Below are 87,131 nucleotides of genomic sequence, written 5' to 3'. Positions count from 1 at the left end.
GATTTCCCAATTAGTAAGACCCCTTGAAGACGACGAGGTTGATAGGTTCGGGGTGGAAGCGCAGCAATGCGTGCAGCTGACGAATACTAATCGGTCGAGGGCTTATCCTAACTAGCTAAAGTAATTCATTCTAATATTTCGCATCCAGTTTTCAGGGTTGCAATTAATGTCGCAAGACGTTGTCTAGTATGACGGTTTGCACATAACTGCACACGGCATTTGGTTATGTCGTTTCCTGATATTACTTGCGCTCCCGCGCGCAGTAATGGACACTATGCGGGACAAGCGTGGCGGTGTAGCTCAGCTGGCTAGAGCGTACGGTTCATACCCGTGAGGTCGGGGGTTCGATCCCCTTCGCCGCTACCACATATATATGGAGGCTTAGCTCAGCTGGGAGAGCATCTGCCTTACAAGCAGAGGGTCGGGGGTTCGATCCCCTCAGCCTCCACCATATATACAATTGAATGATAATATCGCGAGGTGGAGCAGTCCGGTAGCTCGTCGGGCTCATAACCCGAAGGTCACAGGTTCAAATCCTGTCTTCGCAACCAATTAACATGGAGCTGTGGTGTAGAGGCCTAACATGCCTGCCTGTCACGCAGGAGACCGCGGGTTCGAATCCCGTCAGCTCCGCCATTTTTTTACAACGAAATAATAAGGCTCGGTAGCTCAGTCGGTAGAGCAGAGGACTGAAAATCCTCGTGTCGGCGGTTCGATTCCGTCCCGAGCCACCATTTTTTATTTGTGGAGGGCTAGTGAAGTGGCTAAACACGGCAGACTGTAAATCTGCTCCTTCGGGTTCGGTGGTTCGAATCCATCGCCCTCCACCATTTCCTATGAGTCATTAGCTCAGTTGGTAGAGCACCTGACTTTTAATCAGGGTGTCGTAGGTTCGAATCCTACATGACTCACCATTTATGTAAATGATAACCCATAGACTTCGGTTTATGGGTTTTTTTGTGTTTTAGTTGCACATGAAAAAGCTTGGAAGTTGTTCATGCAGAATGACTTCCAAGCTTTTGCCTAGTTATTTATTTAATAAGCTGTCTCTCCGAACGGCGGTTAATCTCTTCAACCAGCTCGGCGATTGTTGCGTCCAGACGCTCTCTGATCTCCTCATTAAGCTCAAAGGCAGATTGGCCAACTCCAGCATCAACACGTGCAATTTGTGAATCTACCGCGTATACATTGCTTCCAAAATGCTTGGCATTCAGAGCTGATAGAACTGGCTTAAGGGCATAATCAATGGACAGCAGATGAGCGATTGAGCCTCCTATGAATAGCGGTGTAACGAATTTGCCTGCTAGTCCTTTTTGCGGAAGCAGATCCAGGAAGGTTTTGAGAACCCCGGTGAAGGATGCTTTATAGACAGGACTCGCAATAATAACAGCTTCAGCAGCTTCAACAACAGCAGCAGCTTCAATGATTGCAGGGCTGTCGAACCGGGCATGAATCAAATCTTCAGCTGGTAGAGATGCGACAGTAATATGCTGGAATGAAATTCCTTGCTCGGTTAAATGCTGTTCGACATATTGCGTGATTCCGGTTAGACGCGAACCTGGATTAGGACTTCCTGAGAGAATAACTACTTTTGACATACACTCACTCCTCTTTTTTTATAATTCCGATGTGTTAACTATGGATTAATTAGGTTAATCGTAACATGATTGAACAGACCCGTCAAACAGATAAAATGCAGCTCTTTTTTATATTTTAACGCTTCAAGGGAACAATGTGAACAAACGATCTGAATCGACCTGAAAAGGGGAACATAACGAAATGATTTATTGGCTAGCAGCAGGCATGAGTTTAATTATCGTGTGCTTATGTGTCCCTTTTTTGCAAAAAATAGCACGAAAATATGGCTTTGTCGATCGGCCTAATTCACGCAAGATCCATAGCAAGCCCATTCCTTTATTAGGGGGGGCAGCGATTTACGCGGCCTGTACAATAACGATTATGGTATTCCAGGGTATTACACCACTTAGTCTTACGATTGCCATTGGAGGTGCTCTACTTGTAATTATAGGGCTAATGGATGATTCATCCAAGTCCAAGGGTATTGATTTTCCCATATGGCCAAGAGTTATTGTCTATCTGGGAGTATCCACGCTGCCGTTGTTGTTCGATATTGGGATTGAAGGGGTTACTAACCCGGCATCCGGCATGTTCCACGCCTTTCCATTCTGGTTCTCATGGATCAGCACTATACTATGGGTGTTCGCTCTTATCAATATGATTAATTTCATTGATGGAGTAGATGGATTAGCTTCAGGCGTATGCACACTATCTGTGCTGACCCTGCTTGTTGCGGCATTGGTCAAAGGACAGATGGAGACCGCTGTACTCGCTGCTATAGTAGGAGGTGCCTGCTTAGGCTTCTTAGGCTTCAATTTCCACCCAGCGCGTATTTTCATGGGGGATGCAGGAGCTACCTTCCTAGGGTTTACTCTGGCGGTTATAGCGGTAGATGGCGCCTTCAAGAAAGCGACCTTCATTACTGTGCTCGTACCTGTGCTGGCACTCGGACTCCCAATCATCGATACGGCGGTAGTGATGCTTAGGAGGCTCATTACAGGGCGCGGACTCCATCACGCAGATAAGCTTCATACACATCATGCTCTAATGAATTGGGGACTCACTCAGACCCAGACGGTTTCCTTCATGTATCTGATCGCTGCGCTCTTCTCTCTTCTGTCGATTCTCCTATTGCTGATAATGGGCTGAATTGATTGTAGGTTTGTGATACAATGACGAGAAAAAGCGTCATTCATGGAGCTGGAGAAGGAGATAGAGAAAATGAGCACGACAGAATGGTTAAACCCACTGCAGCACATTTTGAACTGTCCGGTTAGCTTAGTAACGATGCAGTTGTCTGAATGGGAAGATCTATTAAAGCAAGCGGATCTTGTATGGAGTGGCGATGGTGAAAGAAGTATGATGCTGGAAGGAAGCCGGGCTGAGAAGAACGGCACGACTTGGATCGCTGCGCGGAGCTTGGGGAACGAAATAGAGGTGCTCGAGATTCAAGGCGCTGGCTTGATGCCGAAGGAAACCGAGCTCATTAGCTGGACTTTGCAATGGAATAAAGCACAGGAGCACGCCACCAGCAATTCCTCTTTATCTGAAAGTGAAGCGGTTGCACTTAAGCTGAGTGAATGGATCGGACGTCAGTTATTATCTGAGCAGCCCTCCTATTCAATCCCTGATCACTTGACGGCAGGCGGTAAGCTGTTCGCTGAGATGATTCCATTCCTCTTAGTGACGGAATTTCCTAATGCTAAGCAGGCAACCTACTCAGAGCTTGAGAAGCTGCTTCGATCATTTTTGGCCGACGATATTCTGCTCATTCCGCTTAAAAATCAAGAGTGGCTCATATGGGGTCCTGTTTCGTTACTGAAGGATGCGGACTCGGATCTTTTCGATGATGAAGATGATGAGGCGGAAGAGGATAGCTTAGCCTCCATTTGCTATGGCTTGCATGAAATGCTCACAAGTGAATGGATTGGGGAATGCCATCTTGCGGTTGCCCATCCTGTAAGCCCTGCCAAAGGAATCGTGGAGACAACGCTGTTGCTCCGGGAAACAATTAATCTAGGCCGCAAATTCCATGTAGGTACGAATATTCATCTGCCATGGATGCTTCAGCTGGAACGGCTGCTCAATGCTATTCCTGAGGGACAGCGCTCACGCTATTTGGAGCATGCCTTGAAGCGTACGGAGCTGTTCGTTGAGGCTGAGATGCAAGCGACACTCGAAACCTTCTTCTCATTGGACTGTAATGTCAGTGAAACTGCCAAAAAATTATATATACACCGCAACACTTTGTTGTATCGCTTGGACAAGCTTAAACAGGAAACAGGTCTCGACGTAAGGCAGTTCAGAGACGCTGTACTAGTCAAGATTATATTACTATTGTACAAAGTTACGAAAAGAAATTAGTTTTTTTGTAAAGTATGTGCATAGTCAGCAGCCCGTTCGTGGGATAAGATAGATGCATAACGAAATTTCTTTTAGGGGGAAAATCACATGGCAGGCGTACGTTTAGAAGGCATTTACAAAAAATACCCGGGTTCCGATAAAGCATCGGTAACTGACGTTAACCTTGATATTAAAGACAAAGAGTTCCTGGTACTGGTTGGACCATCCGGTTGTGGTAAATCCACTACGCTTCGTATGATCGCAGGTCTTGAAGAAATTTCTGAAGGTAAACTGTTCATCGGCGACCGTCTTGTGAATGACGTAGCTCCGAAAGATCGTGACATCGCGATGGTATTCCAATCCTACGCTTTGTACCCGCATATGAACGTTTATCAAAACATGGCATTCGGTCTTAAACTTCGTAAATTCAAAAAAGCAGACATCGACAAACGTGTTCGTGAAGCTGCTAAAATTCTAGATATTGAACATTTGCTCGATCGTAAGCCAAAAGCACTCTCCGGTGGTCAACGCCAACGTGTCGCTCTTGGACGTGCAATCGTTCGTGAACCACAAGTATTCTTGATGGATGAGCCGCTTTCCAACTTGGACGCGAAGCTTCGTGGACAAATGCGTGCGGAAATCTCCAAATTGACGAAACGTCTTGAAACAACAACAATCTACGTAACGCATGACCAAATCGAGGCAATGACGATGGGTGATCGTATCGTTGTTATGAAAGACGGTTTCATTCAACAAACAGCTTCTCCAGAAGTACTGTACAATCACCCAGTTAACATTTTCGTAGCTGGCTTCATCGGAGCTCCTTCGATGAACTTCATCAGCGGTATGGTTAGTGAACAAGGTGGAGCACTTAAATTCAAAGCTACTGGCGTTGACGTTGTTATCACAGAAGGCAAAGCAGCTGTACTTCGCTCCAAAGGTTATGTAGGCAAAGAAGTTATTCTTGGCATTCGTCCAGAAGATCTTCATGAAGAGCCAGTATTCCTGGAAGCTTCACCTAACACAATCGTTAATGCTAACATTGAAGTAGCAGAGAACCTGGGTCACGAAATGTACCTGTACCTGAACGGTATTGGTAACGACACAGTAATCGCTCGTGTAGATGGCCGTTCCGCACTTCGTGATGGCACTAGCGTTAAGCTTGCTCTGGACATGAACAAAGTACACTTGTTCGACAAAGAGTCCGAGCTGAACATTTTCGAGAACTAATAACTTCTTATTATAACGAAAGCCGTTGGACATTGTCCGACGGCTTTTTTTGTTTGCGTGTTGTTGGATTTATCATAATAAGTAAAACCGAAATGACTGCTCGCACGTCTAATAGGTAGAGCAATAGAATGGTGGTTCACCTAGGAGGAAGAGTATGGCAGGCTGGTTACAACACATTATCAAGAAATCAGGTTGGATCATTCTGATCCTTGTATTGCTATTGTTTGGTCTACTATGTGTGGGAGGCATTTTCTTTTTTGGAGTTCTGGCTTGGAATGAATGGGGCTAGAGCAGTGGTAAGGGGTGATGAGATGGATAGAGATAAATTAGCATTAGCGGCGATCGAGGGAGATGAGGATGCGCTGCTGCAGCGCATCCATATGGATAAGAGCCGCTTGTATGGCATCGCCTATTCCTATATGCGTAATGAAGCAGATGCGCTTGAAGCTGTGCAGGAGACGGTATGCCGAGTATGGACTAAGCGACGTACGCTGAGGGACCCTAAGCTGTTCACGACTTGGATGGTTCGTATTCTGATTCGGGTATGCATGGATGAACGCAAGAAGCGTAGAAGAGAGCTTCCCTCGGATGGCTATAGTTATAGGGACAGGCTAGAAAGGTCAGCGAGTAGTGAGGATGCTGCTGAGCGCCTGGATATGGAGCTGCAGCTGCTGTCACTGCCTGCGAACTATAGAATGGTCATTGTATTGAAATATTATCGGGATATGACGATTATGGAAATCGCGGAGCTGCTGGAGCGGCCGGATGGTACGATTCGGACCTGGCTAAATAAAGCGTTAAGATCACTCAGAAGCAATATGTCAGTGACGATAGAGGAGGTGGGAGAGAATGAGTGAGGACAAGAAGAAGGATGGAGAGCGAATCGAAGTTAATCAAGCCATGCAGGCAGATATAGAACAGGTAAGCTTAGCGCTCAGGCTCACCCCTGAGGCAGCTCTAGATCAAGCGATTCTCAGAGGGATGGAGCAAGGACGCAGACGGGTGGTTAGATCGAGAAAATCCAGACTGGGCATGAAGCTGATGACCTCGGCTGTGTGCGTCCTAATGCTGTTGACCCTCTTTGTCCGTATCTCTCCGGTGTTCGCCTCCCTGCTGCGGGATATTCCTGGAATGAGTGGGTTTGTAGAGCTGATTGAAGGCGATCGCACCTTAATGAGTGCGGTAGATAATAAGTTCATTCAGCATGTTGATGTTACGGACAGTAAGAATGGTTACCGGTTCACTGTAGATGGCATAATTGCAGATGAACAGCGTGTTGTCATTCTCTACTCCGGCGAAGGGCCGGGAATTAATAAGAATACGGAAATTGAAGATTATGAATTCAGAGATGAGTCTGGCAAGGATATAGAGGCGGGAATCTTCAGCGGAAGTGTTCCAGAGAATGCGCATGATCCAGATTCCGTCATGCACGACAAGATAGATATAGTAATGGGTGAGGGAAAGACCGTTCCACATACCATCAGCTTCAGTGTGAAGCTGAAAGGGCAATGGCTGGAGGTCGAGATTCCTGTTGATCATAGCCGATTCGAAGGGATGAAAGAGACGATAGCTGTTAACCAAGTTATTGAAATAGGTGGACAGCGGTTTACGATTGGTGATGCGGTTATTACACCGCTGCAGGCTAAGCTCACGATACAAGCCGATCAATCGAATACGAAGATGACGAATTCATTCATCAATCCTGCTCTTGTGGATGAGAAAGGACATCGCTGGGAGTATACAGGTGGATTTGGGGGGTTGAATAATGAGGAATCCGTCATTCATTTCCAGAGCACCTATTTTGAAAAGCCGAAAAAGCTGACGTTTGTCGCAGACGGACTGTTGCTGTCGGATAAGGGGAAAACATTCGTTGTTAATACGGAGAAGGGTGAGACAATTACGACGCCAGATCGTCGAATTCAGCTGTCGGATGTGACGAAGGATGCCGTTGATCGGATTGAGCTTACCGTTTTAATGACTGAGCTTGATCAGGAGGAGGCAACATACGGCTACTGGTTCTTCGATCATCTGGCTACCTTCAAGGATGCTTCGGGCAAGATTTATCAGTTAATGGACCGGAATGGTACTACGTCATCCTATCGTAATACCAAGCTAGGTGGGGAGCACGAAATCTACTACTCTATTCCAAAAGCCGACTACAAGCAGCCATTGACTTTCGATGTGTATCAATATCCTGGTTATGTACTGGAGACGGTAAATGTAGATATTAAGTGACTTTTGAGCGCCAAGCGATGGTGAAACGTTGCTTTCGGCGCTTTTTTCCTTTACGATGAAGTCATTGGAAATTGAATTACATACTAACATATAGCTTTGGTCATATGAGGAGGCCGTACGATGGCTAAAAGGGTAAAGGTATCAGAGCTCGTGCAACATTTCTCGCTCGAAATCGTATCAGGTGAAGACGGTTTGAAGCGTGCGATTACAGTAGATGATTTGTATCGTCCAGGACTTGAGATGGCAGGGTATTTCGATTACCATCCGAGTGAACGGGTACAGCTGCTGGGCAAGACGGAAATTACGTTCCTCAGCACACTTACATCTGAAGAACGCAAATGCCGGTTAGAGCAGCTGTGTCATGAAGAGACACCATGTATTATTCTTACACGTGGTCTTGAGCCTCCAATGGAGCTCATTGAATATTCGAATAAGACGCAAATTGCAGTTCTTCGAAGCAATGTTGCGACGACGATTCTATCCAGCCGAATTACAGATTTTCTGGAGAAGAAGCTTGCCCCTACAGTTACGATCCACGGTGTTCTCGTTGATGTATACGGAGTAGGGATGCTTATTACTGGAGGAAGCGGCATTGGTAAGAGTGAGACGGCGCTAGAGCTGGTCAAAAGAGGACATCGGCTCGTAGCTGATGATGCGGTGGAGATCCGTCAGACCTCCGACAGCCAGCTGCATGGCAGCGCGCCAGAGCTTATCCGTCATTTGCTCGAAATTCGCGGTCTTGGCATTATTAATGTAATGACTCTATTCGGCGCCGGAGCTGTCCGTACACAAAAGCGGATTACGCTAGTTATCAAGCTGGAGAACTGGCAGCAGGATAAGCAATATGATCGCCTTGGTCTGGATGAAGAGAAGACACGTATTATCGATACTGACGTTCCACTCGTTACCGTACCGGTACGCCCAGGACGTAACTTGGCCGTTATTATAGAGGTAGCAGCGATGAACTTCCGTCTGAAACGGATGGGCTACAATGCTGCATTGCAATTCACTAATAAGCTGACAGAAACCATTAATGAGGATTCAGACGATTACGATTGATTGATCATTAGCGAGACAGAACAATTCTGCAGGACAAAAAGGACAAATAAGCTGATTAGAAAAGGAGCTTAAGTCGATGAATTTAGCAATCAATCCGATAGCATTCTCCATCGGATCGTTAAGTGTACATTGGTATGGCATCATTCTCGGAATGGCTGCTCTAGTGGGGCTGCTCATTGCCGTTCAAGAAGGAAAGCGGTTCGGCATTCATCCCGATTTCTTCATGGACATGCTGCTGCTAGGTGTTCCTTCTGCTATCATAGGGGCCAGAATCTATTATGTTGCTTTTATGTGGGATGATTATAAAGACAATCTTGTCGATGTGTTCAAAATATGGGAAGGCGGCATCGCCATCTATGGCGCTCTCATAGGTGCTTTTGTATGCGGCTACTTCTACTTCAAGCACAAAGGCTACAGCTTCTGGCGAATTGCCGATATTTGTGCACCCGGGCTGCTTGCTGGTCAAATGATCGGACGCTGGGGCAACTTCATGAATCAGGAGGCCTATGGCGGTCCTGTTGATGAAAGTTTCCTCCGCAATACGCTGCATTTGCCTAATTTCATTGTGGAACAAATGAATATCAGGGGTGAAGGTGTGTTTCACCACCCAGCCTTTCTATACGAATCGGTATGGAGCTTGGTCGGCATTATTATTCTCTTCGTGCTGCGCCGTCAGAAGTTCTTGCGCGCAGGAGAGCTGGTTGCAGGCTATTTCATCTGGTATTCCATCGGCCGGTTCTTCATTGAAGCACTGCGTACCGATAGCTTAGGATTCGCGGCGCCAGCATGGCTGGCTTCTATCGTCAACGGTTTATGGTCGCCAATGACACTCGTATTCGAGCAAGGATATCTGGACCCCGCATACGGGAATGTTAGAATCTCACAGCTGCTAGCACTCATATTGATTATTGCTGCAGTTGTATTCATTATTGTACGTCGCAAGACGGGGGCTGCTTCGGCGCGCTATTCCGATCCGATTGTGTCAACAAAGGCTCCGCGCACTGCCTCCGCAGATGGATCAAAAGAGTCTGTGAACAATGGGGTAAAACCGGACAAGCTGTAGAGATGATATAGGAGTGATTGATTAATGAAGGGCAAAATACGTACAATGCTGTTCGATCTGGACGGCACAATTATGGACACCAATGAGCTCATCATTCGCTCTTTCCTGGAGGCGCTTGAGGGGGTAGCCCCAGAGGGTTTCTCCCGTGAGCATATCATTCCTAGAATGGGATTGACTCTACAGGATCAGATGCAGCATTTCTCCGGGCTGGAGGAAATATCTCATCTTGTATCTGCCTACAGGGAAGTGAACCTAAGACTTCACGATGAATTCGTCAAGCCATTCCCATATGTGAATGAAGTGATTAAGAACCTTCGTGAGCAAGGGATTCAGATTGGTGTAGTAACGACCAAGATGCGTCTCACTACAGAGAAGGGCTTGAAGTTTGTCGGCTTGTATGATTACATTGATGCGATTGTGACAGTAGACGATGTCCAGAATGCTAAGCCTCACCCTGAGCCGGTTCTTATGGCTATGGAGCAATTGGGAGCTGATCCGGCAAGCACGATTATGGTCGGTGACAGTACGGTCGACATCTTGTCGGCTGAAGCTGCGGGCGCAGTGTCCGTAGGTGTCGCTTGGTCGCTGAAAGGCGGACAGATTCTGAGGGAGGCTGGAGCGCAGCATATCATAGAGGATATGCGGGAGCTGTATGCATTCGCAGGATTGGAGCGGGAGAAGTTTGCGCAACGTTGAACGATATCCGGTGGAGGGTCCTAATGCCTTATGGCAGGTGTATCGGACAGTAAGCCGGGTCAAATCGGTTCGTAATTTCATATTCATTCAGATTGCCCGCTATTGTCCGATTCTTTCACTCAAGAATACGATCTATCGTCGTGTCCTTGGAATGAAAGTGGGTCAGCATACGGCGTTTGCCTTAATGGTTATGGTGGATGTCTTCTTCCCAGAGAAAATTGAAGTCGGTGATAATACCATTATCGGGTACAATACAACGATACTAACCCATGAGTATTTGATTCGCGAATACCGGCTCGGCAAGGTTCGAATTGGTTCTAACGTTATGATTGGAGCGAATACGACGATACTGCCGGGCGTGACGATTGGCGATCATGCCGTTATAGCCGCCGGCTCGATTGTTCACAGGGACGTTCCGGCTCATGCATTCGTTGGAGGTAATCCAGCTCGTGAGATTAAGCGCTCATCGAAGGGCGATGAGACATAAAAGCTGATCCTAGCGCATGCATCACATAACACATGCATAGGCAACCTCACCATTAGCGGAGCTTAATCTGCTAATGGTGAGGTTTTCCTATGAGTGATTCTCCGGAAGCCTAGATGATGCATACGCATGTCATGAGACGGAATGGCAGGAAGATGCTGCAAACAGCCTAAATATAGGGGGATTGAAGGACAAGCGCAGTAAGGCAAGCGCGACCTGGATATCTTGACGAATAAGAGGCTTCATGTTAATATTACGACTAAACTCTTTATTTTATTAGCAAGGTAACTCGTTACCACTTTAATATACTAAAGTAATTGTGGGTGAAAATTAGATATGTCTAAACCAAAAGTATTTGAGAAACCGGTAGGTCTAAAAGATTATCTTCCTAATGCAGTGACCAAGCTGCGGCATATTGAACGTAAAGTGCTTCACTGTATGCAGGGCTGGGGCTATGAGCAGATTATTACCCCAACGATGGAATACTACGATACGGTAGGTGTAGCAAGCTCTACATCGGACCAGAAGCTGTTCAAGCTGCTCAATAACCGCGGTACAACACTAGTCTTGCGCTCTGACATGACAGGACCAATCGCACGTGTAGTGTCTTCTCTTCTCAAAGAAGAGAAATTCCCTCTGCGCTTGTCTTATCATGCGAATGTGTTCCGTTCCATTGAAGAGGAAGCAGGCCGAGAAGCAGAATTCTTCCAGACAGGTGTGGAGCTGGTAGGAGATGCATCGGCGGAAGCGGATGCGGAGGTAGTGGCGCTGGCGATTGCTTCACTAAAGGCTGCTGGCGTGAGCCGCTTCAAAATCGCAATTGGGCATGTTGGGTTCCTAAATGGCTTGTTCGAGGACATGCTGGCAGGCAGACCAGATGCGCAAGAGCAGCTGAAGGCTTGCTTGCTGGGCCGTGATTATGTAGGTTACCGCGATACGCTGCGGAAGCTGTCTCTAGAGGAGCCTGTCCAGCGTGAGCTGGAAGGCATTCTAAGACTGCGCGGCGGCCAAGAGATCTGCGAGCAGGCGCTAAGCCTCAGCGTAGATGTTACGGCCAAGGCTTCTATTCATCATCTCTGTGAAATATGGGATGTGCTCGAAGCGTACGGCGTAAGTGAGCATGTACTAATCGATCTAACGATGATTGGAGATTTCTCCTATTATACTGGCATGACCTTCGAGGGCTATGCGGCTGATCTAGGGTTCCCAGTCGTAAGCGGAGGCCGATATGATAATCTGCTCAGCCAATTCGGACGTCCTGCACCCGCAACAGGCTTCGCGCTCAAGACGACGCGTGTGATGGAGCTGTTAGGCGCTGAAGATGAGACAGAAGTGCAGGAGCGGGTGTTGATCGGCTATGACGCCTCCGGCCGCGCTGAGGCGCTTGCTGAGGCTCAGCAGCTGCGCGGACAGGGTACGGCCGTCATTACGGAACGGATGGAAGCTTCGGAGGCTGCTGGAGCTGCGACTTCAGGTACAGAAGCTTTTACGTATAAAGGTAATGTGTATACAACATTTATGCCGTATATCAGCGGTGTGGAGCGATCGATTGGAGGCAGCAAGCGATGAGTGGAGCAGGTAAGGATATTCTAAAGGTTGCGATGCCTAAGGGCCGTATCTATAAGCAAGCATCGAAGCTGTTCCGTGAAGCGGGATTGCCGATTCCGGTAGACTTCGACGACACTCGCAAGCTGATTATTGAGCTTCCAGAGGTTGGCATGGAGTTCATTATGGCGAAGCCCGTTGATGTTCCCACTTATGTGGAATACGGCGTTGCTGATATCGGTATCGTTGGCAAAGACGTACTAATGGAAGAGAATAAGGACGTATACGAGCTGCTTGATCTAGGTATTGCCAAGTGCCGGATGTCGGTTATCGGACTTGCAGATTGGAAGCCGGTTATCAATCCACGGGTAGCGACGAAGTATCCGAACGTGGCTTCGCAGTATTTTCGCGAGCTGGGGCAGCAGGTTGAGGTTATCAAGCTGAACGGCTCCATTGAGCTGGCGCCCTTGATCGGACTGGCAGACCGGATCGTCGATATGGTGGAGACCGGACAGACGCTTCGGGAGAACGGACTTGTCGAGATGGAGTCAATCTTCGGCATTACGAGCCGTCTGATCGCTAACCGCGTGAGCTACCGGATGAAGAATGATGCCATTCAGAGCTTATGCGATCGGCTGCAGGAGAAGATTGTTACGAGGGTGTAGGGATTAGGAGTTAGTAGATAAGGATTACACATTACAGCGCTGTGGTGCAGGATAGCTATTTATCCTGTACGGCAGCTGTATATAGGAAGGGGACGGATATAGATGCGAATCATGCGTGCGGAGCAATTCGGGTTGCAGCGTGAGGTGGAATACGGGACACCGGAGCAGAATCAGGCGGTCGAGACGATCGTTCAGGACGTCAAGGCTGAAGGAGACGCGGCTCTGCTGAGATATACGAAGCAGCATGACCGCGTTGAGCTGGATGCGTCAATGCTGCGCGTGACGCAAGAGGAGATTGACGAGGCGTATAACCACGTCGAGGCTGATTTTCTCACGGCGATCCGCGAGGCAGCGGTGAACGTTCGGGCTTTCCACGAGAAGCAGATGCGTACCTCGTGGATGGATCTGCAGCAGGACGGAACGATCCTCGGGCAGATCATGCGCCCGCTGAAGCGGGTAGGCGTATATGTGCCCGGAGGGAAGGCGGCGTATCCGTCGTCCGTGCTGATGAACGTGATTCCGGCACAGGTAGCCGGCGTGCCGGAGATCGTGATGGTAACGCCGCCTGCTACCGGCGGTACAGCGGGCATCGACCCGTACATTCTCGTTGCCGCAGCGGAAGCTGGCGTCAAGGAGCTGTACCGGGTCGGAGGGGCGCAGGCGATTGCTGCGCTTGCCTATGGCACTGCAACGATTGCGCCGGTCGACAAAATATGCGGACCGGGTAATATCTATGTAGCGCTTGCGAAGCGCGCTGTATTCGGTGCCGTCGATATCGACAGCATCGCCGGCCCAAGCGAGATTGTCGTGCTTGCCGATGAAGCGGCGAACGCTTCGTATATTGCTGCGGATCTTCTGTCGCAGGCAGAGCATGATGAGATGGCGTCAGCGATATTGGTGACGCCGTCAGAGCAGCTGGCAGAAGTCGTAGCCGCCGAGGTGGAGAAGCAGCTCGCGACGCTGCCGCGTGAAGCGATTGCTCGTGCATCCATCGACAGCTATGGTGCCATATTGCTCGTCGATTCGCTCAAAGAAGGCATAGACGTAGTGAACCGTCTTGCGCCCGAGCATTTAGAGGTGCTGACTGCTGACCCGATGAGCCTGCTTGGCTTCATTGAGAATGCAGGCGCAATCTTCCTCGGCCCTTACAGCTCAGAGCCGGTTGGCGATTATTTTGCCGGACCTAACCACATTATTCCGACTAACGGGACCGCGCGGTTCTCTTCGCCGGTTAACGTTGATGATTTCTTGAAAAAATCCAGCTTGATTTACTATAGCAAAGAAGCTCTGCTCGCCAATGGCGACAAAATTATGACGCTTGCTCGGCATGAAGGGCTGGAGGCGCATGCTCGCGCTATTCAGGTTCGTCTAGAGCAAGAAGGCGAGTAAAACAGTAAAGCCAGAGCTAGACATAGCTTAAGCTGCTAAGTGATATCGCATTTTATATAGGGAAAGAAGGATGAAGGATGGCTGACAATAGCGTACAACGTAAGGCTGAGGTAGCTCGCAAAACGAACGAAACGGATATTAAGCTGGCTTTTGCAGTAGATGGAACAGGAGATGTCAAGATTGAGACGGATGTGCCTTTCTTGAATCATATGCTTGATCTGTTCACGAAGCATGGTCAATTCGATCTTCAGCTGGAGGCACGCGGCGATATCGATATCGATGATCACCATACGGTAGAGGATATCGGTATCTGCCTCGGTCAGACGCTTCGCGAAGCGCTTGGGGACAAACGCGGCATCAAACGCTATGCGAGTGTATTCGTACCAATGGATGAGGCGCTTGCGCAAGTCATTATTGATGTGAGCAACCGTCCGCATTTCGAATACCGTGCAGAGTACCCTTCAGCTCAGGTAGGCAGCTTCTCGACGGAGCTTGTACATGAGTTTCTATGGAAGCTGGCACTTGAAGCTCGTATCACCCTGCATGTCATCGTTCACTATGGCAAGAACACTCATCACATGATTGAAGCGGTGTTCAAAGCGCTAGGCAGAGCGATTGATGAAGCGACTAGCATTGATCCACGCGTACAAGGAGTGCCTTCGACGAAAGGAGTGCTGTAGCATGATTGCGATCATCGATTACGGCATGGGCAATCTTCATAGTGTGAGCAAAGCGGTTGAGCGCCTTGGCTATGAAGCGCTCGTAACGGCAGACCCTGAGGAGATCGCAGCAGCAGATGGGGCAATCTTACCCGGGGTCGGCGCCTTCGGCGATGCGATGCAGAATTTACGCGACACTCGATTGGATGAAGTGACGAAGGCTTACGCTGCTTCGGGCAAGCCGCTGCTTGGCATCTGTCTCGGCATGCAGCTGCTCTTCAGCGAGAGCGAGGAGCATGGCCGCAATGAGGGATTATCCTTGCTGCCTGGCAAGGTCATCCGCTTCCAGGGCGATTACAAGATTCCGCATATGGGCTGGAATAAGCTTGTCTTTGCCGAGCAGGACAGTCCGTTGTTCACAGGTCTTACGGAAGGACATGTTTACTTCGTCCATTCCTTCCACGCGAAGCCGGAGCAGGCAGCAGATCTGCTGGCTACAACAGATTATTATCAGCAGGTAACGGCTATTGTCGGGCGGGATAACGTCTACGGCATGCAGTTCCACCCCGAGAAGAGCGGTGAGCTGGGGATGCAGCTGCTAGGCAATTTCCTAGCTCTTGCTGACAGCAGACAGGCACAATCATAGCTAGTAAGTTATACAAGGATGGCCCATCAAGGGCATTATGCTTAGGAGGATTCCGCTAACATGTCTACTTTTACTATATATCCCGCTATCGATATTCGTGGGGGCAAGTGCGTGCGTCTTATTCAAGGTGATTACAATCAAGAGACCGTATACAATGACAGTCCTGTTGAGGTCGCGAAGCAGTGGCAGGAGCAGGGCGCATCATGGATTCATCTCGTTGATCTGGATGGAGCCAAGGCTGGTCATCCGGTTAATGCCGAGCTGATCGGTCAGATCGCTAGCGCCGTACAGGTGCCTGTACAGCTGGGCGGCGGACTGCGCACGATTGAAGATGTAGAGCGTCTGATTGGACTAGGTGTGTCTCGCGTTATTCTGGGGACGGCTGCGATTGAGGACAGTGAATTCGTGAAGCGTGTATTAGGCCAGTACGGCGATAAAGTAGCCATTGGTATCGATGCTCGCAATGGGTTCGTGGCAACACGCGGTTGGTTGGAGACGTCCGAGGTGAAGGCTGAGGATTTGGCAGTAGAGCTGGCAGCCCAAGGCGCTTCCACGTTTATATTCACAGACATCTCCCGCGATGGCATGATGAAGGGCCCGAACGTGGAGGCTATTGTGTCTCTAGCGCGGATCTCCGGTCGTAATGTGATTGCGTCTGGCGGCGTTAGCGTGATGGATGACCTGACGAACCTAGCTGAGCACCGTGAAGCTGGCGTAGCTGGAGCTATCGTCGGCAAAGCGCTGTATATCAAAAACATTGATCTGACAGAGGCGCTTGCTAAACTCGGATAAGCAGCTTCATTATGACCATAAGCGTTAGCTTCCGATCTAGTGATAGGTGAAGCGCGTAATGTAAAGGAGAGTGCCCTATGCTGGCGAAACGTATCATTCCGTGTCTGGACGTGAAAGACGGGCGCGTCGTGAAAGGCGTTAACTTCGTTAACCTGCGTGATGCAGGCGATCCCGTGGAGCTTGCGTCCACCTACGATCAAGAGGGCGCAGACGAGCTCGTATTTCTGGATATATCGGCTTCGGTTGAAGGCCGTGCAACGATGATTGAAGTCGTAAAACGGACGGCAGGCGAGATTACGATTCCCTTCACAGTTGGCGGTGGTATTTCCCATGTGGACGATATGAAGCGACTGCTTCGTGCTGGCGCGGATAAGATCGGTATTAATACAGCAGCGGTGAAAAATCCGTCGTTAGTCCGTGATGGCTCACGCAAATTTGGTTCGCAGTGCATCGTTGTGGCTATTGATGCTAAGTTCAACGAGGCTTGGGGCGAATGGGAGGTATATACTCATGGCGGACGCCAGGCCACAGGTATTAAGACCTTGGAATGGGCGCGTGAGGTAGAGCGGCTTGGAGCGGGTGAAATTCTGCTGACAAGCATGGATGCTGACGGCACGAAGGACGGCTTTGATCTGTTGCTGACACAAGCGGTGTCTGATTCCCTCGGCATCCCGGTTATCGCATCAGGCGGAGCAGGCCGGGTCGAGCATTTCAGTGATGTGTTCCAGCAGGCGCATGCAGATGCGGCGCTGGCGGCGACTATTTTCCACTATAAAGAAATGACGATCCGTGAAGTGAAGGATGATTTGCGGCAGAAAGGCGTGGAGGTTCGATGACAGAGCAAAGCTTGCTAAGCCAGATTAAATGGAGCGAGGATGGGCTTGTTCCTGCTATCGTGCAAGACGCGCAGAGCAAAGAAGTGCTCATGCTGGCGTACATGAACAAGGAGTCCTTGCAGCTGTCTGTAGAGACGGGCGTTACTTGGTACTGGAGCAGATCGCGGAGCGAGCTGTGGAATAAGGGTGCCACGAGCGGCCACACTCAGAAAATTCGTTCCATGTCGTATGACTGCGATGGTGATACGCTGCTGCTGCTTGTCGATCAGGTAGGTCCTGCATGCCACACTGGGCAATACAGCTGCTTCTTCAATGCCGTTGAGGTACAAGGCGGAGATGAGGCATCAGCTGCAGCGGTGTCAGCAGACCGGTTCGCTATTCTAGGCGAGCTGGAGAGTGTCATTGCCAAGCGTTACGCCGAGCGCCCAGAAGGAGCATATACGACGTATTTGTTCGAGAAGGGTATCGATAAAATTCTCAAAAAAGTTGGCGAAGAGGCAACTGAAGCAATCATCGCTGCTAAAAATCAAGACAATGACGAGCTTCGTTCCGAAGCAAGTGATCTCTTATTCCATCTTCTCGTCTTGCTGCGTGAACGCGGTTTACCGCTCGATGATGTAATGAACGAGCTGCAAGGACGCCATGGCAAGCCGGCTTCCAACAATGCGATGCGAAGAGAGCAAGCAGGCGGCTAATGCTCAGTTGATATAAAGGTCAAAAAAAGAAACGTGGAGAACAAAAGGCGGGCCTGTTCCGGCATGCTTTTTGTTCTCCACGGCTTTTTGCGTTATCTGATAGTCTGACTTAAGAGAGTTCTGATAATGACCTCGGGAAGGAGCAGCAGCAGTGCAAGGGTGCTGTACACGCTGATGGTATAGCTGACTGTGTAACCGAAACCGGGTACCTGCTCCAGAAGGAAAGTGATCAGATGAATGAACATGTTCGTGAAGCAAAAAGCGTAGCTTCGGATCATCCAATTCCGGTGCTGAACCATTCGTTTCTTTTTGATTAGAATAAGCGCTGTAATCGTGATAATCGGCCATATGATATTTATTAGGTTGAACCCTATACTGCTGATTTTTCCTCCGGTGGCATAAGGCGCCATATATCCAGAAGTCAACACGACTAGAAGTACGGAGACGATATACGCGTAGCCGTTCATGCGATGGAGCTTCCGGCTCTTCTCAAAAAAACGGGTAGAAAAGTTGAGCAGTCCCGACGCCATGGCCAAGCATGCAAATGCGACATGAACATACATCACGTTTAACCACACTGGAAGATTGAGCGCACGCTTTAGTCCTGCTTTATAGCTTAGAAAATTCTCGGCTCCAGGATCAATGATATAGCTTTTTGCCAAGGCGTAAATAATAAACAGGATGCTGACACAGCATAAAAGTCCGTATAGTACTTTTCTTTTCTTCAAATGGTTCAACACAATATCCCCGCCGCTTCATAGTTAGTACCCAATCTGGTCAGGCATTCGATTGCCTGTTAATTTGGAGTATCCATCAAAAAGTAAGATTTGGACCTTTAACATGGGAAATCCTCCTTTTCCCTATAAAAATTCATCGTCATTGAATCCTAACAGCAGGAAATTATTGTTCAATGTTATCGAGGGTGGAGCCCTGCTGACGGGCTGGATACCCGTATATGGTTCGATTTTTTTGTTATCAAATATTACCTAATAAATAGGGGCAATGACGTCTATGTATAGCGGGAATACGGAGATCAAGCGCGTTCGATGCAGAAAGATGTCGGTTTTTTCGAGCTAAAGACCATTGATCGTCAAAAATTAGTGCGGATTGATTTTTGAATTATCGTAAATTCGATGTATAATGGAGTGGAACAAGCAAAATGGACTTCATTGTCCTTATAAGCGCAAGGTCGGTTCATGTCGAAATATAAAGCGTAGGCAGCTTACTTCGTACCTACTGCCCAACTATTTCAAGCGGCTGCGGCTATGCTGCGGCTGAAGCAAGACCATAAGTCAAATTAATTGGTTTAAAACGCTCAGGAGGGTATCATGTTAAGCGACAAGTTGCGTATTTTTTCGGGTTCGTCAAATCCGGTATTAGCACAAAAGATCGCCGGAGATCTAGGACTGACTCTCGGCGCTATCAAAATGTCCCGTTTCAAGAGCGGGGAAGTATACGTTCACTATGAAGAGACGATTCGGAATTGTGACGTATTTCTCGTTCAATCGTTCTCCCATCCGATCAATGAGTATTTCGTAGAGCTACTCGTTATGATTGATGCGGCTAAGCGGGCTTCTGCCAAGACGATCAACATCATTATGCCTTATTACGGCTATGCCCGTCAGGAGCGTAAAGCTGCACCACGGGAGCCGATCTCGGCTAAAATGGTTGCGGACGTCTTGACGACAGTTGGTGCGAACCGGGTGATTACGATTGACCTTCATGCACCGGCCATTCAGGGCTTCTTCAATATTCCGGTAGATCATATGACGGCTCTTGACCTCATCAGTGACTATCTGAAAGCGAAGAACATCAAGAATCCGGTTGTCGTATCTCCCGATGCGGGACGGGCTTCCACTGCTGAGAAGCTCGCCAACTACTTGGATACATCGTTCGCTATTATGATCAAGAAGCGTCCGGCGCACAACGAATCGTCCATTACACACGTGATTGGCGATGTTGAAGGCAAGACTCCGATTATTATCGAGGACTTGATTGATACAGGCACAACGATTGTGAACGTGGTAGAAAGCTTGAAGGAACGCGGTGCGGAAGACGTCTATGTATGCGCAACTCATCCTTTATTCTCAGGTAATGCTATTGAGCGTTTGGATCATCCGAATATTAAAGAGGTTATCGTTACCGACTCCATTCTGCTGCCGGATAATCGTCCGGAGCGGTTCACTGTATTGTCGGTAGGCTCTCTCCTTGCAGAAGCTACACGCATTATTATTGAAGGCGGATCGATCAGTACCCTCTTCAAAAACGCAGGCGTATAGCCTCAAATTCCATAGGCTTGATTGGAAAATCGCGGGCGGTTCTTATAACGTTCGCGATTTTCCTTCATATTCTTTCGTGTTAGGATAGACGTTGCTATGGTATAATCGTAGAAAATCGGAGTTACCGGGAGGTGCCTTGCGGGTGAAAGAAAAAAAACTTGTTGCCTTAGAGCAGAGAGCAAAGATCATACCAATACAATGGGACGCAACGTTCTTTTTCGAGCGGGCGGTACGTTCGTTAGATAAATTCCACTATGACAAGGCACTGAAATATTTCCGGCGTGCCGTGGAATACGAGCCGGATAATCCGGTCAATCATTGCAACATGGCAGGCATATTGTCGGAGATGGGCAGTTATGAGGAATCGAATCGCATTCTGAAAATGATTGTCGATGAGCTAGATCCAACGATGACGGAATGTCATTTCTACATGGCTAACAACTTTGCCAACATGGAATCTTACGAAGCAGCCGAAGGCTCGCTTATACAATATTTAGAGGAAGATGCGGACGGTCAATTCTTGGATGAAGCGGAAGAAATGATGGAGCTTCTTCATTATGAGCTGGAGCGTCCAACTCCCCTCACGAACATCAAGTCGCGTGAGGGCATGGTCGAGCATGACCAGGCCCGCAGCCTTCTTGAAGAAGGCAAGTTCGCGGAAGCTGTACGTATTCTAGAGCAGATCATTGAATCACAACCGGACTTTCTTGCGGCACGCAACAACCTGGCACTTGCCTTTTATTATATGGGCATGTTCGATAAGGCGATGGAGACGATCCATGAGGCGCTTGAGCTTGAGCCAGGCAATCTGCACGCACTGTGCAATCTGGCTATCTTCTATCAGCATGCGAATGACTCGGAGAGCCTGACTCCACTCATTGCGCTGCTTCGCAAGACAGCACCCTTCCATCAGGAGCATGTGTTTAAATTAGCTACTACGATGGGCATCTTAGGAGAACATGAATCAGCCTATCGCCATTTCATTCGGCTGCTTAAGGATGCTGAGCTGCATCAGGACCCGTGCTTGTATCACTACGCAGCTGTAGCATCATGCAATATAGGTCGCCTTACAGAAGCGGAGCGGCTATGGAAGCAAGCGGCTAAGCTGGACCCGGATTCCGGTATCCCGCGTTATTATATGGAGCAGCTCGAGATTCTGAAGGGCGGCGAGAATAACGCTTCGATCAGCTATCACTACCATCTTCCCTTCGAGGAGCAGTTCAAGCTGTGGGAGAATTCCTCCGATGGCCTGCCTGATCATATGAAGCGTGATCCACTCGTTCGTTCCTCCTTCTTCTGGGCTCTGCGCCATGGCGACCAGCATACCAAGCTGCAGGTTATTCAAGCGCTTGGCATGATTGCGGATAATGAAGTGAAGGATGTCCTGCGTTCATTCCTTATGGAAGAGGCTGAGGACGATTACTTGAAGCGAATTGCGATCTTCGTCCTTCGTACCATCGGAGTGCAGGAGCCGCTGCAAGCGGTGCTTGAAGGGAAAGCAACCGTCATTGAGCCTAATCGGGTGCCGTCGCGGCTTCCAGTCTGGGAGGACAAATGGCAGGCCGTTGTAGAAACGGCACTGAGCCGTATGAACAAGCATTATGATCTCGTTCAGCAGCATGATCTCATGACACTCTGGGTCGAGTTTCTGTCTCGGGTATATCCTGATGTTCCGAAGCTTACGAAGGTCGAAGGCTGGGCAGCAGCTCTTGAATATTTGACGGCTAAGATGCATCGTCGCACGATATCCTACCATGAAGTATCACTGAGATATGGCACATCAATAGCAACGGTCAGCAAGAATGCCAAAAAAATTGATGAGGTATGCGGTATAAAGGAGAAAATGAAGTCTATAAGCTCATTCTTCTCTCTAGGCCAGCCTCTCGAATAGTCGGTTGTCCCCACAAGTCAGCTGAGGCTGAAGGGTGTTATTCTAAAATTACAGGAGGCATACACGATGTACAAATCCATTATTATAGGAACTGGCCCTGCCGGTCTAACCGCTGCAATCTATCTGGCTCGTGCGAACATGAATCCCCTGATTATCGAGGGACCTGAACCGGGCGGCCAATTAACGACAACGACTGAAGTGGAGAACTTCCCAGGCTTCCCTGAAGGTATCATGGGTCCTGAGCTGATGGCTAATATGCGCAAGCAAGCAGAACGCTTCGGTGCTGAGTTTATTACGGGCTGGGTGAACAGCGTCGATATGTCAGAGCGTCCATTCAAGCTTCAAGTAGAAGGCAAAGGAGAAATCGTTGGCGAGACGATTATTATCTCCACAGGTGCTTCTGCTAGATACCTTGGCATTCCAGGTGAGAAGGAGAATGTCGGTCGTGGTGTCAGCACTTGTGCAACCTGTGACGGATTCTTCTTCCGCGGCAAAAAAATCATCGTAGTCGGCGGCGGAGATTCGGCTATGGAGGAAGCGAGCTTCCTGACTCGCTTCGCGACTAACGTAGAGCTGGTTAACCGCCGTGATGAGCTGCGCGCTTCCAAGATCATGCAGGATCGTGCGCGTGAGAATGAGAAGATCGGCTGGAGCTTGAACCGTACACCTGTAGAGGTTGTCGCTAACGGCATGGGTGTAACGGGCCTCAAGGTCCGCAACAACGAGTCTGGCGAAGAAGAGGTTATTGAGACGAACGGTATCTTCATCGCTATCGGCCACACGCCGAACACGAAGTTCCTTAATGGCCAGATCGATACAGACGAGCATGGCTACATCAAGGTAAACCCTGGCACTTCTGAGACGAACATCCCTGGTGTGTTCGCTTGTGGAGACGTTCAAGATAGTAAATATCGCCAAGCGATTACAGCAGCAGGCAGTGGTTGTATGGCTGCTCTGGACTGCGAACGGTTCATTGAAGGAAGCATTACGCATGATTGGAGCAAGTCGCTGTAATTGTACTAGCAGGCTTCCTCATAAGGCCCTTTCCTTGGGAACTACCTTCCTTCGGAAAGGGCTCTTTTTGAGAAAGAAACATAGATCGAAGCTGGCATAAATGCTGGGCGTAACAGCTGAATGCTGGCCTGCCGCCTGTCTTGACCGGAAGAAGGCGTTCGCTTATAGTGAACAGATAAGATTATATAATGAGGTGGACTAGGAATGTCTCAAAAGATTTACGTTGGAATCGATGTCGGTGGTACCGCCATCAAGGTCGGATTATGCGATGAGTTTGGACAATTGCTTCAAACCTACGAAGGGCCGACGGAAACAAGTAAAGGAACAGACACTATCCTTCATAATATTGCACAATATGCACGTAACATTGTCGCTGAGTCAACTTACGAGTGGGACGCAGTTGGCGGTGTAGGTGTAGGTATTGCTGGATTCCTAGACATCCCGAATGGCTATGTGAAATTCGCTCCTAACCTGAAAATTCGTGATGTGAACCTGAAATCCTATTTGGAGCAGGAGCTCCAAGTGACGGTGAAGGTTAATAATGATGCGAATGTGGCAGCTCTCGGCGAAGCATGGGCAGGTGCTGGCAAAGGCATCGACAACTGCGTCTGCTATACACTCGGCACAGGTGTAGGCGGCGGTATCATCATCGGTGGTAAAATCGTAGAAGGCTTCGCTGGCATGGCAGGCGAGCTTGGACATATATCGATCGTACCAGATCTGGAAGCTATCCAATGCGGATGCGGCAAAATGGGCTGTCTTGAGACCGTGTCCTCGGCAACGGGCATTATTCGTATGGCAAAAGATGCGGTTGAGCGCGGAGATCGTACTTCTTTATCCCAAGTTGAGAATATAATGGCTAAAGACGTAGTTGATGCAGCCAAAGCTGGTGATGAGGTAGCTGCGCGCATCGTGAATCGTGCTGCTTATTATCTCGGCAAATCTATGGCTGTCATGGCTGTTGTACTTAACCCAGAATGCTTCATCATCGGAGGCGGCGTATCGAAAGCTGGCGAGTTCCTGTTCGAGCAAATCCGTGAAGTATTCGACAAGTACACGCAGAAAGAAGCGAAGGATGGCGTCAAGATCGTTGCAGCAACTCTTGGCAATAACGCAGGAGTAGTAGGCGCAGCCGGTCTCATTCTACGTTCATAATGATAGGCAATAATAGCTCTGCGACGGGCAAGGAGGGGACAGTTATGGAAACGGGAGCGATGTCGAAGCTTGTTATTATTACAGGAATGTCAGGTGCAGGCAAGACGATTGCCGTGCAAAGCCTAGAGGATCTTGGCTTCTTCTGTGTCGATAATTTACCGCCAGTGCTAATTCCTAAGTTTGCGGAGCTTATCGAGCAGTCCAATGGCAAGATCGGAAAGGTAGCACTCGTTATCGATTTGAGAGGCCGTGAATTCTTCACTGCTTTATCGGAATCGCTAAGCTTTATTCGTGAGCATTCTACGATTAGCTGTGAAATTCTATTCCTCGATGCGACGGATGAGGTGCTTGTACAGCGTTACAAGGAGAGTCGTAGACGCCATCCGCTGACTCCTGAAGGAATGCCGCTTGAGGGCATTCGTCTGGAGCGCAGGATGCTGGAGGATCTGAAAGGATCAGCGTCACAGGTTATCGATACGAGTACGATCAAGCCAGCGCAATTGAAAGAGAGAATCGTATCAAGATTCACGAATCTGGAGCAGAACAGCCTTTCTGTGAATGTCACTTCATTCGGCTTCAAATATGGTATTCCCATTGATGCCGATCTTATTTATGATGTAAGATTTTTGCCTAATCCTCATTATATTGATCATTTGCGCCCGAATACCGGTCAGACTCCGGAAGTATATGAATACGTAATGAAATGGCCGGAAACGCAAACTTTCTTGACGAAGCTGCTGGATATGCTTCAATTTTTAATCCCTCTCTACCATAAGGAAGGGAAGAGCCAGGTCGTTATTGGTATTGGCTGTACGGGCGGCAAGCATCGCTCGGTGGCCATTGCCGAATATTTGGGCCGCGTGCTCGGCAGCAGTGACACGGAACGGGTCCGTGTCAGTCACCGTGATGCCGACCGTGATAAGCATTGACGGGGTGAGAGAATGCAGGCTAGGCACAAAATAATAAGGCGCCCCAAAATCGTCGTTATCGGCGGTGGAACGGGTCTCTCGGTCATGCTAAGGGGTCTGAAGGAGAAGCCGCTTGATATTACGGCGATCGTTACTGTAGCTGATGATGGCGGCAGCTCCGGCATTCTTCGCAATGAGCTGCAGATTCCGCCTCCGGGCGATATTCGCAATGTCATTATGGCGCTCGCAGATGCCGAGCCGCTGTTGACTGAAGTGCTCCAATACAGGTTCAATAATGGAACTGGACTTGCAGGGCATAGTCTAGGCAACCTTATGCTGGCGGCTATGACGGACATCTCCGGCGATTTCGTTACGGGCGTGCGTGAGTTATGCAAGGTACTTGCGGTTCGCGGTCAGGTGCTGCCTGCCGCAGGCCAAGCGATCGTGCTGAAAGCCGAGATGACTGATGGTTCTATTGTCGTCGGGGAATCGATGATTCCGAAATCGGGGAAAGTTATTAAGAGAGTGTTCATCGAGCCGGACAATGTAGAGCCGTTAGCTGAAGCGGTAGAAGCCATTGAACAGGCAGATGCCATTCTCATTGGACCAGGCAGCCTATATACGAGTATTATTCCTAACCTGCTAGTGCCTAAGCTTGCAGACGCTATTGTGGACTCCTGCGCAGTGAAGTTGTTCGTGTGCAATGTGATGACACAGCCAGGAGAGACAGATAATTATTCAGTTAGCGACCATTTGGACGCGATTTATGATCATATTGGGCATCATCTATTTGATTATGTTATTGTGAATGACGGTGAGATACCTCCTCAGGTTGAGGATAAATATGCAGAGCTTGGAGCCAAAGCGGTTCATCTGGATCTGGATGAGGTTACCCGCAGAGGCTATGAAGTTATTGCAGACCGGCTTGTGCTGTTCCGAACGTTCCTGCGTCATGATGCAGAGCGCCTCAGTCATCATATCTATAAGCTGGTGGAAAACTGGATGTTAAGAAAGAGGTGAAGGAACGATGTCATTTGCGGCGCAAACGAAAAAGGAACTGACGCTGATTGAAGCCGATTCCTGCTGTGAACGGGCTGAGCTGTCTGCCCTTATCCGGATGAATGGTTCTGTCAGCGTATCCAGCCGCAAAGTCGTACTGGACATCTCTACCGAAAATGCTGCTATTGCACGTCGAATCTATTCTTTGTTGAAAAAGCATTTCGAAGTGCACGTCGAGCTTCTCGTTCGCAAAAAAATGCGGCTTAAAAAAAACAATGTCTATATCGTTCGAATTCCTACGCAGGTTCAAGAAATATTGAGCGAGCTGCGTATCGTTTCGGAGGGGTTTGTTTTTAATTCGGGTATTGATAAGGATATAATCAAGAAGCCTTGCTGCAAACGATCTTATCTAAGAGGGGCTTTCCTTGCTGGGGGCTCTGTGAACAATCCCGAAGGATCGTCATATCATCTGGAAATTTCCTCGATGTATGAGGAGCACTGCGGCGCTCTGGTGACGCTTGCTAACAAGTTCGATCTGAATGCCAGATGTATTGAGCGCAAGAAAGGCTTCGTGTTCTATATCAAGGAAGGCGAGAAGATTATCGAGCTCTTGAACATTGTCGGAGCCCATCAGGCGCTGTTCAAGTTCGAGGATGTCCGAATAATGCGCGACATGCGAAACTCGGTTAATCGGATCGTCAATTGTGAAACAGCTAATCTCAATAAGACAATCGGTGCGGCTGTTCGGCAGATTGACAACATTAAGCTGCTGGAGAGAGAGATCGGTCTGGATAACCTGCCTGATAAGCTCAAGGAAGTTGCAGTTGTACGACTTCAGCATCCGGACATCAACCTCAAAGAGGTTGGAGAGATGCTCAAAGGAACGGTCAGCAAATCCGGTGTTAACCATCGATTGCGCAAAATTGATGAACTAGCTGAAAAATTACGAAATGGTTAAACTTTTTTCCTAGTGCAACCGATGTTATAATGATATAATAATGTACAAAAAGGCTTATTATATGGCAAATTTGCGGGTGTCGGTGATGTCCGCCTAGCGGATTCTCTCACTGGACGTTTAACGGAAGATAAGAAAGTATAGCGTATGTTCGTATATACAACGCTTATCTTTCTACGCGGAACGATTGCTTGCCGCCATAGCTTGACGGCAGCCGTTCACGCTTGATTGATTATGAAATAGGGGGTATGGTTTCCATGACAAGGCTTCCAGTTGTCGTTCGTCTCAAAACTGGTCTTCATGCAAGACCTGCAGCACTATTCGTTCAAGAAGCTAACAAATTCTCCTCCGAAGTATTTGTAGAGAAAGACGACAAGAAAGTGAATGCCAAATCGATTATGGGAATTATGAGCTTGGCGATTAGTTCCGGTACGGAAGTATTCATAAGTGCAGAAGGTTCGGACGCAGAACAGGCTGTAAACGCTTTAGTCGCACTGGTCAGCAAAGAAGAGCTGGAGAACCAATAGCAGCAGGATCAAGATAAGCGCTCGCAGCATTCCTAGTGGATGCTGCGAGCGCTTTTTTTGCGTATGCAGCATAGACAAACGAAGGGCCATCCTCACTTGGAGAATGGCCCTTCGTTTATTAGAATTATACTCTTTCGATGACTTTGTCCACGAGGCCGTACTCTCTTGCTTCTTCAGCGCTCATGAAGTAATCGCGATCCGTATCCTTCTCGATACGCTCGAGCGGTTGGCCGGAACGATCAGCCAGAATGCCGTTAAGCTTGTCGCGCATCTTCAGGATGCGGCGAGCGCGAATCTCAATATCGCTCGCTTGGCCTTCTGCGCCTCCAAGCGGCTGATGAATCATGACTTCACTGTTCGGAAGCGCGTAACGCTTGCCTTTGGCACCAGCTGTGAGCAGGAAAGCGCCCATGGAAGCCGCCATGCCGACACAGATCGTCGAGACATCCGGTTTGATGTATTGCATCGTATCATAAATGGCCATCCCGGCTGTAATCGATCCGCCTGGGCTGTTAATGTAGATAGAAATATCTTTCTCCGGATCATCTGCTGCCAAGAATAGCAGCTGGGCAATAATGGAGTTAGCTACGACGTCATTCACGCCAGATCCGAGGAAAATAATGCGATCCTTCAGAAGTCGGGAATAAATGTCATATGCGCGCTCTCCGCGATTGTTTTGCTCAATAACCATAGGAACGAAATTCATGTCCAACTTAAGTCCCCTCCTCGGAAAATAACAAATATAGTGTTGCCGTATTCATATAATAGCGGATAGTCAAACAAAAGTCAAAGATAGTCAAACTACCTATGTGGGAAAGGAATAGCCACCTGCTGATAAGGAAAGGCTGCTTGCTTCATAGATACAAAAAAACCGCCCTCTGCAGGGCGGTTAGGTTATATGTTGTAGGTGATAATAAAAATAGTGGCGCGCCCGCTAGGAATCGAACCTAGATCTCAGGCTCCGGAGGCCTACGTCATATCCATTGGACCACGGGCGCATATAAAAGGAACAGCGAGACTTAGTATATGCTATTCCGTCTGAAAAAGCAAGATCGGGTCCGTAAATAAATTTGAGAAAATGGTGACAGTAAGCGATTACAAGTCCAAATGTACTATTGCTATGTTAACTATTATTCGTTAAAATAAGGGTGGGACTTAAATTGATCATGCGGGACGGTAATAGTCCAGCGATCATATCCTTAAGCCGATGGAGTGAACATATAGAAGATGCGCCAGATTATTGAACTGCAGCAGCAGCTTCTCCCAGATTTGCTCGACGTGATGAGAAAGCGGTATTTGATTTTGCACCAGGTGATGCTCTCCGGTTTGATCGGCCGTCGTACATTAGCTACAACGCTATCGATGACTGAACGAGTACTGCGTGCCGAGACCGATTTTCTGAAATCGCAAGGCTTGCTTGAGATTCATACAGCGGGCATGCGGATAAGCGAGGCGGGCAAACGGCTACTGGAAGAATTGGAGCCCTTCTACAAAACGATATTTGGCTTATCTGAGCTTGAGGAGTTAATTAGAAGTGCATTCGGGCTCTCGCAGGTTGTCATTGTAGCCGGCGACTCGGAAAGCTCTTCCCATACCAAGCGTGAGCTGGGTAGAGCAGCCTGCCAAGTGCTCAGTAAAGTGATGAAGCAGGATGATGTGGTAGCGGTAACCGGTGGAACGACAATCGCTCAAGTTGCCAACTACCTAACAACAAATGCACCACTCAAGACGAATTGGTTCGTACCAGCAAGAGGCGGACTCGGAGAAAGTATGGATTATCAGGCCAATACGATAGCTTCAACAATGGCTAAGCGGACGGGTGCTAATTATCGGCTGCTCCATGTTCCGGATCATCTCGGGGATGAGGCCTATGCCTCACTGATGCAAGAGCCGAATATTCGCGAAATCGTAGAAGTCATTAGAAGGGCCCGAATCGTCGTTCATGGAATCGGGGACGCTAAAGTGATGGCGAGACGCAGAAGGCTCGAACCAGAGGTCATTGATGCAATCGCTGCTGAAGGAGCTTTAGCTGAAGCTTTCGGGTTTTATTTCGACCGAAGAGGCGAGGTTGTCCACAAAATGCAGACGGTAGGATTACGACTCGAGGATATTGTGAAGACTGAATGTGTTATAGGTGTTGCAGGGGGCAAGAGTAAGGCTGAGGCCATCGCCGCTGTAATGAGATTCAAGCACAATGATGTCCTCATAACCGATGAAGCAGCAGCACTTGAGATTGCAGCTATTATCGAGCAGCAGAGCTGAACATAAGCACGCTAAAAGAAGTGATCATGACGATTTGCGGCTTGCTCATGCGATAACCGTGAAACGTTTTGAAATATATAAAGCATTTAAAAACGCTTAGGAGGAAACAACAATGGTTAAAGTAGGTATTAATGGTTTCGGACGTATCGGCCGCAATGTTTTCCGCGCAGCACTTAACAACAAAGATGTACAAATCGTGGCAGTAAATGATCTTACAGATACTAGCACACTGGCACATCTTCTTAAATATGACACAACTCACGGTACTCTTGACGCTACAGTTGAAGCTAAAGAAGGCGCAATTATCGTTAACGGTCGTGAAATCAAAGTATTCGCAGAACGTAACCCAGAGAACCTTCCTTGGTCTTCTGTAGGCGCTGAAATCGTTGTTGAATCCACTGGTATTTTCACAGCGAAAGAAAAAGCTGAGCTTCACTTGAAAGGCGGCGCTAAGAAAGTTATTATCTCCGCTCCTGCTACTAACGAAGATATCACAATCGTTATCGGCGTTAACGAAGATAAATACGATGCAGCAGCTCACACTGTTATCTCTAACGCTTCTTGCACAACGAACTGTCTTGCTCCGTTTGCAAAAGTATTGAACGATAAATTCGGAATCGTTAAAGGTATGATGACTACTATTCACTCATACACAAATGACCAATCCGTACTTGATGTGCCGCACAAAGACTTGCGTCGTGCTCGCGCAGCTGCTGAGAACATCATTCCTTCTTCCACTGGCGCAGCAAAAGCTGTTTCCCTGGTTCTTCCTGAGCTTAAAGGCAAATTGAACGGTATGGCTATGCGTGTTCCTACACCTAACGTATCCGTAACTGACCTTGTAGCTGAACTGAAAGTTGACGTTACTGTTGAAGAAGTTAACGCAGCACTCAAAGAAGCTTCCGAAGGCGCACTTAAAGGCATCTTGAACTACAACGAATTGCCGCTTGTATCAAGCGACTACAACAGTGATCCTGCTTCTTCCACAATCGATGGTCTGTCGACTATGGTTGTTGAAGGCAACATGGTTAAAGTTATTTCTTGGTACGACAACGAGTGGGGCTACTCGAACCGTGTAGTTGACCTCGCTGCTTATATCGCTAGCAAAGGTCTGTAAGCTTAACAGCCTTTTCCCACAATTGCATGGAACGCTTCCGTCCCGGATCGGCCGAGAGGCTGATTCCGGGACACGCTCAAGTCTGCGGCGCTCCCGGGAGTTCCGCGAAACTTAGCGGAACCTTGTAGCCCGTGTGCTTACTTCAGCTGAAGCGAGTTCATGGGAGGGGCGTTTCTTCTTATAAGAGAAGGAACGCCTTTTTTTTGCTGATATTGACCTGCTGCAGCCAGACCGCTTAAAGCTTAAGGCTCGGCAATGAACGATGTACCTATAATCAGGGAGGCTATAACAAATGGCTAAACAAAGTGTTCGTGACGTAGAAGTAGCAGGCAAACGCGTATTTGTGCGCGTAGATTTTAACGTACCGCTCGAAGATGGTAAAATTACAGATGACAAGCGTATTCGTGAGACGCTTCCAACCATTAATTATCTGATTGAAAAAGGCGCTAAAGTTATTCTTGCCAGCCACCTTGGCCGTCCAAATGGAGAAGTAGTTGAAGAGCTTCGCCACACGGCTTCTGCAGCTCGTCTCTCTGAGCTTCTGGGCAAGCCTGTGACTAAAGCTAATGAGTCTATCGGCGAAGCTGTTAAAGCGCAAGTGAACGCATTAAACGAAGGCGATGTATTGCTGCTTGAGAACGTGCGCTTCCACGCTGGCGAAGAGAAGAATGATCCTGAGCTTGCAAAAGCATTCGCAGAGCTTGCTGATCTGTTCGTGAACGACGCTTTCGGTGCTGCTCACCGTGCTCATGCATCGACTGAAGGTATTGCTCACCACATCCCAGCTGTATCTGGCTTGCTGATGGAGAAAGAGCTGGACGTGCTTGGCAAAGCGCTTAACAACCCTGAGCGTCCATTCACAGCTATCGTTGGCGGCTCCAAAGTGAAAGACAAAATCGATGTTATCAACAAAATGATCGAAATCGCTGACAACATCATCATTGGCGGCGGCTTGTCGTATACGTTCTTCAAAGCACAAGGCCACGAAATCGGCAAATCCCTCGTTGACAACTCGAAGCTTGATCTTGCTCTTGAGTTCATCGAGAAAGCGAAATCTCTGGGTAAAAACTTCCTGATTCCAGTCGACATCGTTGTTGCGGATGATTTCAGCAAATCAGCTAACACTCGCATCGTTGACGTTGACGGCATCCCTGCTGATTGGGAAGGCATTGATATCGGACCGAAAACACGTGAAATCTATGCTGATGCAATCAAAAACTCCAAGCTTGTTGTATGGAACGGACCGATGGGCGTATTCGAAATCGAGCCATTCTCACACGGTACACAAGCTGTAGCTAAAGCATGTGCTGAGACTGCTGGTTACACAGTAATCGGCGGCGGCGACTCTGCAGCAGCAGCTGAGAAATTCGGCCTTGCTGATCAGATGAACCATATCTCAACTGGCGGCGGCGCTTCTCTGGAATTCATGGAAGGCAAAGCGCTTCCTGGCGTTGTTGCTCTTAACGATAAATAGAGTTCAAGCTTCACCAATTCTTTTTAGGAGGTTTACTACGATGAGCAGAAAACCAATTATCGCTGGCAACTGGAAAATGTTCAAAACGGTATCCGAAGCTGTATCCTTCTTCGCTGATATCAAAGGCGGAGCAGAGGTAGAGGGCGTAGAGAGCGTAATCTGTGCACCTTACACAACTCTTCCGGCTCTGGTTGAAGCAGCAAAAGGCACAACAATCGCGATTGGCGCGCAAAACGTGCATTTCGAGGACAACGGTGCATACACAGGTGAAATCAGCGGCGTAATGCTGAAGGATCTTGGTGTGAAATATGTTATTCTTGGACATTCGGAGCGCCGCGCATACTTCGCTGAGACGGATGAGATTGTCAACAAAAAAGCACATGCAGCATTCAAGCATGGCTTGACGCCGATTATCTGTGTAGGCGAGAAGCTTGAAGAGCGTGAAGCGAATGAAACGAAGGATGTTGTTAAAGTGCAGACGGAAGCCGCTTTCCAAGGTCTATCCGCAGCGCAAGCAGCAGAAGTCGTTATCGCTTACGAGCCAATCTGGGCAATCGGAACTGGCAAATCTTCGACTTCAGAGGATGCACAAGATGTTATCGGTTATATCCGCAGCGTAGTAGCAGGCTTGTATGATGCTGCAACAGCTGAAGCTGTACGCATTCAATACGGCGGCAGTGTTAAACCTAACAATGTAGCTGAGTATCTCGGTCAAACCGACATCGACGGCGCGCTTGTAGGCGGCGCTAGCTTGGAGCCGGCATCCTATATCGCTCTTGTCCAGGGGGCAAAGTAATATGTCCCGTAAACCTGTAGCTCTCATTATTCTTGACGGATTCGGTTTACGCGACGATGTAACGGGCAATGCCGTTGCACAAGCAAAGAAGCCAAATTATGATCGGTATTGGTCGACTTATCCGCATACGACGCTAACAGCGTCAGGCGAAGCTGTCGGCTTGCCTGAAGGGCAAATGGGCAACTCCGAAGTGGGCCATCTTAATATTGGCGCAGGACGGATTGTCTATCAAGATTTGACCCGCATCAGCAAATCAATTCGCGATGGCGAATTTTACGATAATGAAACCATTCTTGGTGCAGTGAATCATGCGAAGGCGAACAACAAGAAGCTTCACCTGTATGGCCTCTTGTCAGATGGCGGCGTTCATAGCCATATTGAGCATTTATTCGCTCTCCTCGATCTAGCTAAGAAGGAAGGTCTTACGGAAGTATACATTCACGCTTTTCTAGACGGCCGCGACGTGTCGCCAGATAGCGCGAAGGGATACCTGGAGAGACTGCAAGCGAAGATTGAAGAGGTTGGCGTAGGTCAAATAGCGACCGTTCAAGGACGTTATTACGCAATGGATCGTGACAAGCGCTGGGAACGGACTGAGAAATCATACCGCGCCATGGTTTATGGCGATGGCCCGCAATACACGGACCCAATCAAAGCGGTAGTTGAATCCTATGAGAAATCCGTTTATGATGAATTCGTTATGCCAACCGTTATCGTTGGCGCGGATGGCAAGCCTGTTGGTCTTGTGGAATCGGAAGATAGCGTCATCTTCTTCAACTTCCGTCCTGACCGTGCCATTCAGCTTGGACAAGTATTCACGAATGAGGATTTCCGCGGTTTCGACCGTGGCGAGACCGTTCCGAAAAACTTGTACTTTGTCTGCTTAACGCTATTCAGTGAAACAATTGGCGGCTTCGTAGCGTATTCACCTAAGAACCTGGACAACACGCTTGGTGAGGTTCTGGTACAGAATAACAAGAAGCAGCTGCGTATTGCTGAGACAGAGAAATATCCGCACGTAACGTTCTTCTTCAGCGGCGGCCGCGATGCCGAGCTTCCGGGTGAGACTCGCGTACTCATCCCTTCGCCGAAGGTCGCAACTTACGACCTGCAGCCAGAGATGAGCGCTTATGAAGTAGCAGCAGCAGCTGTTAGAGAGATCGAAGCGGACAAGCATGACGCAATCATTCTCAACTTCGCGAATCCCGATATGGTTGGTCACTCCGGTATGCTGGAGCCGACGATCAAAGCGGTTGAAGCAACGGATGAATGTCTGGGCAAAGTAGTAGAAGCGGTTCTTGCCAAAGGCGGAGCTTGCATTATTACAGCTGACCACGGCAATGCAGATATGGTATTCGACGAGAATGGCCGTCCTTTCACGGCACATACGACGAATCCGGTTCCATGTATCGTTACCGTAGCTGGCTCAGAGCTTCGCGAAGGCGGCATTCTTGCTGACTTAGCGCCTACAGTACTTGATCTGCTGGAGCTTGCTAAGCCGATAGAAATGACTGGCCTGTCCCTTCTTCAGAAGTAATAACAACAAATTCTAATTCCATTCAAATTAAAAGGAGTGTTACACACATGTCTATTATCGTTGACGTATATGCACGCGAAGTGCTTGATTCCCGCGGTAACCCAACTGTTGAAGTAGAAGTATCCCTAGAGTCCGGCGGCCAAGGTCGCGCTATCGTTCCATCCGGCGCATCCACTGGTGCTTATGAAGCTGTTGAGCTTCGCGACGGCGACAAAGGCCGTTACCTTGGCAAAGGCGTTCTGAAAGCCGTTGACAATGTTAACTCCATCATCGCTCCTGAAATCATCGGTCTGGATGCACTTGATCAAGTAGCAATCGACCGCAAAATGATCGAGCTTGACGGTACGCCTAACAAAGCAAAACTAGGCGCTAACGCTATTCTTGCTGTATCGATGGCTGTTGCTCGCGCTGCAGCTGACGCTCTGAACGTGCCTTTGTACACTTACCTTGGTGGATTCAATGCAAAAACGCTGCCAGTTCCAATGATGAACATCATCAATGGCGGCGAGCACGCTGACAACAACATCGACGTACAAGAGTTCATGGTTCTGCCAGTTGGCGCTGCTGACTTCAAAGAAGCTCTTCGCATCGGTGCTGAAATCTTCCATAACCTGAAATCGGTATTGAAAGATAAAGGCCTTAACACTGCAGTTGGCGACGAAGGCGGCTTCGCACCTAACCTTGGTTCGAACGAAGAGGCGATTACTACAATCATCTCCGCGATCGAGCTTGCTGGCTACAAACCAGGCGTTGACGTATTCCTCGGTATGGACGTTGCTTCCACTGAGTTCTACAAAGACGGCAAATACCACCTTGAAGGCGAAGGCAAATCGTTCACATCTGCTGAATTCGTTGACCTGCTCGCTTCATGGGTTGATAAATACCCAATCATCACAATCGAAGACGGCTGCTCCGAAGATGACTGGGAAGGTTGGAAATTGCTTACTGACAAACTCGGCGGCAAAGTACAACTCGTTGGTGATGACCTGTTCGTAACGAACACTGAGCGTCTGTCTGATGGTATCGAAAAAGGTGTAGGTAACTCGATCCTGGTTAAAGTTAACCAAATCGGTACCCTGACTGAAACATTCGATGCAATCGAAATGGCTAAACGCGCTGGTTACACAGCGGTTATCTCCCACCGTTCCGGTGAGAGCGAAGACAGCACAATTGCTGACATCGCTGTTGCTACGAATGCTGGTCAGATCAAAACAGGCGCACCGTCCCGTACGGACCGCGTTGCGAAGTACAACCAATTGCTTCGCATTGAAGACCAACTGTCTTCAACTGCTCAATATGCAGGCAAATCCGCATTCTACAACCTTAAAAACTTCAAATAAGCATTGCGCTTGAATCAGGAACGGTCCTCTAATTGGAGGGCCGTTCTTTTTTATGCTCTGGAGGTATTATGGTGTCCCTCACTTTATCTTTGAAAATTACAATATTTTGTTTATTTTGTATATGACGAAACATTTTGATACACGTTATAATCTTGCTCAGGAAAGGAGGTATTTCCAGAAAATAATGTAAGCGCTTTACTGTCATGCCAAATATATTTTGGAGGGGAATGTAATAAATGAGCAGAAAACTCATAAGAGTCGTCTCGATCTTTCTTGCTGCAGCTTTGCTTATTCCGTCAGGCTGGCTTGCACCGACCGCGGAAGCAGCAACTTCAGAAACTACCATAATTTATCATGAAACCTTTGAGAGCGGCAATGGAGCTGCAGCGCAATCAGGAGGCGCCAGCTTAACTCCGGTAACCGGCAAAGTTTTTGACGGCAATGCTGACGGAGCAGCTTTGTACGTAAGCAACAGAGCGAACAACTGGGACGCTGTTGATTTTGAATTTGCCAATATCGGGCTGGAGAACGGCAAAACCTACACGGTAACGGTAACAGGATATGTTGACGCTGATGTGGCTGTTCCTACTGGTGCACAAGCTTTTCTTCAAACGGTAGATAGCTACAGCTGGTTGGCAGGTACAGATTTTGTACACGGAAGTGCTTTTACATTAACGAAAGAGTTTACGGTGGATACCAGCCATGATACGAGCCTCCGTGTTCAATCCAACGATGATGGGAAAGCGGTTCCATTCTATATCGGGGACGTATTGATTACTGAACAGGTAATTACGGACGGTGAAGAGGAGGAAGAGACAAGACCGCCAGCTTTAGACTTCAACACAATCACGTTTGAAGACCAAACGGCAGGCGGATTTACAGGCAGGGCAGGCACTGAAACGCTGACCGTAACCAATGAAGCAAATTATACCGACAACGGTTCATACGCTTTAAAAGTAGAGGGCAGATCGTCAACATGGCATGGGCCGTCATTGCGTATGGAGACATATGTTGACGAGGGCTACGAATATAAAATTTCAGCTTGGATCAAGCTGATTTCACCTGCAAGCTCCCAGCTCCAGCTGTCCACGCAGATTGGCGATGGAGGCAGCGCCAGTTATGTTGCGCTTGCTCCAAAAACAATCAGCACAAGCGATGGCTGGGTTCAATTCGAGGGAACCTATCGTTATAACAATGTAAGCAGTGAATACTTGACGATTCATGTGGAAAGCTCCAGCAACAGTACGGCATCTTTCTATATTGACGATATCAGCCTTACAAGCACAAGCACCGGTCCGATATCCATACAGGAAGATCTCACGCCGATTAAAGACGCTTATCAGTCCGATTTCCTGATCGGTAACGCGATATCCGCAGAAGATCTGTCAGGCGTCCGGCTTGACCTTCTGAAGATGCACCACAATGTCGCCACAGCGGGAAATGCTATGAAGCCGGATGCGATGCAGCCTACGAAGGGCAACTATACCTTTACCGCGGCAGATGCGATGGTCGATAAAGTTCTGGATGAAGGAATGCAGATGCACGGCCATGTGCTCGTATGGCATCAGCAATCGCCTGAGTGGATGAATACGTTGGACGGCACACCCTTGGGACGGGAAGAAGCTCTGGTCAACTTGAGGACTCATATTCAAACGGTTATGGAGCATTTCGGCAACAGGGTGATTTCGTGGGACGTCGTCAACGAGGCGATGAACGACAACCCTTCGAACCCGATAGATTGGGAAGCTGCACTGCGGAAATCCCCTTGGTATAATGCCATCGGTCCGGATTACGTAGAGCAAGCGTTTTTGGCAGCAAAAGAAGTGCTGGACTTGCATCCTGAATGGGATGTCAAGCTGTATTACAACGATTACAACGAAGACAATCAGAATAAAGCGCAAGCTATTTACAGTATGGTTAAAGAATTCAATGACAGGTACGCGCTGACACACCCCGGAAAACTCCTCGTCGACGGTATCGGGATGCAAGCGCACTACGGTGTCAACACGAACCCGGAAAATGTTAAAAAGTCCTTAGAGAAGTTTATTTCCTTAGGTGTGGAAGTAAGCATAACAGAGCTTGACATTCAGGCTGGAAGCAACTACGAGCTTTCTGAGGAGCTTGCTGATGCGCAGGGCTATCTGTACGCACAGCTTTTTGATCTATTCAGAGCACACGCTGCGAATATAGCACGCGTTACCTTCTGGGGAATGGATGACAATACGAGCTGGAGAGCCTCTTCTAATCCGTTGTTGTTTGATAAGAGCCTGCAGGCCAAGCCTGCTTATTATGGCGTTATCGACCCGGATACCTTCATGGAAGAGCATGTACCCGAGTACGAGGAAGCTAACCAGGCGACTGCCGCATTCGCAACGCCTGTAATCGACGGAATGATTGACGCGGTTTGGAGCCAAACGTCTGAAATGCCAATTAACAAGTATCAGCTGGCTTGGCAAGGAGCAAGTGGAGTCGCTAAAGCGCTTTGGGATAATGAAAACCTGTATTTGCTGATTCAGGTCAGCGATGCGCAGCTTGATAAAACAAACGTGAACGCGTGGGAACAAGATTCCGTCGAAATTTTCGTGGACGAGAACAACGGGAAAACGACGTACTATGAGGCTGATGACGGACAGTATAGAATAAACTTTGACAACGAGACTTCGTTCAGTCCGTCAAGCATTGCGAGTGGGTTCAATTCGGCAACTATCGTTTCTGGAACCAACTATACCGTTGAAGTGCAGATTCCATTGAAAACAATCACGCCGGGCAATAACACGAAGCTAGGTTTTGACGTACAGATTAATGACGCGAAAGATGGCGCTCGTCAAAGCGTTGCTGCATGGAACGATACGACCGGCAACGGATATATGGACACATCGGTTTACGGTGTGCTGACTCTTTCTGACGTGTCTTCTGAGCTTCCTTCTGACGCATCTCTTAGCTCTCTGGAACTGAGCGGAATTACACTTGAGACAGTGACGGGCAGCGTATACGATTATACAGCTACAGTGCCATATTCCGTTACAGCTACCTCCGCTACTTATGGAACATCGGATAGCGAAGCGACGGCTGTACTGAAGTATAACGGAGAACCAACTAGCAATCCGATTTCTCTGAGTGTTGGGAGCAATAATAAGATTAGCGTAGAAGTTACTGCCCAAGATAACAGTGTACAAGTGTATAACATCATCGTTACGCGTCTTGCACAACAAACAGGCGGCAGTACAAGTCCTACTCCAACCCCAACTCCTGAATCCGAGGTAGAGCCAACACCAACTGTTTTCTCGGATAAAATAAACTATTCAGCATTCCTGACTAACTTGAAGCAGCAAATAGCCAATATGCAAGCGGGTTCCTCTGTGCTAACGGATATTGCAAGCCATTGGGCCAATACGAATATTTTATTGTCCGAACAGCTTGGATGGGTATCCGGATATAACGATGGCAGCTTCCAGCCGAACGGCAGCATCACGCGCGCTGAATTTGCAGCAATAATAGCAAAAGTATTTAATCTACAGTCATCTAGTGATTGGGCTGGCTTCTCCGATACAGATAGCCACTGGGCTAAACAAGCGATTAGCGCCCTTGCATCAAGTGGTGTCATTAATGGCTATGAGAATGGTACATTCCGTCCGGATTCAACCATTACACGTGCTGAGATTATTGCTATCATAAGCAGGTTAGCTGTGCTGGATGGAAATAATAGCACGGATACCACTTCATTCACCGACGTTGAGGGCTCTTGGAACGCCGAGCAGATTGAAGCAGCTTATAAGGCAGGTATCGTGCAAGGCCGTACGACCAATCAATTTGCTCCGAATGCCTCTTCGACGAGGTCAGAAGCGCTTACTCTGATACTGAGAACTCTTGAGCTTGATCCTGCTATCAAAGCCTTGCTGGACAAAGCAAGAACAGCGTTGTAATTCATTCAAGCTGGTTGAGGGCAAGCCTGCCATTGATCATAGTCTAGAGCTTGATGTAAAAAACCGACCATTAATCCCAGTTTTTTTGGGATGAGGGTCGGTTTTTATTAGCTAGGCAGGGCTGCTCATCGATCTTATGGGTATATATTCCTATTATTTACAAATAATCCATTTCTCTATGACACGGACATAACAGTTGCTCTATATGCTTGTCTCAAGAGTGATTATGAACAATGAGGAGTGGAGAAGGTTGAACAAGTCGATCGATCGCAAAACATTTCTTTCCTATTTGGGTACAGGTGCTGCTGCGCTTGCAACAGCTTCGGCTGGACTCGGAGTATTGAATGGCAAGGCATCTGCGATGTCAGCTACAGCTGATCATTTGTTTGGCTTCAGCACGAATAGAGTAAGTGGCTACTTTGAGCCGATTGCACCTTCCAAGGAAGATAAGCTTCTATTGCCGCCAACCTTCAAATATGACGTCGTAGCTGCATTCGATGATGTCATTAATGAAGCAGGGGAGAAGTTCGGTTCAGGCTGTGATTATAATGCGTTCTTCCCGCTGAATGGCTCGAATGTGCGTGGACTGCTCGTCAATAATCATGAGTATACGACGATTTTTTCTATTGGACCTATTAAGGATGGCAAGCTGACAGCTGAACAAAACCATAATAATCTGTATTACCAGGGTATGTCCGTCATTGAGGTCTACCGTGATGAGAAGGGCACTTGGAAAATGGATACGACATCGAAGCATGCTCGGCGAATTAACGGCTATACCAAGTTTGAGCTCACAGGCCCGGCCAAAGGCGGAACAGCCGTTGGCGGTGCAACAAGTGCTGTAGGAACGTTCGCGAACTGCTCTGGAGGAGTAACGCTGTGGAATACGGTGTTATCCTGCGAGGAGAATTTCGCTGAGACGGCGGCAGCGGCCAAGCTTCCTGATACGCATTATGGATGGGTAGTTGAGATCGATCCTTTCGATAAGTCCTATTTGAAAAAGCACACTGCGCTTGGCCGCTTCAATCATGAGAATACAGCGATGGGGCTGGCTGCTGATGGCCGCGTTGTTGTATACATGGGAGATGACAAGAAAGACGCATGCGTATATAAATTCGTGAGCAAAGGCAAATACGACAAGCTCAAGGGCCGTGCGAACTCTGCCTTGCTGGAGGATGGCACGTTGTATGTCGCTAACCTGAAGAGCGGCAAGTGGCTTCCTATGACGATAGCAGAGGTGACTAAAGCCGTTAAAGACAAGCCTGAGCTGCAAAAGAAATTTAAAACGCAAGGTGATGTCGTAACGTTCTGTCAGGAAGCCGCCATGCTAGTGGGGGGTACGCCTACCGACCGTCCAGAGGATATTGAAATTTCACCGTTCGATAATACGGTGTTTATCTGCCATACGAACAACGATAATCATGGCAATATTCATGGACATATTACACGGATCTTCGAAGCAGGCAATGATCTGGGTGCTCTGGAGTTCGACTTTGAAATATTCGCTGCTGGCGGCCGCCAATCGGGATTCAGCTCACCCGATAACCTAGCTTTTGATTCGAACGGACATCTATGGGTCGTAACGGATATTTCGAGCAGCAGCCAGAACAAGGGCGTCCACAAATCGTTTATGAACAATGGGTTGTTCGTCATCCCGACTAGCGGTCCGGATAAAGGCGTTGCGCTGCAATTCGCTTCGGCACCAGTCGAAAGTGAGCTGACTGGTCCATTCTTCACACCGGATGAGCAGACGCTGTTCCTCTCGGTACAGCATCCGGGAGAGAATACAACCGATCTGAACAGCCCAACCAGCCAGTGGCCGCATCGGCCGGGTGATAAAAAGGCAAGATGTGCGGTTGTTGCGATTAGTGGATTCAAGCTGGGTTAAGGGCAGCGAAAGGCAGTTAACAGACAACAGCCGCAGATCTAATGAACATCTGCGGCTGTCAGATTAGAGGAATGGGGCTGAAGGTATGCCATTTGGCAATATTGGAATTGGAGGATTAGTGTTAATCCTCATTATTGCGCTTATTATATTCGGACCATCGAAGCTGCCGGAGCTTGGGCGTGCATTCGGCCGGACGTTAAGTGAATTCAAAGGCGCGACTCGCGGGCTTGTTGGAGATGAGGACGAGAAGAACAAGCAAGAGGAATCGGTGAAGGTTCCTGCTTCGTCGGTCAAGTAAGATGAGCAATCCCAATGATCAGAGTCTAATTGGCCATTTGGAGGAAATGCGCACTAGGCTTATTCGCACGCTGCTTGCGTTCCTAGTAGCGATGGCAGCAGCCTTCATCTATGTTCAGGACATCTATGAGTGGCTGGTTCGAGATATGGATCAAAAGCTGGTGCTGCTTGGGCCGTCCGACGTTATCTGGGTGTATATGATGATTGCAGGGGTAGTGGCAATTGCTGTCACACTGCCGATTGCCGCCTATCAGACATGGAGGTTTGTATCACCAGCGATACCGAAGGAAGCGCAGCATTCGGCTTTTCTCTTCATCCCTGGGATCAGCCTGCTGTTCGTAATCGGCATTTGCTTCGGCTATTTCATTCTATTCCCGATGGTGCTTCATTTCATGAATCAGATGGCCGTTAACACCTTCGTAACGATGTATACCGCGCAAAAATATTTCACGTTCATGATCCATATGACAGTCCCCTTCGGTCTACTGTTCGAGATGCCAGCCATCGTGATGTTTCTGACGAAGCTCGGCATTCTGAACCCAACTCGGCTTGCGAAAGCGCGCAAGCTCGCTTATTTTGTCCTCGCGCTCACTGCCATTACGATAACGCCCCCTGATATTCTGTCAGACATTATTGTTATCGTGCCATTGTTCTTGTTATATGAAATCAGTATTACCATCTCCAAGGTGGTCTATCGCAAGCAGCTTAGAGCGGCGGCCAGTGACAATCGTATGGCAGCGTAAGCTGCTAATCAACTCAAGACGACATTCGATTCTTACCAGAATTGAATGTCGTCTTTGAGCTGCTTATCTCAATAGCTCTGTCGCTATAATAGAAGCGATGTCGCGATTTTAGAGGAAGTCATGCGGTCCCGCCCGTTGTATACTAAGCTTAAGAATAGACAATCTACGTATAGGCGGTGTCTGACTATGAGCAACCCTATTGTTGGCATTCAAATGTATTCTTTACGAGATTTGACCGAGAAGGATTTCCTGGGAACGATCGCGAAGGTCGCTGATATCGGCTATAAGGCAGTAGAATTCGCAGGATTCTTCAACACCCCGGCCAAGGAGCTTAAGCAATATCTAAGCGATCTGGGGCTCGCTGCGCCTTCGGCGCATGTACCTCTTAACTTCGCAAGTCCAGACAAGCTGGAATCCGATCTGGAGGCACAGCTCGACTATGCGCAGGAGCTTGGCTTGTCGTATATTGTGACGCCTTGGGCACCATTGCCAGAGCTGCCGACTTTGGATGATGTGCGCAGTCTGGCAGATATCTTCAACAAAGCGAGCGAGCAAGTCGCCAAGGCAGGACTGAAGTACGGCTACCACAATCATGATTTTGAATTCAAGCTGGTTGAGGGCAAGCCTGTCATTGATCATATTCTAGAGCTTGTTCCTGCTGAATCCATGCTGATGGAATTCGATCTAGGCTGGGTACATGTCGCCGGTCATAGCCCTGGGGAGTACTTGAATAAGTATGCAGGGCGGGTGCAGCTAGCTCATTATAAGGATTTCATGGACGGGCGTAAGGATACAGAGGTTGGCAGAGGCTTGGTCGGTTACAGCGGGCTGCTGGATGTGACGAAGGCTTCCGGCGTCGAGTATATATTTGTAGAGCAAGAGCAGTACGAGAGTACCTCTATCGAAAGCGCGCGCATCAGCTATGAGTTTTTCCAACAACATCAAATAGGATAAATGTGGACGATCGTGCTAGCGATTTGAAACTATTGAATTCATTGCTTCGCTGTGCTACAATCACCTTATGTGTTTTAAACGGTACTCCTACGCTGGAGGTGGATAAAATGGAAATTTTGTTGAAAATACTGCTTATTATTTTCTCGGTCGGCTTGATTACGGTCGTTCTGCTACAAAAAGGTAAAAGTGCTGGCTTGTCCGGTGCGATTTCTGGTGGTGCTGAGCATTTGTTCGGTAAACAGAAAGCACGTGGTCTGGACTTGTTCCTACAACGTCTAACAGTTGGACTGGCAGTCGGATTTTTCCTATTGTCTTTGATTGTTGCATACGTGGTTAAACTTTAATAACAAAGCACGGAAGAGCGAGGGGAAACCTTCGCTCTTTTGTTTTTTCGCGAATTGCGGATGCGATTGGTGAATTTCGTGTATACTAAACGATATATGATATTCTATCAACCGGTTGCAATTGATGATAGAAGAACCCGGTGTATGAGGTGACGAGGACAATTATGAAGCAAGAGCATGAACTGCTGGATTTTATGCGTGAGACGGCTTATAAACCGATGACTTATCAAGAGATGGAGCAGCATTTTGGCATTACGGATGCCGCGGACTTCAAGCAATTTCTACAGCTGCTAACTCTGTTAGAGGAAGAGGGTAAAATAATTCGGACGCGCAATGAACGTTACGGCGTTCCCGAGCGAATGAACCTGATTAGGGGCAAAATTCAGGCCCATGCAAAAGGCTTTGCCTTCCTGCTGCCTGATGAGAAGGATCACCCCGATGTCTATATACATAGCAATGACCAGAAGAGCGCGATGAATGGCGATATCGTCCTTGTTCGTGTCACTTCCAAGAGTGAGAGCGGTACCCGTCTAGAGGGTGAAGTCGTTCGCATTGTGCAACGGGCGGTAACGCAGGTGGTCGGCACATTCGAGAACCATGAAGCCTATGGCTTCGTTATTCCGGATGACAAACGGATTAATCGTGATATTTTTATCGCGAAGGGCGAATTCAAGGGAGCGGTCTCCGGTCAGAAGATCGTCGTGCGAATTGTGACGTATCCAGAGGGACGTTCAGCAGCTGAGGGCGAAATTGTCGAAATATTGGGGCATAAGAATGATCCAGGAATCGACATCCTGTCGATTATTCGCAAGCATCAGCTGCCAGAGAGCTTCCCGGATGAGGTAATGGCAGAAGCGGAAGCAGCGCCTGAATCCATCACGGACGAAGAAATTATTCAGCAGGGACGTCGAGATCTTCGCGGTGAGGTTATCGTCACTATCGATGGTGAGGATGCGAAGGACCTAGACGATGCTGTACACGTGAAGCTGCTGGAGAACGGCAATTATCTGCTTGGGGTTCATATCGCCGATGTCGGCTATTATGTGCAAGAGCGTTCGGAGCTGGATCAAGAGGCTTTCCGCAGGGGGTGCAGCGTCTATCTGGTGGATCGGGTTATTCCGATGCTGCCTCATCGCTTGTCGAATGGCATCTGCTCACTCAATCCGCAGGTAGACAGACTAACGCTGTCATGCGAGATGGAATTCGATGCGAAGACGCTCAAGCGGGTTCGCCATGATGTATTCACGAGCGTTATCAAGACCAAAGAGCGTATGACGTACACGAATGTACGTAAAATACTGACGGCAACGGAAGAAGAGCCGGAGACGGAGCTTAAGGAACGCTATGCTGATCTGCTTGATATGTTCAAGCTGATGGAAGAGCTGGCTATGAAGCTGCGGAACAAACGGATGAAGCGCGGAGCTATCGACTTCGACTTCCAAGAATCGAAGGTTATTGTCGATGAAGACGGCAAAGCCGTAGATATTGTCAAAAGAGAGCGGTCTGTTGCTGAGCAGATGATCGAGGAGTTCATGCTATCGGCCAATGAGACGGTTGCGGAGCATTTCCACTGGCTGCGCGTACCATTCCTATACCGGATTCACGAGGACCCGGATCAGGAGAAACTCCTACATTTCATGCAGTTCGCGTCCAACTTCGGCTATGTGGTGAAGGGTAAAGGCAATTCGGTTCATCCGCGTGCGCTGCAATCCTTGCTGGAGGAAATTCGGGGCTCCAAGGAGGAGACGGTGATCTCCACGGTGATGCTTCGTTCGATGAAGCAGGCGAAATACGATTCGGAGAGCCTAGGCCACTTCGGATTGGCGGCGGAGTTCTACTCTCACTTCACCTCTCCAATTCGTCGTTATCCGGATCTTGTTATTCACCGCGTTATTCGTGAGGTGCTGGCAGGAGGCGGAGCCTTGTCTGAGCAGCGTCATGAAGCGTTGACTGCGAGAATGCCGGATATTGCGCAGCATTCCTCCGAGCGTGAACGCGTTGCTGTTGATGCAGAGCGTGACACAGAGAAGCTGAAGAAATGCGAATACATGCTGGATAAGGTCGGCGAGGAGTTCGATGGCATTATCAGCAGTGTGACAAGCTTCGGTATGTTCGTGGAGCTCAGCAATACGGTAGAAGGGCTTATTCGTCTGAGCGATCTGACGGATGACTATTACCACTTCCATGAGCTTCATATGGTGCTGATCGGTGAGCGAACCTCGAAGGTATATCGTATCGGTGATGAAGTGAAGATCCGTATCGCCAGCGTGAATATGGAAGATCACACGATCGACTTCGAGATGGTGGATATGAAGCCTCGCGCCGGCTTCAAAGGCGTTGCAGATGCCGGCTTCGGCGCAGGCAGAGGCGGTCGCAAGCGCGGCAGCTTCGGCCGCAGTGGTGCAGCAGCGGGCGGCGGTGGACAAGGTGGCCGCGGCAAAGGCGGAAGCGGGCAAGCCCAAGGCGGTCGCGGCAAGAGTGAGCAAGGCCGCGGCACTGGCGGAAGCGCATTTGGCGGTGGACGCCGTAAGGGCGGACAGGGAGCCGGCCGGGGTCAAGAGCAAGTGCCAGGGTTAGAGCAAAGGGCAGCTGGTGAAGGCGGTAGAGGCGGCGCTGCTGATTCAGCGGCAAGCCGTGGAGGCAGGCGCGGCCAAGGCGGCGGAGACGCAGGCCGCGATAGCGCGGGCCGCGGGGGCGAAGCTCGCGGCGGAAGTGCGCAGCGCAGGCGCGGAGGCGCCGGCCGCGAAGCGGAAGCTGGCCCAGCCGGAGTGAACCCGGCGGGCTCGCCTTGGCTGGAGCAGGCGGAGCCGCTCGAGCCAGGTCGTGAGGTGCGCGGCGGGAAACCGCGCACGGATATGTGGGGGCTGCCGATCACTGAAGGCAGCCGGAGCCGCGGCGCAGATACCGGGGAAGACCCGGTATCTAGCGGTCGGCGCGGCAGAGGAGCGCCGGGCGGCGGCGGCTCTGCTGGAAGAAATACACAATCTTCGAGTGGAATGAGTAATTCTCCGGAGAATGGGAAGAACAAGAAGAGAAAGAAGAAAAACAGTGATGGCGGAGGCAATGCAACAGCCGCTTTCGTACGTAAAAAAAGAAAATAATTGACAGAGATTGACTATTCATGAGAAGCGGCGCCGTTACTGGCCTTAACAGAATATGGCGCCGTGATCTTGGATAAGCTGTAAAAATATATTTAAGCTTGTCGCTTGCATTTTGAATATGGGTATAGTACACTCAAATCAATCGAGAAAATGAACCTGAATTCACATATTGAAAAGGGTGTCATTAGAGTCATGGGACCTTTTCCAATGTGTGAATTTTTTGTTTAATTACGAAACAGGCGCATATTAATTTTATTTTGTGGAGGTTTTTACAAATGCAACAAGGTACAGTAAAATGGTTTAACGCAGAAAAAGGTTTCGGTTTCATCGAAGTTGAAGGCGGAAACGATGTATTCGTACACTTCAGCGCAATCACTGGCGAAGGTTTCAAAACTCTTGAAGAAGGCCAACGCGTTGAGTTCAACGTTGTTCAAGGCAACCGTGGACCACAAGCTGAAAACGTAGTTAAGCTGTAATAGCTTATTAGCTGCGTCGAAACCGTCCTAACCGTCAGGTTATGGACGGTTTTTTTATTATGGAAAGGTATTCATTTTGTTAGAAGGCCTATTTAGGGCATAATGAGAGCATCCAGTCGCCTTGCTTTCCGTCTATAGAATTGTTACAATATATGTCTAACAGCGCTCTCAAAAGCGACAATCGCAGCAAAGATGAGGTGACCTCAGTGGGTAAGAAAAGTGACGGCAAGCAGCTAGCCCAAAACAAAAAAGCTTCCCATGATTATTTCATCGAGGATACGTACGAAGCGGGTATCGTGCTTCTGGGTACGGAGATTAAGGCGCTTCGATTGGGAAGAGCTAACATCAGCGATGCATTCGCTACGATACGGAATGGTGAGATGTTCATTCATAACATGCACATTAGTCCATTTGAGCAAGGCAATCGGCATAATCCGGATGATCCAACGCGTGCACGCAAGCTGCTGCTTCATAAAGCGCAGATTCATAAGCTGCTCGGTCATTCGAAGCAAGAAGGTTATTCCATTGTGCCTCTGAAAATTTATGTGCGTAATGGATATGCGAAGCTGCTCATCGGTCTAGGTAAAGGTAAGAAGCAGTATGATAAGCGGGATGCAGCTGCGAAGCGTGATGCACAGCGTGATATCCAGCGTGTGCTTCGTGAGAAACAGAAGGTTGCCCGGTAGAATTCGTGTATGGTTCCAGCATTCAGTAAGCTTACCAGTAATATAGTGAGCATGGGATGATGAATTCATGATATACTAAGTCAGTACCAAGCAAGACAGAATAACTTGTTTTACGGAATGTGTCTTTATTGCATTCGTGCTCACATCAACAACGCTGGATTTCGGGCGTTGTACCTTAATTCTAAGCGGTTCTCGTGCTAATCGGAACTCTTCTATGAAGAGAGGCCGTTTATGCCAAATTGGGGGCGTTTATGGATTCGACGGGGATAGTACGAGCGCGGGTTGCGGGTAGTGGGGCCGCGTCCACTTCAACAACGCTAAAGCCTATTAAACGGCAAACAACAAACAAACTACGCTTTCGCAGCCTAAGAAACTGTGTGCGTGCTTCTACCCAGCATCGTCCATGTGACTGGATTAGGGGCTAACAAGTAGTGGAATACGCTGTCTCATCTCCGCCTGGGGTGAGCTGAAGAGACCAATCAGGCTGACCTATGAAGAAGCCGGTTACGGGGCGTCCTTATAGGTGACATCAAAACTGTGACTACACCCGTAGAAGCCTGTGTGGCGTGATCTTCGGACAGGGGTTCAAATCCCCTCGCCTCCACCATGTAAATCCACAACCGCAAGAGGTTGTGGATTTTTGCATTTTATGATCTTGGAATCATGGTGGAGTGGGCTTCAATGATTGCAGCGGCTTGTAGGCGGTCGAATCGATGATTGACCATATCCACTGTAAAATCTTCGGCTTTCTTGGTATCCAGCTTAAAGTGCAGGCCATTATAACGCAGGAATATAACCAGTGCTGTAAAAGCTGTTCGTTTATTTGCGTTGTGAAAAGGATGGTTTTGCCCAAGCGATTCGAACAAAGCAGCAGCCTTCTCGAAAATAGTGGGATAAGCATCTTCACCAAAGACAGAAGACTGAGGTCTATGGAGGGCTGATTCGAGCAATCCAGGCTCTTTAACTCCTATATGTTCACCTGGACTGTAACGTTGAATCATGGCTACATTGATAGCTATAACTTCTTGGAGGGATAAATAGCGAATGGATGTCATCTGTCTTTAAGTCCTCGAAGCGTTTGATCGTATTCCTCAATGACATCAGTCAGTGTATCCATGAAGTCTGCACTGATTCCTTCAGGTAATGAAACTTTTATCGATTTCCTAATGACGATTTCTCCTGTGGCTGGGTTAACATCAATGCTGACTATATCACCCTGATCCAATCCAATTTGCTTCAAAGCGTCAGTCATGGTTATGCCTAGGCTGTTGCCGAATTTGGTCACTTTTCGTTCCATTTTAACCATCCTATTCATTAAAGTTCCTTCTTTTCATCATATTTAACTGTTATAACAATTATACAATTATAACATTGAAATTCAAGCTTTTTAATTGAAGAGCGTGTGTTCATTGCAACGGGGAAGTTGATTGGTGAGGGCTTCGATGATGCCCGGCTGGACACACTATTCCTAGTTCATCCGATAGGCCGTGAGACAATATAACAAAACCGCTACATCCCGATACTAGGGACGTGGTACAATATAGATGATAGCAATTATAAAGGAGTCTCATTTTTATGACATTCGATCAAATCTCGCATTCCGAAAAGAAAATCATCATCCGCAACATTGAACGCGATGATTTTGATAAAATCATCGCGCTGCAAAATATTTGTTTCCCGAACATGGGTCCCTGGAAGCTGGATCAATTGGAAAGTCACGTCCGCACGTTTCCCGATGGTCAGATGTGCGTCGAGCTCGACGGTGACATTATCGGCTCCTGTTCTAGCCTAATCGTGAACTTCGATGATTATTTGGAGCAGCATACGTATTCCGAAATCACGGACAAGGGTTATATTCGTAACCACAACCCCCGGGGCGGGAACCTCTATGGGATGGAAGTTATGGTGCATCCGAATTTCCGCCGCATGAAGATCGGCAGAAGGTTATATGAGGCAAGGAAACGGCTGGCGGAGCGGCTGAACCTCAAGAGTATTATCGTAGGGGGACGCATCCCGGGGTATCACAACTATTCCGATAAGCTGTCCCCAAGAGCTTACGCGGAAGAAGTGTTGCAGCAGAACATCTACGATCCGGTGCTGACCTTTCAGATGATGAACGGATTTACGCTGAAGAGGATCATTACCAATTATTTATCCGATGACGCCGATTCCGAGAATTTCGCGGCCCTGTTAGAATGGAATAATATCGAATACAAGCCAAGCATCAACAAGACGCATTATAAAATGTCTTTCCCCGTCCGCATTTGCGTGGTCCAGTATATGATGAAGAAGATCGATTCTTTCGAGGAATTCGCCACCCAGTGCGAGCATTACGTGGACGTGGCATCGGATTACAAATCCGATTTCGCCGTTTTCCCGGAGAACTTCACTATGCAACTGCTTTCCTTCTTGGATGAACGGTCTCCGAGCTTGGCCGTCCGGAAGCTCACGACATTTACGACCAACTATGTGGAGTTATTCTCCGAGTTAGCGGTCAAGTACAACGTAAATATCGTAGGCGGCTCCCACTTTGTTGAGAACAATAACCGGATCTACAACGTGGCTCACTTGTTCCGTCGGGACGGCACAATTGAGCAGCAATACAAGCTGCATATTTCTCCGAACGAACGGAAGTGGTGGGGCATCAACGGGGGGAACACACTCGGGGTGTTCGACACGGATTGCGGTAAAATATCGATTCAACTCAGCAGCGATATCGAGTATCCAGAGTTGTCGCGTATCGTCGCGGGGGAGGGGGCGCAGATTATATTTGTTCCTTTCTGCGCGGAAGATCGGCAGACGTTCCTGAGGGTGAAGTACTGCGCACAGGCCCGGGCGATCGAGAACCAAGTGTTCATTGTGACCGCGGGAACGGTAGGGAATCTAACCCATGTGGATAACGTAGACGTTCAGTACGCCCAGTCCGGTATCTATACACCGGCCGATTTCTCCTTCTCTCGTGACGGCATCGCGGGGGAGTGCAGCGAGAATACGGAGACGGTCATCATGGCCGAGGTAGATATGGAAACACTGGAAAGGTACCGTAAGTCCAACGATGCCTTGTCGTTCAAGGATCGACGGACAGACATTTATTCCTTACAAATTCGTACTTAAACCATAACAGAGGTGCATATGAAAAAGTTAACGATCGCAACAACGCAATACGGTCTCACCGATATCCGTACCAAAGAAGAGTTCTGGACGGGAATGGATACGAAGGCTCGGGATGCTGCCGAGCAGGGCGCCTCCATGATTGTGTTTCCGGAGTACATGACGGCTCACTTGCTAAGCTTGGAGCCCTCGATGCTGCACGATGAAGCGTGTTATTTTCTGGATGGGCTGACCGAAAAGTACATCGAGTTCTTCAAAGAGCTAAGCCGAGAATGCGATATTGCCATACAAGCGGGGACGCATATTTGCTTAGAGGAAGAGGGCAAGTACTCGAACAAGGCATTCCTCTTCTTTCCCGACGGACGGGTGGAGACGCAGTGCAAGGTGCATCTTACGCCGGAGGAGCAGATTCGCTGGCCTCTTGTCGCAGGTAACGAGCTTAACGTATTCGACACGGAGTGGGGCAAGATGGCGATCTTGACCTGTTACGACATTGAGTTTCCAGAGCTGGCGAGGGCAGCCGCGCTTCGCGGCGCGGAACTGCTACTATGCCCTTCCTATACCGATAGTTCCTTCGGGTACCATCGCGTACGGCATTGCGCCCAGGCGAGAGCGATCGAGAATCAGCTGTTCGTCGTATTGAGCGGCCTCGTTGGAGCCTTGTCCGAGGATCGTCCGCAGGTGGACATGGGGTTTTGCCAGGCGGGCGTATTCACCCCATGTGATCTGCCGTTCGCCGCGGATGGCATCTTGCAGGTAGGAGAAACGAACGAAAACATGACGGTGCTAGCCGAACTCGACTTCCACAGGCTCCGTGAGAATCGCGAACGCGGTTCAGTAGCGCCCTTCTACGACCGCCGCCCTGATCTATACGAACACGAACACCAGAAGACGCTACTGTAAATCGAAAAGCCATTTGCCCCCTTGCGAATTTTTATGCAGGATATTATTGGGGGGGAGGGCAGTCCCTCTTGAACGATGCGGAAGAAGATTTTGGCATCATGAAGTCTCTAGTCTATCATCATATACCGGCGAATTGTGGTTTTGCACAGCCACGGTTCGCCTCCACCAATATCATCAGAAAAGCGACCGTGTTAGGTCGCTTTTTTGCGTTAAATGGGGTTAAATTACTATTCGTTGCGAATGAATCTCCTATTAATTACTGGGCTTTAAAAATAGAGTGGCATCTAGAGTGTGAAGTTCTTCACTTAATATACAATACGCTATCTCAGCCTAGCGTGAAGATCAGGGTGAAGAAAATCAGCAGGGATTATAAGGAAATTGTCGAATAATGACATGTAGTTAAAAAATGTACATGCAGTACAGATGCAGCAATACGTGTCAATTCTATGATTAGGGTATATGAAGTAACAAGGGTTAATGTTATCAAGATACTCCAATGAGCATCATCAATATTAACGGGAGTGAAGAATTTGTTATTGATTACGAGGAGCATCTGCATTGATAACTTGAAAATGTTTTTGGGGGTTTCGGAGTGAGAGGGAATCGGTTTTGGGAGTTTTATTTAGTTAGATATTTACTAGGAACAATTTTCGGGATAGTCATCCTATTTTACTTAGTCATCAATTTTAATGATAAAATAACGGTTATTTAACGTAACGTATGACATAAAGAAAGATGATGCTAATGTTATTTTAAATGCACTGGATAGCAGATACTTTTTCGAAGACAAGGACGGTAGTACAAAGAGTATTGGGGTAAAGCAAACGGGGTTTCCAATTTTGGCGGCAATCATTCTAGCGGTATCTGGTTTTCTATATGGCGGGATTGTTGAGATCAATGATGCTGTAATTAAATAGAGAACAAAGGGGCTGTCCCATAAGTCATTACAATGACGATGGGCGGCCCCTTTGTATTTGGGTTAAACAGCAAAAATACGCATTCGAATGTTCTTCTGATCGCCATTGCTTCGCTCGCCCCCGCGAGATTATCCTACCGTCTCAAGACTCAGCCAGTCGTGCTGCTTGACTTCCGTTTGTGAGACAAGCCGTCCTTGTTTGTAGACGCGCTCCCGCTCTGGGCGCTCGTATAAGAGGGATCTGGCGTCACCGGTGCTGTTGACGATCAGATCTGCATCGGCTCCAATCCGGATTCCATAATTGGACAGTCCGAGGGCATCAGCCGCTCCGGTGGTGGCCATTTGCAGCAGTTGACGGGCATCTCTTGCGCTGCCCAGATGTGAGGTCTGGGCGAGCAGCAGACCAACATCCAGAGGGTCCGTTGTTCCAAACGGTGTAAAAGCATTTTGTACGTTATTGCTGCCATAAATAACATTAACGCCATGCTTAAGCAGCAGGGAGATTGGCGTCAGCCCACGGTAATCCCCTTTGTAGTCTCCTCTGCCGTTCAAGTACAAATCAGTAAGAGGAAGGCTGATCGCATGAATACCAGCTTCGGCCATATCTGCAGCAATCCGCTCGGCCTCTTCTTGCTCGGCAGCGCCTAGGGAGGTCAAATGGCCCACGCTCACTTTACCCTGCATGCCGTACTTCATGGTTGCCTGAATGACCTCCTTAATAGCCAGCTGCTTCGGATCATCGGAGAAATCTACATGCAAATCTACCGGAACACCGTGCTCCTCTGCCAGTTGATAGACGAAATCCAGATGGCTGCTCACTTCTTTATCCATATAAGTAATCCCGCCAATAACATCTGCTCCTAACGCAACTGCCTGCTGCATCAGCATAGGCATTCTCTCATCATGGAATAAGCCATCCTGAGGGAAGGCGACAACCTGAATATCTATAATTCCTTTCAATTGCTTCTTCAGCGACACCATCGCTTCCATAGAGGTTAATCCAATGATCGGATCAATCTCTGCATGGCATCTCATATGGGTTATTCCTTTGCTGACGGCTTGGCGGATCACTCTCATCGATCTTTCATAAATATCTTCCGCAGTAAATGATTGCTTCAAGTGGGAGGTTACCTCAATGGCACGGCGTAGCTCCGTCACATCTTCTGCCATCCGGTCTAATAGAAGTGCTTTATCCAGATGGATATGCGGCTCGACTAGCCCAGGCAGTAGAAGCTTGCCTTCCAGACGGCAAATTTCTCTGCTCTCGGGAGCGGCATCGGAGGAGTGATTGGCGATATACGTTATTTTACCGTCCTTTACCCCGATATCTCTTAACGTGTCGGTATGTAAATCGGCTGATTTGGTAAACAGAATATCCAGCATAGCAATCATCCTTAGTGTTATATTTTATGACACAAAAAAACTTCTCCCTAATAGTATGCATACGGGCAATCGTATTGGGTAGGTGGATAAAGGTTGTTTTTAGCTGTGCACAAATGTAAGTGCTTCCTTTATGTTGTGTCATAAAAATTAACATCAACAATTGACGTTTTGGTCAAATGCCCTCATAATTCGATAGAGTTAGCCAATTACCTAACATGGAATGGAATTTCATATCCCAGTGTCACGAATAGATATAAATTGTAATGTGGTGCGAGAACGACAACTGCAATAGGGGGCGCATGATGGCTGAACGACAACTTATCCAACAAGTAAATATGAACGGTCGTATATGTACGCTGGCAATAGCTCGAGGCTGCATCACGGAGGTCGGTACGCCAGACCTTGTGCCAAGACCTGGCGATTCGGTCTGGAATGCCAATGGGTTGCTGGTGCTGCCGGCGTTCCGCGACGCACATGTTCATCTTGATAAAGCATTCCCGTCTGAACGGTGGATCTCAAGAACTCCCGTCTCATCGCTCTTTGAACAATTCCAGCTGGAGAAAGAACTGCTTGCGGGCTGCAAGGAACAACGTAAGGAGCTGGCCATTAGAACGTTGGAGGCTATGCTTGCCTCGGGCACAACTGAAGCCCGGGTTCATGTCGATATTGATCCGGACCTTGGATTATCTCATCTGGAGCTGATGCTTCAATTAAAAGAAGAATATGCTTCGCGGATGGCGATCGAGCTTGTTGCTTTTCCACAGCAAGGCTTGCTCCGTTCACAATCCGCTCCTTATATCAAGGAGGCGCTCCGTATGGGGGCTGATCTGGTAGGAGGAGTCGACCCGGCTGGTGTTGACCGCCACGTTGACCGCTCGCTTGAGACGATATTCGAGCTGGCAACGGAATTTGATAAACGAATTGATCTGCATCTGCATGATCCGGGTCATCTGGCGGTATATACGATTGAGAAAATGCTCGATTACTCCATGGACGCGAAAATGCATGGCAAAGTAACCGTCAGCCACGCCTACGGACTTGGTGAGGTAGACAGTGGGCTTGTTGCCGAGCTTGGAAGTCGGATGGCCGGCGAAGCGATGGATCTGGTAACAAGTGCTCCGTTTGATACAGCAATGCCGCCAGTGCTGCTGCTTGCGGGGCAAGGTGTGAAGATATCGCTTGCGACGGATCATACCGGTCTTGATGCCTGGACGCCGTACGGTCATCCGGATATATTACGCCGCGGCAGACTGCTGGCGGAGAAGTATATCTGGAATGATGATGTGCGGATGGCTTCGGTGTTTGAGTGGATGTCACGCGGATCGCTAGAGCTTGAAGCAGGAGATGCAGCAGACTTTGTCCTTGTGCGGGCGTTGAATGCGCCTCATGCCCTTGCTGCGCTGCCAAGGCGTCAACTAGTCTGCAAAGCTGGGCTTCCAGTTGCCGGTAGCTTGTGGCAAGGTAACAGCGGCACAGCGGAATGGAAGGATATTCCTGAGAGGAGTGAATGGCCTGATGAGTACAATCGTTGATTATGAGACAACCGCGCCAGCCGCGGACGCTATTCAAATACAGTATGTGTCTAAACAATATGAGAACGGCACAATCGCATTAAGCGGCATTCAATTATCGATAGCCGAAGGGGAATTCGTCTCGCTGGTTGGCCCGTCCGGCTGCGGGAAATCTACACTTCTGCGCATTATGGCCGGACTTGATCAGGCGACCTCAGGCGAGGTGAACATTCAGAGTGATACGACTTCGCATAAGGAGCAAGCGAGCTTTGTTTTCCAGGAAGCGAACCTGATGCCTTGGCGAACGGTGCGAGATAATGTGGCACTGCCACTAGAAATAAGCGGAGCACCGCTTGCAGAGCGTAAAGCAAGAGCGCTTGCTGCACTTGAGAAGGTAGGTTTAACTGCTTATGCAGACAGCTATCCGCGCCAGCTGTCCGGCGGGATGAAGATGCGGGTATCGATCGCCCGTGCTCTTGTATCTGAGCCGAAGCTGATGTTCATGGACGAACCGTTTGGCGCACTTGATGAGATGACACGCCATCGGCTGCATGAAGAGCTTCTGAACATCTGGATGAATTCCAAGCTGACTATTGTATTTGTTACGCACAGTGTGTTTGAAGCGGTGTACCTGTCAGGCAGAGTGGTGGCAATGGAGGCGCATCCAGGCAGAATCAAGCAGATTATTCCAATCGGGGAGTCTTATCCGCGTACAGATGCTTTCATGACCTCTCCTCAATTTGGAGAAAAGGTTCGGGAGATTACAAATACGTTAACCTAACTGATCTTAATAGCCTGGAAAGAGGTGGACAGCAATGATGCAAGCAAATGGACAAGTCACGAATGCTGTTGTAACAGCACGAGCGCAGGAAGAATCCTCAACCAGCCTGAAGAAATACCGGACGCTCATTTACAAAACGGTAACGCCTATTGTTTTCATAATCATCCTGGTGGCTTTATGGCAGCTTGGAGTTCGGATCTTTGATACGCCGAAGTATCTGCTGCCGGCACCATCCGATATATGGCAGGCTACCCGCGAGGGATTTCCAGATCTGATGCAGGCTGCCGGTAATACCTTTGTAGCTGCTCTGCTTGGTTTTCTGCTTAGTATATTTCTTGGAACAGCTGTCGCACTTCTGATGATGGTGTCCAAATGGATCAGATGGGGAATTCAACCTTATGCAGTTGTGCTGCAGACGATACCTGTTGTAGCCATTGCACCGCTCGTCGTGATCTGGCTCGGTCCAGGGATGAATTCCATTGTCTTCATCTCACTTATCGTAGCGATCTTCCCGATTATCTCGAATACAAACCTGGGATTGTCATCGACGGACCGCAACCTGATGCAGCTTATGCAGATGTACAAATCCAGCACCTTGACGATGACCTGGAAGCTCCGCTTCCCTTATGCGCTACCTTATATGCTTGGCGGTATAAAGATTTCGAGTGGTATGGCGGTTATTGGCGCCATCATTGGAGAATTTGTAGCCGGCATTGGAGGAGGAAAAGGTGGCCTTGGGATGGCGATTACCTCGGCAGCTGTGCAGATGCAGACCTCGTTCCTGTTTGCCTGCGCCATTGCAGCCTCGCTGCTAGGGTTGGCGTTTTACCTGACTATCGCCGCCATTTCCCATTACTCCTTACGTCACTGGCATGAATCCGCGATTCGTTCGGATAGTGAATAGATTCGTTTACAGCAATAGCTTAAATCAGATGATTATATAGGGGGACATTAAGATGAAGAAGTCGCTAGTTATCAAAATGGGAATTATCGCTACAATTGCTGTATCGTCGTTAACTGCCTGCTCCAGTAATGGTGGCAGCAGCGCTGCTTTCTCGCCGGATAAACCTGCGAAAGTAATCCAGCAAATGAGTTGGTTCGCACAGCCGGAGATGGGTGGACACTTCGCAGCCCTGTCCGGAGACCTTTACAAAAAAGCAGGGCTGGATGTCACGATTCAGCAAGGCGGTCCCCAAGTATCTAATGTACAGCTTGTCGCGTCCGGTAAAGTCGACTTCGCAATGTCGCAAGCCGATGAAGTTATTTTGGCCAGACAAGAAGGTATACCGGTTGTAGCGATTTATGCAGATCTGCAGACGAATCCCCAGAACCTGATCTTCCATAAAGGGTCCGATATTAAAAGCATTGAGGATCTAAATGGCCATAATGTCTATGTGTCAACAGGCTTCCCATTTTGGCAGTATCTGGCTTACAAATATAAGCTGAATGATGTGCAGGTGCAGACCTATAACGGCTCCCTCGTAGGCTTTGTGGCAGATAAGAATGCAGTGCAGCAAGGTTATGCAACAAATGAGCCGTATGTGCTGAAGGGACAAAATATCGATGTCGATTGGTTTCTGAACGCCGATCTTGGCTACAATCCGTACGGCAACGTGATAATTACAACCGAGAAAATGATCAAAGAAAAGCCGGAGCTGATCAAAGCTTACTTGAAGGCAACAACAGAGGGCTGGGATTACTATTACGAGCATGGTGACGAAGTGAATAAAGTCATCAACAGCTACAACAAGGATTACGCTCTGGACCACCTCACCTATGCACAGGGAGTGGCAAAGGACTTTGTCTTCGGCGGCGATGCGGCTACACACGGTACAGGTTATATGTCCGAAGAACGCTGGACAACGTTGCTTGGCCAGATGAAAGAAGCGGGCCTGGTGACAGAGGATATGACGGTGGATCAATTTTATACGAATGAGTTTTTGCAGGAAAAATAATAGAATGAATAGGCGGGTTCCTCCAGGGTGGAGGAGCCCTTTATCTATTTTTTTTTGGAGCTAACAGGAGGGATTATATGTTGTTGACTGTTGAAGATGCCATGCACGTATTTCCGTTATCCGAAGGCAGACTGATTGCCGGTAAGGCAGGAAGCTCCCGGCCGCTTAAGGCCGTTAATGTTATTGATGCACCAGACTTTGTGCAATGGGCACGGGAGGGGGATATGTTTTTTACAACGGCATACGTGTTCAAAGACTCGGTAGATGAAGCAATTGCCACGATACGCAGCCTTCATCAGCGCCAGTCCGCGGGACTTGGCATCAAGCTTGGCCGGTACTGGTCGGAGATGCCCGCTGCGCTAATTGAGGAGGCGGATGCGTTAGGTTTTCCATTAATCGAGCTGCCGTATCCGTTTGCCTTCTCGGACCAGATCAACGGCCTGCTGCAAGACGAGATTAATCGGAATACCTTGTGGCTGAGGCGTGTTGTTGAGAAGCAGAAACGGCTGATGAATATTGCTCTCTATCAAAGCATGTCGGATAATCCGTTCCAGCGCATATCTGCGGTTATAGAATATCCGATGGCCATTGTGGGGGGGAGAGGGCATATCCTATTCAACGATACTCCTTGCTCGGAAGGGGAGCTGATGAGTGAGTGGCCCTGGAAAGCGGAGCTGCGGAGATTGACCATGAATGACCGTCAGTTATACCGGCTGCCGCTCATTCATGAGGATGAGTTGATTGGCTTTGCTATCTTTGTCATGCCTGTTGATTATAAACCTTCTTTAGAAGAAGGCTTATTCCATCAGGCTTCCGAGATGCTCGCCTATTATTTGTCCAAGATGATGGAGAACGGATCGGACACGTTCTGGCATCAGGATCTTAGTGCCATGATTAATCATTATCTTGAGGTTGGTACGCCGCTCGATACCGTGCTGCATCAGGCTGAGAAAGTAGGCGTACGGGTGCTGGAAGGCAAGTTTGTCTGTGTATTATGTGCAGCGGAAGAGAGTCAAGATTACCGCCTGAAGCAGAAGCCGGACCGGCTGAAGGCTGTGCGGCAGGAGATGGAGTTCAATCCGGCTATTCGGGATAAGAAGGGCTACCATATCGCAACGGAAGCCGGGCTGTTATCGATTTATCCGGTCTCGGGTACAGTAACGGTTCAGGCGCTGGTCTCCGCACTTGAAGCGGTAAGTCCAAAGAACGGGCAAATTCAATTTGCATTTAGTACGCCGAAGGATACAGCTGTACAGCTTGCGGTAGCTTATAACGAATGCAAGGAAACGATCAAGCTGAGCCGGAAGCTCCGCACGAAGGAGTATATTGTACATTTTGACACGATCCAGATGGCTCACTTATTCCAATATGTTCCGAAGGACAGCATGCAGCATTATTGCCGACAGGTTCTGGGACCGTTGCTCGAATCCGATTCCACACAGGCACAGGATATGCTTCAGACGCTGAACGTCTTCGTGGAGAATGAGGGCCTGCTTGGCGATACGGCCAAGCAGCTCTATGTTCACCGGAATACGGTGAGCTACCGCCTCGAGAAGTTGAGCGAGCTGCTTGGTCTAGATTTCAAGAAGCCGAATGATTTCATGAAGCTACGGCTGGCAGTGTTATTTTTGCGAATGATGGATTAGTGAACTGCACCCCAAAAGTTAGACACCATCTAACTTTTGGGGTGCAGTTCAAATAGAGCCAGACCCCGTTTTCAAGAGGTCTTGGTTCTATTTTTCGTTGTAAGACCATGTTCTTCTTTGTTTGCAGTTTCCTGTTTAGTTCATAGAGTGGATTTGAAGCAACGCTAGTGAAAAAAGATAGATTCTACAGATAGGTAATAGATTGGATCACTTTCTATCTATTAAGAATACCTTGGCTTAAAGGAGTTGAGGAACTTGAACAATCAAAAAATAACCCTTAGTATTCTTGGCTGCGCCGGAGGGGTAGCTAAATCCATTCTTGCTGTATTAGACAAATCGTTTCAAGATGTCGATGATCCAATCCATTCGTTTATCAGCAGCATGAATCTTCATTTAGTTGATCAGAAGCAAAAGGAAATGGAGTATTACGAACAATTTATTCCTCATTTAAAACATACGACTACGTTGCATCAGTTGGATTTGAGTGATTTGAGAACGTTTCGGCAGCATTTAATCGATACGAAGACAACGTTCGTCATCGATGTTTCATGGGCCGATACAGTCCAAATGCTTCATTGCTGTAATGAATTAGGCGTTCAGTATATTAACACCGCTTTAGAAAATACAATGGTGGACGAGAAAGAAGAGCTTGAAGGATTACGTTATTGGAACGATACCGCATTTTCGAAGAAAATAGAGGACGGTTCACAAATACAAAGGCGATCATCGACTCTGGAATGAATCCCGGCGTCGTACAATGGATGGCCTTGGACATGATAAGGAAAAACCCAGGCGAAGATCCGCTGGGCTGCTTTATCGTTGAACATGATAATACATTTTATAAGGATCTATCGTTAGCTCAGAAAAACACGGTTTATACGACATGGTCACCCGAATGTTTTTTGGATGAAGCCATACTAAACTATCCTATGTTTATGAGGCAACATATGCCTCACTTTTTCTATAACGCTGTTTATGAGCTGGAGTTTAAAGTGTCGCTCGGAAACAAACAGTTTTACGGTTGCTTGATGCCGCATGAAGAGGTTGTTACTCTTGGGAAAGCTTATGATATGGAGATAGGTTTTCTTTATCGCGTGAATGACTATACTACGGATTTGATCCGCGCGAATCTTGGTAATGCTAACGATCTTTGGGATTGGAACCACAAGGTTTTGGACCCGTTGGATGCCGAACTGGATGGAGATGATTTGGTAGGCGTGCTTCTCGTTTACAAAGATAAGGAACGATTTATGTACAACGCTATGAATAACAAAAAAATATTTTCCGAGTATAAAACAAATGCTACTTATTTTCAGGTAGCGTGTGGCATTTATGGTGCCTTATCCGCGCTGTTGCTTGATGACATTCCTACTGGAGTTTATTTTGTGGACGAACTGCTGCTTCAAACCGATACCAATTATGGCATATACCTGTCTTACTATATGAAAGACTTTGTTATGGGCGAAAATACCGGTTCTGACGGGCTTTTATTGGATCGAGTTAAAAAATGATTATTCGGTGGGATGTAATATGAAGGATAAAAGGTATTCATTAACTGGTTATTATAAAGAGATAAATGAGGAGTTGTGGTTATGGGTCGATCTTCCGGAGTTGGATAAGGAAGTTGGATATTAAGTCGGAGCATTGCTCCACTACGAACAATCACCTTTTCAAGAGATTAGCATTGTCGAAACGAAAGGTTTCGGCCGTATGCTAGTTCTGGATGGGACTCCCCAAGTTACTTCAAAAGACGGCTTTATTTATTTAGCAGATTGAAAAAGTTATTGCCAATCGTACACACTTATTTATGTTCCATCCCTTCGTTTCCCGGGGGGATATGGAGTTTTACGGTTGCCTCCAAAAAGTGGGACCCTCTCGAAGCGGACTTGAATGGTTTGCCGTGGCAGGAAACGAAATATGTAAATCCTGAAATATTTCGAGCTTCTTTTGTATTGCCCAATTATATAAAGAACACATTGGAAGAGAAGTGAAAATTCAACCCCGTTACACAGGGGGCGAGTGAGCACCATTGGCTAATCGAGCAGCATCAGGCGGCGAATGGTGGTTTTGCACAGCTGCGGCTCGCCTCCACCAATACTATCAGAGGAGACACCGTGTTAGGTGTCTTTTTTGCATTCTCGGGTCACATAGCGGTTATAAAAGGCGTCGTTATTAGTTTGTAGCGTTCGTGGGGCATGAATCCGAGGAATCACGGAATGGATACGTTGCGGTGGGGCGATGAATAGCAAAGAAATGAACCTGAAAAGGCAAGATCACGCCACCTCCCCAAACAATCTCAGCATTAGACTTCGCCTAATTGTGGTTTTACACAGCCACGGTTCGCTTTTCTGAACCCTTGTCCACACAAAATCACAATGGTTAATCGCGGGATAGGGGTTCGATGAGGTCTCTATTCTTCTGAATTTGAGTTATGCTACAATGGTTATATTGAAATTTCTTGGAGGTGGAGAAATGCGCTGGCAAGAAGTACAGGAACGGTTTCCTGAGGAATGGGTTGTTTTGGAGGCTACGAAGGCTCACTCAGAAAGAGGACATCGTTATATTGAGGAAGTCGTTGTAATCGACACGTTTGCTGATTCTACAGAAGCCCTTCGCCGCTACAGTGAACTTCATCGGCAAGAACCTAATCGTGAATATTGCTTCTTTCACACCTCTCGACCGGAACTAGTAGCGAGGGAACGCTATGTTGGAATTCGAGGTCCGAGATGAATTTAATTGAGGAATACGGACTACCTTTTGTTAAGATCACAATTGTATTCAGAGGAAAAGAGTTTGAATTAGACAGAGTGCTGCTCGATACGGGCTCGGCAAGTACGCTTTTCAACGCTGATTTGGTTGGAGATATCGGAATTGTTCCTGAAGAAAATGATATCGTTGATACCATTCGTGGAGAAGGCGGAGTGGAGTATGTATACACTAAATTTCTGGATGCCATCCATTTCGATGGGCAGTCGATTTCACAGTTTCAGGTCGCCTCCACCAATTGTAAAACCCCATCCGCGTGAAGATGGGGTTTTTGCTATCTTTAAGTCTTGCTTCGGTGAAATTGACCCTGAATGAATTTTTCTCCCCAATCACACAACTGATCTAGGATCGCTTTCAGCGACTCTCCTATTTCAGTCATTTCATAGACTACTTTCGGCGGTACTTGATTGTAGACGGTCCTGAAGATAATGCCGTCTTCCTCCAATTCTCTAAGTTGCTGCGTTAACATTTTTTGCGTAATGCCGGGCATTGCTTTCTTAAGTTCATTCGTTCGTTTGGAGCCATAGGACAAATGGCATAAAATCAGTGTTTTCCACTTTCCTCCAAGAACGTCAAGCGTAGCTTCTGCTGGGATGTTGTATGTGTTCTTCGGTTGCATTTCCATGGATTCTCCTCCTGTCGATGGCCGAAATTTTGTCAAAAATACAGGTACTTTTTGGTGTCTATATCACCATTCGGTGCTAATAGCACAATAAAGTGCGTTCTTCCCTAATGTTATTATATGGAACATAATCTCCATATACCAGCATCAAACTTAAATAGTGGAGGGAAACAAAATGACACAACGCCTATTAATTGCCGGAGGATACGGTATTGTTGGCAGCGCCATCGCCCAACATGTGCGTAAAATTAACAAGGATGTAGAAATCGTACTTGCAGGACGAAATCCGGAGCGAGGCATCGCGTTAGCTGAAGAACTTGGAAACGCCACAACAGCATACTTGGACTTAGAGAATGTCCATGGTTTTGACAATCTGGGGGGAATCGATCTTATCATCTCTTCATTGCAGGATCCTGCCGACAGCCTAATTGGGCTGGCTCTGCAGAAGGGAATTGCTCATATCGGGATAACTAAACTTGCTGACGAATTGGCTCCCTTAACCTTTGCTGCGTTGAAGACTCCTCCGAAGCGCCCCATTGTCCTGCTAGGTCATTCGCAATCTGGGGTAATGACACTCGTTGCATTGAAAGCAGCTGAGGACTTCAAACAGATTGATTCGATTGAGTTAGCAGGGCTCTACGATGATCGTGAACAGATGGGACCAATGACGGTTGGCGATTCGGAGAGCTTCATTGGCCGGGCACTTATTCGAGAAGGCGGCAAATGGGCCTGGATTGATGCGAGTCAGCATCCGAGACATGTTAAGCTTGCCGACGGAAACACTTTGGAGGGACTTCCTATGGGGCTGCTCGATGTACCTAGCTTAGCGGCAGCCACTGGCGCGACAAATGTTCGGTTTGATTTCATACAGGGCTCATCCATTGGGACACGTGCTGGGGGTCAGGCCTCCCAGGATCTTTACATCGAGATTGAAGGTATTCTGAAATCGGGCCAACCAGCCAAACGTCGGACGGTCGTATCCGATCCGAAAGGCCAAGCGCATCTTACGGCCCTCGGCGTACTGGTCTCCATTGAGCGTGTTCTTGGTTGGAACGGCTATTCCGCTGCAGCGGGAGGGATACATCTTCCTGAGACGCTGGTGCCGGTGGAGGCGGCTATCGCACGTTTTGAGCAATTTGGTGTACGGATTTTTGACCAGTCTTGAACGTTCAACTCTAATTAAACTACGGGAGCAGGGATAAGAAGATGAAAGTATTAATCGTTGTAAGTCACCCGAGAACCAATTCTTTAACGTTTGCGGTCGCGGAGCGTTTTGTACAAGGCCTTCAAGCTGCTGGGCATGAAGCCGAGGTGTTCGATTTGCATCGCAGCGAATTTGACCCCGTATTACGAGAAGAAGACGAACCGGACTGGTCAAATAGTTCTAAAAAATATTCTGCTGAAGTGGAGGCGGAAATCAATCGAATGAAGCAGTATGATGCACTGGCCTATATTTTCCCGATTTGGTGGTATAGCGTTCCAGCTATGTTAAAAGGGTATATCGACCGCGTTTGGAACAATGGTTTCGCATACGGAACCGGTAAGCTTCATCATGAGCAGGTATTGTGGCTTGGACTCGCAGCGGCTTCATTAGAGGATTTTGAGAAAAGGAACTACGACCAAATGCTTGCTCATCAGCTCAATGTTGGCATGGCTAATTATGCAGGAATAGCCAATTCGAAGTTAGAGATCTTGTATAACACTCTTGACGGTGATCAGAACCAAATAGAGAAGCTATTGAAGCACGCGTATGATCTAGGTTTTCATTATACGCAACTGAACGGAGATGCTTCTCATGCAGAGAAGTACGAGTAATATAGTATATTGGAGGCTGTTGCTCGTGTTATAAGTGCGAATTTTCTTAATAACTCGAATCATCACCTCCGGCGGATTGTGGTTTTGCACAGCCACGGTTCGCCTCCACCCAATGTAGAACCCCATCCGCTTGAGGATGGGGTTTTTGCTATCTTAAATATACTAACAATCGACTCTAAGCTTGATTAATTTATTTAAGTTGATTAATGGGCTCTAATGCCAGTGATTGAATAATTTCCTGTTGGGAAAAAGGTTTTTTCCTGCCCAATTGCCGTACCCTTACCATAAAGGGACTTTCAGGATTTTTCATATGAAAAAAGCCAGGTATACGCATGACTCGGGATAGATTGGTTATCATGGGATCAGAGTTGAATTTTTTGGCTAAAGCTTTTTGAATAGGAACAAATTTGCGTATGGATCCGCCTTGAAGAACCCAATAGATGTGATATCCGTTTTTCGTTTCGATAATCATCGTATCCTTAATTTGATTCTTGAATTTTTTTATAAACGCTTTCTTCAATTTTGCTACTCTTTGTTTTTTTCGCAGAGCTAAAAGATGGTATCGACCTTCTTTATTTCTTTTAACTGTAATAGATTGAAGTTGTTCTGCAGGGTCGGATTGAATGGATTCAATCATCTGTTTGACTTGTTCTTTTGTGTCTAAATGTAGTGAAATCTTGTTTAGATCTACATCGATGAACTGTGCTCTAATTTTTTTGAAGTCACTAGATCTTGTTTCTCGGTAGTTGATTTCCATAAATACGGCATAACCTCTTTTGTTTTGGCTGAGAACATGTATGAGTGTATTTCTTTTGGAAAAGAGTGTGAATTGAGGAGTACGTCTTTCAAGTAGATTTAGTGGTTTGTGCAGCGTCATCGCTGGGTGATTAGAAGAAGAGCTGAATCTCTTTTTTTTGTTTTTCGGATCATGGACTAAAATAAAATGCAATTGTTCGCTCTGCTTGCAGCCTAACTTTTTAATAAAATATCTTGCGTGATTGGAAAACTTGCGCAAATTTCTGGAATATTTTATTGGACTTAAACGCTGTGCCATTAACCACATCTCCTTTTTTAGCAGGGGTCACACTATCGGTTCTTTTCTAAACAATCATATTCTGGCATGAGGACACAAGTGTAAAGGGTAATACCCATTTTTCAACAACCAAATGTAGAACCCCATCCGTGTGAGGATGGGGTTCTTGCTGTCTACTGCATGAAATCTCATTCAACTTAACTCCCAAGACCTGCACCTCTCGTTGGTACGGATTCCTTGGCAATATCCCCAATGCAGAGTCCGCATACTCATGTTCGGTAAAATGGCCTCTAACAACTACTAGTCAATCTAAGACGCTGTTCGTTAATTTTTAGTTCGGCACTGCTCTGGTTATTAACAATGTCGTTTGTAATATGACAAAAAAATGACAGCAATCACTATTGGGCCTTGCTTCTTTAAAGTATAGTAGTCTGTGCGATTAGCAGACATGTTCATTATAACGAGATATTTGATATAAATTGACATGCTGATAGTTGATGAATATCTAAAAATAGCAATTAATAGTTTCAAAGAAATGGGGAGAAATAGTGAAACAAAGAATTCTAATTCTAGTAATGACTTTTGCTATTGTATTCACGATAATTACACCCGGGTTAGTTCCAAGAGCTGAGGCGGCAGTGGGAAATGTTACAAAGTCCTATACAGCCACTGCCGATATGATGGACTTAAGAGGTCATCAGGATTATGACGGAATTTATGATAATGTTGACGATGGTTTACTTTACATTGGGATGATGAATGATGACGGTTTCGTAAATGTGCGGAACCGAATGGGCGTAACATTTAATTTAGGTGTGCCAGAAGGGACTATTGTGTCAGCGGAGTTGGTTTTGACTGTTGCTGCTGCCATAAGGAACCCAGGTCATACTTTGTATATGGAGGCTAGGGGATCTGCTGCGAATGATTTGAACTATGTGACCTTCCCCGTTATAGATACTGCCACGCCATATGCCGACAAATTTACCGCTAAAAGTATTGCCGAAGTGCCGTTGGGCACTTATCTTGAGAATTAATCGATTACGCTCAATGTGAAGAGCGCTGTAGAAGCCTTCACAGATGGTTCGGATCGTAAAATTACCTTTATACTCAATGGGAATGAAGCCGATGCAGATAGTGGCAGGTTTCTCATTTATTCTCTAGAATATCCAAACGTTGCATACCGCCCGAAGCTAGTCGTTACTTATGAGACTGGACCGGTTAATACCCCTCCTACGGGTTCTTTTACGATTATGGAGGGAGCAATGACAAGCACAAGCACAGTCAATCTATCCGTAACAGGATCAGATTCTGATGCAGGCGATAGCGTTACACATATGAGATTTGCGAATAGCTCTGCGAATTTGTCTGCGGCATCTTGGCTACCATTCAGCAATACTGCAGCATTCAGTCTGACTGGAGGAGATGGAGCGAAGACCATCTATATGCAGTTGAGGGATTCCAACAATGCGGTATCTTTCAATACTTCTCAGACCATTGTATTGGGTCAGACAGCACCAACAGGTACACTGATCATTAATGATGGTGCCTCATGGACGAAATTACATACGGTTACTTTGAAAGGAGCCTATACGGATGGAAGCGGCTCAGGAGTTGAGCAGGTGCGCCTTTCTAATATTAGCGGCAGTTGGCAGACCAGTTGGTTCAGTATCGCTGACCTGAATGGGAGGTCATGGGTTATTCCGACTGGCGAGGGAGCTAAGGCTGTATATGTACAATATAGAGATAAGGTCGGGAATTCGAGCAGTGGTGTTATTAGCAGTACGATTACAGTAGATACGACCGCTCCTATTATTACGAATGTAGTGAATAACAAAGTATATAACAGCACAGTCACGCCTCTATTTAACGAAGGCAGCGGATTGCTCAATGGGAACCCCTATTCCAGTGGTACAGCTATCACGCAGGATGGAACGTATACGCTGTTCGTTACTGATTCAGCAGGCAATGTTGCGATGGTGAGCTTTAGGGTTGATACGACGTTACCTATCGTGTTGGGAGTAGCAAATGGTGGAATATACAACACAAACAAAACGATTACCTTTAACGAAGGAACAGCGAAGTTGAATGGGACAGCTTATATAAACGGCACCGAGATAGAAGTGGATGGCGACTACACGCTGGTTGTAACGGACACGGCAGGAAATACAACAACCATTCAATTCCAAATCGATGCAATCGCACCAACGGGTACGGTAATCATTCAATCGGGTACAGAATGGACGAATGTGACGGACGTTACACTCACTCTGACTAGCAACGACGGAAATAATGGCAGTGGTATAGTGGAGATGCGTTTTTCTAGCAACGGAAGTGACTGGGGAACCTGGGAACCATCGGCGATAACAAAGGCTTGGAGTCTTGTATCAGGTGACGCGAGAAGACGGTGTATGTACAGTTCAAAGACAAGGTTGGCAATGTGAGTGAAACAATCAATGACGTGATTAAGCTGGATCAAACGATTCCAACAGGAACAATCGTCATAAACAATGGTGCAAGCACGACAAGCAGCATGTTAGTGAAATCAACTTTGGCTTTTCAGATGGTGCAGGTAGCGGCGTTACAGAAATGCGTTTTTCCGAAGATAATCTAACATGGTTGAATTGGGAGAACGTATTATCTGCGAGAGATTGGAGCTTTACGGGTAGCACGGGATTAAAGACCCTTTACGTCCAATTCCGAGATGCTGCGGGTAATGTTAGTGTGGCGAACATGGCTTCCATTACCTATTGAAAAAACTCTGGTTCTAATTGCGGGGGGATCTCAGATAACTCTTCAAGTGATGTTGTCGTTGGTACGGGGAGTAAGTCAGAAAATGCAGCTAAAGTTGATATTAGAATGGTAGATGGAAAAAAGGTAACAACAGTCTTCTTGGAAGAAACTCAGCTTAGAGAGATGCTAAACGAATCGGGCAACAATCCGGTTATTACGAATACGGTTCATAACCATTCGGATATCGTCAACTGGGAGATGGATGCTGCACTCCTAGCGATCATTCAGCGATTTCTTCAAAAAGCAGAATTCATTTAATAGCCTCATCATCAAACATCGGCGAATTGTGGTTTTGAACAGCCACGGTTCGCCTTCCGAAGGGAGCTGCCATACCGAAAAAGAGCCCGAGAATCTTCTTCAGATTCTCGGGCTCTTTTTTACTACAATCTACTCCTTCACACTGCCTACGTTCAATCCCACCACAAAATACTTCTGGAGGAACGGATATACTAGGAGAATCGGTACCGCTGCGACCACCGTAACCGCGGCGCGAATCGATAACGGGGTGACCATTGCAACCGAATCCTTCGTCGCCCCCGCACCATTCGCCACGGCAGGGTTACTGTTGGAATTCATCGTCGAGGACAAGAGCTTCATCAGCTCGTATTGCAATGTGCTCAGCTCTTGTCTGGAGGATGTGTATAGAAACGCATCGAACCAAGAATTCCATGCCCCTACAGCCACAAACAGTGCTATGGTAGCCAATACCGGCTTGCACAGCGGGAAAATAATTTGAATAAAGATTCTGAAATCTCCCGCACCATCAATTCGCGCCGATTCTACAAGGCTTTCCGGAATGGTTCCAATGTAGGTTCTTATCACGATCATGTTGAATGCGCTGAGCATCGAAGGGATAACGTAAACCCAGAAGCTGTTCAGCAAATGCAATTCCTTGATCAAGAAATATCCTGGAATCAAGCCAGCGCTGAAATACATCGTCAGAATGAAGATGAGTGTAATGGGTTTGCGGAATACAAATTCACGTCGGCTTAACGTATAGGCGAGCATCGTCGTTAGAAAGATGTTCAAAACGGTAGAAAGAACCGTCCTCGCCACCGAAACCCAAAAGGCGTTGTAAATCGTTCCCGAAACAAAAACGGCCTTATAATTCTGTAATGTCCATTCCCTTGGCCACAAATAGATACCGCCGCGAATCGTATCGTTCCCTACATTTAAGGAAACGGCTATCGTATTCAGAAAAGGATATAACGTAACGACGACCAGTAATAGCATGAAAATCGTATTAAATGTATTAAAAAGAATCGGCTCAATCCGGGGGGTACCCGAACCACTGCTCATCGAAAGGCTTGAAGCTTTTTGCCGGCTGATTTTTTGATTATCCATAGCTATAACAGCCTCTCTTCCCCAAGTCGTTTAGCGGTCCAGTTCGCAAGCAACAGCATCGTTATACTAACGACTGCTTTGAAAATGCCACCGGCGGTAGCGAGCGAGTAATTGCCTTGAGCGATCCCGTATTTCAAAACAAAAATATCTATCGTCTCTGACCAATCGACGACTAGGCCGTTGCCAAGCAAGTACTGTACTTCGAATCCGGCGTCCAATATATGTCCGATCGACATAATCAACAAAATGACTATGGTCGATTTCATTCCCGGTAAGGTTACATGGAGCATCTTCTTGTAGCGGTTAGCGCCGTCAATTTCAGCTGCTTCATAAAGCGCGGGATCAATCGAAGCCAGGGCGGCCAAATATATAATCGTACTCCAACCGACCTCTTTCCATATATGCGATGCGCCAACAACTCCCCAGAAGTACTCCCCTTTGCTGAGCCATATAATCGGCTCGTTAATCAAGTGAAGCCTCATCAGCACATCATTAATGATCCCATCGGATGCCAGCGAGGTGGCGACAATTCCGGTCACAATGACCCATGATAAGAAGTGCGGCAAATAGGAAATCGTCTGAACCATTCTTTTCCATAAAACTTTTTTGATTTCGTTTAGCAGCAATGCCAGAATGATGGCGGTGACAAAGCCGAGCACCAGGTTGATAATGCTCATCCCGAGCGTATTGCGCAATACGCGCCAAAAACGATCGTCGTTAAATAAAAATTCGAAATGCTTAAATCCTACCCACTTCTGCTCACTAAAATCGCGTGCTGGCTTATAGTCTTGAAAAGCCATCGTCCAACCCCAAATGGGAACATAAGAAAACAAAATGATATAAAGCATGAGAGGAACAGACATAAAAATAAGCTGTTTCTGACTTTTAATGATGTTCCAGGTAATCCGCTGTTTTTTTCCTTTTTCAGTAGTCCGGACGGCTCTCTTCTCCAATAAAGTCTCATCCATACAATGCCGCTCTCCCCACAAGCCTTTATTTCAGCAAGAGAGGAAGGCATGATGAATGCCTTACCTCTTGCTGATTTTCACACAAATGCCTTATTTGCTCCAGTCCGTAATTCTCTGTTGAATGATTTGATTGACCCGGTCTTCATAAGCTTTGATATTGACTTTTCCAATCTCAGAAGTATACTCGCTCCAGACCTTGTCGAAGTCAGCCGGTTTGGCTAGAATCGCTTTTGGCAAGAATTTGGAAGACAGCTCATTCTGCTTCGTATTAGCCATCTTAGCATCCGAACCATCAACCAAATCGATGCTCCAAGCTGGATAATAAATCGGGTTTGCTGGCGGCTCACTGAAGAAGTCCACGTAGCTGTTGTAGCCGTAAGCTGCCAGTATCTCTTTGTCGAATTCCTTCAGACCTGCTTGATATTCTTCAGGTTGAGCTGCCGCATCCGTAGAGTTGCCGTCGCTGAAGCTGCCTTCAGTTTTAGGGGAGAACTTGTATAAGGTATCCGCTTTGTTTGCCAATTTCCAAGTTGCGTCTGTGAATTTATCCCGCTGCTCTTGCGTTTTCATGAATCGGCCCTCTTCATTGACGATGTAGTCTTCGCCTTCAAAGCCCCATGTAAACGCTTTTTGCCAATCCTCCGTCATCAGAGCATCAAGAAATTTGATGATTTGTTCTGGGTTCTTAGCATTAACACTGATGCCGAAACCATTGTTCAAATTAAGCGCCGGAAGGTCACGGTAGTAATCTGTGGTGTTCGTATCGTAAACCAAAGGCAAGCCGACATAAGTTCTATTATCTTTTCCTTGGGTAGTCAAGGAGTCCTCTGCCGCTTGGAAATTCCAGTGCTGATCAAACATCCCGAGAACGGTGCCGCTGGACAATTTGGCCATGTACTGGTCATAGTTCTGTGTGAAAGTCTCTTTATCGAGAAGACCAAGGCTATTCATTTCATTAAGCTTTTGGTAATACTGTTTGGAATAATCTTTATCCGCGAAAATTTCCGCTACGCCGTCATTCACAACAACTCCACCATCGTTCGGGTGCCCGATTAAGTGCTGCGGAGCGTTGAACAATCCCCAGTTTCTCCAGTCGTAGTTCAAAATTTCGAACCCGATTGTCGGACTGCCGTCAATCGTTGGGTATTTCTCTTTATATTGAGCAATCAAATCAAAATACTCATCCAGCGTTTTGACTTTTGGATAACCGAATTCCTTCAATACATCCTTTTGAATCCAGAATGCCGGTCCTGAGTAATAAGTGCTGTTTACTTTCCCGTTATATACGCCATAGTTCGGCAAAGTATAAATATGTCCGTCGTTAGGATCCTTCATCATGTTCCAGAATTCTGCATAATGCGCCTTAAGATTAGGAGCATGCTCTTCGATAAGATCCTCAAGCGGAATGAAGGCACCTGCAGCAGTAAGCTTCGTATTGGCGGTCATTACATCCGGATAATCCGAACCGGCGATCATTACGCCGAGTTTTTGCTCAATATCCCCGGCCAAAAATTCGAAATTAAGAGTTGCTCCCAATTCGTCTTTGATCTTCTTGTAAACCTTGTTGTCAGGTGTTGGCTGTTGGCCGGCTTCTCCGATAAAGAAACTGATTTCATACGGCTCTATCTTTGTTGCTCCATCTCCGGCTGCTGCCGGTGTTGCAGTGTTGTTTTCATTGCCAGTATTTGCATTGTTATTTCCGCTGCATCCCGACAGGATCACGCTAAGAGATAGCAGCATAACAGCACTGAGCCGAAACAACGATTTAGACTTGCCCCCCATGTAAAGCACCTCCATCTGATTTTAGTTACAAGAAGCATCAATCCTTGCATGTAACCTTTCTTTATTATAAAAGCGCTTTCAAGCCCCAGCTATTGCGTAATTAAAGCATTAACCCTAAAAACTTTACAACCTGTTATTTTTATACTCATTTGGAGACATGCCCATTCTTTTTTCAAACTGCTTCAGAAAATGACTGTAATTGCCGTACCCGACGAGCTCCGCGATTTTGCTGTTTTTAAGCTTATTATTTTCAAGTAAACGTACCGCCTCAGCGATCCGAAGGTTATGCACCGATTCATTATAGCTAAGCCCGTTCTTCTTCAATAGAAGCTGGCCCAAATAAACCGAATTCAAATAAAAGATTTCCGCAAGCTTCTTAATTGTAATATTTTCGCGAAAATGCTCATGGATGTAACTATTGATTTTTTGCACGATACCTTGCGAATTTTGCTTCTGCTCCTTAAGCAGGAGCTCTATGCTCTCTTCGCCGCATACTAAGAGCTGACTCAAAAGATCATTAATATGGAGTACGGAGCCTGATATTTCCGGAATGCTGTATTTTTCAAGCATAGCTTCGGCTGAGGCGCCGCTGATCTCCCGCACGTAATCGATTGCTCTATACAAGAGGTGAATGACGACTTTTTTCACGATATCGGGAGCAGTAAGCGTTTCGCGGAAGCTGCTTGCAGCCGAATGAACAGCTTCCCGGAAGCTTGATTTATGAAGCAGCTCAATCGCCCCCAGTATACCGTCCATGAGACGGATGTCGTAGTGACAATGAAAGGGCGTATCCCGGATATCGCTATAATAAACAACTTCATTGTAATCAGCTTTATAAAAGAGATGTGCGATCGCTTCCTTCGCCGTTCGGAAGCACATGCCAATGCCATGCAGAGATGAGGCTTCCATACCGGCCGCCACAAACAACCGCTGGCCCGCATACCGACGTACCAGTTCGTTGATGAGAGGACAAGTTCTGCTTTCATGATCCAGGCCGGCTGTATATCCATACACGATGCCAAAGCTGCCCTCCTCCAGGTCAATCAGAAACATGGAGGGCTCCGAGGTCAGCAGCGATGCGGCCGTCTCTCTCAATTCAGTGAATACAGCAGCATCGGCTTGAACGAGATAGAAATTCCATTGCTCCTTGCTGATGGATATCGTATCGAGCGGCATTAGCAGGGCTGCATCCTGCGGCATCGATTGCTCCATCAATAATCCTTTGATCAAAGTAACCGTTTCTTCGTAGGTTGCAATCCGGTTAAAGCTTTGCTTTTCGGCCTCCTGCACCAGCTCTTGATAAATCTCTTTCAATTCCAGCTCGGCCTCTTCCTGGATGATAGGCTTCAGCAAATAATGATTAATTCCATATCGCATCGCTCGCTGTGCATATTCGAAATCGCTGTGCCCGCTCACGATCGCAAAAACAACTTTTTTCGAATGCTGCTGCTGCTGCCAAGCGGCGATCATTTCAAGCCCGTCCATCATCGGCATATTGACATCCGTTATGACCACATCAGGCAGCTGCTCTTGAATCTGTTGCAAGCCTTCGAATCCGTTGCTGCACGTTCCACAAAGCTCGAAGCCGAGCTCCTGCCAATTAATCCACAGCTGCATGCCTTCAAGAGCGCCTGGCTCGTCATCAATTAACAACACTTTATAGGGCATGTGTTCTGCTCTCTCCCTCGTCAGAATTGTCTAGCTGCTGAAGCAGCTTTATTGGAATTTCAAAAGAAACTCTTGTCTTCTCATTCGGCTGGCTCACGATATCGAAAAGCACCTGTTCGTTATAATAAAGCTCCAGTCTGCGATACACATTCCGAATTCCGATACTCGTCTCGGACGAGCTTTCATTGCGGATAGACATCATCATTTCTTTCAGCTTGTCGGCCTCAATGCCTATTCCATTATCGGTAATCGCGATCCTGAGCCGATGATGATCAACTGAAGCGCAGATTTTAACCGTTCCCACCCCATATAAGGCTTGTATGCCATGCTTGCAAGCGTTCTCGACGAACGGCTGAATGCTCATCTTCGGAATTTTATAGCGCAGTGCTTCCTTGTCGATATCGAATTCGAATTCAAACTTATCTCTAAACCGGAATTTTTCGATTTTGAGGTACATCTCGATAAACATCATTTCTTCCTGAAGTGACACGATGTCCTCTTTCCAGCTAAGTAATCGCCGGAGCAGCTTGGACAAGCTTTTAATGATATCTGTCACATCAGCGTAGTTGTGCTTCGTGCATGCAACCAGAATAGCGTTTAACGTATTAAACAGAAAATGGGGGTTCATCTGGCTTTGCAAAAAATTCAACTCGGCCTGTACACGCTCCGTCTCCAGGCTTTTTTTCTGAATTTCCAGCTTATACACGTTGTTGATAAGCGAGTTGATTCTCGCTGTCATCATGTTGAAATTCTGAATCAAGCCGCCGATCTCATCGTGGCCCTCATCCATTCGAATCAGTTCGAACTTCTCGTTCGTCACCTTCTGCATATGCCGGGACAGCCGCTTCACCCGGTAATTGTAGGATCTGAGCATGACGTAGATGAAAATAAATGCGATCAAGCTGACGGCTGCAGCCAGAACCGCTACGAACAGCCTCATGTCCAGCATTGCATGCGAAACCTGCGTCCCTTGCGTAAGTCCGATCAACCGCCATCCCTTCACATATTTGGCTGTGCCGACCGCTACCGCATGGACATCTTCTTGGTTGTATAACTCCGGCAGCTTAAATACAGGGTAAGCATCCTCGATATTCCCCCTCTGGTATCCACTTTGGGCCGACATAATAATCTGATCACGGTCATTGACCAAGAACAGATTCAAATAATCTTTTTCCCGCATAATTACATCGTAAATTTTACTAAGGTCGATATCGATTCGAAGCAGCTTGTCATATTTATTGTATGAATCATAATAGTCCATCCGTTCAATGATGCTGAAATAGGGGACAGTCGAAACGACATCACTCACTTCAGCTCCCCGGTATGCTGAGACGATTACCGGATCCGTTGACTTTTCCCACTGTTTGTACCAGTCGCTTTGCAGCACAGTATCATTGATCACGTGGTAGTTGCCTCCCGACACGATTGATTGATTGTCCGTAAAAACGCTGATTCTTGAAATTTGATTATTGACTGGAATATACCCGATCATCCGGTTTCGAAGATGTTCATCGAATGCCTCATAGAAATCGACCTGATTGTCATAGGTACGGTCCAGCATTTCATACAACGTCTTATCGGTGTATAGGGCATGGCTGACAGCCACTCCGCCGTCTATAAAATCGTCAATATCCTTTCTTGCTCGCTCTAGCGATATTTCAACATTTTGCTCCTCGCGCGATTTGATCAGATCAGACATTCGGTCCATGAACAGCAGATTAATGACAATAATCGGCAGAAGAATGCCCACGAAAAAAATAAGAAAAAACTTGTAATTCAAAGGAATATCGTTCACAATTGTACCGAATCTGAATCTTCTTCCTCTCATCTGTACACCATCCCTGCCACTAGTGCTTCCTAGTCTCGAAATCCGTCTTATATACTGAAGGCAATACCCCGGTGTGCATTTTGAATTTATTGACGAAATAGTCTGCGTTCGGGTATCCTACCTGCTGTGCAACATCGGATATTTTCATCTGAGTTCGTTTTAACAGTCGCTTCGCTTCCTCAATCCGCTTCTCATTCAAATACACGTTGAACGATTTCCCCGTATGCTTCTTGAACAATTGCCCTAAGTACGTTGAATTCATATGAAAATGCTTAGCCAAATCAAGCAGGTGCAGCTTGCTGCGATACTCACGGTCCACATATTGGATCACATGAAATACGGTGTTATTCTCATTTTGCTGATTTAATTCATGCAGGACGTTAGCAGTCTTCAAGCATAGGCAGCGAACATAGAATTTCAGAGCCGGATAATCCTCCTTATCGCCCAGACTACCGAATTCTCCTTGCAGCTTCATCATAAACGTATCCGGGTTTCCGTTCCTTTCGGCCAGAAGCCTGCATATCGTCAATTCCAGATCCGCTGAATAGGCTCTAGCCACTTCGACATCTGGCAGGTTACCAGCAGCAATCGAAGCGAATGCCTCTTCTACGCAGCTTTCGATTGCTGCTGAGCTTCCATCGATCACCATCTCCTGCAGCTGTCTGAATTTAAGCTTGGACACGTCATCATGCTGGTTTCTCTTCTCAACCTCGTGATAATAAAATACGCCGCTTTTACCTTGGGTTCGTTTCCGCTTCCGGACTTCCAGCGCTTGCAAATATAACTCTCGGATTGCTTGGATTCCTTCCCCTGTAACGCTGATAGCTATAATGACCGGTTGGCCCAGCTTAGCCACTAAATCCGTGTGAAGCTGAACGGCCGTTTCCTGAAGCTTTCCATCGGCATTCGAAGAAGCTTGAATCAGCAATACCGTTCTTCCGGTGCTGTCCTGGAAGGAACAAACGATATCCTGAGAGAAATAGTCAGCAACCTGTGGCCTCAAATCGAAAGGGGATGAGAACGTGTCAATTAATATGCACCTTAATTCCTCAGGCTTCCCTTGAAGCTGTAACGACAGGCGGACTTGCTGCTCTAGACCCGGATTGTATTCGCCTTGAATGAGACGGTTAACCAAATGGTTGATGGCAAAAGAATGCTGGTTCTTGCGGCTCTGCTCAGTGGCAGTCTCCTCTTGTAAATGTCGGTTAAGCTTGACCAATAACGCCTCGATCTCTTCATCGTCGATTGGTTTAAGCAAGTACTCTGCTACCCGTTGACGTGTTGCTGCGAGTGCATATTGAAAGTCGTCATAGCCGCTTAATATAATAAATTTAGGGGGATGGGGGAGCAGCCGATTCGTCTTCTCGATCAACTCCAAGCCATTGATTACCGGCATCCGAATATCTGTCAAGACCAACTCGGGGCGCAGCTCCTGAATCAGCCTCAGTGCATCCAGACCGTTTAATGCTTCTCCACAGACTTGAAAGCCGGAGCTTTCCCAATCAATCATACTTTTCAGCCCTTCTAGGACCCCTGGCTCATCATCGACCAGAAGAACATTCCACATGCCCTCACTCCTATCTGAAAACGCACTTATTTGGCCCAATTGCATCAAATTCAAGTTATATCAAAGTAATACCACATATGATTAAGCGCTTACATATATAATTGTAAAATAGGCTGCAATGTTTAAAAGTGTACAAAATAAAGCTTTTATATTGAAAACTTTAGATGTTGGGAGAATAGCTCCCCTTTCATAATATAGATTTACAGGCAGATCACGTTTATGTTGTTTTATATTGGTTACATTTTATCCCGCTGTGCTTGATTTGGCAAACAAAAGAACCGCTGCCTCCCAATAATAACAAACAATAAAAACGGGCCGCTTCGCCGATGACATATTGGCGAATGGCCCGTTTTATTTTAAATTGTAATCCTTCAGTTGTTTTTTCGGGCTCCTTACTCGCCGCGACTCACACGAAAACCTTGATCGGGACCAATGCCATTCGCCTCGAATTTGCCCCGAAAAGCTAACTCGTTGTTATTGACGCCGCCGATCCAGCCGCCGCCTTTTACAATCCGGAATGAACCGCTATTACTATCCAGATCCTCGTACCAGTTCCAGCACCATTCTCTTACATTACCTGACATATCATAAAGTCCTAATTCATTGGGTTTCTTGACACCGATAGATTTTGTTTTATTATGGTTGTTTTCTATGATCGGCCAGTTCCAATCTCCAGATAAGTATTTATCTCCTGCGTTCTTCCAATACCAGGCTACTTCATCTACATTATTGCTTCCGCTGTATGTGTAACTCTTGCTCACCTGACCTCCGCCTGCAGCATATTCCCACTCCGCTTCTGTCGGCAATCGGTAACCATTAGCTCCCTCATTGATCGTTACTGTCCATTTTATATTATCGTTATCGCTCTTATTATTCAGGTCTTTTTTATTTTTGTCTATATGATAAAAAGGTTTTAAGCCCTCTTTTATGCTCCTTTTATTACAGTAATCAACAACGTCATACCAACTTACCATTTCTACCGGCAAATTGTCTCCTTTGAATTGTGACGGATTACTTCCCATTACCTCAATCCACTCTTTTTGCGTTACCTCATATTTGCCGATATAAAAGTTTGATAGCGTTACACTTTCTCCATAGTAGTTGGACTTGGTGTTTATAAAAGTCCCGCCTTCGACTAATACAAGGTTATCATTCTTAGTCTTTTCATTCTTCTCAGTCTTTTCTTGCGAACAACCGCTGACGACAACTGTTATGGCTATTAAAAGGAAAATTAATAGCTTTCTCATTGATAGGTCTCCTTTAAACGAATAGGAATAGGTATAGGTGTTGAAATGGATAGGGCCGCTGACTGTGAAGCCTGCAGGCCTTATCCATTTCAATGGTAAAAAGACTTTCTCAATAGGTTGGAAACGGTCTGGTGCCCATCAGTTGCTCTGCTTGCAGTTGACCAGTTACCACACCGTTACGTTAGAGCTCCCACTACTTTGATATCCCTCTGTCGCTAACACCTGGTAAGACCAGTTGCTCCCCAGATTCATTCCATAATTCTTCCATGCGTTAACGTGATTGTTGAAAGTGATAGCGACGTTGCTACCGGTCGCTCTCTTCGACTGTCGGACACTCCAGAACTGGGTAAACGTTGCAGTTCCGTCAATGGAAGGAGCGTTGATTCGAGTAGTCGTATATATGTCATATGTGCCCCCATCACTGGTCACGGTGCCTTTATACGTTCCAGTAGGTCTATAAGTGCCCCAGCTATCAACGACGTAATATTCGATGAGTGAGTTTCTAGTCCACCCATAGAGAGTCAAATACCCATTGCCGGATGGCGACCAGACGCCGGCATTGTAGTTTATCGTCCTAGATGCAGATCCGGTAGTCCAGCCTTTACCGACAACAAAATTCCCGGTATTTGTCCATGTAACACTGTAATTGCCACCAGTTCCATTCGTAGCATTTACTGTCCCGCCACCATCGGTCCAATTCTGCCAATAGTCTGTCGCTGCATTTGCGGATGCTGCAAACAAGCTAATACTCATTGAAGCTGCAATCAATACCGTCAAGATTTTCTTTTTAAATTTAAACATAATCTACCTCCTGAAATATTTTTTTGTCACTACTTAACCTACATATATAACGTATCCTGTGTCATACTTGGTGAACTTCTGACTGTCACCTCCTTCTAGTAGACAACGTGAAGTAAGCGCATACATTTCTCATCTGAGTAGATTATAGAAGATAAGCACATATATAAAACTAGACAAATTAAAGATTTATCCCTCCTATTTGAAACTACTTTTGACGGCAATCCAGCTAATATGGGTACGCTTGATCCTTTGGAGAGGTTACATTCGGTGATCTTGGCCCGTTCAACAGCGGCGAAGCGGATGATATCGCGAATACCGCTCTATTCCTCGCGTCGGACGAGTCGAAGTTTATCAATGGCGACGTTATCACAGTTGACGGAGCTTAGACATCCCGATAAGGCACACAGCAGCGTTGGGCGAAGTCCGAACGCTTTTTTTTCAAAGCAGCAGGTGCCGTACAAAAACCCGACCGCAATGCAGTCGGGTTCTTGTTATATTTTAAGCAGACCTGTCGTGATGTCTCATTCACCCTCAATCAACATTGCCATTTACGATCCGCCAATTATTATTTGTACCTACTGTAATAGGGCTGCGTGCCTGAATATAATCGGCCATTAATTCGACCATATCTGTGGGGATGTCCTTAACGACAGGCTTTCCCTGGAACATGGTGTAGTTGCCGCCGCCTGCAGCACGATAGTTATTCATGACTACGTCAAATAGTTCATTGTCTGCGAGTGGTTGGCCGAACTGCTCTAATTGGATAACCCGCTGCCCAATGGGTCTGGAGATGTCCAATAGGTAGTCGATGCCTTCCCACATATCATAATTGAAATGCTGGGGCTTAGGCTGCAGGAAGGATTCATTCACGACGATGCTGCCTTGCGCATCGAGCTCGAAATACTCCGCTGTTGTCTCCAACGCTTCACGAATATCGCCCCCTGAGATGCGGATGACCTTCAACGTATTCGGATACACATAATTCGACACAATGTCACGCATAGTGATTTGTTCTCCAAAGCCGGGCGACAGGTTGTCGAACAGGGCGGTACAGGAGATGTTAACCCCGGCGACATCCATCTGCAGCTTGTTGATGAATTCAATTAGTGGATGCTCCCTGAGGCGGGCTTCTTCAGGTGAGTTAATGAGCATGTCTCTCTCGGCAAAACCAATCGGCTTGTCCAACCACGTTTGTGTTAGCGATTCGATATCAGATACAATCGCTTCGACTGCTTCATCCGGCTCATATTCTGCTGCATCCATTAACTCTGACTGACTATTCGTCAAGTGCCAAGTATCACCAACCTTCTCGGCCTGTAGGGTAACTTTACCTAAGAATCGGCCTTCATTGGCTGGTTGTACGACGCAGACCCCGTTTATTGTACAGCCGGCAATAGCACGATGCTGATGGCCTGTCAGCAGCACATCAATTCCGTCCACTTGCTCACACAGCGCATATCCAACATTCTCACCCGTTAATGGCTCTGTAGGCAGGCCGGTCTCTAAATCACGTTCAAAGCCGCCATGGTAGGATACGATGACGATATCGACACCTTCCACTAGCTTCATATGCTTCACCCATCGCTGTGCGGTTTCTATGGGGTCTTCAAAACGTAAGTCCTCAATATGCTGAGGCTGCTCCCAATGTGGAATATAGGAGGTGGTCAAGCCTAGTATTCCGATTCGCAAGCCATTATCCAGCTCTCTCACCATATACGGCTTCTCGAATAGTGGAGCCTCAGTTGCGCTAGCTATAATATTGGCAGATAACCATGGAAAGGCTGATGAATGGACAGCATCGCGCAAATAAGAGAGTCCATAATTAAATTCATGGTTGCCAAGTATGGCTGCATCATAGCGAAGCTCGTTCATGCATGAGATTACTGGATTCGCAGGCTCACTGTTAATCCTAGCATGATAATAGGTAAGCGGGGTGCCTTGCAAGCAATCTCCATTATCGATCAGCAGCGTGTAAGGATGTGCTTCACGCAGCTTTTTTACAATACTAGCAATACGGGCGAAGCCGTAACCAACAACGCTAAGATTAGCATAGCTTCGGGGCAGTATGTAACCGTGAAGGTCACTTGATTCAAGAATGACAACCTCGCATGTAGGATTGGGCATCGTACATCTTCCTCTACTAAATATGATTTAAGACAAACACATTCTACCACACCCATATACTTACTTTATTAAATATAATGAAATTTACAAAACCTATACTCTATCTTTATATATAGTTAATTATTGGGTTTTATAATTTTGGAGTGCGAGAGAACATCGAAAATATAGATAAAACGGGTGGAGGTTTTTTGAAAATGAAAAAGAGATTCACGATTCTATTAGCATCTGTGCTCACAATCGGCTTGCTAGCAGGCTGTGGTGCTAATAATGCATCTAATGGTGAAAACACAGGTTCCGGAAATTCGGCAGCAACACAGCAGCCAGCGGAAGATGCTAACAAAGAAATTGAAGTTCTTAAGGTAAGCTTCGTTCCGTCCAAGGATCCTGATGAGATTATTACAGCGACAGAGCCATTAAAAGAATTGCTGATCAATCAACTTGCAACTCAAGGATTTAATGTAGGTGAGGTTCAGATCGACGTAGGTACAACCTATGAGGTGGTAGGCGAGGCGCTTAGCGCAGGTACGACGGACGTAGGTTTGATTCCTGGTGGTACTTATACTTTGTACGATGATGGCGCAGAGGTTATTCTAACATCCACTCGTAAGGCTCTGTCTAATGACTCGGAGAATGCGAAGGACTGGAACGATAACAAGCCAACTACAGGCCTAGACGATCAACAAGCGACTTATTATCGTTCTCTCTTTATTGCAGGTCCTTCCCCTAAAGGACAAGAGCTTGCAGCTAAAGTAAACAATGGTGAAGAGCTGACTTGGGAAGATCTTAACAGCGCTAACTGGTCTGTCATGTCTTCATCCTCTTCAGCTGGCTATATCTATCCGACACTATGGCTGCAAGAGAAATATAACAAGAAATTGACGGATCTTGCATACGTTACACAATCAGATTCTTATGGCAGCTCATTCGCACGCCTAGCTGCAGGACAATCTGATGTGATCGTAGCTTACGCGGATGCTCGTCGTGACAATGAAGAGAAATGGACAACTGATTTAGGTGGCACAGGTTCCATCTGGGATCAAACCAACGTTATTGCGGTTACGCAGCCTATCTACAACGACACCGTTAGTGTGAGCAAAAACTCGGCAATCATGAACGATGAGTTGAAGAAGGCCATTCAAGAAGCATTCATCGCGATTGCAGGAACAGAAGAAGGTAAGCAAGTTATTGCCATCTATTCGCATGAAGGTTACCAAGTTGCTCAATCCTCCGATTATGATAATGAGCGTAAAGCACAAGAATTCATCCGCAATAGCAAATAGTGTAATGACAAAGCTTGCATGAAACCACAATGAGGACATCATCATTTCATGATGTTCTCATTTTTATTATTCAAAATTTATGGCTAAAGGAATGAAGGTTCCGATGATCGAGTTTATCAATGTGGAGAAAACATACAGCAATGGCACAAATGCATTAACTAATATTAATCTGACAATTGAACAAGGTGAATTCGTTGCCGTTATTGGACTCTCGGGAGCCGGTAAATCTACGCTTATCCGCTGCATTAATCGCATACATGACATTACAAAAGGGAAAATCATGGTCGACAACGTTGATGTATCTAAGCTCAAAGGGAAGCATATCCGCCAGTTCCGCCGCAGGATAGGAATGATCTTTCAATCCTTCAACCTAGTAACACGCACGACAGTGATTAATAACGTTCTCGTATCCTTCGTACCGGGGCTTCCGATGTGGCGAAAAGTAACAGGGGTATTTACCAAGCAGCATAGAATCAAAGCACTGGAAGCCCTTGATAAAGTAGGGATTCTGGATAAAGCCTTCGTTCGTGTGGACCAATTATCGGGTGGACAGCAGCAGCGTGTGGCGTTAGCGCGTACGCTTGCACAAAATCCTGATATTATTTTGGCTGATGAGCCCATAGCTTCACTTGACCCTGTAACCTCACGCATCGTGATGGACGATTTCAAGAGAATTAACAAGGAGATGAATATCTCCGTCATTATGAATATTCATCATGTTGAGATTGCACTCGAATATGCAGACCGAGTGATCGGTATTCGCAAGGGAGAGGTTGTATTCGACGGGGCAGCCTCTAAGGTAACACAAGCTATTCTGCAGGAGATTTACGGCGGTAAATGGGAGTCGGAGAAAGCGGTGGAGGAGCGGGCAGCTTATGGTTAATAAGTTATTTCCTCCTAAGACAATAAAGCTGCCTAACGGAAAGACTGTGCTTCAGGAGCGTTCGCGAACACCGCTCATTGTTATTCTTCTTGTTATAGGTGCGGTACTATCCGCAGAGTTTACAGGATTTAGCTTTGAAATGCTTGTGAAGAGGATTAATCAATTCTTTATTATTATTCAACAGATGATTCCGCCAGATTGGAGTACCCTGAGTAATATTTGGAACCCTTTACTTGATACGATTAAAATGTCGCTGCTCGGCTCGATGCTCGGAGCCTTGCTTGCGCTGCCCATAGCAGTAGCTGCTTCTTCTAATATTACAAGCTCAAAAATCATAATTGTAGTGAGCAAAACACTGCTCAGTCTACTACGGACATTGCCGACACTTGTCAGTGCGTTAATTGCAACCTTCGTATTTGGCCTTGGACCGATGGCAGGAACGGTAGCCATTATGCTGTTCACCATTTCCTATGTGGGCAAGCTGCTGTATGAACAAATTGAGAATGTGGATATGGGCGCCTTCGAGGCGATGGAGTCGGTTGGAATGACAAGACTACAAGCCTTCCGCTTCGCAATCATGCCCCAGGTGCTGCCAGGCTATATCTCGACATCACTGTATTGCTTTGAAGGAAATGTGCGTTATGCGGCCATTCTTGGATATGTCGGAGCAGGGGGTATAGGCTTATTAATCAGTGAGGGACTTGGCTGGCGCGATTATCCATCGGTCGGCTTAATTATTCTGGTACTGATTGTGACCGTATACCTAATCGAGAGAGTCAGCGAGCATTTCCGAAAAAAGCTAATCTAGAGGAGACGTTAAGCAAATGAATCACATTGAGAAGCAATTGTTAGCTGCACCTCGAAACCAATTATATATAGCGACTATAGCAACAATTGTTGCAGCTTTATTTATTTGGTCTCTCACTACAGTTAACTTTAGCAATATGGGGCAAGGCGGACTTACGATTGCCAAAAATATTTTGTACGGGCTAACCCATCCTGATCTAGATCTGCTGTTCAATATGACCAAGCAAAGTGTGTTGTATCTATTAGTAGAGACGATAGCAATCGCATTCCTAGGAACGATTGTCGGTGCAGTTCTAGCTGTCCCGCTTGCCTTTCTAGCCGCGTCTAATATTGTCCCTAAGCCGGTATCTTGGGTAACAAGACTGCTGCTAATTGCGATTCGTACAATTCCGGCGCTTGTATACGGCTTGATGTTCATCCGTGTTACAGGTTCCGGAGCGTTCGCAGGGGTGTTAACAGTAGGACTTACCTCTATAGGCATGCTAGCTAAGCTATATGTGGATGCTATAGAGGAGGTTGATCAACGTGTACTGGAGTCTATGTCCTCCGTTGGCTGTACAACCTTTGAGAAAATCCGGTTTGGCATTATTCCGCAGCTGTTTTCCGTTTTCTTATCTGTCATGATTTATCGCTTTGACATGAATATGCGTGAAGCTACGATTCTAGGGATTGTTGGCGCTGGCGGCATTGGCGCGCCGCTTATCTTTGCAATGAGAGGCTACAAATGGGATCAGGTTGGATCGATCCTGATTGGTTTAGTTGTCCTTATTCTATTGATCGAGTTCGTTTCTAATAAGCTGCGTACGAAGTTAGTTAGAGGATAATAAATAGGGCTGCGAAACATTTAAATCATCATTTGGCGGCACACGGCTCGCCTCCATCAAACTTATCAGAAGAGACACCGCGCAGGTCAATGTCATTAAGTTAAGGTGCTGAACCAAATAACTATGTAAAAGAGCAGGTTATCGAAAGATAGCCTGCTCTTTTTTTGCGTGAAAAAGATTAAAAGAACTTGACAA

At 47.2% G+C, this 87,131-nt stretch carries 78 protein-coding genes, 8 tRNA genes, 1 rRNA gene, 1 other RNA gene and 1 pseudogene; 71 read left to right on the top strand and 18 right to left on the bottom strand.

The window, feature by feature from the left end:
- The 8 genes from AC6ESP_RS24100 to AC6ESP_RS24065 form a co-directional block, all read left to right on the top strand.
- A 23S ribosomal RNA gene (locus AC6ESP_RS24100) occupies positions 1-110 on the top strand; the annotation flags it as partial.
- Between the two features lie 179 nt (positions 111-289).
- Positions 290-366: transfer RNA gene (locus AC6ESP_RS24095), tRNA-Met, on the top strand.
- Between the two features lie 9 nt (positions 367-375).
- Positions 376-451, top strand: a tRNA-Val gene (locus AC6ESP_RS24090).
- Between the two features lie 23 nt (positions 452-474).
- A tRNA-Met gene (locus tag AC6ESP_RS24085) sits at positions 475-551 on the top strand.
- A gap of 8 nt (positions 552-559) precedes the next feature.
- A tRNA-Asp gene (locus AC6ESP_RS24080) sits at positions 560-636 on the top strand.
- Between the two features lie 22 nt (positions 637-658).
- Positions 659-734, top strand: a tRNA-Phe gene (locus tag AC6ESP_RS24075).
- A 12-nt stretch (positions 735-746) separates the two neighbouring features.
- Positions 747-830, top strand: a tRNA-Tyr gene (locus tag AC6ESP_RS24070).
- A gap of 8 nt (positions 831-838) precedes the next feature.
- A tRNA-Lys gene (locus tag AC6ESP_RS24065) sits at positions 839-914 on the top strand.
- 117 nt (positions 915-1,031) lie between these two features.
- Here the strand turns inward: AC6ESP_RS24065 and ssuE are convergent.
- Entirely contained in the window at positions 1,032-1,598 is a 567-nt protein-coding gene (gene ssuE, locus AC6ESP_RS24060; protein ID WP_497099275.1) for an NADPH-dependent FMN reductase, read from the bottom strand.
- A 181-nt stretch (positions 1,599-1,779) separates the two neighbouring features.
- On the opposite strand from ssuE, the gene AC6ESP_RS24055 reads away from it, so the two are divergent.
- The 17 genes from AC6ESP_RS24055 (at position 1,780) to hisIE (ending at position 17,915) form a co-directional block, all read left to right on the top strand.
- Positions 1,780-2,727, top strand: a complete 948-nt coding sequence (locus AC6ESP_RS24055) for an MraY family glycosyltransferase (protein WP_497099274.1) — start codon at positions 1,780-1,782, stop codon at positions 2,725-2,727.
- Between the two features lie 72 nt (positions 2,728-2,799).
- Entirely contained in the window at positions 2,800-3,942 is a 1,143-nt protein-coding gene (locus tag AC6ESP_RS24050; RefSeq protein WP_497099273.1) for a PucR family transcriptional regulator, read from the top strand.
- A gap of 87 nt (positions 3,943-4,029) precedes the next feature.
- The gene (locus tag AC6ESP_RS24045; protein ID WP_497099272.1) at positions 4,030-5,151 is read left to right on the top strand and encodes an ABC transporter ATP-binding protein; all 1,122 of its coding nucleotides are present in this window, start codon (positions 4,030-4,032) and stop codon (positions 5,149-5,151) included.
- A 257-nt stretch (positions 5,152-5,408) separates the two neighbouring features.
- Positions 5,409-6,008: a sigma-70 family RNA polymerase sigma factor gene (locus AC6ESP_RS24040; protein ID WP_497099271.1), complete on the top strand. Its 600-nt coding sequence runs from the start codon at positions 5,409-5,411 to the stop codon at positions 6,006-6,008.
- The gene (locus AC6ESP_RS24035) at positions 6,001-7,386 is read left to right on the top strand and encodes a DUF4179 domain-containing protein (RefSeq protein WP_497099270.1); all 1,386 of its coding nucleotides are present in this window, start codon (positions 6,001-6,003) and stop codon (positions 7,384-7,386) included. The genes AC6ESP_RS24040 and AC6ESP_RS24035 overlap by 8 nt, the downstream gene beginning before the upstream one ends.
- A gap of 120 nt (positions 7,387-7,506) precedes the next feature.
- The gene (hprK, locus tag AC6ESP_RS24030; protein ID WP_497099269.1) at positions 7,507-8,445 is read left to right on the top strand and encodes an HPr(Ser) kinase/phosphatase; all 939 of its coding nucleotides are present in this window, start codon (positions 7,507-7,509) and stop codon (positions 8,443-8,445) included.
- 76 nt (positions 8,446-8,521) lie between these two features.
- Positions 8,522-9,508 (top strand): prolipoprotein diacylglyceryl transferase, encoded by a 987-nt coding sequence (gene lgt, locus AC6ESP_RS24025; protein WP_497099268.1) that lies wholly within the window; start codon positions 8,522-8,524, stop codon positions 9,506-9,508.
- Positions 9,509-9,532: 24 nt separating this feature from the next.
- Positions 9,533-10,204, top strand: coding sequence for a pyrophosphatase PpaX (gene ppaX, locus AC6ESP_RS24020; RefSeq protein WP_497099267.1), 672 nt, complete (start codon positions 9,533-9,535; stop codon positions 10,202-10,204).
- Entirely contained in the window at positions 10,191-10,691 is a 501-nt protein-coding gene (locus AC6ESP_RS24015) for an acyltransferase (RefSeq protein WP_497099266.1), read from the top strand. Before ppaX ends, AC6ESP_RS24015 begins: the two co-directional genes overlap by 14 nt.
- A 333-nt stretch (positions 10,692-11,024) precedes the next feature.
- A complete protein-coding gene (locus tag AC6ESP_RS24010; protein ID WP_497099265.1) occupies positions 11,025-12,257 on the top strand; it encodes an ATP phosphoribosyltransferase regulatory subunit in 1,233 nt (410 codons plus the stop codon).
- Positions 12,254-12,898, top strand: a complete 645-nt coding sequence (gene hisG / locus AC6ESP_RS24005; protein WP_497099264.1) for an ATP phosphoribosyltransferase — start codon at positions 12,254-12,256, stop codon at positions 12,896-12,898. Before AC6ESP_RS24010 ends, hisG begins: the two co-directional genes overlap by 4 nt.
- 102 nt (positions 12,899-13,000) lie before the next feature.
- Positions 13,001-14,287, top strand: a complete 1,287-nt coding sequence (hisD, locus tag AC6ESP_RS24000; RefSeq protein WP_497099263.1) for a histidinol dehydrogenase — start codon at positions 13,001-13,003, stop codon at positions 14,285-14,287.
- Positions 14,288-14,364: 77 nt separating this feature from the next.
- Complete coding sequence (hisB, locus tag AC6ESP_RS23995) at positions 14,365-14,967, top strand: imidazoleglycerol-phosphate dehydratase HisB (protein ID WP_497099262.1); 603 nt, start codon at positions 14,365-14,367, stop codon at positions 14,965-14,967.
- Between the two features lies 1 nt (position 14,968).
- Positions 14,969-15,592 (top strand): imidazole glycerol phosphate synthase subunit HisH, encoded by a 624-nt coding sequence (hisH, locus tag AC6ESP_RS23990; RefSeq protein WP_497099261.1) that lies wholly within the window; start codon positions 14,969-14,971, stop codon positions 15,590-15,592.
- Between the two features lie 60 nt (positions 15,593-15,652).
- Positions 15,653-16,384: a 1-(5-phosphoribosyl)-5-[(5-phosphoribosylamino)methylideneamino]imidazole-4-carboxamide isomerase gene (gene hisA, locus AC6ESP_RS23985; RefSeq protein WP_497099260.1), complete on the top strand. Its 732-nt coding sequence runs from the start codon at positions 15,653-15,655 to the stop codon at positions 16,382-16,384.
- 77 nt (positions 16,385-16,461) lie between these two features.
- Entirely contained in the window at positions 16,462-17,220 is a 759-nt protein-coding gene (gene hisF, locus AC6ESP_RS23980; RefSeq protein ID WP_497099259.1) for an imidazole glycerol phosphate synthase subunit HisF, read from the top strand.
- Complete coding sequence (gene hisIE / locus AC6ESP_RS23975) at positions 17,217-17,915, top strand: bifunctional phosphoribosyl-AMP cyclohydrolase/phosphoribosyl-ATP diphosphatase HisIE (RefSeq protein ID WP_497099258.1); 699 nt, start codon at positions 17,217-17,219, stop codon at positions 17,913-17,915. Before hisF ends, hisIE begins: the two co-directional genes overlap by 4 nt.
- A 92-nt stretch (positions 17,916-18,007) precedes the next feature.
- Here the strand turns inward: hisIE and AC6ESP_RS23970 are convergent, their stop codons facing one another.
- Positions 18,008-18,643, bottom strand: a complete 636-nt coding sequence (locus AC6ESP_RS23970) for a DUF2306 domain-containing protein (protein ID WP_497099257.1) — start codon at positions 18,641-18,643, stop codon at positions 18,008-18,010.
- 600 nt (positions 18,644-19,243) lie between these two features.
- Here AC6ESP_RS23970 and AC6ESP_RS23965 point away from each other — a divergent pair.
- The 8 genes from AC6ESP_RS23965 to AC6ESP_RS23930 all read left to right on the top strand — a co-directional run bounded on the left by AC6ESP_RS23965 (position 19,244) and on the right by AC6ESP_RS23930 (position 27,643).
- Positions 19,244-20,194, top strand: a complete 951-nt coding sequence (locus AC6ESP_RS23965) for a ribose-phosphate diphosphokinase (protein ID WP_497099256.1) — start codon at positions 19,244-19,246, stop codon at positions 20,192-20,194.
- A 142-nt stretch (positions 20,195-20,336) separates the two neighbouring features.
- Complete coding sequence (locus tag AC6ESP_RS23960; RefSeq protein ID WP_497099255.1) at positions 20,337-22,085, top strand: tetratricopeptide repeat protein; 1,749 nt, start codon at positions 20,337-20,339, stop codon at positions 22,083-22,085.
- A gap of 66 nt (positions 22,086-22,151) precedes the next feature.
- On the top strand, positions 22,152-23,099 hold the full coding sequence (gene trxB / locus AC6ESP_RS23955) for a thioredoxin-disulfide reductase (protein WP_497099254.1): 948 nt from the start codon (positions 22,152-22,154) through the stop codon (positions 23,097-23,099).
- 204 nt (positions 23,100-23,303) lie between these two features.
- The gene (locus tag AC6ESP_RS23950) at positions 23,304-24,254 is read left to right on the top strand and encodes an ROK family glucokinase (protein ID WP_497099253.1); all 951 of its coding nucleotides are present in this window, start codon (positions 23,304-23,306) and stop codon (positions 24,252-24,254) included.
- Between the two features lie 44 nt (positions 24,255-24,298).
- Complete coding sequence (gene rapZ / locus AC6ESP_RS23945; RefSeq protein WP_497099252.1) at positions 24,299-25,183, top strand: RNase adapter RapZ; 885 nt, start codon at positions 24,299-24,301, stop codon at positions 25,181-25,183.
- Between the two features lie 12 nt (positions 25,184-25,195).
- Positions 25,196-26,182, top strand: a complete 987-nt coding sequence (locus tag AC6ESP_RS23940; protein ID WP_497099251.1) for a gluconeogenesis factor YvcK family protein — start codon at positions 25,196-25,198, stop codon at positions 26,180-26,182.
- A gap of 7 nt (positions 26,183-26,189) precedes the next feature.
- Entirely contained in the window at positions 26,190-27,119 is a 930-nt protein-coding gene (gene whiA, locus AC6ESP_RS23935) for a DNA-binding protein WhiA (protein WP_497099250.1), read from the top strand.
- A 254-nt stretch (positions 27,120-27,373) separates the two neighbouring features.
- The gene (locus AC6ESP_RS23930; protein WP_042168817.1) at positions 27,374-27,643 is read left to right on the top strand and encodes an HPr family phosphocarrier protein; all 270 of its coding nucleotides are present in this window, start codon (positions 27,374-27,376) and stop codon (positions 27,641-27,643) included.
- Between the two features lie 124 nt (positions 27,644-27,767).
- Here AC6ESP_RS23930 and clpP read toward each other — a convergent pair whose 3' ends face one another.
- Positions 27,768-28,349, bottom strand: a complete 582-nt coding sequence (gene clpP, locus AC6ESP_RS23925; protein WP_497099278.1) for an ATP-dependent Clp endopeptidase proteolytic subunit ClpP — start codon at positions 28,347-28,349, stop codon at positions 27,768-27,770.
- A 217-nt stretch (positions 28,350-28,566) separates the two neighbouring features.
- A tRNA-Arg gene (locus AC6ESP_RS23920) sits at positions 28,567-28,641 on the bottom strand.
- 229 nt (positions 28,642-28,870) lie between these two features.
- On the opposite strand from AC6ESP_RS23920, the gene AC6ESP_RS23915 reads away from it, so the two are divergent.
- From AC6ESP_RS23915 to ssrA, 16 genes are all read left to right on the top strand, one after another.
- A complete protein-coding gene (locus tag AC6ESP_RS23915; RefSeq protein WP_497099249.1) occupies positions 28,871-29,905 on the top strand; it encodes a sugar-binding transcriptional regulator in 1,035 nt (344 codons plus the stop codon).
- 112 nt (positions 29,906-30,017) lie between these two features.
- On the top strand, positions 30,018-31,022 hold the full coding sequence (gene gap / locus AC6ESP_RS23910; protein WP_497099248.1) for a type I glyceraldehyde-3-phosphate dehydrogenase: 1,005 nt from the start codon (positions 30,018-30,020) through the stop codon (positions 31,020-31,022).
- Positions 31,023-31,314: 292 nt separating this feature from the next.
- The gene (locus tag AC6ESP_RS23905) at positions 31,315-32,496 is read left to right on the top strand and encodes a phosphoglycerate kinase (protein WP_497099247.1); all 1,182 of its coding nucleotides are present in this window, start codon (positions 31,315-31,317) and stop codon (positions 32,494-32,496) included.
- A 40-nt stretch (positions 32,497-32,536) separates the two neighbouring features.
- On the top strand, positions 32,537-33,292 hold the full coding sequence (gene tpiA, locus AC6ESP_RS23900) for a triose-phosphate isomerase (protein ID WP_497099246.1): 756 nt from the start codon (positions 32,537-32,539) through the stop codon (positions 33,290-33,292).
- A gap of 1 nt (position 33,293) precedes the next feature.
- On the top strand, positions 33,294-34,829 hold the full coding sequence (gene gpmI / locus AC6ESP_RS23895; protein ID WP_497099245.1) for a 2,3-bisphosphoglycerate-independent phosphoglycerate mutase: 1,536 nt from the start codon (positions 33,294-33,296) through the stop codon (positions 34,827-34,829).
- Positions 34,830-34,876: 47 nt separating this feature from the next.
- Positions 34,877-36,169 carry a phosphopyruvate hydratase gene (eno, locus tag AC6ESP_RS23890; RefSeq protein ID WP_497099244.1) on the top strand — a complete coding sequence of 431 codons (1,293 nt, stop codon included), beginning with the start codon at positions 34,877-34,879 and terminating at the stop codon, positions 36,167-36,169.
- 236 nt (positions 36,170-36,405) lie between these two features.
- Entirely contained in the window at positions 36,406-40,092 is a 3,687-nt protein-coding gene (locus AC6ESP_RS23885; RefSeq protein WP_497099243.1) for an endo-1,4-beta-xylanase, read from the top strand.
- 250 nt (positions 40,093-40,342) lie between these two features.
- Complete coding sequence (locus AC6ESP_RS23880) at positions 40,343-41,980, top strand: PhoX family protein (RefSeq protein WP_497099242.1); 1,638 nt, start codon at positions 40,343-40,345, stop codon at positions 41,978-41,980.
- Positions 41,981-42,065: 85 nt separating this feature from the next.
- Complete coding sequence (tatA, locus tag AC6ESP_RS23875) at positions 42,066-42,278, top strand: twin-arginine translocase TatA/TatE family subunit (protein ID WP_497099241.1); 213 nt, start codon at positions 42,066-42,068, stop codon at positions 42,276-42,278.
- 1 nt (position 42,279) lies between these two features.
- On the top strand, positions 42,280-43,020 hold the full coding sequence (gene tatC, locus AC6ESP_RS23870; protein WP_497099240.1) for a twin-arginine translocase subunit TatC: 741 nt from the start codon (positions 42,280-42,282) through the stop codon (positions 43,018-43,020).
- Positions 43,021-43,206: 186 nt separating this feature from the next.
- Positions 43,207-43,974: a sugar phosphate isomerase/epimerase family protein gene (locus tag AC6ESP_RS23865; RefSeq protein ID WP_497099239.1), complete on the top strand. Its 768-nt coding sequence runs from the start codon at positions 43,207-43,209 to the stop codon at positions 43,972-43,974.
- A gap of 107 nt (positions 43,975-44,081) precedes the next feature.
- Complete coding sequence (gene secG / locus AC6ESP_RS23860; RefSeq protein WP_497099238.1) at positions 44,082-44,318, top strand: preprotein translocase subunit SecG; 237 nt, start codon at positions 44,082-44,084, stop codon at positions 44,316-44,318.
- Between the two features lie 164 nt (positions 44,319-44,482).
- On the top strand, positions 44,483-47,419 hold the full coding sequence (rnr, locus tag AC6ESP_RS23855) for a ribonuclease R (RefSeq protein ID WP_497099237.1): 2,937 nt from the start codon (positions 44,483-44,485) through the stop codon (positions 47,417-47,419).
- A gap of 275 nt (positions 47,420-47,694) precedes the next feature.
- Positions 47,695-47,895 (top strand): cold-shock protein, encoded by a 201-nt coding sequence (locus tag AC6ESP_RS23850; RefSeq protein WP_028609190.1) that lies wholly within the window; start codon positions 47,695-47,697, stop codon positions 47,893-47,895.
- A gap of 206 nt (positions 47,896-48,101) precedes the next feature.
- Entirely contained in the window at positions 48,102-48,581 is a 480-nt protein-coding gene (gene smpB, locus AC6ESP_RS23845) for an SsrA-binding protein SmpB (RefSeq protein ID WP_497099236.1), read from the top strand.
- A gap of 241 nt (positions 48,582-48,822) precedes the next feature.
- Positions 48,823-49,188, top strand: a transfer-messenger RNA (tmRNA) gene (gene ssrA, locus AC6ESP_RS23840).
- Positions 49,189-49,228: 40 nt separating this feature from the next.
- On the opposite strand, the gene AC6ESP_RS23835 is transcribed toward ssrA, so the two are convergent.
- Both AC6ESP_RS23835 and AC6ESP_RS23830 read right to left on the bottom strand, forming a co-directional pair.
- Positions 49,229-49,636 carry a type II toxin-antitoxin system death-on-curing family toxin gene (locus AC6ESP_RS23835; RefSeq protein ID WP_497099235.1) on the bottom strand — a complete coding sequence of 136 codons (408 nt, stop codon included), beginning with the start codon at positions 49,634-49,636 and terminating at the stop codon, positions 49,229-49,231.
- A complete protein-coding gene (locus tag AC6ESP_RS23830; protein ID WP_497099234.1) occupies positions 49,633-49,896 on the bottom strand; it encodes an AbrB/MazE/SpoVT family DNA-binding domain-containing protein in 264 nt (87 codons plus the stop codon). The genes AC6ESP_RS23835 and AC6ESP_RS23830 overlap by 4 nt, the downstream gene beginning before the upstream one ends.
- Before the next feature lie 260 nt (positions 49,897-50,156).
- Between AC6ESP_RS23830 and AC6ESP_RS23825 the strand changes: the two genes are divergently transcribed.
- From AC6ESP_RS23825 to AC6ESP_RS23815, 3 genes are all read left to right on the top strand, one after another.
- A complete protein-coding gene (locus AC6ESP_RS23825) occupies positions 50,157-51,695 on the top strand; it encodes a GNAT family N-acetyltransferase (protein WP_497099233.1) in 1,539 nt (512 codons plus the stop codon).
- Positions 51,696-51,713: 18 nt separating this feature from the next.
- Positions 51,714-52,595: a carbon-nitrogen hydrolase family protein gene (locus tag AC6ESP_RS23820; RefSeq protein WP_497099232.1), complete on the top strand. Its 882-nt coding sequence runs from the start codon at positions 51,714-51,716 to the stop codon at positions 52,593-52,595.
- Between the two features lie 68 nt (positions 52,596-52,663).
- A complete protein-coding gene (locus AC6ESP_RS23815; RefSeq protein ID WP_497099231.1) occupies positions 52,664-52,984 on the top strand; it encodes a hypothetical protein in 321 nt (106 codons plus the stop codon).
- 656 nt (positions 52,985-53,640) lie between these two features.
- Here the strand turns inward: AC6ESP_RS23815 and AC6ESP_RS23810 are convergent.
- Positions 53,641-54,903, bottom strand: coding sequence for an amidohydrolase family protein (locus tag AC6ESP_RS23810; RefSeq protein WP_497099230.1), 1,263 nt, complete (start codon positions 54,901-54,903; stop codon positions 53,641-53,643).
- A 293-nt stretch (positions 54,904-55,196) separates the two neighbouring features.
- Here AC6ESP_RS23810 and AC6ESP_RS23805 point away from each other — a divergent pair, with 293 nt between their 5' ends.
- From AC6ESP_RS23805 to AC6ESP_RS23765, 9 genes and pseudogenes are all read left to right on the top strand, one after another.
- A complete protein-coding gene (locus tag AC6ESP_RS23805; protein WP_497099229.1) occupies positions 55,197-56,426 on the top strand; it encodes an amidohydrolase family protein in 1,230 nt (409 codons plus the stop codon).
- Positions 56,410-57,186, top strand: coding sequence for an ABC transporter ATP-binding protein (locus AC6ESP_RS23800; protein WP_497099228.1), 777 nt, complete (start codon positions 56,410-56,412; stop codon positions 57,184-57,186). The genes AC6ESP_RS23805 and AC6ESP_RS23800 overlap by 17 nt, the downstream gene beginning before the upstream one ends.
- Before the next feature lie 34 nt (positions 57,187-57,220).
- Positions 57,221-58,090: an ABC transporter permease gene (locus AC6ESP_RS23795; protein ID WP_497099227.1), complete on the top strand. Its 870-nt coding sequence runs from the start codon at positions 57,221-57,223 to the stop codon at positions 58,088-58,090.
- A gap of 52 nt (positions 58,091-58,142) precedes the next feature.
- Positions 58,143-59,141 (top strand): ABC transporter substrate-binding protein, encoded by a 999-nt coding sequence (locus AC6ESP_RS23790; RefSeq protein WP_497099226.1) that lies wholly within the window; start codon positions 58,143-58,145, stop codon positions 59,139-59,141.
- A 77-nt stretch (positions 59,142-59,218) separates the two neighbouring features.
- Positions 59,219-60,787 (top strand): PucR family transcriptional regulator, encoded by a 1,569-nt coding sequence (locus AC6ESP_RS23785; protein WP_497099225.1) that lies wholly within the window; start codon positions 59,219-59,221, stop codon positions 60,785-60,787.
- A 255-nt stretch (positions 60,788-61,042) separates the two neighbouring features.
- Positions 61,043-62,298: pseudogene (locus tag AC6ESP_RS23780) on the top strand (saccharopine dehydrogenase NADP-binding domain-containing protein).
- Between the two features lie 133 nt (positions 62,299-62,431).
- Positions 62,432-62,563 (top strand): hypothetical protein, encoded by a 132-nt coding sequence (locus AC6ESP_RS23775; RefSeq protein WP_497099224.1) that lies wholly within the window; start codon positions 62,432-62,434, stop codon positions 62,561-62,563.
- 696 nt (positions 62,564-63,259) lie between these two features.
- Positions 63,260-63,517: a hypothetical protein gene (locus AC6ESP_RS23770; protein WP_497099223.1), complete on the top strand. Its 258-nt coding sequence runs from the start codon at positions 63,260-63,262 to the stop codon at positions 63,515-63,517.
- The gene (locus tag AC6ESP_RS23765; RefSeq protein WP_497099222.1) at positions 63,514-63,813 is read left to right on the top strand and encodes an aspartyl protease family protein; all 300 of its coding nucleotides are present in this window, start codon (positions 63,514-63,516) and stop codon (positions 63,811-63,813) included. Before AC6ESP_RS23770 ends, AC6ESP_RS23765 begins: the two co-directional genes overlap by 4 nt.
- Positions 63,814-63,833: 20 nt before the next feature.
- Here the strand turns inward: AC6ESP_RS23765 and AC6ESP_RS23760 are convergent, their stop codons facing one another.
- Positions 63,834-64,178 (bottom strand): winged helix-turn-helix transcriptional regulator, encoded by a 345-nt coding sequence (locus tag AC6ESP_RS23760; RefSeq protein ID WP_497099221.1) that lies wholly within the window; start codon positions 64,176-64,178, stop codon positions 63,834-63,836.
- A 172-nt stretch (positions 64,179-64,350) separates the two neighbouring features.
- Between AC6ESP_RS23760 and AC6ESP_RS23755 the strand changes: the two genes are divergently transcribed.
- On the top strand, positions 64,351-65,340 hold the full coding sequence (locus AC6ESP_RS23755; RefSeq protein ID WP_497099220.1) for a hypothetical protein: 990 nt from the start codon (positions 64,351-64,353) through the stop codon (positions 65,338-65,340).
- A gap of 41 nt (positions 65,341-65,381) precedes the next feature.
- Complete coding sequence (locus tag AC6ESP_RS23750; RefSeq protein WP_497099219.1) at positions 65,382-65,990, top strand: NAD(P)H oxidoreductase; 609 nt, start codon at positions 65,382-65,384, stop codon at positions 65,988-65,990.
- Between the two features lie 190 nt (positions 65,991-66,180).
- Here AC6ESP_RS23750 and AC6ESP_RS23745 read toward each other — a convergent pair whose 3' ends face one another.
- The gene (locus AC6ESP_RS23745; protein WP_497099218.1) at positions 66,181-67,044 is read right to left on the bottom strand and encodes a DNA-primase RepB domain-containing protein; all 864 of its coding nucleotides are present in this window, start codon (positions 67,042-67,044) and stop codon (positions 66,181-66,183) included.
- Positions 67,045-67,598: 554 nt separating this feature from the next.
- Between AC6ESP_RS23745 and AC6ESP_RS23740 the strand changes: the two genes are divergently transcribed.
- The 3 genes from AC6ESP_RS23740 (at position 67,599) to AC6ESP_RS23730 (ending at position 70,071) form a co-directional block, all read left to right on the top strand.
- Positions 67,599-68,057: a hypothetical protein gene (locus AC6ESP_RS23740; RefSeq protein ID WP_497099217.1), complete on the top strand. Its 459-nt coding sequence runs from the start codon at positions 67,599-67,601 to the stop codon at positions 68,055-68,057.
- Between the two features lie 15 nt (positions 68,058-68,072).
- A complete protein-coding gene (locus AC6ESP_RS23735; RefSeq protein ID WP_497099216.1) occupies positions 68,073-69,464 on the top strand; it encodes a hypothetical protein in 1,392 nt (463 codons plus the stop codon).
- A gap of 415 nt (positions 69,465-69,879) precedes the next feature.
- Complete coding sequence (locus AC6ESP_RS23730) at positions 69,880-70,071, top strand: hypothetical protein (protein ID WP_497099215.1); 192 nt, start codon at positions 69,880-69,882, stop codon at positions 70,069-70,071.
- A gap of 129 nt (positions 70,072-70,200) precedes the next feature.
- Here AC6ESP_RS23730 and AC6ESP_RS23725 read toward each other — a convergent pair whose 3' ends face one another.
- The 8 genes from AC6ESP_RS23725 to xynA form a co-directional block, all read right to left on the bottom strand.
- A complete protein-coding gene (locus AC6ESP_RS23725; RefSeq protein WP_497099214.1) occupies positions 70,201-71,157 on the bottom strand; it encodes a carbohydrate ABC transporter permease in 957 nt (318 codons plus the stop codon).
- 2 nt (positions 71,158-71,159) lie between these two features.
- Positions 71,160-72,125, bottom strand: a complete 966-nt coding sequence (locus AC6ESP_RS23720; RefSeq protein ID WP_497099213.1) for an ABC transporter permease — start codon at positions 72,123-72,125, stop codon at positions 71,160-71,162.
- Between the two features lie 90 nt (positions 72,126-72,215).
- Positions 72,216-73,907, bottom strand: coding sequence for a type 2 periplasmic-binding domain-containing protein (locus AC6ESP_RS23715; protein ID WP_497099212.1), 1,692 nt, complete (start codon positions 73,905-73,907; stop codon positions 72,216-72,218).
- A gap of 123 nt (positions 73,908-74,030) precedes the next feature.
- Positions 74,031-75,575, bottom strand: a complete 1,545-nt coding sequence (locus AC6ESP_RS23710; RefSeq protein WP_497099211.1) for a response regulator transcription factor — start codon at positions 75,573-75,575, stop codon at positions 74,031-74,033.
- Positions 75,565-77,403, bottom strand: a complete 1,839-nt coding sequence (locus tag AC6ESP_RS23705) for a sensor histidine kinase (RefSeq protein WP_497099210.1) — start codon at positions 77,401-77,403, stop codon at positions 75,565-75,567. The genes AC6ESP_RS23710 and AC6ESP_RS23705 overlap by 11 nt, the downstream gene beginning before the upstream one ends.
- 19 nt (positions 77,404-77,422) lie before the next feature.
- Positions 77,423-78,970, bottom strand: a complete 1,548-nt coding sequence (locus AC6ESP_RS23700; RefSeq protein ID WP_497099209.1) for a response regulator transcription factor — start codon at positions 78,968-78,970, stop codon at positions 77,423-77,425.
- A gap of 392 nt (positions 78,971-79,362) precedes the next feature.
- On the bottom strand, positions 79,363-80,217 hold the full coding sequence (locus tag AC6ESP_RS23695; RefSeq protein ID WP_497099208.1) for a formylglycine-generating enzyme family protein: 855 nt from the start codon (positions 80,215-80,217) through the stop codon (positions 79,363-79,365).
- A gap of 165 nt (positions 80,218-80,382) precedes the next feature.
- Positions 80,383-81,018: an endo-1,4-beta-xylanase XynA gene (gene xynA / locus AC6ESP_RS23690; protein ID WP_497099207.1), complete on the bottom strand. Its 636-nt coding sequence runs from the start codon at positions 81,016-81,018 to the stop codon at positions 80,383-80,385.
- 305 nt (positions 81,019-81,323) lie between these two features.
- Here xynA and AC6ESP_RS23685 point away from each other — a divergent pair, with 305 nt between their 5' ends.
- Positions 81,324-81,404, top strand: coding sequence for a hypothetical protein (locus AC6ESP_RS23685; RefSeq protein ID WP_497099277.1), 81 nt, complete (start codon positions 81,324-81,326; stop codon positions 81,402-81,404).
- Between the two features lie 145 nt (positions 81,405-81,549).
- Here AC6ESP_RS23685 and AC6ESP_RS23680 read toward each other — a convergent pair whose 3' ends face one another.
- Positions 81,550-83,142: a bifunctional metallophosphatase/5'-nucleotidase gene (locus AC6ESP_RS23680; RefSeq protein ID WP_497099206.1), complete on the bottom strand. Its 1,593-nt coding sequence runs from the start codon at positions 83,140-83,142 to the stop codon at positions 81,550-81,552.
- Positions 83,143-83,336: 194 nt separating this feature from the next.
- Here AC6ESP_RS23680 and AC6ESP_RS23675 point away from each other — a divergent pair, with 194 nt between their 5' ends.
- From AC6ESP_RS23675 to phnE (AC6ESP_RS23660), 4 genes are all read left to right on the top strand, one after another.
- Positions 83,337-84,422: a phosphate/phosphite/phosphonate ABC transporter substrate-binding protein gene (locus AC6ESP_RS23675; RefSeq protein WP_497099205.1), complete on the top strand. Its 1,086-nt coding sequence runs from the start codon at positions 83,337-83,339 to the stop codon at positions 84,420-84,422.
- 103 nt (positions 84,423-84,525) lie between these two features.
- Positions 84,526-85,305, top strand: coding sequence for a phosphonate ABC transporter ATP-binding protein (gene phnC, locus AC6ESP_RS23670; protein WP_497099276.1), 780 nt, complete (start codon positions 84,526-84,528; stop codon positions 85,303-85,305).
- The gene (gene phnE / locus AC6ESP_RS23665) at positions 85,298-86,113 is read left to right on the top strand and encodes a phosphonate ABC transporter, permease protein PhnE (protein WP_497099204.1); all 816 of its coding nucleotides are present in this window, start codon (positions 85,298-85,300) and stop codon (positions 86,111-86,113) included. The genes phnC and phnE (AC6ESP_RS23665) overlap by 8 nt, the downstream gene beginning before the upstream one ends.
- A 16-nt stretch (positions 86,114-86,129) precedes the next feature.
- On the top strand, positions 86,130-86,936 hold the full coding sequence (gene phnE, locus AC6ESP_RS23660; RefSeq protein ID WP_497099203.1) for a phosphonate ABC transporter, permease protein PhnE: 807 nt from the start codon (positions 86,130-86,132) through the stop codon (positions 86,934-86,936).
- Positions 86,937-87,131: the final 195 nt, after the last annotated feature.

This window comes from Paenibacillus xinjiangensis (assembly GCF_059686975.1).
The sequence above is the reverse complement of the archived record's forward strand: the minus strand, read 5'-3'. Positions and strand labels throughout refer to the sequence as shown.

What these genes read in the sequence shown, in the direction of transcription:
- ssuE (WP_497099275.1), bottom strand. Translation starts at nt 1,598, where the DNA reads ATGTCAAAAGTAGTTATTCTCTCAGGAAGTCCTAATCCAGGTTCGCGT.
- AC6ESP_RS24055 (WP_497099274.1), top strand. Translation starts at nt 1,780, where the DNA reads ATGATTTATTGGCTAGCAGCAGGCATGAGTTTAATTATCGTGTGCTTA.
- AC6ESP_RS24050 (WP_497099273.1), top strand. Translation starts at nt 2,800, where the DNA reads ATGAGCACGACAGAATGGTTAAACCCACTGCAGCACATTTTGAACTGT.
- AC6ESP_RS24045 (WP_497099272.1), top strand. Translation starts at nt 4,030, where the DNA reads ATGGCAGGCGTACGTTTAGAAGGCATTTACAAAAAATACCCGGGTTCC.
- AC6ESP_RS24035 (WP_497099270.1), top strand. Translation starts at nt 6,001, where the DNA reads ATGAGTGAGGACAAGAAGAAGGATGGAGAGCGAATCGAAGTTAATCAA.
- hprK (WP_497099269.1), top strand. Translation starts at nt 7,507, where the DNA reads ATGGCTAAAAGGGTAAAGGTATCAGAGCTCGTGCAACATTTCTCGCTC.
- lgt (WP_497099268.1), top strand. Translation starts at nt 8,522, where the DNA reads ATGAATTTAGCAATCAATCCGATAGCATTCTCCATCGGATCGTTAAGT.
- ppaX (WP_497099267.1), top strand. Translation starts at nt 9,533, where the DNA reads ATGAAGGGCAAAATACGTACAATGCTGTTCGATCTGGACGGCACAATT.
- AC6ESP_RS24010 (WP_497099265.1), top strand. Translation starts at nt 11,025, where the DNA reads ATGTCTAAACCAAAAGTATTTGAGAAACCGGTAGGTCTAAAAGATTAT.
- hisG (WP_497099264.1), top strand. Translation starts at nt 12,254, where the DNA reads ATGAGTGGAGCAGGTAAGGATATTCTAAAGGTTGCGATGCCTAAGGGC.
- hisD (WP_497099263.1), top strand. Translation starts at nt 13,001, where the DNA reads ATGCGAATCATGCGTGCGGAGCAATTCGGGTTGCAGCGTGAGGTGGAA.
- hisB (WP_497099262.1), top strand. Translation starts at nt 14,365, where the DNA reads ATGGCTGACAATAGCGTACAACGTAAGGCTGAGGTAGCTCGCAAAACG.
- hisH (WP_497099261.1), top strand. Translation starts at nt 14,969, where the DNA reads ATGATTGCGATCATCGATTACGGCATGGGCAATCTTCATAGTGTGAGC.
- hisA (WP_497099260.1), top strand. Translation starts at nt 15,653, where the DNA reads ATGTCTACTTTTACTATATATCCCGCTATCGATATTCGTGGGGGCAAG.
- hisF (WP_497099259.1), top strand. Translation starts at nt 16,462, where the DNA reads ATGCTGGCGAAACGTATCATTCCGTGTCTGGACGTGAAAGACGGGCGC.
- hisIE (WP_497099258.1), top strand. Translation starts at nt 17,217, where the DNA reads ATGACAGAGCAAAGCTTGCTAAGCCAGATTAAATGGAGCGAGGATGGG.
- AC6ESP_RS23965 (WP_497099256.1), top strand. Translation starts at nt 19,244, where the DNA reads ATGTTAAGCGACAAGTTGCGTATTTTTTCGGGTTCGTCAAATCCGGTA.
- trxB (WP_497099254.1), top strand. Translation starts at nt 22,152, where the DNA reads ATGTACAAATCCATTATTATAGGAACTGGCCCTGCCGGTCTAACCGCT.
- AC6ESP_RS23950 (WP_497099253.1), top strand. Translation starts at nt 23,304, where the DNA reads ATGTCTCAAAAGATTTACGTTGGAATCGATGTCGGTGGTACCGCCATC.
- rapZ (WP_497099252.1), top strand. Translation starts at nt 24,299, where the DNA reads ATGGAAACGGGAGCGATGTCGAAGCTTGTTATTATTACAGGAATGTCA.
- AC6ESP_RS23940 (WP_497099251.1), top strand. Translation starts at nt 25,196, where the DNA reads ATGCAGGCTAGGCACAAAATAATAAGGCGCCCCAAAATCGTCGTTATC.
- whiA (WP_497099250.1), top strand. Translation starts at nt 26,190, where the DNA reads ATGTCATTTGCGGCGCAAACGAAAAAGGAACTGACGCTGATTGAAGCC.
- AC6ESP_RS23930 (WP_042168817.1), top strand. Translation starts at nt 27,374, where the DNA reads ATGACAAGGCTTCCAGTTGTCGTTCGTCTCAAAACTGGTCTTCATGCA.
- clpP (WP_497099278.1), bottom strand. Translation starts at nt 28,349, where the DNA reads ATGAATTTCGTTCCTATGGTTATTGAGCAAAACAATCGCGGAGAGCGC.
- AC6ESP_RS23915 (WP_497099249.1), top strand. Translation starts at nt 28,871, where the DNA reads ATGCGCCAGATTATTGAACTGCAGCAGCAGCTTCTCCCAGATTTGCTC.
- gap (WP_497099248.1), top strand. Translation starts at nt 30,018, where the DNA reads ATGGTTAAAGTAGGTATTAATGGTTTCGGACGTATCGGCCGCAATGTT.
- AC6ESP_RS23905 (WP_497099247.1), top strand. Translation starts at nt 31,315, where the DNA reads ATGGCTAAACAAAGTGTTCGTGACGTAGAAGTAGCAGGCAAACGCGTA.
- tpiA (WP_497099246.1), top strand. Translation starts at nt 32,537, where the DNA reads ATGAGCAGAAAACCAATTATCGCTGGCAACTGGAAAATGTTCAAAACG.
- gpmI (WP_497099245.1), top strand. Translation starts at nt 33,294, where the DNA reads ATGTCCCGTAAACCTGTAGCTCTCATTATTCTTGACGGATTCGGTTTA.
- eno (WP_497099244.1), top strand. Translation starts at nt 34,877, where the DNA reads ATGTCTATTATCGTTGACGTATATGCACGCGAAGTGCTTGATTCCCGC.
- AC6ESP_RS23885 (WP_497099243.1), top strand. Translation starts at nt 36,406, where the DNA reads ATGAGCAGAAAACTCATAAGAGTCGTCTCGATCTTTCTTGCTGCAGCT.
- tatA (WP_497099241.1), top strand. Translation starts at nt 42,066, where the DNA reads ATGCCATTTGGCAATATTGGAATTGGAGGATTAGTGTTAATCCTCATT.
- tatC (WP_497099240.1), top strand. Translation starts at nt 42,280, where the DNA reads ATGAGCAATCCCAATGATCAGAGTCTAATTGGCCATTTGGAGGAAATG.
- AC6ESP_RS23865 (WP_497099239.1), top strand. Translation starts at nt 43,207, where the DNA reads ATGAGCAACCCTATTGTTGGCATTCAAATGTATTCTTTACGAGATTTG.
- secG (WP_497099238.1), top strand. Translation starts at nt 44,082, where the DNA reads ATGGAAATTTTGTTGAAAATACTGCTTATTATTTTCTCGGTCGGCTTG.
- rnr (WP_497099237.1), top strand. Translation starts at nt 44,483, where the DNA reads ATGAAGCAAGAGCATGAACTGCTGGATTTTATGCGTGAGACGGCTTAT.
- AC6ESP_RS23850 (WP_028609190.1), top strand. Translation starts at nt 47,695, where the DNA reads ATGCAACAAGGTACAGTAAAATGGTTTAACGCAGAAAAAGGTTTCGGT.
- AC6ESP_RS23835 (WP_497099235.1), bottom strand. Translation starts at nt 49,636, where the DNA reads ATGACATCCATTCGCTATTTATCCCTCCAAGAAGTTATAGCTATCAAT.
- AC6ESP_RS23830 (WP_497099234.1), bottom strand. Translation starts at nt 49,896, where the DNA reads ATGAATAGGATGGTTAAAATGGAACGAAAAGTGACCAAATTCGGCAAC.
- AC6ESP_RS23825 (WP_497099233.1), top strand. Translation starts at nt 50,157, where the DNA reads ATGACATTCGATCAAATCTCGCATTCCGAAAAGAAAATCATCATCCGC.
- AC6ESP_RS23820 (WP_497099232.1), top strand. Translation starts at nt 51,714, where the DNA reads ATGAAAAAGTTAACGATCGCAACAACGCAATACGGTCTCACCGATATC.
- AC6ESP_RS23810 (WP_497099230.1), bottom strand. Translation starts at nt 54,903, where the DNA reads ATGATTGCTATGCTGGATATTCTGTTTACCAAATCAGCCGATTTACAT.
- AC6ESP_RS23805 (WP_497099229.1), top strand. Translation starts at nt 55,197, where the DNA reads ATGGCTGAACGACAACTTATCCAACAAGTAAATATGAACGGTCGTATA.
- AC6ESP_RS23800 (WP_497099228.1), top strand. Translation starts at nt 56,410, where the DNA reads ATGAGTACAATCGTTGATTATGAGACAACCGCGCCAGCCGCGGACGCT.
- AC6ESP_RS23795 (WP_497099227.1), top strand. Translation starts at nt 57,221, where the DNA reads ATGATGCAAGCAAATGGACAAGTCACGAATGCTGTTGTAACAGCACGA.
- AC6ESP_RS23790 (WP_497099226.1), top strand. Translation starts at nt 58,143, where the DNA reads ATGAAGAAGTCGCTAGTTATCAAAATGGGAATTATCGCTACAATTGCT.
- AC6ESP_RS23785 (WP_497099225.1), top strand. Translation starts at nt 59,219, where the DNA reads ATGTTGTTGACTGTTGAAGATGCCATGCACGTATTTCCGTTATCCGAA.
- AC6ESP_RS23770 (WP_497099223.1), top strand. Translation starts at nt 63,260, where the DNA reads ATGCGCTGGCAAGAAGTACAGGAACGGTTTCCTGAGGAATGGGTTGTT.
- AC6ESP_RS23765 (WP_497099222.1), top strand. Translation starts at nt 63,514, where the DNA reads ATGAATTTAATTGAGGAATACGGACTACCTTTTGTTAAGATCACAATT.
- AC6ESP_RS23760 (WP_497099221.1), bottom strand. Translation starts at nt 64,178, where the DNA reads ATGGAAATGCAACCGAAGAACACATACAACATCCCAGCAGAAGCTACG.
- AC6ESP_RS23755 (WP_497099220.1), top strand. Translation starts at nt 64,351, where the DNA reads ATGACACAACGCCTATTAATTGCCGGAGGATACGGTATTGTTGGCAGC.
- AC6ESP_RS23750 (WP_497099219.1), top strand. Translation starts at nt 65,382, where the DNA reads ATGAAAGTATTAATCGTTGTAAGTCACCCGAGAACCAATTCTTTAACG.
- AC6ESP_RS23745 (WP_497099218.1), bottom strand. Translation starts at nt 67,044, where the DNA reads ATGGCACAGCGTTTAAGTCCAATAAAATATTCCAGAAATTTGCGCAAG.
- AC6ESP_RS23740 (WP_497099217.1), top strand. Translation starts at nt 67,599, where the DNA reads ATGACTTTTGCTATTGTATTCACGATAATTACACCCGGGTTAGTTCCA.
- AC6ESP_RS23730 (WP_497099215.1), top strand. Translation starts at nt 69,880, where the DNA reads ATGGTAGATGGAAAAAAGGTAACAACAGTCTTCTTGGAAGAAACTCAG.
- AC6ESP_RS23725 (WP_497099214.1), bottom strand. Translation starts at nt 71,157, where the DNA reads ATGGATAATCAAAAAATCAGCCGGCAAAAAGCTTCAAGCCTTTCGATG.
- AC6ESP_RS23720 (WP_497099213.1), bottom strand. Translation starts at nt 72,125, where the DNA reads ATGGATGAGACTTTATTGGAGAAGAGAGCCGTCCGGACTACTGAAAAA.
- AC6ESP_RS23715 (WP_497099212.1), bottom strand. Translation starts at nt 73,907, where the DNA reads ATGGGGGGCAAGTCTAAATCGTTGTTTCGGCTCAGTGCTGTTATGCTG.
- AC6ESP_RS23710 (WP_497099211.1), bottom strand. Translation starts at nt 75,575, where the DNA reads ATGCCCTATAAAGTGTTGTTAATTGATGACGAGCCAGGCGCTCTTGAA.
- AC6ESP_RS23705 (WP_497099210.1), bottom strand. Translation starts at nt 77,403, where the DNA reads ATGAGAGGAAGAAGATTCAGATTCGGTACAATTGTGAACGATATTCCT.
- AC6ESP_RS23700 (WP_497099209.1), bottom strand. Translation starts at nt 78,970, where the DNA reads ATGTGGAATGTTCTTCTGGTCGATGATGAGCCAGGGGTCCTAGAAGGG.
- AC6ESP_RS23695 (WP_497099208.1), bottom strand. Translation starts at nt 80,217, where the DNA reads ATGAGAAAGCTATTAATTTTCCTTTTAATAGCCATAACAGTTGTCGTC.
- xynA (WP_497099207.1), bottom strand. Translation starts at nt 81,018, where the DNA reads ATGTTTAAATTTAAAAAGAAAATCTTGACGGTATTGATTGCAGCTTCA.
- AC6ESP_RS23680 (WP_497099206.1), bottom strand. Translation starts at nt 83,142, where the DNA reads ATGCCCAATCCTACATGCGAGGTTGTCATTCTTGAATCAAGTGACCTT.
- AC6ESP_RS23675 (WP_497099205.1), top strand. Translation starts at nt 83,337, where the DNA reads ATGAAAAAGAGATTCACGATTCTATTAGCATCTGTGCTCACAATCGGC.
- phnC (WP_497099276.1), top strand. Translation starts at nt 84,526, where the DNA reads ATGATCGAGTTTATCAATGTGGAGAAAACATACAGCAATGGCACAAAT.
- phnE (WP_497099204.1), top strand. Translation starts at nt 85,298, where the DNA reads ATGGTTAATAAGTTATTTCCTCCTAAGACAATAAAGCTGCCTAACGGA.
- phnE (WP_497099203.1), top strand. Translation starts at nt 86,130, where the DNA reads ATGAATCACATTGAGAAGCAATTGTTAGCTGCACCTCGAAACCAATTA.